Raw genomic sequence first — 114475 nt, 5'->3', positions numbered from 1 at the left:
CCCCTGCGGTGTCCTGATGGCGCCGATCCTGCCCCTGATCACCGACTCGGCCGATCATCTGCTGTCGACCGTGCGGCGGGCCGCCGAGGCCGGCGCGGTCAGCGTGACCCCCGTCGTGCTGCGGCTGCCCTCCGGCGCGCGGGAGTGTTACATGGGCTGGCTGGAACGCGAACATCCGGGCCTCGTGCCCCGCTACCAGGCGCTGTACGGCAAGGGCCCCACAGCCGACGCCGACTACCGGGCGCGGATCGCCGACCAGGTCCGCGGCCTGGCCGAGGCCTACGGCGTGGGACAGTCGGCCAGGCGCTGGCGCCGCCGCCGTTCACCGGCCAGGCAACTCGCCCTGGTCTGAGCCCTGCTGCCGGGCCCCGCTACCGGAGCCCGCTACCGGAGCCCGCTACCGGAGCCCGCTGCCGGGGCCGGGCTGCCAGTTCCCCTCCCGGCCCCGGCGCAGAGCGCTACACGATTCGCAGAGCGATGTCGACGATGGCGTGAAGTTCTTCTCGGCGGACTCCGGTGGCCGCCCGGACGGACAGCCCTTCGCTGATGGTGGAGATGTATTGAGCGAGTTCCGCCGGGGCGAGACCGACGCTGGTGTCGCCGTCGCGGTGACCCTGCTCGAAGCGGTCCTGAAGCAGCTGCGTTGTCATGCGCCGGCGTTCGGCCAGGTCGGCCGCGATGGCGGAGTTTTCCGGGCCGCAGCGTAGCGCGCTTCCCACCACGAGGCACCCCTGTGGATGGCTGGGGCTGGTGATGGCGTCCACGTTGCGGTGGAGGTACTCCCGGGCCACATCCCGGACCGTGGGCTCCTCCAGAGCGGCGACCGTGTAGGCGGCGTCTCCGCGGTAATAGCGGTCGAGAACTTGCCGGAAGAGCTCGTCCTTCGAGCCGAAGGTCGCATACATCGACGACCGGCCCACTCCCATCGCAGCAGTGAGCTGCGCGAGGGATGTGCCCTCGTAGCCGTGTTCCCAGAACACGTCGAGGGCGCGGTCGAGGGCTTCGTCTATGTCGGCGGGATGGACGCATAAGCGTCACCCCGTCACCCCGGCTGAGGCTCTGGGGCCGGCAGGCACGCCACGGCGAGTCGTGCGTCCGGTAGCTGTACACGCGTGCTGCGGCCGTATAACTCCCGGACCTTCCGCCGTCCCGGTACACGACTGCACTCAGTCGGTACACGCGCCGCAGCGGTTCAAGCGGCTCATTTCCATCGGAGGCATCCTCATGGCACGTGTGATCAGAATGCATGACTACGGAGGCCCCTCGGTCCTCCGTGTCGAGACCAGCGATACCGGTGAACCCGGCCCGGGTCAGGTACTCCTCCGGCAGTACGCGATCGGGGTGAACGCCGTTGACGCCATCATGCGGGAGGGGCAGTTCGGCACCCCGCTTCCTGCCGTACTCGGCGTCGAAGGCGCGGGCGTCATCCAATCCGTCGGCCCCGGAGTGAAGCGCCACTCCCCCGGTGACCGCGTCGGCTATTTCTTCTCGATGGGCGCCTACTCGACCGAACGCCTCATCGCCGCAGAGTCGCTCATCCCGATTCCGGAAGACATCGGAACAGACCAGGCGGCCGCGTTCCTGGCCAAGGGATTGACCGCCTGGATGGGAATCAGGGCGTTGCATCATGTCCGGCCCGGTGAAGTCATCCTGGTCCAGGGGGCCTCCGGCGGGGTCGGCTCCATCCTCTCGCGCTGGGCGAAAGACATGGGGGCGACAGTCATCGGAGTGGCCGGCTCGAAAGAGAAGTCGCCCCAGGTGCGGGCCGGCTCCGACCACGCGCTGCATGCTGCGGACCCTGACTTCCTCGGAGCGGTGCGAGAGGTGGCAGCCAACGGCGTGGACGTCGTGTACGACCTCGTGGGCCAGGCGACCGCCGAGTTGTCCGCACAGGCCGTCCGTGACGGCGGGACGATCGTCACCATCGGTGCCGCCTCCGGCCCACCGCGGCACTACGCATCGCTCCAGGGCAAGCGTGGAATCCGACTGGTCGGCGGGAGCACGCCTCAGTATGTCGACCCCTCGACAGACCACAAGACCATCTCGGAGCTGTTCGCGGCAATCCGCGGCGGACTCTTCAACGACCTGAAGATTTCCCGCTACGCGTTCGAGGAGGCACGTCAAGCACACGAAGACCTCAAGCAGCGAAAGCTGTCCGGCCTGCCCATCCTGAAGGAGGTGAACCAGCCGGTATAGCCGGCTCGTCAGCCAGTCGCAGTCCGAACCGCCGCAAGGCGAACCACATGAAGTGGGATGGTTCCGAACGGCTGTCGGACATCGCGAAGCCGTTGATTCCACTCATCCGCGAACGCCCCCGCACCCCCCGCGCCGGCCGTTGGGCCCGACGGCCGGAAAAATGAGGAGACGTCGGCGGCACGGGATCGTTAGCGTTCGTGGCATGGGCATGGTGGAGGAGACGACGGTCGACGTCGAGAGGTTCGTGACGGAGGGGTTCCTCAAGGTGGAGGAGGCCTTCCCGCGTAGCGTGGGCGACCGCATCCGGGAGTCGCTCTGGGAACGGATGGGGCTGTCTCCGGACCGGCCGTCGGAGTGGACCAAGCCGGTGATCTGGGTGACCGACGAGACGGGGCAGGGCCCGTTCGGGGAGGCCGCCCGCAGCCCGCGGCTCACTGCCGCGCTGAATCAGATCGCAGGCGAGGGCGCCTGGTACCCGAGGGGAAGCGTCGGCATGATGCCGATCCGCTTCCCGCATCCGGAGGACGCCGGGGACACCGGCTGGCACATCGACCAGAACCATCCCGGCCCGGACAACGCCTGGGGGATCATCTCGGCCAGGCCGCGCACCATGCTCGTGCTCCTGCTCTACTCCGAGGTGACCGAGCAGGACGCCCCCACCAGGATCCGGGTGGGTTCCCACCTCGAGACGGCCCGCGTGCTCGAGCCGTACGGCGAGCGCGGGCTGCCCTTCCAGGAGACCGGTCCCATCATGGACGCGGCCGGCGCGGACCGGCCACTGGCCCTCGCCACAGGCCTTCCCGGTGACGCCTACCTGTGCCACCCGTTCCTGGTCCACGCCGCGCAGCCACACCACGGCACGCGGCCGCGCTTCATGTCGCAGATACCGTTCAGCCTGGTCGAGTCCTTGAGCGCGGGCGAGTCCACGCCACTGGCCCGGGCCGTACGGCTAGGCCTGTCGGGCGCATGAGGCCCCGGCCGGTGGCACCGATAACCTTGTCCGCATGTTCCACCGCAAGCCGATCGAAGAGCGCATCGCGGAGCGGGTCGCCAAGCGCCCGCCCCTCAAAGAAGGCAAGCACTTCGAGCACCGCCCGGCGCTGATCGTCTTCTGCGTCGTCATCGGGCTGATCGTTCTCAAGATTGTGGGAGCGTTCGTGCTGATGAAGTCGGGAATCCAGTAGGTCCGGGCAGTGAAAAGGCCCTCCGGCGATCGCCGGAGGGCCTTTTCACTGCCGATTCACTGTCGAAGAGGCGCTCTTACTTGAGCGCGCTGCCCTTCTCCCATTCCTTGAACGACATCTGCCAGAAGCCCCAGCCGTTCCACGACTCCAGGATGCGGCTGGTGCCGGTGATCTTGACGACGTCGCCGCGGTGGAAGTTGTCGTAGAACCACTTCGCCTGCCCCGGGCTGGCGTTCACGCATCCGTGGCTGACGTTGGCGTAGCCCTGCGAGCCGACCGACCAAGGAGCGCTGTGAACATACTCGCCGCTGTTGGAGATGCGGACGGCGTAGTTCACGACCTCCTTGTAGTAGCCCGGGTCGCCCTCCTTCTTGCCCGGAGAGATCATCGTGACCGGGTTCGCCCGCTCCATGGTCAGGTGGACGCCGCTCGTCGTGGTGTACTCGCGCGTGTCACCCTTGCCGGCGCTGATCTTCATCGTCTGGATGGTCTTGCCATCCTTCTTGACGTACATCATGTGCGTCTTCACGTTGACGGTGCTGATCAAGGCCGCGCCGATGTTGATGGTGGCGCTGGAGTTCTTGACGCCGTACATGTCCTTGCCGCCGCGCACGCCCGCGAGGTTCGCGGTGAACTTCACCTGCTGGTGAGCGGGCCAGTACTTGGCGGGGCGGTAGATCACCTGCTTGGCGCTCATCCAGCGCCACGCTCCGTCGACCGGCTTCTCGGCCTTGACCTTGAGCGCCTTCTCGACGGACGCCTTGTCGGTCACCGACTGGTTGAAGGTCACCATGATCGGCATGCCGACGCCCACCGTCTCCCCCTTCACCCCAGGGGTGATGTCGGCGACCGCAAGGGGAAACTTGGGCTTCAGCGTGCTGAACTGGCTGGTCACCTCGGCGGGACCACCCTCACCGGTGGCCTTGGCCGACACGGTGTACTTGCTCGACGGCTTCAACGGCCCCTTCGACGTCCACTTGGTGCGATCCGCGTCGAACTCCCCCTCGAGCGGAACACCGTTGGACTCGACGACGACCTCTTCAAGAGAACCGTTGTCGGCGGTGACGACCACGGACTTGTCCGGGCGCACCTTCGCGGTGCCCTTGACCGGATTGATCTTGATGGTCGGTACCGGCTTAGCCGGCGTGGACTCGCCACCGTCGCCCCCCGGCGACAAGGCGGAGCCCGACCCCGACCCACTGGAACATGCTGCCAATGCCGTGACCATGGCCACGGCGACCCCGGCGATGGGCAACTTAGACCGGGTGTGAGTGCTCGTCACAACTTCTCCCCCATGGGCGCAAAGTGCTCACAAGACCTTATTAGGGGTAGCCGTAGATATGTGCAATTTCAGGACCGGTTAGGTCACAGTTTGGTCGCCGAACGTTCACACCTATCTCGATCACCGGTAAAGTCCGCGTCAAACCTGATCATGAAGGTCAGTCAGCTGATTTTTCCCGGAATCCGGTCGCCGCAGATCAAGACGTGCGGGGACCCTGAGGTTGGCTGACGGCTCGTAGTGGATCTCCGATTTGACGAGCATCCAGCCGGCCGCGGCATCGACCACTCCCGCCGCCAGGGCGACGGCGGCCGCGTCGCCGGGACATGGCCGGACTCCGGCTCCGAATCCGAGATGCGGACAGCCGTCCTCACTCCCGTCTCGCCGATCGGGGTCGAACCGGTGGGGGTCGTGGAACACGCCGGGATCACGGTTGGCCGTCGCGAGGTCGAGCACGACCACGGTGCCAACCGGGACGGCCACTCCCCCCGCCGTCGTGTCCGATACGGCCACCCGGCGCGTCAGCCGTACGGGAGGGTCGTGGCGGAGCGTCTCCAGGAGGATCGCCTCGGCCGGCCGGTCGGCGATGGCGGCGTGCGGCAGTCGTGTCAGCAGGTTGAGGGCGTTGCCGATCAGGCCCGCCGTGGCGTCGCACGCCTGGATCAGCAACGCCGCCACGGCCGCGAGCCGCTCCAGGTCCGGACAGCCGAGCAGATCCGCCAGCACGGCCACGGCACGGTCGGCCTGCTCCTCGGATTCGGGAGCGGGTGGGGCCGGATCCGGCCGGGGATGGTAGGCGGCGGCCATCGTGATGACAGCGCCGACGGCGTCCTCCCTGCGCTCCGGAGTGACGCCCAGGTGCGTCGCGAGGACCCTGACCGGTACGCGCCGGGCGAGCCGAGCCATCACGTCGACGACCTCCGGCCCACTCGACCCGGACGGCGTGGACGGCTCAGGCGAGGCCAACTCGGCGGAGGCCAGGTCGAACGCGTCCCCGCGCAATGTGGCGACGTCGATCGCCGACAGCAGTCCGACCGCATGTGACCTGCGCCGGGCGTGCTCGGCGCCGTTGCTGAACCGGCTCACCGCTCCGCGGAGCCAGGCCATGCCGTGGGTGCCGTCCGTCGCGGGTGCGACCGCGGGCACCTCGAAGCGCGGATCGGACAACACTGCCCGGACGTCGGCGTGCCGTGTGATCACGAGGGGGTCTTTCGTCATTCCCGGAACGCTAGGCGGGTGACGTTTCAGCGAGGGGCGAACCATGCACTCGAATCAGGGCGCCATGAGTTTCTTCAACTCCGTGGTCAGTTCGGTGCGCAGATCATCGTGTTCCGGGCCGAGGGCGTAGGCCGGGTCGCGCCAGCGGCCGGGCGGGTAGAGCCACACCGGCTTCTTGACGATCTCTTCCGGCTCCCATGCATAGCGAGGCCAGATGTGCGCGTGAAGAAACGGGTCGGTGTTTCCGAGAATCTCCACATTGACCCGGAGAAATCGAGGGTCTCTTCGGCCGCACACGCGCTCGACGGCCTCCGCCAGTCGTTCCATGTCCGTCAGGTACGCCATCCGGCGTCGGACCTGCAGGTCAGACAACCGTGTGACGGCGGGATCGTCGATGAGGAGAACGCAGTAACCGGGCAGGAATTGCACGTCCCCGATTACCGCGAATCCTGTCGTCATCCGCGTCAAAACGGTGGGATTCTCGCCCCTGAACGCGGCTCCGATGCGGTCTGCCCGCCAGTCGGCACTCACGGGCAGATCGTACCGGCGTGACCCGGCGAGCTCAGCAGATGCCTCGGCTGATGCCGCGCAGAGTTTCAGCCGAGGAGCAGGTTGATCAGCACCAACAGCGCGCCCACGGGGGCGAGGACGCCGACGATGGCGATCTTGATGGGGCGATCGCGCGGCCGGGCACACGTCCTCACTTCTCGCCTTGAGTGTCCGGCCGCTTTGAATGCGAAAGCCCCATGCAAGTGAACGCCACAACTCGCGGGATCAACTGGCCTGCCCGCTACGGATGCAGCTCCACGGAAATGTGCGGGGAAAGCGCCCGGAGGAAGTCGGGCGCGTCGAAGAGTTCGCCTGCGGAGGCGACGCCGACCGTTCTGGTCCGTCCCGTGAGGATGCGGTCGACCGCTTCCACCGCGAGCGGCGCGGTGACGGCGTAGATGTCCCGGCCTTTCGCCACAGCACGCCGTTCGATGCCGCCGGAACGCACCACGACGTCGACGAGGAAGGTCTGCGCGGACCGCCCGTGCTCGTCGGCCGCGGCCGGTGCGGGTGTGTCCGGGGCCGCCAGGTCCCTGGCCGCCTCGACCGTCATGTACGTGCGGACTTCGGGGATGGACAGGTGGCTGGGAACGGTGACGACGTCGGCCATCGTGAACTCCCCGATGACGGCCCGGGGACCCATCGGGTCGGGGAAGGGCCACTCCAGGGTCGGCAGGTCGTCGTGGCGGTACTCCAGTCGCCCGTTCGTGTAACGGACGCGTCGGCCGTCCCGCCGCTGCCTGGAGACCGCGCCCGCGGCCCGCGTCCCGGTGGTGGGGTGCCAACTGCTCAGCCCGTACGCGACGTGCGCCTCGTCGGCCGCCGTCCAGTCGCCCATCGCGGTGGTGACCAGCAGGTCGCCGAGGCCGCCGTAGAAGGCCATCGCTGGGACGATCACCGCCCCCGCGGCGCGGGCTCGGTCCGTGAAGTGCGTGAACGTGTCGGCGTTGGCCTCGATCTCGGCAGCCACATCCACATACGGGATCCCGGCGCGCAGTGCGGCCTCGATCACGGGGGCGGCCGTGGTGGCGAAGGGCCCGGCGCAGTTGATCACGGCGGCCGCACCGGCAAGCGCGCGGTCGAGCGAGGCCGGGTCGTCGACCGACGCCGGGCGGGCGTCCAGTCCGGATTCTGACGCCAGGACCTTCAGCTTGTCGGCGTCGCGTCCGGAGAGGACCGGGACGAACCCGCGTTCCCGCAACTGAGCCACCACGAAGCGCCCGGTGTGCCCGTACGCGCCGAACACCGTTACGGTGAGCCCCGATCCCATGGGTTCTCCTCATGCTCAAATGATCTGCTGCGATCTGTCACGTACATCCTGATGAGGGCGGGTGTCTCCCGCGAGCGTCCGGAACGCCATGATCCGTACAATTCCGGACGTGGACACTGTCGCGCTGGCCGTCACCGACGGGATGCTGCATTTCGAGCTGTCTTTGGCGTACGAGGTCTTCGGGGCCGACATGACCAGCGTGGCCGACCCCTGGTACAGGTTCGTCGTCTGCGGTCCGGGCGCCGTGCGGGCCGGCCGGTTCCTGCTGGAGCCCGACTACGGCCTCGACCACCTCTCGCGCGCCGACACGGTGATCGTCCCGGGCTGGGCCGACTTCGATGTGGAGCCGCCCGACGACCTGGTCGACGCGGTGCGCGCGGCCCATGAGGCGGGTGCGCGCGTGGCCTCCCTCTGTACGGGCGCGTTCGTGCTGGCCGCCGCCGGTCTGTTGGACGGCAGGCGCGCGACCACGCACTGGGCGCACACCGAGGTCCTGGCCGCTCGTTACCCCCAGGTGACGGTGGACCCGGACGTCCTCTACGTGGACAACGGCAGCGTGCTCACCTCCGCGGGCAAGGCCGCCGCCATGGATCTGTGCCTGCACATCGTCCGGCTCGACCACGGCTCGTCGATCGCCAACACGGTCGCGCGCCGCCTGGTCGTGCCGCCGCATCGGGACGGCGGCCAGGCCCAGTTCGTCACCACCCCGGCGCCCGCCCCCGGCAACCACCCGCTCGCCGAACTGTTCCCCTGGGTGCTCGAGCGGCTCGACCATCCCCTGACCGTGGAGGACCTGGCCCGCCAGGCGCGGATGAGCTCGCGCAACCTGGGCCGTCACTTCAGGTCGGTGACCGGTACGACCCCGCTGCAATGGCTGCTGACTCAGCGGATCCGTCACGCCCAGGAGTTGCTGGAGACCACCGACGACGGCGTCGACGCCATCGCGGCGGCCACTGGCATGGGCACGGCCACGACGCTGCGCCGCCACTTCAACCGCACGGTCGGCGTGCCTCCGGACACCTACCGCCGCACCTTCCGCTCGCGGCCCCGCCCCGGCTCGTACGGACCCTGACCACGGCGTGAGTTCCAACCTCCGCGAACCATCCAGAAATAGTTAAGCAACTGCTTGACTATTGAGCCGCTCGAGGGGATGGTTAAGTACGTGCCTAACTATGAGTTGGACCGGATCTTCCAGGCGCTGGCGGACGAGACCCGCCGGAGCATGGTCGAGCGGCTGGTCCGCGGGCCGGCCTCGGTGAGCGACCTGGCCAGGCCCCTGGAGATGTCCCTGCCGGCGGTCATGCAGCATCTGCAGGTGCTCGAGGCGTGCGGACTGGTCAGGTCCGGCAAGTCGGGCCGGGTCCGCACGTGCCACATCCAGCCGGAGGGCCTACGGGCCGCGGAGGAGTGGATCGCGGGGCGGCGCACGTCCTGGGAACGCGGCCTCGACCGCCTCGGCGACTACCTGGCCGACACGCCACAGGCACCAGATCAGGCACCCGAGAACAGGAGCACATCATGAGCGACCGGTCGGTCATCAACACCACGTTCACCCTCGAGCGCGTCTACGACGCGTCACCGGCCCGCGTCTTCGCCGCCTGGGCCGACCCCGACGCCAAGGGCCGCTGGTTCGCCGGCCCCGCGGCCGAGCACGAGCTCGACTTCCGCGTCGGAGGCAGGGAGCTCGCCCGTGGACGCGGGGAGGACGGCTCGGTGCTGACGTTCGAGTCCGTGTATCACGACATCATCGCCGACCAGCGGATCGTCTGCGCCTCCGTCCTCATGTCGGGGGACGACGTGGCCACGGTGTCCGTCACGGCGGTGGAACTGTCCCCCGAGGGTGAGGGCACCCGGTTGGTGCTCACCGAGCAGGGCACGTTCCTCGACGGGCACGAGCAGCCGGCCTGGCGAGAGCAGGGGACGCTCGAACAGCTCACCGCGCTGGAGGCAGAACTCCGGCGTCAGGAGGCCTGACGGGCATCTCGGTGCGCGGCGTCATCGGGCGAGCTCCCCGGCGGCGGCGCGGATCTCATCCAGGAGCGCGGCCGGGCTCGTTGCCGCACCGGCTAGTCGAGGCGATGCGTCAGGCCGGTGTGCCTGCGACCCGCCCCCTTCGTCCGTACGGCCTGCGCGAGCGCGCGCCGGGAACCCACGATGACGACCAGTTTCTTCGCCCGCGTGATGGCGGTGTAGAGCAGATTGCGCTGCAGCATCATCCACGCGCTGGTCGCCAGCGGGATGACCACGGCCGGGTACTCGCTCCCCTGCGACCGGTGGATGCTGACCGCGTACGCGTGGGCGAGCTCGTCGAGTTCGTCGAAGGAGTAGTCGACGTTCTCGTCCTCGTCGGTGAGGACGGTCAGCTTGCTCTCCTCCGGCGACATGCCGGTGACCACGCCGACCGTCCCGTTGAACACCCCCGCGGCGCCCTTGTCGTAGTTGTTGCGCAGCTGGGTGACCTTGTCGCCCACGCGGAAGACGCGTCCGCCGTACCGGCGTTCCGGCATGCCCTCACGTGACGGCGTCAGCGCCTCCTGCAGGGCGATGTTGAGTGCGCCCGCGCCGGCGGCTCCGCGGTGCATCGGGGCGAGCACCTGGACGTCGCGCCGCGGGTTGAGGCCGAACTTCGCCGGAATCCGCCGTGCCACCACGTCGACCGTCAGGGAGGCGATCTCCTCCGGCTCCTCGCAGGGGAACAGGAAGAAGTCCGGGAAGTCCCGGACCAGTGGAGATTGACCGGTGTTGACCCGGTGGGCGTTGACCACCACGCCCGACTCCTGGGCCTGGCGGAAGATCTGCGTGAGCCGTACACGGGGGATCTCCGGAGCGGCCAGCAGGTCACGCAGGACCTCGCCCGCGCCGACCGAGGGGAGCTGGTCGACGTCGCCGACGAACAGCAGATGCGCCCCGGGCGCGACCGCCTTGGCCAGCTTGTTGGCGAGCAGCAGGTCGAGCATGGACGCCTCGTCGACGACGACCAGGTCGGCGTCGAGCGGATTGTCGCGGTCGAACGTGGCGTCGCCGCCCGGGCGCAGCTGCAGCAACCGGTGCACGGTGGTGGCCTCGTGGCCGGTCAGCTCGGCCAGCCGCTTGGCGGCGCGGCCCGTGGGGGCGGCGAGGATGACCTTGGCCCGCTTGGCCCGCGCCAGCGTGACGACGGAGCGGACGGTGAAGCTCTTACCGCAGCCGGGACCACCGGTGAGCACGGCGACCTTCTCCGTCAGCGCCAGCCGTACGGCCTGGGCCTGTTCGGGGGCGAGCTCGGAACCGGTCCTCCCGCGCAGCCAGTCGAGGGCGGCGGGCCAGTCGACGTCCGCGAACGCCTTCAGCCGGTCGTGGCCGGAGCCGAGCAGCCCGCGCAGGGTCCCCGCCAGCGAGAGCTCGGCGCGGTGGAAGGGCACCAGGTAGACCGCGGGCACGGAGCCCTCCCCCACGGGCACCTCCTCACGGACCACGCCCTCCTCGGCCACGAGCTCGTCGAGGCAGGTGGAGGTGAGGTCGGGCGCCACCTCGAGGATCTTCACGGCGTCAGCGACAAGGTTGGGCGCGGGGAGGTAGCAGTGGCCGTCGTCGGCCGCCTGCGACAGCGTGTAGCGCAGGCCGGCCTTCACCCGCTCCGGGCTGTCGTGCGGGATGCCCACCGCCTGGGCGATGGTGTCGGCGGTCTTGAACCCGATGCCCCACACGTCGTCGGCGAGCCGGTAGGGCTCCTTGCGTACCACGTCGATCGACTCGTCGCCGTACTGCTTGAAGATCCGCACCGCGATCGAGGTGGAGACGCCGACGCCCTGCAGAAAGATCATCACCTCTTTGATGATCTTCTGCTCCTCCCAGGCCGCGCCGATCATCTTCGTCCGCTTGGGGCCGAGTCCCGGCACCTCGACGAGTCGGGCCGGTTCCTCCTCGATGACCCGCAGGGTGTCGGTGCCGAAATGGTCCACGATGCGCTCGGCCATCTTGGGCCCGATGCCCTTGATCAGCCCCGAGCCGAGGTAACGCTGGATTCCCTGGATCGTGGCCGGCAGGACCGTGGTGTAGGACCACACCTCGAACTGCCTGCCGTACCGGGGATGGGAGCCCCACCGGCCGGTCAGCCGCAGCGACTCGCCGACCTGCGCACCGAGCAGCGGGCCGACGACGGTCAGCAGCTCGTTGCCCCCGCGCTCGGTGGCGACCCTGGCGATCGTGTAGCCCGTCTCCTCGTTGGCGTAGGTGATCCGTTCGAGGACCGCCTCGAGGACCGCGCCCGGCGGTCTGCCGCCCTCGGAGCCGGTGCCGGACCCGCCGGAGGGGCCGCCGGGAGGATTGGTCATGGACGGCATTGTCCCGCAGTGGCCGGGGACGCGCGCTCACCCGCCGAGGGCGAGTGCCGCCCGCGGCGCCTTCGCGATTACGGAGCCGCCGGTGAGGCGAGCAGACGCAGCCGCCGCTCCGACTTCGAGCCGGGATCGGCGTGGTAGGTGATCAGCATCTGACCGGCTGCGGCGAGGCCGAGCTTCTCATAGCGCAGGTCGAGAGGGCCGACCCTCGGGTGCAGCACCCAGGTCAGGCCGCTGGTCTTGTGCCGGACGTCGTGACGGGCCCACAACGTGCGGAAACGTTCGCTGCCCAGGCTCAGCTCCTCGATGAGGCCGGCCAGGCGCGGGTCGTCGGCGTGGGCCCCGATCACCGACCGCAGGTACGGCACGACCTTGGCGGTCATCTCGTCCCAGTCCCGGAAGAAGACGCGCATCTCCGGTTCGAGGAAGGCCGCCCGCAGGGTGTTGGAGCCGGGCGCGAAGTGGGGTGACAACGCCACTGCCATCGGGTTGGCCGCCAGGACGTCCCCGGTGCGGCCGTGGACGAACGCCGGTGTCGTCGTCCAGTTGGCGATCAGGTTCCGCACGCCGTCGGCGACCTGTTCGGGACGTTCCGGGCGGCGCCCGCGCGGCGCCGGACGCGCGAGGTCGTGCAGGTACGCCGAGGCCTCGGTGTCCAGCCGCAACGCCTTCGCGAGGCAGTCGAGGATCTGGCCGGACGGGTGGTGGTCGCGACCCTGCTCGAGCCGCAGGTAGTACTCGGTGCTGATCCCGGCCAGCAGGGCGACCTCCTCGCGCCGCAGGCCGGGCACCCGGCGCCGCTCCCCCTCGGGAAGGCCGACCTCGACCGGCCGGACGAGCTCGCGCCGCGTCCGCAGATATTCACCGAGTGCGCTGGTCACAGCCATGGCCCGATGTTATCCGGCGCGGACGGGCCCCCACCGGCCCCGCCTGCGACGGGATCGGCGCGAACCCGCGGCGGGGCTCCGCGAGGGCGTTAACCTGGAGCGATCACGATACGGGAGGGTCGCGAAGATGGTTCTGGAGGGCACGGCTCGCGCGTTGCTGCGGAGACTGGCGGTGGAGCAGGCGGAATCACGCGTTCCGTCGATGGTGGCGGCGCTGGTCCGGGAGGGCGAGGTCGCCTGGTTCGGCGGTCGCGGACGGGTCGGCGGGGAGCGGCCCGGCGAGGACACGCAGTACCGCATCGGATCGATCACCAAGAGCATGGTCGCGGTCCTGATCATGCGCCTGCGCGACGAGGGACATCTCGACCTGCTCGATCCCCTGGACAAGCACCTGCCGGGAACGCCGGTCGGCGACGTGACGATCGCCCAGCTGCTGTCCCACACCGCCGGGCTGACCGCCGAGTCGCCGGGCGAGTGGTGGGAGCGCACCCCCGGAGTCCCCGCGGCCGAGCTCATCGGCGCCCTCGGAGCGGAGTCGGCCCGGCACCGGCCCGGCCGCCGCTACCACTACTCGAACGTCGGCTTCGCCCTGCTCGGCGAGATCGTCGCGCGCAGGCGCTCGGCCCCGTGGGAACAGGCCCTGCAGGAGGAGGTCCTGGAGCCGCTCGGCATGCGCGACACCACCACGCGTCCGCGCCCGCCGCACGCGACCGGCTTCGCCGTGCACCCCTGGGCCGACGTGCTGCTTCCCGAGCCGGAGAACGACCACGGGGCCATGGCTCCGGCCGGTCAGCTCTGGTCGACGGCGACCGACCTCGCCCGGTGGGCGGCGTTCGTCGGCGGCGACACCGGCGGCGTGCTGCGGCCCGAGACGGTCGCCGAGATGCGCGAGCCGGCCGCCGTCGAGGACGGAGACTCCTGGACGCGGGGGTACGGTCTCGGCCTGCAGCTGAGCCGGTACACCGGGCCGGCAGGCTCCCGCAGGCTCGCCGGGCACACCGGGTCGATGCCGGGCTTCCTGGCCACCGTCTGGGCCGATCCGGCGGACGGCACGGGCGTCCTGTTCCTTGCGAACACCACCTCGGGGGTGCGCGCCTCGCTTCTGACCGACCTGCTGGACATCCTGGCCAAGCACGAGCCGCCGTTGCCGGCGGAATGGTCGCCGGCCCCGGCCGACGACGACCTGCTGGCGCTGACCGGGCCGTGGTTCTGGGGTCCGACGGCGTACGTCTGCCGCGTGCTGCCGCAGCGGGGGCTGTCGCTCACCCCCGTGAACGGGCAGGGCCGGGCCTCGCGCTTCGCCGCCCAGGCCGACGGCACCTGGTTCGGGCTGGACGGCTACTACGCGGGCGAGACACTGCGGGTCGTCAGGACCGCGGGCGGCGCGCACCTGGACCTCAACACGTTCGTCTTCACGCGGGAGCCGTACGACACGGCCGCTCCGGTGCCGGGAGGCGTCGACCCGCAGGGCTGGCGCTGACGGCACCTCAGCCGTCGAGATACCGCAGGATGGCGAGCACCCTGCGGCTGTAGCTGGGATCACGCGGCAGGTCGAGCTTGTCCATGATGGCGTTGACGTGCTTTTCGACGGTGCTGAGAGACACGTGCAGGCGTTCGGCGATCGCCGCGTTGACGTAGCCCTGCGCGAGGTGTCTCAGCACCTCGGTCTCGCGCAGGCTCAGCCCGCTCAGCGGGTCGGCGTGGGTGGTGCGGGCGAGCAGTTGGCGGACGACCTCGGGGTCGAAGACCGTCTCGCCCGCACGCACCCGCGTGAGGGAGTCCAGGAAGTCGGAGACTTCGGAGACCCGGTCCTTGAGCAGGTAACCCAGCCCTCCGCCGGTGCCCGCCAGGAGCGTGGCCGCGTACGTCTTCTCCACGTACTGCGACAACACGAGCACGCCGACGTCCGGCCGGCGTTCGCGGATCTCCAGTGCCGCCCGCACCCCTTCGCACGCCGTCCGGATCGAGGCCGTTGACGGGTTCGTCGAACATCAGCACCTCGGGGTCGCCCAGCAGTGCGGCCGCGATGCCGAGGCGCTGGCTCATCCCCAGGGACAGGGCTCCGACGCGCCTGCGCGCCGCGTCCGCCAGCCCGACCGTCTCCAGGACCTCCGCCACGCGGCGGCGCGCGATCCCGTTGCTGCGTGCCAGCGCCGTCAGGTGGGCGTGCCCGCTGCGTCCGGGATGCAGCGCGCGGGCGTCAAGGAGCGCGCCGACCTTCCGCAGAGGGTTCCTGATCCGGTGGTACGGCACGCCGCCGATCAGGGCGGTGCCCGCGGTGGGATGGTCGAGCCCGAGGACGAGTCGCATCGTCGTCGATTTGCCCGCGCCGTTGGGGCCGAGGAATCCGGTGACCGTACCGGGTCTGACATCCAGGGTCAGGTCGTCGACGACCATCCGGTCTCCGTAGCGTTTGCACAATCCGTTGAGACTGATCACGCCGGTCAACGCTAGGCACGCGGCCGGGCGACGACCATGGAGGCGAACCTCCGACTCCGATGGCGGAAAACCGTAAAACGCGGGCCTGCTGAGGGGCGATCCCTCGGCGCTTTACCCGATTCCCCTTGCCCGGCGGACGGGGCGGACGATCTGCCACGTCCGATCGTCCGGGCGTTTACCCAACCCCTGACAGGTAAAATCTGACTTGCCCTTACTTGACCGGTATGGATGCGTCTATTACCTTTTAGGTAACTCAAGGCATACCTGTCCGTTTCATTAGGAAAAATCAGGTTTGCCCATCGGATGACGGTCCTTCCGACAAGGGAGACCGTCACCGCCGAGTCCGCGTCAACGCGGAGCCGGGGACCCACCTCTCCTGGGGTGAATCGGCACATCTCGTGCCGTAGGGCGCCTTCCAGCCCGAACCCGTCAGCTAACCCGGTAGGCGGATTGGAAGCAAGGGAGTAGACCCCAGCATGCGAGCCCTGAAGACCTGTATTCGCGCTGCCCTAGTGACCGGCGCCCTCGCTTCTGCGGTGGCGGTCGGACCGGTGGCGGCAACGGCTCACGCCCAGAGCGCCGACCACATCGTGGCCGGCGGCACGACGCCTCTGGCCAAGGAGGCGGCGGGGCTGCCCAAGGTCAGCCCGTCTCAACTGCTGAAGCTGGCAGAAAGCCAGGTCGGCGTGCGTGAGAACGCCCTCGGCGGCGGCACGAAGTTCCAGGCCTGGTACATGTCCTCGCCACGCGCGAAGGAGACCATGGCCCGCGACGGCGGGGCCCTGGCCGACTACGCCAACGCTCCCTGGTGCGACATGTTCGTCTCCTGGGTCGGCAACCAGCTCGGCATCCGCCCGGTCATGGGATGGGACGCCTACACCGTCGCGCACGCGCGGTGGTTCGCGCAGAACAACCGGTGGGGCGCCGTGCCCAAGCCGGGCGCAGTGGTGTTCTTCAGCTGGAGCGGCAGCAAGAGCATCGACGGGATCGACCACGTCGGCTTCGTCATCAAGGACAACGGCGACGGAACGATCAAGACGGTTGAGGGCAACACGGGCAACGGCGCCGTGGAGATCCGCACCCGGCCAACCTCGAGCGTCACCGGCTACGGCTACCCGTACTACACGGCGAGCGACAGCGCCTGATCGGATCCGATCGGATCACGGACGAAGCGCGCCCGGAATCACTCCGGGCGCGCTTTGCCTGTTTCCGGGCCGGACGGCAAGTTTCGAAGTTGATTTATATAAGCCGCAACTGAGACGCTGCGTTCATGCACGCGTTCGACGTTCTCGGAGACCCGGTGAGGCGGCGGATCCTGGAACTGCTCGCAGGCGGCGAGCGCTCGGCCGGTGAGATCGGCGCGATCGTCCAGGACGAGTTCGGAATCTCCCAGCCCGGGGTGTCGCAACACCTGCGCGTGCTCAGGGAGAGCGGGTTCGCCACCGTGCGGGCCGCCGGCACACGACGCCTCTACGCCGTCGACCCCGCGCCCTTGCAGGAGGTCGACGTGTGGCTGGGGCCCTTCCGCCGGTTCTGGACCCAGCGGCTCGACGCGCTCGGCACCGAGATCGCCCGGGGTCGCCGGGCCCGCCGTACGGCAGGCGAGGCGGCCGGGAGCACGGACAGGGAGACGTCCGGGGAGACGGGCGGCTCCCCGGACGACGGGACATCGGTCACTCCCTAGGCGAACACCCTGTCCAGCCAGGACTGCCAGGCCTGCTGGGCCGGTTCGGGGTCCACGTCCGAATAGATGTGGTGCCCGAGGACCACCACGTCCCCGCGCAGCGGCCCGGAGTGGATGAAACGGTAGAGCCCGTCGGCGGACCGCACGCCGATGAAGGTGGGCAGGCCGTCGTAGTCGACGACCCCCTCGACCGGCGGTGCCCCGTCGATCGTCAGGTGCACCCGGTCGCCCACAGCGATCTCGTCGGTCACGCCGAGCTCCGCCTTGATCGCGGTCCATGCCTTGTCGCGATCGGCCGCCTGCGGCTTGATGATCGTGACCACGGCCGCGCGGCGGCCGGGGAAGTGCGCGAGGTACTGGGCCAGGCTGTGGAGGTAGACGTCCCAGCCTTCGTTCAGCGCGTCGTACTCGGTCTCCCAGTCGCCGCCGAGCACTCCGCTCTGGACCATCCGCAGCACGGTGCTGCCACCGGCACGCCCCTCGATGAGGTACTCGAAGGCCATGAACGCGCCGTCGTCCCCGACGGGGCTGCGGTGAGCGAGCCGTTTCATGGGCTCCCACGCCGTGATCGTGGACTCGTCGGTGTGCCCCGCGATGGTCATCCGGACCGCGCCGCCTTCGTGCGGTTCGATCTCGTTGCGGCCCATGAACCAGGAGTCGACTCCCGGGCCGGTGGCGATGGCGTCCCACACCTGTTCGGGGGTCGCGTCCAGCTCGATTTCCTTGCGCAGCTCGAACTCGTGACCCATCGCGGACTCCCCGTCCTCATAGTGGTTGCCCGGCCGGGACGACCCCGGCCGGGGATGCGCGGGAACCCCCGCCCGGAAGCGGGTAGCTTGGCATCCCGACACAGACACTGGCATACGCGCGGGGACAGTGCGGGCGTTCATGGGGGCGGAGCGATGAGCGCGGACGGGGGCGTCACACCGGCCGTCGAGGAGACGCTCCGCGAGCTCACGCCCCAGGTCCTCGGCGCGCTCGTGCGGCGCTACGGGCACTTCGACGCGTCCGAGGACGCGGTGCAGGAGGCGCTGCTGGCCGCCGCGGTCCAGTGGCCGGACCAGGGCATGCCCGACAATCCCCGGAGCTGGCTGATCACGGTCGCGTCGCGCCGGCTGACCGACGAACTGCGCAGCGACGAGGCGCGCAGCCGGCGGGAGGTCGCCGTCGCCACCATGGCGCCCGCTGACGATCTCCTCACCCCCTCGCCCGAGGACGGACCGCCCCTCGACCAGGACGACACGCTCACCCTGCTGTTCCTGTGCTGCCATCCCGCCTTGTCCGCCGCGTCCCAGGTCGCGCTCACGCTACGCGCCGTGGGCGGCCTGACCACCGCACAGATCGCCCGGGCCTTCTTGGTGCCCGAGGCGACCATGGGACAGCGCGTCAGCCGGGCCAAGCAGCGCGTCAAGACCGCCGGCACCGGGTTCACCATGCCGCCGCAGAGCGAATGGGACGAACGGCTGCGCGTGGTGCTGCACGTTCTCTACCTGATCTTCAACGAGGGGTACACCACCACCTCCGGCCCCGATCTGCACAGCGTCGAACTGACCGGCGAGGCGGTCCGCCTGACGCGTGCCGTACGGCGTCTGCTGCCGGACGACGGCGAGGTGGCGGGCCTGCTCGCGCTCATGGTGCTGACCGACGCGCGGCGCCCGGCCCGGACGGGGCCCGGCGGGGAGCTGATCCCGCTGGCGGATCAGGACCGGGCGTTGTGGAATTCCGAGTTCATCCGGGAGGGTGTCGAACTCGTCACCCAGGCGCTGTCCCGGACGTCGCTCGGGCCGTACCAGATCCAGGCCGCGATCGCCGCGGTCCACGACGAGGCCCCGCGGGCGGAGGACACCGACTGGCCGCAGATCCTCGCGTTGTACCGGCTGCTCGATCGGATCTCCCCCAACCCGATGGTGACGCTCAACCAGGCCGTCGCCGTCGCCATGGTGGACGGCCCTCGTGCCGGTCTCGAACTGCTGGCAGAGCTGGATGCCGACGACAGGATGGCCGGGCATCACCGACTCGACGCCGTCCGTGCTCACCTGCTGGAGATGGCCGGCGACCGGGACGGCGCCCGCGCGGGATATCGCGCCGCGGCGCGGCGGACCACCAGCCTCCCCGAGCGGCGTTACCTCGAGGACCGGGCCGCCCGGCTGCCTTCCTGACGCGCGCAAGGCCGGCGAAAGATCATCGGGCATTCCACCGATGATGCCCGAGCAGCGGGAGATCGGGATAGCGTGGTGTGCCCCACGATCGGCCCGGCACCTGGAACGGAGCGGCATGTTCGAGCACACCAGGGCGTTCAGCGGATTCTCCGTGGACGACATCCCGGCGGCGAAACGGTTCTACGGCGAGACCCTCGGGATTCCGGTCTCCGAGGAACACGGCATGCTCACGCTGCACATCGCCGGGGACCGAGACACGCTGATCTACCCCAAGCCGGACCACACGCCGGCGACGTTCACGATCCTCAACTTCCCCGTCGACGACATCGAGTCCGCCGTGGACGCGCTGGCGGCGCGGGGAGTCCGCTTCGAGACCTACGAAGGTTCGGACGACAAGGGGATCTTCCGCCGTGTCGGGCCGCCCATCGCCTGGTTCAAGGACCCCGCCGGCAACATTCTGTCGGTGCTCCAGCAGAGTTGAGCCCGCCCTCCCCGTCCGGCACAGGGAACCCCGATCTGGTCCGGCGCGCCGCCGGTGCGGTGATCGGTTCCGCAGTGGGCGACGCGCTCGGTGCGCCTTTCGAGTTCGGGCCGGCGGGAGCGTTCTCCGGGCGCTTCCCCGCTTCCGAACCGAGCAGCGAGATGCGCGGCGGCGGTGGTTGGGACGCCGGTGAGGCCACGGACGACACACAGATGGCCGTACTGGTCGCGGAATCACTGCTGGAGCGACATGGTCTGGACCTCCCCGACATGTTCACCCGCTTCCAGAGATGGGCGGCAGCGGACCCGAAGGACATCGGGCTGCAGACCGAGGACGTCCTGACCAACGGCCTGCCCTGGGACCGCGCCGCGGCACATCACTTCCGAACCAATCGGCGTGCGGCGGGCAACGGCTCTTTGATGAGAGCGACCACCTCCGCGGTCTACTTCGCTCGTGGGGGCCGGGAGGCCACCATGGACGCCGCCCGCCGCATCGCCGCCCTCACTCACGGCGACCCCGCCGCCTGGGAGGGCACCGCCCTCTTCCATGAACTGGTGCGGGTGGCGTTGGGCGGCGCCGATCCGCTCGCCGCCCTTCCCGCCGCACTCGCCCTCGTCCATCCCGATCACCGCGACCGGTACGCGACGGTTCTGGCCGACGACTGGCACCCCGATCAGGCGACGCAATTCAACGGCGCCGTATGGCCCTGCCTGGGCTCCGCCGTCTGGGCCGTCCGCACCACGACCTCCTATGAGGACGCGGTCCGCGCGGCGGTGGATCTCGGCGGCGACACCGACACCGTGGCCGCGGTCGCGGGCGGCCTCGCGGGCGCCTTTTACGGGGTCGACGCCATCCCCGGCCGCTGGACCGCACCTCTGCACGTTCCCCTGCCGGGTTTCGACGGCCGCGTGCTGAGGGCCCCGGATCTCTCGGATCTCGCACGACGCCTCGCGAGCTGAACGAGGTCGCTCCGATCACGGGTACAGGCGTCTACCGGCACGGCGATCCAAGGATCGTGAACCAGGTGCGGGTCGGCCTGCCTGGGCCCGCCTTCAGACGAGCGCGGCCGGGACAGGAATGTCGAGGTACTCCAGCAGGTCGGCGAGATCCCGGTCGAGTTCGAGGCCGACATCGGTGATTTCCGGGCTGCCGAAGCTGGAGAAGTGGCTGCTGGGCTGTTCCACCGAGAACCAGGTCTCCCCCTCGGCGTCCTCGTAGATGGCCGTGCGGAGCGGGGCGTACAGCAGGATGGCCGGGTTGTGGTGGAACATCCGCTGGGCGATCGTGTGGTTGCCCATCAGGTATTCGACGCAGCGCAACCGGTCCCCCGCGAGCCGCAGCAGCGAGTTGAAGTCGCCCGTCCAGTAGATGATGAAGTGATGCGGCGCGTTCTCGGCCGTCGCCTGGAGGACGGTGTCCCAGTCGACCTCGTTCTCGACGAACCGATTGAAGCGCTCGGCGTCGAACGTGGGAACGGCCCGTTCATAGCGGGCGCGGAAGGTGTCGAACGGCTCGCCGACCGCGATGGACATGCGATTCACCCGATGCGGCACGGTTTCGATTCTGTTGTGCACCGACTGGCTCATGGTTCCTCCGACTCCTTGGTCCACGTCCAGGCGGGCTCGGGCGACACAGATCGCTCGGAGCGGGGTGAACCAGGCTGATTGTCGATATGACGAGGGAGTGACCTGCGTATTCGCAGGCAGCGGCACATGTGGAGCCGACCCTGAAGGCGGGGCTCACCAGCGTTGTTATGTGACCCCTCGGCCGTCTGAAACGTCCAACCGGCCGACCCTTTGCGGGGCGTGGTGGTGTTTTTACGATGTCGCGGCCGATGTGAGAACAGACTGCCGATCCAGGCAAGGAGTGACATGAGCATCCTTCACTCAGATCGGCATGGCACGCTAGGGTCATCAATCCCGATTCGTTCATGATCATCCCCAATGTGTTCGCTTGTCCTGCGTCGGCTTGGGTCGTGCCGAAGCAGGGGCCGGCGTGGGGACCGCGGCGGTGATGTCGATGTTCATCGGGGAAGCACATCCTGCCCCTACGGACGTGGGGAGCAGCCATTCGCCGACCAGAGCAAGTGCGCGGAGACCGGCTCACGCCCACGGTCGTGGGGAACAGGATGAGAACCCGAGCCCGGTGATTTTGTCAAGCTGTTCTGGCCCAGAGGCCGAGGTCGGCGTGGGCCGTGGGCGGGCCGGCTTGGATAGGCTGTCAGCGCGTCCTCGCCACGGGTGGGGTTGTGCTGATCGGGCTGGTCGAAGCCCGGGTCTCTGAAAGATCGGAAGAGCGTGGAAGCCGCTACGCGGGGTGACGTTGATCTGGATCGCGTATCGGCTGGAACGCGGTCGAAGAAGCTGCTGTTGCGTGCGCTCGCGGGCGAGCGGACAGAGCGGCCACCGATCTGGTTGATGCGGCAGGCCGGACGCTATCTGCCGGAGTATCACCGTGTGCGCGAGGCTGCCGGTGGGATGGTGGGGCTGTGCAACTCGCCCGAGCACGCGGTCGAAGTCACCCTGCAGCCGATCCGACGTTTCCCGCTGGATGCGGCGATCCTGTTCGCGGATCTTCCGCAGATCGCGGCCGCGCTCGGCCAGAGCTTGGAGTATCTGGTCGGTGATGGCCCGGTTCTGACGCCCCCGATCCGTTCGGCATCGGACATTACCGAGTTCTTGAGCGCGTCTGGCCTCCATGAGGAGTTGGCCCCGATTTACGAGACGGTCCGGCAACTCACGAGGGCTCTGCCTGAGGAGGTGGCGTTGATTGGCTATGCCGGTGCGCCTTGGACGGTCGCGACGTACATGGTCGAGGGGCGCGGGGGTGGCAGCTCGGAGCATGCCGTTGTCAAGCAGTGGGCGCTGAGCGACCCGGCGAGCTTCCAACCCTTGATCGACTTGCTGACTGCGGCCATCATCGAGTTCCTGGACCGTCAGATCCAGGCCGGTGCCGAGGCGATCCAGTTGTTCGAGAGCTGGGCTGGGATACTCCCGGACCCGTTCTTCCAACGCTGGTGTGTCAAGCCGGTTGCCGCTATCGTCGCGGCGCTGAAGGCGAAGCACCCTGGTGTTCCCATCATCGCTTTCCCGCGTGGTGCTGGGCTCGCGTACGACGGCTTTGTCCAGGCCACCGGTGTGGACTGCGTCGGGCTCGACTCGACGGTTCCGCTGGAATGGGCTGCGCAGAAAGTACAAGGCGAACTGGGCCGGTGTGTGCAGGGCAACCTCGATCCTCAGCTCCTGGTCGCGGGCGGCCCGGCGCTGGAAGTCGAAACCCGCCGCATCCTGCACACTCTCGGCAGTGGCCCCTTCGTGTTCAATCTCGGACACGGCATCGTCAAGACCACGCCTCCGGAGCATGTTGCTGCGCTTGCCCAGCAGGTACGGTCCTGGGCCGCACCCCTGGCGTATTAGGAGCGAATGGGGTCCGGTCGCGGCGGCACTGGTAGGGCTCTGGGCCTGCTCTAGGCGATCATCTCCTGCCTGGTATGGGCGAGCCGGTAGGAGTCGGTGCCGGTTTCGATGATGGTGCCGTGGAAGGTGAGCCGGTCCACGATCGCGGCGCACATCCTGGGGTCGGTGAAGGTCTTTGTCCAGTAAGAGAAGCTCTCGTTGGAACCGACCGCGATACTCGCCTTCTCCTCTCTCTAGGTGAGAACCTGGAAGAGCGACTCGGCCCCGTAACCGGGGAGGCCCAACGGGAACCGGGCCGCCATCGCCGCGATCTTGTCGCGATTGACGCCTCGCCGACCCACGCGTCACAGTGCACACTGACGTCGGCCGCCGACGGTGGGCTTCCGGCTCGCTCCGACGAAGCCCTGGGGCGGCCGGACACGTTCGGCGCCGCATTGCTCTGAAAGGCGGGGTTGACGATGAGCGCTGAGGATCGGATCGAGCGGTCCAGACTGCTCTACGAACAGTTCGTGTTCGGCGGCGACGCCACCGCGTTGGCGAGCGCCGAGCGAGAACTCGACGCGGTCGAGGCCGCTCTCGCCGTGGCCCGTGGCCGCGTGATGCACGGCCGGTTCCTCGCGGAGGGACACGAGGATCCGCAGGAGTTGCCGTCGTTCGAACGCGCGGCCCAGCTTTACCGGACGCTCGGCGACGTTCGCGGAGAGGCCGAGTCGCTGTTCTGGATCGGCACCTTCCACCAGGTGGTGCGGCACGACAACGACGCCGCGGTTCCCGTGTTCGAGCGGTCCCGCGAGCTCGCCGCGCATGCCGGAGATCCGCACATCCTGTCCTACGTGCTCCGGCACCTCGGCATCGCCGCGCACGCCGGGGGCCGATTGGATGAGGCGCGTGGGTGGTTGGAGGAGTCGGCGCGACTTCGTCGGCAGCTCGGGTTCTTGCCCGGTGTCGCCGCGAACATGGTCGGGTTGGCGTACATCGCCGCCGCACAGGGCCGCCGCGAAGACGCGGTGGCGCTGCTCGACGAAGCCGGCGCCATCGCCGAGGCCGACAGTGCCCACGGCATCGCGCGACAAGTCGAGGAAGCGCGGGCCTTTCTGTAGAGACGAGGAGTCGTCGCGACATGGCGAGGACGGCTGAAGAAATTCGGACCGCCAGGTGTCGTATCGGGGCATGTCCCGATCGTCGTGTTGGTGAATGACCCCGGCCCCGCCTCCGCGGCGGTGCCAGGGCCCGTACGACCAGACGACAGGAGCCCGATCATGCATCCGACGCTCAACACCATCGACATCGTGGTGTCCGACCTGCAGGCCTCGATCGCCTTCTACGCCCGGCTCGGGCTGGAGTTCAAGATCGATGAGCATTCGCCCGAGCACGCCGGCTGCGACCTGCCCGGCGGCCTGCACGTGATGCTGGACACCGAGAACTTCCGCACCCCGTTCCTGCCCGGCTGGACGAAGCCGACCGGTGGGCCGCGCACCCTGCTCTGCTTCGAGTTCGAGGATCCGGCCGGTGTGGATTCGGCCTATGCCGGGCTGGTCGCGGCCGGATACCAGGGGCTGGCCGAGCCGTTCGACGCGTTCTGGGGGATGCGGTATGCCACGGTGGCAGACCCCGACGGCAACGGCGTCGACCTGTACGCGTCCCTTCCGGTCGGCTGACCCCCGGTGGGACAGACGGCAGGCAGACCATCAAGGATCAGGAGGTTCAGAGCGTGAAATACGTGCTGATGTTCGTCGAGACCGAACAGTTCGCCCGCCAACTGGAGGAGATGGGCGAACTGGAGCTGCGCCAGGCGTATGAGGCGGTGGGCCAGTGGTTCACCGAGCACGCCGACAAGATCACTCACCATGCGCATCTGGCGCCGGTGCACACCGCCACCACCATGCGCCTGGACGGTGCCGAGCCGGTGATCACCGACGGGCCGTTCGTGGAGGGCAAGGAGGTGGTCAGCGGGTTCGCCGAGGTCGAGGTGGCCGATCTGGACGAGGCCCTGAAGATCGCCCGCTCCTGGCCGGCGTGCCCGATCGTGGAGATCCGCCCTCTCTCATGAGCACGACAGGCCAGAGCGGCGACGGGTCCGCACCGGGGTCGGCGGGTGATGTGCCCGCCGACCTGCCCGGTCACGACCCCCGTCACGACCCCCGTCACGACCCCCGTCACGATCCCGGTGGGAATCCCGGATGGGGTCGTGACCGGGATGACGGCAGCGGAGACCGCGGCGAGGGCCGTGACGGCGGGCTCGGCGCGCGGAGCGAGCAGGTGCTGGCCGGCGTGGTGCGCGAACACGCGAGCCGGCTCGCGGCCGCCCTGATCTCGCTGCTGGGCGACTTCTCCGCGGCCGAGGACCTGGTGCAGGACGCCGTCGAGACCGCGCTGCGCCGCTGGCCGGTCGAGGGCATCCCGCAGCGGCCACAGGCGTGGCTGTACACGGTCGCGCGTCGACGGGGCCTGGACGTGCTGCGCCGGGAGTCGAACTACCGCGCCAAGCTCGCCGAACTACGCTGGCCGGAGGCGGCGCCGACTGACGACCGGCTGCGGCTGATCTTCACCTGCTGCCACCCGGCTTTGGCGCCTGAGGCGCAGATCGCCCTCACGCTGCGGGTGGTGTGCGGGCTGTCGACCGCGCAGATCGCCGCGGCGTTCGTGGTGCCGGAGCCGACGGTGGCACAGCGCATCACCCGGGCGAAGAAGAAGATCGGCCAGGCCGGGATCCCGTACCGGATCCCGGCCGATGAGGAGCTGCCCGGGCGGCTGCGCTCAGTGCTGGCGGTCGTCTACCTGCTGTTCAACGAGGGCTATCTGTCCAGCACGCCCGAACACGCCCAAGCCCGGGACCTGGTTGACGACGCCGAATGGCTGGCCGCGCTGCTGGCCCAGCTGGCGCCGGCCGAGCCGGAGGTGGCCGGGCTGCTGGCACTGATCCGGCTGCACCGGGCGCGTGGCGCGGCCCGTTTCGACGAGCGCGGCCGCCTGGTGCTGCTGGCCGATCAGGACCGCACCCGCTGGGACAGGCAGGCGATCGAGCAGGCTGCCGCGCTGCTGACGCGGGCGGCCCGCGCGCACCGTCGGCCCGGGCCGTACCAGGTGCAGGCGGCGATCGCGGCCTGCCATGCTGAGGCGGCCTCCTTCGAGGAGACCGACTGGGCGCAGATCCTGGTGCTCTACGACATGCTGACGTACCTGGCGCCCTCGCCGGTCACCCGGATGCACCGGGCCGTCGCCCTGCGCCACGTGCACGGAGCCGAGGCGGCGCTGGCCGAACTGCAGGAACTGGAGCACGACCTGGCCCGCTACGGCCTGTGGCACGCCACCCGCGCAGAACTGCTGCGCGAGCTCGGCCGCGCCGACGAGGCGCGCGCCTGCGACGAACAGGCGCTGGCGCTGACCGTCAACCCGGCTCAGCAGGCACTGCTGAGCGAGCGGCTGCGCTGGGGATGAGCATCACCGGCGGACCGCTTTCAGCGGCCGCCGGCATGCCACGGGGCGTCCGGGTCCACCGGGCGGGCCTGTCCGCTCACCTGTAGGGCGTAGGTCGGGCGGTCGCGACCTGGCACCTGCCCGAGGTAATGGTGGCCGGTCAGGTGACACCACGCGGGCAGGTCGATCGGCGCGGCCGGATCGGTGGCGATCAGGTGCACCACGCTGCCTGTGCGCAGGTCCGCCATCAGGCGGGACAGCCGGATGAGCAGCAACACGCAGCGTTGGTCGCCGCCGTCCAGGACGATGGGCTCCTCGCCGTCGGTGCCGGTCATGCGGCGACGGCGTGCGCGGAGCCGGCCCGGCGCGACGTGGGATCGGTGGTCACCCGACCGCACGATACCGGCTGGGGCGGACGTCAGGTCGCTTCGGCGCTGAGGGTCTGCGCCACCGACCGGCGGGCCGCCAAGCGTGCGGGCAGGGCGGTGAGTGCCGTCGTCGCCAGGAGGATCACGAGCGCGGCGGCGGCGATCCAGGAGAAGGGGAACGTGGTCGTCTCCCCGCACAAGAGAATGCCCAGGGGAACGCCGGCGACGGCGCCGGGCAGGGCGGGCAGAAGCTGGGCGACCGACAGCCCTGCGGAGATCTGCCCGGGGGTGGCGCCGAGGGTGCGCGCGACGGCCATGTTCGCCCGGGCTTCCATCGCCGTGGTCCAGGTGAGCGTGACGGTGTTCACGGTGGCGAGGGCGATCAGGGCGATGGAGACCGCCAGCAGCAGCCGGCCGTCGTGGTCGGCTTGCAGGTCGGGCACGCCGGAGAGGCCCGGGCCCCAGCCCTCGCGGTGCTGGGCGGGGCCCCAGCGTGGCTGGGCGTCGTAGATCAACAGGGCGGTGATCGCGATCAGTGTGACGGCGGTGGAGCACGCGTGCAGCACCGCGCGGCCCGGCCGGCGTGCGGTCAGCCGCAGCCCGAGCAGAAGCGGGGTGGGCAGCAGCGCGGACAGCGCGGTCAGCCGGGGGCGATGGCGAGGCCGGTGAGCGGTGACGGTCAGTGCGGTGACGGTCGCGGTGCGCACCGCCCGCAGCGTGGGGCGTAGGGCGGACAGCGCCGCCACCACCACGGCGAGGGCTGCCGTCGCGACGATGACGGTGCCGGTCGGCCCGCCGACGCCGCCGATCCGGCTGGCGGTGGGGCTGGCGATGGCGGGCTCGGCCAGGCGGGCGAGCACCAGCCCGAGTGCGTCGGCCAGCAGCGCCAGAGCCAGGTATTCGGTGAGCAGGACGGCGGCGATCAGGCCGGGGGTGGCACCGACGGCCTTGAGCAGTCCCGCCCGGCGCGTCTGCTCGGTGGCCCGTCCCGCGGCCAGTGCGGCCACTCCGGTGATGGACAGGAAGCTGAGCAGCCAGCTGCCGACCACCAGGACCGGCTGGGTGGTCCTGAGCATGACGGCGTCCTGGTCGGCCTTGAACTGCCAGCTGGAGAAGTTCACCTTGGTGGTGAAAATGTGGCGGTGGGCGTCGATGAAGGCCTGGGTGGCGTCGGGGTCGCGCAACTTGAGGTCCAAGGCCACTGTCACCGGGAGATCCCGGGATGCCAGTGCCTGTGCATCTGATCGGGTCAGCCAGACCAGACCGCCCCCGTCACTCGGGCCGCCGCCCGGTCCGATCTGCGGAGCCCACGGGAAGATGGAGGTGGCCGCGGTCACGGCGATCCCGACGACGGGGAACGACCGGCCGGAGATGGTGACGCGGTCGCCGACGCGGGCGCCCAGCGCGGTGGCGAAGCCCCGTTCGAGAACCGCGCCGCCGGCGCGTACCCAGTGGCCCGAGGTAACCAGCGGGCGGTCGACCGTGCCGGGTGTCTCGGCGGCGCCGTGCACCACCACGAGCGAGGCGGAACCGTGCGCGGTGAGGGTGGCGTAGACGATGCGGTACGGACCGTTGTGGGCGACGACCTCGGGAGCGTGCGCCAACGAGGCCAGAGCCGGGGCCACGGCGGGGCCCGGGTCGGGGGCGAGCGCCACCACGTCGGGCCCTGCGGTGGCCGCCCGGGTCTGCTCGTACAGCCTCTGGGTCGCCCCGCCCAGGGACAGGCCCAGGGCCATGGTGGCGGTGGCGGCGGTCACCGCCAGCAGGAGCATCGCGGCCTGGGCCCTGTGCCGGCGGACGTCGGCCAGGACGAGTCGGAGGACGAGCGCGATACGGCCCATGTCGTTCAGCCCTCCAGCCCGATCAGGCCGCCGAGCCACCCGGTGGCGCTGCCGGCCAGCCGGGTGTCGTCGACGAACATCCCGTCGCGCATCGAGATCAGACGGTCGGCGGTGGCCGCGACCCGCTCGTCGTGCGTGACGATCACGAGGGTCTGCCCCGCCGAACGCAGCTCTTCGAAGATCCTCAGCACGTCGCGGGTGGCCGCGCTGTCGAGGTTGCCGGTCGGCTCGTCGGCCAGGACGACCAGCGGCTCGTTGGCGAGCGCGCGGGCGATGGCGACCCGCTGGCGTTGACCGCCGGACAGCTGCGAAGGAAGATGCCGGCCTCGGTCGGCGAGCCCGACCCGGTCCAGCAGGAGGTTCGCGCGCCGCTTGGCCTCGCGCCGTGAACGCCCGGCGAGCAGTGCGGGCAGTTCCACGTTCTCCGCCGCCGACAGCTCCTCCATCAGGTGGAAGGCCTGGAAGACGAATCCCACCGAGCGGCGCCGCAGCCGTGCCAGCGCCCGCTCGCTCAGGGTGTCGACACGCCGCCCGGCCAGCCACACCTCCCCGGCGGAGGGCCGCTCCAGGCCGCCCAGCAGGTGCAGCAGGGTGGATTTCCCACAGCCGCTGGGCCCCATCACCGCCAGCGTCTGCCCCTCGGGGACCTCCAGGTCGACCTCGTCGACCGCGCGGACCCGGCCCTGCCCCCGGCCATGGTTTTTCACCAGGCCGTGAACCCGGACCGCCGCATTCGCCACGTTCATGCATCCTCAGCTTCGTCATCGACCTTGGACCAGGCTCGCTCGCAGGCCGCCAACCAGCGCAGGTCCGCCTGCAGCCGCAGCACGACCCCTTCCAGCAGCAGGACGGCGGCCGAACCGTCCGGCTCGGCCAGAACCGCTCGCTGCGTCTCACGCATGCGGCGCAACAACTCACGGCGCTGCGCCGCCACGAGCTCGACCGGGTCGGCGAGCCCGGCCGCGGCCGCCGCGACGAGCTTGAGATGGAACTCCGCCAGGTCCGGTTTCGGCCAGCTCACCTCGGTCAGCCACGTGGCCACCCGCTGCTGCCCGGTCGCCGTCAGCGCGTAGACCTTGCGCTCCGGGCGATCGGGAAGACCGTCGGCGCGCTCGCAGACGACGAGCCCCGCCTTCTCCAGCCGGGCCAACGTCACATAGATCTGACCGGGGTTCATCGACTCGCCCAGCGGGCCCAGGCTCCGCTGTAGCCGAGCGCGCAAGTGGTACCCGTGCGACGGCTCTTTGGCGAGCATCGCCAGCACTGCGTCCTGCACTGCATCCCCCTAACGGTTAGCCAAATAGGTAGCGGTTAGCCGTAAGAGGTGTCAAACGCGGCGATCCGCCGTACGGCCCTCCGTTGAGTCCCCAGTCCCGATCAGCCCACTTCAGTGGGGTGGCGGCGTCCTCGCCGGCGGTCCACCTGTATGTCGGACCGGCCTCAGGAGAAATCGCGTTGCCCGGCGGAAAGCCGGTCGGACAGCATGGGCGCCATGCGACGCCGTGAGCACGCCGGTCCTGTGGCGCTGCGCGCCATGCAGGGCCTGGCCGTCCAGTGTTTCCCGGCGGCCGGATACCGGCACATCGGTGACCTCACGTGGAACTGGTGCCTTGCCCTCGACCGGGCCGGGGAATGCCCGACGGCGATCTGGACCGAAGGCGACACGGCAGTCGCGTGGGGCTGGCTGGATCTGCCCGGCGAGCTGATGCTGCAGGTCGACCCCCGTCACCCGGGGCTGGCCGATGAAGTGCTCGACTGGGCCGAGCGGACGGCCGACGGCCCGCTGACCGCGGAGGTCGCCGAGACCGAACCGCATCTGGTCGCGGCGCTTGAGCGACGCGGATACACCCGTGCGGCCGACGGCCCGTTCATGGTGTGCCTCGGCCGTCCGCTCGCCGATCTGCCGGCGGTGCCCGACCTGCCGGACGGTTACACGGTCCGTGCCCAGCGGGACCACGCCGACGTGGCCGGCCGGGCCGCGGCCCACCGCGCCGCCTTCGGATCGACCCGGGTCACCGCCGGACGGCATGCCCGGATGAGGGACACCTGGCCATACCGTCCCGAACTGGATCTCGTCGTGGTGGCGCCGGCCGGCGGGGTGGTGGCCTACTGCCAGGGCTGGTACGACCGGGCCAACCGGACCGGCGAGTTCGAACCGGTCGGCACGCATCCCGGTCACCGTCGGCTCGGCCTCGCCCGCTCCGTGTGCACCGCGGTGCTGCACGCTTTCGCGGCCGCCGGAGGCACGCGCGCCGTCGTCTACGCGCGCGGCGACGACGCCTATCCCGTGCCCCGACGGCTCTACGAGTCGATGGGCTTCGGCGCGTACACCCGCACGCACACCTACACGGGTCCCCGGAGGAGGTCCCCGAACGTGTGATCGCCCACGGCGAGGAAGCGGCGGGAAGCTAGCCCTCGATCCACCTGGTCGCCCGCCATCCCTGGATCAGCCGGCGGGCGTGGATCCCCCGCCGACGATGGTTTCTCGACTGACTTGCCGCTACTTGTCACAGATTGTCGCGCTGTTTCGTCTCGGGTCTCGTAGGCAGGTCCCGATATGAGGAAGGTGACGGTCATGCGAGTGTTCGTGGCGGGCGGAGCCGGGGTGTTGGGGAGGCGGCTCGTGCCGCAGCTTGTGGAGCGTGGCCACCAGGTGACGGCGACGACGACGAGCACGGCCAAGCTGGGCCTGCTGAAGCAGTTGGGCGCCGAGGCGGTCGTGATGGACGGGCTGGATGCGAGGTCGGTCGGCGAGGCGGTGGCTCACGCCCGTCCGGACGTGATCGTGCACCAGATGACCGCCATCTCCGGCAAACCCGACATCAAGCACTTCGACCGCTGGTTCGCCGTCACCAACCGGCTGCGCACCGAGGGGACGGACCACCTGTTGGCCGCCGCCCAGGCGATCGGTGTGGCCCATTTCGTCGCGCAGAGCTACGGCGCTTGGAACGGCATCCGCGAGGGTGGATGGGTGAAGTCCGAGGAGGACCCGCTGGACCCGACGAGCACGGGCAAGGGGGCGGAGGCGATCCGCCACCTTGAGGACGTCGTCGTCCAAGCCGGTGGCGCGGTCTTGCGATACGGCGCGTTCTACGGGCCGGGCGCCACCGACGATCAGGTCGAGCTCGTGCGCAAGCGCCAGTACCCGGTCGTCGGGAACGGCGGCGGCTACAGCTCGTGGGTGCATCTCGACGACGCGGCGAGCGCCACCGTCCTGGCCGTGGAGCAGCAGGCCAAGGGCGTGTTCAACATCGTCGACGACGAGCCGGCGCCGGCCCGCGAATGGCTGCCCCACCTGGCCGCGTGCGCGGGGGCCAAACGGCCGATGCGGGTCCCCGCGTGGCTGGCCAGGCCGGTGGCCGGACAAGTCGCGGTGATGATGATGACCGAGGGACGCGGCTTCTCCAACGCCAAGGCCAAGCGGGAGCTCGGCTGGCGGCTGCGCTACCCCTCCTGGCGCCAGGGCTTCAAGGAGGGGCTGGCGTGACCCGGGCTGAGGAGTTCGAACAACTGCGGCCGCTGCTGTTCTCGATCGCGTACCGGATCTTGGGCAGTGTGAGCGAGGCCGAGGACGCGATTCAGGACACCTGGCTGCGCTATGAGGCATCCCCGACCCAGCCCGCCTCGGTCAAGGCGTTCCTGTCAGCCGTGGTCACCCGCATCTCGATCGACGTGTTGCGCTCGGCTCGCCTGCGGCGGGAGGAGTACGCGGGGCAGTGGTTCCCCGAGCCGTTGCTGACCGATCCTTACGAGGATCCCGAGCGGTCGGCGGAGCTGGCCGACTCGGTGTCGATGGCGGCCTTGTTGCTGCTCGAGCGGCTCAGCCCGCTCGAGCGGGCGGTCTTCGTGCTGCGGGAGGTGTTCGGGTTCGGCTTCGACGAGGTCGCCTCAGCGGTGGGGCGGTCGGAGGCGGCGTGCCGCCAGCTCGTGGTGCGGGCCCGCCGCCACATGGGCGAGGGACGCGCCCGGTTCGTGGCCGACCGCCGCGAGCGAGAAGTGCTCGCCGGGCGATTCTTGGACGCCTTCACCAGAGGCGACGTCGCCGGTCTGCGAGAGCTCCTGGCCGCTGACGTCCACATGGTCGGCGACAGCGGCGGCAAGGCCCCGCAATGGGGCAAGGGCGTCTTCGGCGCGGAAAACGTGGCGCGGGTGCTGGCCACGATGGCCTCGCCGTTCGTCCAGATCGGCGGTGTGATGGAACCACACGAGCTGAACGGCCAGCCAGGCGCGATCTTCCGCGACCGGGACGGCAAGGTCATCAACACCATGACGCTCGACATCCTCGACGGACGGATCCAGACGATCCGTACGGTGCTCAACCCCGACAAGCTCGAGCACCTGGGCCAGGTGGCGGACGCCTGGGCAGTCCTCCGCGAGGCGAACCAGGCTCGCCGACACACGGATTGACGACGGGCCACGCCCCCTTTCAGGCGTACTCGCGTTGCCTGAAAGGGGGCGTGGGCTGACAAGCATCCGAGCGAAAGTCCCGTTAGGCAGACGACTCACGTAACGATGAGTCCCCGAGGGCAAGGTTCGGAGGTAGCCCTCGTTCTCGAGGCTCCGGGCCGTGAAGTTCCGAGAACAAGGGCAAGGCCGTGCCGTACGGCCTGCTCAGGGTTGGGTGTCGAGCCACTCCTGGAAGGTGGGTCCGGCGAGCTTGGCGTGTGGGCTGGGCAGGAACCCGCCGTTGGCGGCGATCTCGGCATCGGGCATGCCAGAGCCGTCGACGCCGACGACCTTGATGCCTCGGCGGGCGCCGAGGAGTCGGGCCGCCTCGGCCATGCTCTCCTTGCGAGGTCCGGCGATCTCGGGGATCGGTGTTCCTGGGGCGGACGCGCCGGGGTCGGTGGCCAGGCCGACCAGTTCCTCGGCCACGGTGCGGCAGGCCACGAGCTGGGTGGGCAGGTTCGGGATGTAGGCGACGCCGCCCTGTCGCCAGTCCAGGAGCTGACCGACGAACTCGTGGAACTGCGCGGCCCGCAGGATGCGGACGGGGAGCGGGCCGGACAGGAGGAGTTCCTCGTGCACCTTCTTGGCGGCGACGAAACCGGCGGTGGCCTTGTCGACGCCGATGATGGACGCCATGGCGATCTGGGCGACCCCCGCCTTCTGGCCCGCCTCATGCAGATTGCGGGCCGACGTGCGGAAGAACTCCGTCGCCGCCTCCTGGTCGGAGGAGTGCCACGAGGCGACGTCGATGATGGCCTCGACCCCGGTGAGGGCCTCGGCGAGGCCCTCACCGGTGATGATGTCCACGCCGGTGGCTCGGGACATCGGCACGACCTGGTGTTCCCTCTCAGCCAGGACGTCGACGACGTGGCGGCCCAGCCGCCCGGTTGCTCCTGCCACCGCGAACTTGGTGATGCTCATGCTGTGCCCTTCCTACTCGCTGTAGTTCTGGCCGGGGGGCATGCCGGGGATCGGCTTGGCGATGAGAGCGGCGGGGGTGAAGAAGCCGATGTGGGCGATCGCCATGATGAGCGACCACATCGCCTTGTCGTCGTAGTGCGCGGACGCCTTGGCGTACAGCTCATCGGGGACGCGCTCCCCGGACGGGTTCGGGGTGAGGACCGCCTCCACGAGCTCCAGCGCGACCCGTTCGGCGTCGCTGAAGTAGGTGGCGTCGTGCCAGGTGGCCACGGCGGTGATGCGCTCCTCTGATTCCCCGATCCTGCGGAGGTTGCCGGTTTCCCGGATGGTGAAGTACGTGCTGCCGAGCATCTGCCCGGCGCGCAACTGCAGCAGGTGGATGGTGACCTGCGGAATCGAGCCGTTCTTGATGACCTTGTGCAGGCCTTCGCCGACTACCGCCATCTCGGGGACGAACGGGAGGGGGTTGGGCATGCGCGACCGGAGGTTGGTCGTCGTGGGTGTGGCCATGCTGCGACTTCCTTACTCGTGGTGGTGCGTCGTAACGAGCAAGAGATCCCGGCGTCCCGCTCCTTGTGACAGCGGGATCCATGTGACATGAACCACCGATCGTCGGTGTCACAGAGCGGCGGGGACCGGGATCGTATGGATATGGCACGGTCGCGACCGAACAGGCAGGAACCAGCGATGAGCGAACGAACTGGGCAACCGACGGCCACAGCTCGTGGCAGTCGCATGGACGCGGCCACCGAGGCGTTCGTCGCCCACCGCAACCTGCTGTTCACCCTCTCCTACGAGATCCTCGGCTCCGCCACCGACGCCGAGGACGTCCTGCAGGAGACCTGGCTGCTGTGGGCGGGCGTCGACCTCGGCACGGTGCTGGACCAGCGCGCATACCTGATCAGGATCGCCACCAGGCAGGCGCTGAAACGACTGCGCACACTGGGCCGGCGAAAAGAGACCTACGTCGGGCCGTGGCTACCCGAGCCGCTGCTGACCACGCCGGATGTGGCCGAGGACGTCGAACTGGCCGACAGCGTCTCGATGGCGATGCTGCTGGTGCTGGAGACGCTCGGGCCGACCGAGCGGGCGGTGTTCGTGCTGCGCGAGGTGTTCGATCTGGACTACGACGAGATCGCCCAAGCCGTCGGCAAGAGCCCTGCCGCGGTACGCCAGATCGCCCACCGGGCACGGGCGCACGTCGCCGCGCGCCGGCCACGCGGCACCGGCTCCCCGGCCGAGCACCGGGCCGCGCTCCAGGCTTTCCAACGGGCGGTAGAAACCGGCGAGCTGCAGAGTCTGCTCGACATCCTCGCGCCGGACGTTGTCGCCCTGAGCGACGGCGGCGGTGTCAAGCATGCCCTGCTGCGGCCCATTGTGGGGGCTGACAACGTTGCTCGCCTGCTGGCCCTCGGCTGGTGGAAGCGCGACGCAGAAAGATCGGTCGAGCTGGTGCAGATCAATGGCGGCCCGGGGCTGCTGGTCCGAGTTGACGGCGAGATCGACGGCGTGGTGGCCGTGCGAATGGAGAACGGGTACGTCACCGGCGCCTACCACGTGCGCAATCCCGAGAAGTTGTCGCGTATTGAACAGGAGACCGCTGTGACCCGCTGAGCTTTGCGAGACCGGCGGGGCTGGAAAACAGCGGCGGCGACGAAACTCATTGCGCATCGGGTGTCGAGAATGTGTGGTCGGCTCCGTCCCAGGGACACGAGTGGCCACGACGGGCCGCGCGACGAAGAAGGAGAACCACCATGAAGTACCTGCTTCTGAAGCACTACCGAGGTGGCCCGGCCCCCGTTGTCGACTGGGCGCCGATGGAGCAGTGGACGCCGGAGGAGGTCGACGCGCACATCCAGTACATGCGCGACTTCGCGGCCCGATTGGAAGAGACGGGCGAGTTCGTCGACGAACGAGCACTCGCGCCCGGGGGCGCGTTCGTGCGGTACGACGGCGAGGGGCGCCCACCGGTGACCGATGGTCCGTTCGCCGAGACCAAGGACCTCATCGCCGGCTGGATGATCATCGACGTGGAGTCCTGGGATCGCGCGGTCCAGCTGGCCGGGGAGCTGTCCGCCGCTCCCGGCCCCGGCGGCGAGCCGATCCACGAGTGGCTCGAGGTTCGGCCCTTGCTCACAGAGTCGCTTACGGTGACCGAGTGAACGAGTTGCTGCTGCGGGAGCTCGTGCCCGCGGTGATCGGTGTCCTCGTCCGGCGCGGAGCGGACTTCGCGTCAGCCGAGGACGCCGTGCAGGAGGCCCTGATCCGGGCGCTGGAAACCTGGCCGGACGATCCACCGCGCGATCCGAAGGCATGGCTGGTCGCGGTCGCGTGGCGCAGGTTTCTCGACGCCGCCCGTGCCGAGGCGTCGCGGCGGGGGCGGGAACTCGCCGTGGAGGTCGAGCCTCCCGCCGGTCCGGCGCCGGCCACGGACGACACGCTGCGGCTCTTCTTCCAGTGTGCGCACCCCACCCTGCCGCGGAGCTCGGCCGTCGCCCTGACGCTGCGCGCGGTCGGTGGGCTGACCACGCGGCAGATCGCGACGGCATACCTCGTCCCGGAGGCGACCATGGCGCAGCGGATCAGCCGGGCCAAGCGGCGGATCGCGGGGCTGCCGCTCGACCAGCCCGGCGATCTCGAGACGGTGCTGCGCGTGCTCTACCTCGTCTTCAACGAGGGCTACGGCGGAAACCTCGACCTGGCGGCCGAGGCGATCCGCCTCACCCGCCAGCTCGTCGCCTTGACCGACGAGCCCGAGGTCGCCGGGCTGCTCGCGCTCATGCTGCTGCACCATGCGCGCCGCGCGTCTCGGACCGGCCCGGGAGGTCGTCTGGTGCCCCTCGGCGAGCAGGACCGATCGCGCTGGGACACGGGCCTGATCGCCGAAGGGGTGACGATTCTGCAGGCCGCGCTGGCCCGCGACCGGCTGGGCGAATACCAGGCGCAGGCCGCCATCGCCGCTCTGCACGCGGACGCCCGGAGCGCCTGCGAGACGGACTGGGTGCAGATCGTGGAGTGGTACGACGAACTGCTGCTCCTCACCGGCAGCCCGGTGGTGCGGCTCAACCGCGCTGTGGCGGTCGGGGAGGCCGACGGACCGCAGGCCGGTCTGGCGGCGCTGGCTGACGTGAACCCCGACCTGCCCCGTTACGCCGCGGTGACGGCATACCTGCACGAACGCGCCGGAGGCCTCGAGCATGCCGCCGAGCTGTATGCCGAGGCCTCGCGCGCCGCCACCAGCGTGCCGGAGCGCGACCACCTCACTCGAGAGGCCGCACGGGTACGGCAACTGCTGCGACCGTGACGTCCTACTGGAGGTCGCGCAGGCGCAGCTCGGCGATGATCGCCCTCTCGCGCAGTTCGGCCGCCTCCGCTCGGGCGGCCTCGAGCTGGGCGCGCACGTCCGAAAGCCGCGACCGCTCCAGCTCCAGCTCGGTCGCGATCCGTTCCCGCTGCGCGCCGGCCGCGCGAATCTCTTCGGCCAGGCGGTCCAGCTCACCGGCGGCCTCTTTCGCACGTGCGGAGGCCTGCGCGGCCTCGGCGACGGCCCGGCCGGCGTCCGCGACGGCAACCGCCCGTGCCGTCTCGGCCGCCTCCGCACGCTCGAGCGCCTGGTCGCGTTGTGCCTCCGCCACCCCGACCGCGCGGTCGCGCTCGGCTTCGGCACGAGAGATCGCGCGGTCCCGCTCAGCCTCCGCGGCCTGAGCACGGGCGAGGGACGCCGCGCTCGACTGCTCGGCCTCGCGCCGGGCGCGCCGCGCCAGCTCGCTCTCCTTCCTCGCGCTCGCGGCCTCCGCCTCCGCCCGCTCCCGTTCCTTGAGTTCCTGTACGGCTTTCGCCTCGGCCTGCCGTACGTCATCGGTCGCCTTGTCGACGCGCTCGGCGAGCTCGCGTGCGGCCTGGTCGCGGGCGGTCTCCGCAAGCTCGGCTCTGCGGTGGGCCTCCTCGGCCTCCTGCCTGGCCCGCCGTTCGGTGGCCGACGCCTCCCGTAGTGCCGCGAGCGCCTGCTCACGTGCGGTCTCGGCGTCGGCGAACGCTCCGTCACGCTCGGAGTGGGCCTCCTCGGCCCGCATGCGGGCCTCCTCCGCCTCGCGCCTGGCCTCCTCGGCGGCCTCGCGTGCGATGCGCACCTGGGCCAGCGCCTGCTCACGCTCGGTATGGGCGACGGCAACCCGGGTGTGGGCCTCGGCCTGCACCGCGCTGAGCTTCGCCTCCACCCCGGCCGGGCTCAGCTCCTCGGACAGAACCTGCGCGAGCGGCGCGACGGCCTCCGCGAGGCCCTTCTCCATCCGGTCGTAGAGATCCTCGACGCGGGCGAGAGCGCCGTCGAGACCCGGCGTGGACCGCCGCACCTCACGCCGCCGCTTGGCCGCCGCCTGGCAGTCGCCGTCGGGACAGTACTCCTTGGGTCTCCCCCGCCCTGCTCGCTGCTCGATGGCGGTGCCGCAGTGCTTGCACGCGGTCGTGGCGGGAGTCGGCGCGGGGGTCGTCACGGCGTCAAATCTAGCCAATTTCTGAATTTCTGGAAATAGAAATCCAGAAACAGTGATCCCTTGCGGCGATGCGGATGGGCGTCACTTGGGAGATGTTCAATTCCCGCAAGTTATCAGTCTGAGACCTTTCTCCTCATGGATGAGACTTGTTGAGATTGGTCATTTCGCTGACACGGCGTTTCGTCACTTGCTGTCAGTCGGTTCGTCACGTCGTGTCAGTGGGGTGCCACCGACAGCGCCCTCTAATGCCATGGTTTGCCCCGATTGGTAGTCGGCTCCGTGATGACAGGGCCCGGGCGCCTGGACAACCGTCGGGGACGAGGGGGCTGCGAGGCTCGGTGCCTGTGCTGTCACGAGGTGACGAAACCCAGTGTTGTTTCGTGACCATTGAGCTGCGACCTGGGTATTCGCCGAGGTCGGTCAGTGAATTTGGTCATGTGATGTCAGCTGTAGGCCATGCGCGAGCCTTTGCTTCGGTCGTATCCGGGGGAATCCTCGTGTTGAGCGCGGCCGTTCTGGCAGGGGAAACGCCGGGGTTTGTCAGTGGACGCAACCCAGCGATAGGCATCCAGGCGTCTGGCCGAACTGTGGGAGCGAGGTTTGGAATGACGCACCTGCCCATTTATCCCAGCGTGGGATGCCCATGAGACATCCCTAGCGGTTCCACCGAGAGCTTGTCAGTCGACACATTGAAATCAGCTTCACTGACACTCCAACGTTCTGGAATCCCAGAATCTCAAAGACCGGTGCGTTGCGACGGCAGCCATCGTGATGGACTACATGGCCACCAGATCAGACGGCCTGCGTTTCGGACCCCACGGGGGCAGGCATCGACGCGTCTGTTCAGACGTAGGCCGGGGAGTCCGACCTGCTAGACCTGCGGAGGTAAGCGGCAATGCATGGAACGCTTGTGGATCAGGGGTACACGCGCTGGCAGGTGGAGATCTTCACTGGAGGCTATCTGGCCGACCAGCGCGCGTTCCAGATCTTGGTAGGCATCGCTGAGGACACCGGCTACTGCGTGATGGCTGAGGTGGTGGCGCGGCCGACTGGGGCGACGGTATGTCAGGCCTTCACCAAAGCGCTGCGGGAGTTTGGTGTACCCGCTGAGGTGCTGACCGACGGGGGTGCGGAGTTCACCGAACATGTCTCCCGGATTTGTCGGGACAACGGAGGCGTTCACCGGCCTGCCAGCCCGCTGGTGCCGTCGTCCAAGACATTGGTCGAACGGTTTGGCGGAAACCTGCTCCGACAGCTGGATTGCCGCGTCGTTTCGTTCGCTGATCTCAGCGCAGCGCAGGCCGCGGTGGCTAAATGGGTGGCGAGATACAACGCCACGCGCCAGTTTCAGTAGAAAGGTCCGCAAGCAGTGCGTGGGGTCAGTACACCAGTCCGATAGCCGACCGTGATGAAGCGCAAGAGCGGCTCCCTACCGTTCTACGGCCTGTTGACCCGCTACTCAGAGGCAATCCAGTTAAAGGGTCCAGGCCGATGCCGACGAGTCCTCGGCGGCCGCCGTCGGTTCCCCGACCGGCAGCGGGCGGGGCATGTGGATGCGGTCCGTCGGTTCAAGGCGAAGATCGTCGAGTTGCGTCAGCTGGAGTGCCCGTTCGATCGGTCGGGCGGCCAGGAACTTCGATCTGACCGAGACCGCGGTGCGGGACGGGGTCTACCAGGCCAAGGTCGACGCCGGAGTGCGTGAGGTGCCGACCAGCAGCGAGCGCGTGGAGTTGGCCGCGTCGCGGAGGCAGAACCGTCAGCTACTGGAGGACGTCGGCATCCTCAAGCGAGCCACGGCTTCTGCGCGTGAACGCGGGGATCAACGCGTAAATGCAGGACGGGTCCGGCATTTCGACAACAGTGCTCGGGGCGAGCCCTAGGCTGGCGTCATCCAGCGGCACGACCGCTGACCCGAGCCTGTGTCGAAAAGCGTTGGAGTTCGAGGGATGACGTTCGTCGAAGCAGAGCCTCCGGCGACCGCGACCCCGGCACCAACATTGACTGCTCTCCTTGCGGTGCAGGAGAGCCCTGCAGGCTCCCTGGTGGAGTATGTCATCGGCGGGCAGGAGTTGACCGGCGCGAAGCGGGAACTCGCGGCGCAGATGCTTGCCGAGGATGCGATGCAGATCCGTTGCGGCAAGGCATCCGTTCTGGACAGGTGGCGTGCCCGCCGTGACGGCGGCCCGCGGGAGACCGGCGCACGTTCGCGTGCCGTTGAGGTGTACGTCAAGCTCGGGTTTGGGCTGCCTGACGCACCGGCGAATGACGACCATCTTCAGGGGCTGGTGGCCGAGCTTCTGTGGAACCGGCTCGTGCAGGAAAGGCTGGTCTGTCGTGACGGGCGTCGGCTCGTCCATGCACACCCGGTCAAGGCCGACCCGCTCGAGACGGGGGGAGACGGCCTGCTTGTCTACGCGAACGACACCGGCACGCTGGTCTTTCGGCTATGGGAGATCAAAAAGCACGACTCGCAAGCGAAAAAGGTGTCCGCAACCATCGGGCGGGCCAGCAAGCAGTTGTCCAGCCGAGGTCAGGAATACCTCGCCAAGCTTGCTGGGCCGGAGACTGTCGAGCAGGAGGGCCCGCTTGGCGACCTGTACGCCGACATTGTCGAGTTGTGGCTCGATCGCAGCGAGCGGGCCGGCGCCGGCGTGTCGATAGGCACATCCAAGCAGCACGCGCCGACTCGAGCGAGTGCCTTCCGATCCCTCGCGACGGCCTTCCCGGATTTCACGGAGCCTGGGCAGATTGAGAGCATCGTGGTGGCGGTGCCGGAGTTTCCCATGTTCGCCGCACGCGTCAGGGAGATTGTGTGGAGCGGGCTTTAAACCTCCAGCTGCTGGCGGCCGCGCTGGGCGGGCGTAGCGGGATCCCGACCGCGCAGGAGCTCCAGGAGCTGATGGCTGCCATCGAGGTCCAACTGGTTCTGCGTCGGGCCGAGATCCCGCAACGCGTGCTCGACGCCGCTTGGTATCTACACGCCGTGGCGTCGGTGGACCAGGCTCGAGAACGTTACACCGCGGCCCGGCAGCGGCAGGCATTCCAGGTCAGCGCCCACATCTTCGACCTCGCGCTCAACCAGGACGGACACAACCCAATCGATCGGCTGTCGTTCGGATTCGCGGCCGCGATCGGCTATCGTCGCGGAGGGCGCGATCCGAACGCTACCGCCATCATGAACCGGCTACGGGCCGACCTCCATGTTGAGCGTCCCCTCCTGGACCACATTGACACCCTCGCTCTCGAGGCGGGGCTCGCACTGCTCGGGTTCGAAACGCGCACCCTGTTTCGGTGGCTGGCCACCTGGCGGCGCCAACTGGCCGAACTGGCCCAGGCTTCTGGGCTCCAAGACCTCACGACGACTGCGTTCGGCCCCACCCACATGGTGGTACTGGGCGCCGATGATCTTCTTGCGTACTTCGCGCACGGCGACCGCGCCCGTCTCGACCGAGGCCGCACCCGGCTTCGAAGCGCCGCCGTCGGGCAGGCGGGCCCAGGCGACCTCAACGCCCGTTGGGTGGCGGCGCACCTGCTCAGTCTGGCAGGCGAAGCCGAAGCTGGATCGCTGTGGAACCCGAACGTGTTGCCGCCCAGCGTGCCCGACCTTGTCCGCCAGGCGTTCACGGTCGGCAACCCGCCGGTGCTGACGCTGTGGGAGCCGCAGCGCGAACTGCTGACCGGTCCGCGATCGCCGTTTGATCCGCAGGTGCGGCGCGTGGTCCTCGCTGTCCCCACCAGCGGCGGCAAGACGCTGCTTGCCCAGATGCTGGCCGTGGAGCACCTGGCACGGGCCGGCACCGGCGTCTGCTATGTCGCGCCGACCCGTAGTCTCTGCCGTGAGGTTCGCCGGGCCATGGGCAATCGCGTCCACATTCTGCAGAAAGAGACTGGCCCGGACCGGCCCGACTTTCCTGCCGTGTCGGAGCTGTTCGTGGGGCCGGCCGACCCGCGACCGGCCGATGTCGAAGTGATGACGCCCGAACGATTGGCTAATCTGCTGCGGCACGACGCTGGGGCGGTGATGGCGCGGTTCGGCATGTTCATCTTCGATGAGGCTCAACTGTTGAAGGAAGGCGGCCGCGGATTCACTCTTGAGTCCACGATCGCGCTTTTGGACTACCTCAGCCGCGAGACCGGCCACCGGATCGTGCTGATCTCCGCAGCGATGGGCAACGCCGGCGCGATCGCGCAGTGGCTCAGTACAAACGGCCCGGCCTTGCGGCACGAGTCCCAGTGGCGGGGCCCTCGCCGGTTGCATGCCGCCTTCACCACCACGGCGCATTTCGAACTGACTCGCGCCGAGACTGTCCGTGGCGCCCCGAAATGGCCGTACCGGTTAGTCACTCCCCTCAGCGGGCAGATCCGTCTGCGCATGGCTGATGGCCGCACCACCATGCTGTCCACTGAGGGCGACACAGGCTGGCGCCTGGTGCGGAAGGCCAGTACCTCCGACCTTGTGCAAAGCAACCTCAGCATCGACGATGGCCGCTCGACCAAGCGATACACGATCGCCAGCGAGATGATCGTCGAACTCGGTCATGGCGGGTCGGTGCTGGTGGTAGCCGGTACCCGGTCCCTGGCCCAGTTGCTCGCACAAGCGTTGGCCGACCAACTTGACGAACTCCCCGGCACGGCCCCGTTGGTCGACTTTGTTCGGCTTCAGCTGGGGGATGATCATCCTCTGGTCGCCGTCCTTCGGCACGGCGTCGGATTCCACCACGCCGGGTTGCCAATCGAAGTCTTGGAGGCACTCGAAGAAGCGGTCCGCGATGACACGTTGCCGTACCTGACCTGCACGTCAACGCTCACCGATGGCGTTAACCTGCCGGTGCGCACCGTCGTCATCTACGACCAGACATACGCAGGGCAAGCCGAGGACGCCAAGTTACGCGGTGCCCGCCTCGTCAACGCGATGGGGCGCGCCGGGCGCGCCGGCAAGGAAACCGAAGGCTGGATCGTCTTGGTGCGCGCCGCTCCGCCCACCGAAAGGGACTTTGAGGACCTGAACCCTGACGCCGAAGCGCTCGCCGTTACCTCCTCGTTGACCACCGAGGAGGCCCTCCACGCGTTCGCGGAACTCGAACAGGCCGTCCGCCTCGACGAGGACGCGCTGTTTCGTGCCGCGGATAGCGCCACTAGCGACTTCATCGGCTTCGTGTGGCTTGTCCTTGCCATCGAAGAGGAACGCGGACTAGACCCGGCCGCTGTCGATGTCGCCAGCGTCGTTGACTCGACGCTCGCCGCTCAGTCGCCACAGGCACGCATGGCGTGCATGCCTGTCGCCCACGCTACCCGCCAGGCATACCTGCGGACCGACGGTGATGCTCGCCGGCGCTGGCCCCGCACGGGAACGTCCCTCGGCTCTGCTCGTGTCATCGACCGGCTTGCCCACCAGCTGGCCGAGACGATCCTCAGTGCGGAACGAGACGGCACCCTCGCCGATATTCGAAACCCGCAGATCGCGATCCGGATGCCGCACGAAGCCATCAACGAGCTGCTCCACCTGCCCGAAGCTCCGGAGTGGCGCTTCAGCGTCAGCCCTCGGGGCGCTGAGATCGAGCTCCGGCCGGCCGACCTTCTCGCCGATTGGCTCGCCGGCACCTCACTGCCCTCACTCGCCGCAACGCATCTTGCAGATGTTGTTCGCCCTGCTCAACGCATCGAGCAAATGGTCGACGCAGTAACCGAACACTTCGAGCATTACCTTGCGTGGACCGTCGGCGCTCTGGTCGAACTGGTCAACGGTCGGCTCCACGCCGCTGACAGTGAGCAACGCCTGTGTCCCGACCTCGGGAGCTACATCCGCTACGGGGTCGACGACGGCAGGGCGCTGATCCTGATGACTTCGGGCATCCGCTCACGCCGCCTGGCGCACGCCATTGTGGCTGACGTGCCGGACGACTTGGAGCCCACACGCGAGACGCTGCGGCTGTGGCTAGCCCGGATGGGTGTGGCCGAATGGCGGCTCCGTTATGGAGCATCGGCTTCGGAAGTTTTGGATCTGCTCGACTTCACCCGGCCGAAGGGCCGCAGCCTGTTGAAGACCCTTCTGGAGACCGGAAGCGTCAAGGTGGATCTGCCTGCCGTCACCTCCGAGCTGCCCGCCTGGGAGGGTCCGCTTACCCTCGATTTCGTGCAGGGTGAACCACGACCGCTGCCTTTGGCGGTCTACGCCGGTGCGCAGCGCGTCGTCACGGTCGCCACTCAAGATCACACAGATCTGTCCGCCGTTCTGGACGCCGGGATAGACATCGTCGTGGAGATCGATCGGCAGGCCTATGCGCCGAGCCTGTCGATCAGGCTTCCCTTCAGCGACGAGAACACGTGAAAAGAGGGGGCGCTGCTGCGCACGTGAAGAGCGCCGGATTGCCGATCCGGCTCACGTGCTAACGCGGAATGCCGTGCAAAAGGACCGGCGACGGGGCGTCTACGGCGCGGGATCGGCGTCGCGGACCGCGACGAAGGAAACCAGACGGGTCGCGGGGTGCCGGTCCAGGGAGTAGCGGGCGCGGTCGTAGGCGCGGGTGGTGCGTGGGTCGGCGTGTCCCATCGCGTCCTGCACGTCGCGCAGGGCCGCGCCGGCGTCCAGGGACAGCGTGGCGAAGGAGTGCCGCAGTGAATGCGGGGTGAGTTGGGACCAGGACGGGATGTCCGCCTGGCGGGCGATCCGGCGGATCAGCTTGGTGATCGCCCACCGGTCGAGGCGCCGGCCGCCGTGGTGCGGACCGGTCGGGCCGGTGACGAACAGCGGCCCGGCCAGTTGCCCAGGGGCGATGCCGGAGTTGGTGGCGCGGTCGGACAGGTAGCGGTCCAGCGCGTCCGCGATGGGCGGGGCAAGCGGGAGGGCCTGGCGCTTGCCGCCCTTGCGGGTCACGGTGAGGGTCCGCCAGCCGCGGTTGTAGCCCAGGTCGGCGATGTCGGCGTTGCAGATCTCCGAGACGCGGACGCCTTCGGTGAGCATGATGCCGAGCAGCGCGGCGGTTCGCAGTCGCACCGGCTGGTCGTCGCCCGCGGCCGCGGCGAGGAACCGGCCCGCCTCATCCCGGGACAGGCTGACCGTGCGGGAGACATCGCGGTCCACCTTGGGCCGGTCAACGGCAGCGACCGGGTTACGGTCGCATGCGTCGTTGCTGATCAGGTACTGGTACCAGGAGGAGACTGCGGACAGCTTGCGCGCCACGGTGGATGTGGCGAACTGGGTCGACATATCGACCTTGTAGAGGTCGACGTCGGCGCGGCGCACCGCCAAGGGGTCCAGCCGGCGAACTGCACACCAGGTCAGCCAGCCGTTCAAGTCGGTGTGGTAGGCCGCCGACGTGGCCGAGGAGGACCGCGATTCCAACCAGATCGCCGTCAGCCGGTGAACTCCGTAAGGACTGGCCAGGTCCACCGCGCCAAGTGCAGGCAGTGCGGCGACCGCTCGGGCGAGCGCAGCCCTCCGCTGGTTGGGCGGTACCGCGGGAGAGCGGGCGTCGATCTCCGTCGTCGTCCGCATGAGGGAGCGGGAGACCGCCTCTGCGGGACCTGGGTGCCTGTCGCCTCCGAATTCGAGGCGGTCTGAGCTGATTCGAGCCTCCACGCTGGCGCATCCTCGCGTTCAGTCGCCGCCTAATAGACGGTCCTTCGGCGCAGTCCCGTGTTCCTCATCTGACCTGTGCTGGTACCCGCGGAAACGATGCCGGTCGGGAAGGCGTCGCCTGCCCCGGCAGAGGCAGGGAAAAGACCATAGATAGCGTACCGATGCCCACCTTCGATCCCCAGGCGTAGCCCAGGGTGGCATACCCGTCTGCGGAAGACCTGGGATCGGCTTATTGTTGTGTGGCCTGGGCAAGCGCGTACGCAGCTTCCACGAGTGCCTCCACCTCAGCTTTGACGCCATCCGCGTGCCGCCCTGAACCACCTGCATCGAAAGCGGCCTCCATAAGGACGGCGATCAGCCGGGGACGCAGGAGAAGAAGGAAGTCCGGCTCGGTCGTCTCTGTCACCTCAGCCTCCGCGAAAGCTGCGAAACGCAGCGTGGCCAGCGCGTGCGCCTGCCGCAAACCGGCCGTCGCCGACATCAGCAGTTCGCTCAATCCTGCTGCCGTAACACCGACGGTCTGGGCAGCGATCCCGCACATCAGCCGGACGGCTCGCTCGAGAGCCTCCGCCGGCGTCCCTGAACCAGCGAAGCCACAGGTGCCGTACATGAGCCACTGCGGAACTTCGCTCGGTTGACGCTCGTGGACGGCCCGGACGAGCTCGGAGAACGTGCCCATGGTCTCACCCGGGTCCAGCCAGGCGGTTGGGCGGGCGAACGGGATGGCCGCAGCCCTTGGAAGCCAGCCGTCAGCTTGGGCTTGCTCCTTCAGAATGTCGCCGCGTAGAGGGAGATCCACAACGTATTCGCCGACGAACCGGCGATGATCTTCTTCGGTGGTGTCCGGCAATCCGTCCTCGTACAGGGTGTGAAGCAGGGCAAGGGTGCCGAAAGTGGGGATCCCTGCACTGCTGGCCACGCCTCGCACGATGACGTCATCGGTCCACAGGGTGGCGTCGCTTTCGAGCGCAAGCTGGATCGGAGCCAGCCACGGTCCTTCCCCATGCATGGTGAACGCTGGTCCCTGCGCCACGATGTCGGAATCGATACCGTCCGTCATGAGGTCGGTTACCATCGCCAGATCTGCGACCTGCACGATGTCGGTGAGGCCTGCCGCCTGGAGGAGATCATCGGCGCGGCGCGTCAAGAAGTCTCTCTCCTCGGGCGTGAGTGTGGATCGGAGAAGGCCAGAGCCGGGCTCGAATGCAATGGTCATCGACGATGCCAGCAACCGCTCGACGCCGAGGCTGGCCATCACGATGTCGTCGTGACAAGCCGCAGGCAGTTGGACCGACGCGAACCGTGCTCGGAGGTCCGCGAAACCAGCCACGGTCATGGTTGCCACGAGTAAGGTGCTCGCGTCGATCACGACGACGCCGTCAAGGGCGGAGCCGACGCATGCCACCTCGTTGTCGAATCGTTCAGGGTCGGTCTCCGCGGCAGGGGTGCAGCCGCCGGCTCGCTGGAGCAGCGCCAACGCGTACGGCTGGTTGACCTGGCTCGCCAGAACTCCGACAGGGACGACCCCGGCCATCACATGGTCACGCACGGTTCTGTAGGCCAGAGCCGCTGGCTCCAGCTGTGCTTTGAGCACATCCGGGTTCACGAGTTCGTGTGGGTCGGCGGGACGCAGCACTCCGTGGGGATTTCGATCGACGTAGGCCTGCAGAACCGTGTTGAACCGCACACCCACCTCAGGCGGAAGGACAAACGCAGCCGTGGATTCGGCCTCGGCGTCCCCCCGTGGGGGCCGTCCCGTGGCGACCAAAATCATGCCGAGCACCTGCCCGGTGAAGTCTCCGTCCTCGGGGAACTGCTCCATCAGATCCAGCAGACCCTCGACGGTCTCGCTCGACCACCCGTCCCGGCGAAGCAGCGCAGCCTTGAGCCGAGCTTGTGCATTGGTGAGCACGGGCGGTCCCAGAGCACGGTGCGCCCGAGACGCTAGATCGGGGTGCCGGGCATTCCATCGAGCACCGATGAGACTCCAGGCGTAGTCGACGAGTTCCGGTGGCAAAGGCCCCGTCCGCGTGCTGGCATCCAGCATTCCGGCCTGTCCCGGCGCGCCAGGGACGTCACTGTCAGCGATACCCGCGACAGCATGCTGCTCGACCGCAATCCAGTCGTTCCGGACAAAGGCATCCTGTACGAGTTTCCGGCGCAGCGAGTCGCGAAGCCCCCGCGGGAGGCTTGAGCGGCTCATGAGCAACAGAGCCCGTTCTCGCCATTGAGCGTGGTCGTCGGCGCGCTCAAGGATGTACAAGGCCCGGAGGAGAAATTCCGTTGCGCCGAATCGCGAGGCCCCCCGATCACACGCCTGCACAGCTTCGGTGTGGCGTCCTAGCTCGACCAGGGACTGGATCAACGCCATGGTTCCGGGTAGGGACCGGCTGGCGAGGTGTCGCAAGCGCGTCAGCCCTGCCGCAGGCCGGCCCGCGGCGATATCCGCCCTGGCGTGCAAAAGTACGGCGTCGTCTGCAGGGATCACACTCCGCGCGGTCAGGTTATCGAGGCCGGGAAGCGGCCACACGCCGAGGTCTGCGAGTGAGGCCAGCGCGATCACTGCCTCGTCGAGACGGTTTTCGCCAGCCGATTCCACAACCTGGGTCCACAAGGCGATCCGTTCGGAGTGCTCGGCGCCTTGGACGTCCGCCCGGACGGCGTTCATGATCGCAACACCAGCGGGGTTGGTGACCTTGGAGACAAGACGGTCAGCGTGAATGTGACCGAACTGAACAGCCGCGCGCGCTGCCCCCTGAACCAACTGCTCTGCAGCCGCCTCGCGCTCGTTGGCTTGGCCATACGGTTGGGTCAGCGCCACTTCGACCGCGGCGTCAATGTCACCGGCGAGGAGATGGGTGTGGAACAGAACAAGGGCTGCGTCTTCGCTGGCTCCACCCCAACGCCTCTGCTCGGCCCGGGCGGTCTCAGCGAGATTACGGGCTCGCTGAATGTCGGCCTCATGAAGAGGGCTCCTACCGTCGCTGGCCCGCTGAGCAAGCGTCTGGGCGAGCATCGTCCGACCGGAGACGCTCATGGGGAAAGTGGAGACCAATGCCTCTAACCATGTGACCGCCATGTCGAAGTCGCGGGCGGCACGAGCGTGCTCGGCGAGGAACCGCAGGGCTGTCCCGTCCTTCGGGACGGTTCCGTCCTTGATGACATGGTTCAGGCTTTCCGGGATGGGAACCGGGCCGACGCCGCCGACGGCCTGATGCTCGAGAGTTGCCAGGCCGAGGTCGGCCAGCAGCGCGCCTTCGACGGAATCGGCGGCTTCCGCCAGGATCGCTCTGGCCGCGTCTTCGTCGAACCGGGCCAATGTCAGCCCCCAAAAGGCCTGCCATCTGCCCGCCGGGGTTGCGCCAGCGGCCACGGCCCGGGCAAAGCAGGCAGACGCCTGCTGCTCTAGACGATGCTCATTGGCATAGGCGCCGACGCAGGCCCAAAGGCGCCACTCAACCGTGGAGGGGTGCGGCCACCACGCGGGGGCCTTCTTGACGAGCCCTGTCACCACATCGCTGGGTGGTCCCGCCTGGAGCAGTTCGGCGAGACGCTCGACAGCTCGGACCGCGCCGAGGTCCCGGGTCTCCCGGGCGAGATTACGCGTGCTCTCCAGCCAGTCCCTGGCCTCCCCCGGCAGACGGCTCAGATACCCGGAGAAGCGCTGCTCGATCGGATCGCCCTCCTCTCGGGCCGGCCGTGCCAGATTCTTGAGCGCCATGACGCTGCTCAGGTCGATCCGCTGGCCAGCCGGCACGATGACCTTCCAGTCCTTGCCGGTCGACTCTGCCGTGTCATGGGACAGGGATTGCCAGTAGAGCTCCCCCGACTGGGGATCATGTAGGACGACCACGACAGGTATGTCGTAGTTAAACCAGTACTGGGCGTGCTCGTCGTTGAACCGGAAGACCCAGCCGTCGCGTGTCTCCTTGTCGAAGAAGCTGCGACCCGACTTGATCTGCGCCCCGAGCAGGCGGCCCGCCGTATGGCCGTCGTCAACGAGTTCGACGATGGCATCCACGCCGAAGTCGGCAACAGGCTGCTCGCGACACAGCCAGCCAAGGGTTCCGTGAACCGCCGTCGCGAACGCGGCGACACCCTTCCGCTCGGTGTGGACCGACGGGTCAACACGCACAGGCATCCCCTTGGCGACCAGCCCGGCTTGACCCTGTGTCAGCCAGATTGATCACCCTAGCTAACCGGGACGACAATCCCGGGCCCCGCGCGTCGGCGCACACGCCGCCTGGGACCTCTGCCTTGACGAGGTAGGGGCCGTCGTTTCCCAGTGGCCATGTTTGCCTCCGCCAGCGAGTTTGATATGAGGAATATTTTGATGGTGTATTCTGTGGGATATCGAGTGACGGTTTGTCGTGGTTGGAGGTGTGACATGGATCAGGTTGCGAAGGTAGCCCAGGCCACCATGCTCACCCTGGCCCGCGAGTCGCGCGGCATGACCCAGACGGCGCTGGCGGCAGCCATGTCGAAGCTAACCGGCGAACGGATCACCCAGGGGTATGTCAGCAAAGCCGAAGCGGGCAGGCTGACCGTCGAAGGTGATCGGCTGGCACTGTACGCGGCTGCCCTGAGGTATCCACCTGTGATGTTGTGCGTGGATGCTGAGCTTTCCGGAGTAGGGATCGGGCTGGTTCACCACCGCAAGAAGGCCGCCTTGGGGGCTCAGGCGCTGCGCCGGATCCACGCGCAGCTCGCACTCGCCCGCCTGCAGACGCGCGGCCTCCTCACACCCGCGTTCCAGCAGCGGCACCAGCCGCGCTTCGAACGGTTCGAGGTCACAGACCTGGACACACCCACCGAGGCCGCCCAATCGCTACGCAAGGTGTGGGACGTTCCGGCCGGTCCGATCCCCAATCTGGTCGCGCTGATCGAAGGTGCCGGCGGGCTTGTTGTGATCAGAGATCTCGATAGCCGAGACCTGGACGCGGTGAGCCAGTGGGACGGTGTGGAGAACCCGTTGTTTCTTCTGGCCGCGCATGCCCCAGCCGACCGTTTCCGATTCAGCCTTGCCCACGAGCTCGGCCACATCATCATGCATCCCGAGCCGGGCGCCACCCCCGTGCAGGAGCGGCAAGCAGACGAGTTCGCCAGCGAATTCCTGATGCCCGCGCCCGACATCAGCGCCGAACTGAGCGGCAGCCTCGACCTGACCCGGCTGCTGGCCTTGAAGCACCGGTGGGGAGTGTCCATGGCGGCACTCGCCCGCAAGGCCCTGACACTCGCCACGATCAGCGAGTGGCAATACCGAAACTTGATCATTGAGATGTCCACCCTGGGCTACCGCACCCACGAGCCAGGCGAGATCCACCGAGAGCTGCCCCACATGGTCCCCGCCGCCGCGCAGCAGCTCGCCCATGAGCATGGCCTCGGCCATGCCGCCGAACAGGCAGGGCTACTCCCCGAAGAGTTCACCCTGCTGTTCTTGCTCAAACCCGGTCCGGCCGGGCACCTCCTCAACGTCGGTTAAGTCTCACGAGGTGAGCACATGAATGACCGCACCACCGCCCAGCCCCCCACCGCGGCGAGTTCCCTGCTCACCTCGCCGAACGACCAGGGCGCGGCCGTGTATGCCGTCCATCAGCGCATTCTGATGTTGGAACGAGCCAAGCTGGTCACTCGTGCGCCCGACCACCTCGACCCGGCCCGAAGCGGCCTGGTCCTGTGCGGTGATGGCAGCTCGGCGCGGCTGCGCCAGTTGCGGCCGTCTTTCACGGGCGTGCTCGCCGAAGACTGCGCGGCCTACGAAAAGGAGGTCGCCACGGCGGACGCGCCCTTCTCGCTGCCGGAGAACGTCCTGTTCGGCGGGGACCTGGACAGCGTGCTGCAGGCGCAGATCGACCGCGGCGCGAACTTCGCGATCACGCCCACGCGGTATGTGAAGGCCGCCGACATCGCCTCGTTGAAGGCCATCATGAAGAAGGTCAACACCCTGGGCCGCGACGACGTCATCGTGACGTTGCCGGTCTCGATCAGTTGGCTGCGGCCGGAAACCCAGTCCGCTCTCATCGCCGTGCTCGGCGCCATCAAGCATCCGGTCGCGTTGATTCTCGGGGGCCAGTACGACCCGCTGAAGCAGTTCGCGGCTGCGCCGCAGCACTTGCGCGAACTGCTCGCCAAGGTGCCTGGGACGGGGCTGTGGCGGACCGACCTGGCAGGGTTCGATGCGCTGGCCCACGGGGCCGGGTTCGCCGCGATCGGCGCCGGAGGCTCTGTGCGGCATCTCGTCCCTGCCGGAGAACGGGCACAGACCTCCAGATCGGGTCCGAACTACCCGGCCGTTCTGGTGCCCGACCTGCTGCGGTTCAGCACCGCGGAGTTCCTCGCCACCTCCTACGCCAACGCTGCTCCTCCGCGCTGCCACTGCCCACAGTGCGGCGGGTATCTGGATTCCTTCTTCGGCCTCACCGACGCGGTGAAGGCCGCCGCGCACGCGCACAACACCGCGACCTGGAACGCCTGGCTACCCGACCTGTTGGACCAACCAGCGCTTCCCGACCGGCAGCGGTGGTGGCGCTCGCGCTGCAAGCTCGCCGTTGACGCCCATGCCCTCGAGAACAACCGGATCAAACAGCCGGGCCGATTCAAGCCGGAGCCGCCCCTGCAGAAGTGGGCGACACTGCCCATCGCGGACGGCGGCGACAAAGACGCCACCGATGATCGCGAATCGTCCCGACAGAGCTAGAGGAGTTGCCGGTGGGCCTCTTCTAGGAACAACCAGCCGGCCGCGGTGAACCGGTGGCGACGGAACGGCTCCGGTGGCACCACAGTTACCGGTGCCGCATCGACATAGGTGATCACGCCGATGCCGTAGAAGTCGGCTTCCATCCGCAGCACGTCCAGATTAGGCGGTGGTTTGGGCAGCATCATCGCGCGTGCGCAAAACGGCGCGAACCTGCCGGCGCGCTCCAGGCCGAGACGCCACGAACGAGTCGGAACCACGACCAAGCCGGCATCAACAGGTGGAACCGCAAGCCGCGTCACAAACCCGTTCTCCACGCACACCGTGCCCGTGGGAAGCATGCGCAGCAGGTGACGTTCGTTCTGGTCCAAGGCAGCCAGGGGAACCGGCGTGCCGACAGGTAGTCCCAGCAGAAACCGTAGCGCGTCGGCGGAAGTGATCGCGCCCAAGCCCACCTGTCGCCGGCGCTCGACCTCACCAGGGTGTGCCTCGTAATTCAGCATCACCTCGATGCCTCGAAGCGTGGCCCATGACCATGTCGACAGCACACCGTCCATGAGGCGTAGGCGCTCATCGTAGAGAGTCTCCAGAGAGACCTCTGTGGCGCCGCTCATGCCCCTACCTTCTCGTGTCCTGAGTCAGGGTTCACAGCGGACCCCAAGATCTCGTCGAAATGCCCCCGCAGGCCTGCAACCAACTCCCGCATGGGTTCCCATATCCTGTCGCCGCCTGCCCTTTGATACCAGCGCCGGCGGTCCCGCGTGAGCTCGGCCACTCTGTCCACCATCTGCAGAGCCAGCAGATCTCGCAGCGCCGGGTAGTAGACCGCAGCCTCCACACCCTGAGCGGCGGCCAACGCACCCACGTTCACCCGGCCCTCTGGAGCCTCCGCGAACGCGGCAAGCAGCTCCAGCCGGTATCGGTTGCCGAACAGGTGAGCCGATACCGCACGCACATCGCCCACAGCCACGCCACGCACGCTCCCAGTTTACTGATTATCGAATCCATAATCCATTCGATGAGGGGGTGGATCCTCATGAGGCTTGGCCGATTTCTCGGACAGTGGGCGCGGCCCCCGTTAGATGCGCCCCGACATTTGCCGGTAGAGGAGGCGCAATTCAGAACGTGGCCACCGCACGATCTTCAGTTCCATCACACCTGAATGATCACAGCGGTGGTCTCCTGCGGCATGGCCTGTCGCATCCGTCGGCATGACTTCGCCTGTCGGTGGCCATCTGCTGGTTCGTGCTACCGGTTGTCCCGCCCGGTGCCCGGCAGGCCCCCTGCCAGGAGTGGTCCGCCCGAAGCGTTCCTGGCGTACTCCTTGAGCGCTCTGATGCCCCCTGTCCCGCCCAAGTAATGGTGACGCAAGAAGGCCATTGGGAACGTCGTCTTCGTCGTACCCCATAACCGTGATTATGGGGTACGAGAATTGGTGCGTGATTTCGCGTTAAGATATCGCGAAAAGATATTTCGCGCAGGAGCCGCGAAATAGCTGCTACGGTCTGAGCGTGCCCGATGATCCGCCAAACGCCGAGCCGCACGGTCCATCAACTGCTCCCGACATGACCGACCCCGAGGTCGGGCCGGTCTGCGCATTCTGCGGTGGCCCCATGCCACCGGCGGCCCTCGACGAGCACGGACACCGCAAGGCCGGGCGGCCGGCGCGGTACTGCCGCAAGGCATGTGCCGACGCCGCGTCCCGCGCTCGTCGTCAGCGACAGGCCGCCACGATCTCCGCCCATCTCGCCGCGGCCACCCAGTTGAGCGACACCGCCCGCCCGGGTCTCAGTGAACTCACCGCGGTGCTCACTGAGCTGACCCGTCAGCTCGAGCAGGCGCAAAACGGCGCGCTGGCGGAAGTCGAGGCCGCCGAAGAGGAAGCCGCCGAGGCCCGCAACTTCGCCGAGGCAGCAGAACAGCGAGCCACACAGGCCGAGCGAGCTCACCGCCAGGCGCTAGCGGCCGAGCGCGCCGCCCAACAAAAGCGACTCGAGTCAGAGCGGCGGCTGGAGGATACGCGCACCGACGCCGAACGGACCAGAACCGAAGCATGGCAGCAGGTGGCCGAGCACGAAGCGGCTCGCGGCCGCGCGGAGGCCGCCCGTGACGCCGCCCTTTCCGCCCGGGCTGACCTGATTGACCAGCGGGATACGGCCTTGCGGTCCGTCGATGAGTTGCGCGCTGCTCAGCTGGTACAGGCAAAACAGCTCGAAGCTGTGCGACGCGCGCTAGCGGAGGCGCGCGCCGCGTGCGACACGCACACAGCTCGGCTCACCCTCGTTGAGCAGGCTCTTACAGAGACTGTTGCCGACAAGGAAATGCTGCGCGAGCAGGTGAGCGCCGCGCTGGTGCGAGCAGAAACTGCAGAGACCGAGCGGGATCGCGCCCGAGCTCAAGCCGAGCAAGCCGCTGCAGAGGCCCGGGGAGAGATCCACAATCTGCGCGCCGATGCAGATCGTCAGTTGGCCTTGATCACCGCAGCCCATCAGGCTGAATTGGCGGCGCTGAGGGCAAGTGCCCAGGACGCCCGTGTCCGTGCCGAACGCGCCGAGGCGCAGGCCGACGCCGCTGAGCTTCAGCGCCAGGTCCTCGCCCGTCAACTTCATGATCTTCGCGCTGAGCCTGACATCTCGTCAGCTGCAGCGGGCGGGCAGACCTAAGCGTGGGAAAGGTCGCCAGGCGGAGATCGCGACGTGACCCTGGTGTCATCACTATCCACAGGGTTCACCCTCGATGAAGCAGGGACTACGCACCGCGGCGTTCCTACAAGGGCTTCGGTCTCCAGTGGCTATGGAGCCTCGATGAAGGGCGGCGCCAACGAGCACCGCGATCCGCACGCTCTCGGCCGGTACGGCGATGCCCTGCATGCCTTGATGAAGGGCGGCGCCAACGAGCGCCGCGATGGTCGAATGTGCCCGTCCGGATGTACAGGCTGGCGGTGCCTCGATGAAGGGCGTCGCACACGAGCGGCGCCACTCTGGAGGAGGAGATGCTGTACCTCCGCCCGGACGCGCCTCGATGAAGGGCGGCGCCAACGAGCGCCGCAATCTGGAACTGTCGGCAGACGCGCTCGGAGTCGGGGCCACCTCGATGAAGGGCGGCACCCAAGAGTGCCGCGGCGTTCCTACAAGGGCTTCGGTCTGCGGGTGGTTATGGAGCCTCGATGAAGGGGGGCACCAGCGAGCGCCACGATATGGGGCCTGCGAACATCGAGTTCGCGTTCTTCGGGCCTCGATGAAGGGTGGCACCCACAAGCACCGCGACACCGTCCTGCGTACCGGGCGGCGCCAAGGAGCACAGCGATTCGTACTTGACGGCCATGCTGATCCGGTCGACGATACCTCGATGAAGGGCAGCGACGACCGCCGCGATCGATCCCACGGCGTCTCATGAGACCCCATAGGCCGGTGCCTAGATGACGGGCAGCGCGAACGAGCGCCGCGACCCCGCACTTCTGCCGCAAACGCTCGGCGCGCTGCTCGGGCCTCGATGAAGGGCGGTGCCACGAGCGCCGATACCTCCAACCCGAAGTCCGGCCTGGTCAAACGCGACGACCTTCCTCGGTGAAGGGCAGCGCTCTGGAGCGCCGCGACCCCGGGTGATCCCCTACGGGCGCGTCGTCGCCCAGCCTCGATGAAGAGCGGCGCCAACGAGCGCCGCGATAGCTGGAGCTTACGAGTAGCAAGAATGGCGTTACCGCCCCGATGAAGGGCGGCGCCCAGGAGCGCCGCGACGAAGGCAACGTCTACTTCGAGATGACCGGCATCGAGCCTCGATGAAGGGCGGCGCCGATGAACGCCGCGACCGGTGACCGGATACAACCTGTTCTTGATCAACAACCCTCGATGAAGGGCGGCACCCGGCGAGCGACGCGAAAAGTCCTGCGAGGGTTCGGCCGAGGCCGCCGACCGGCTTCGATGAAGGCCGGCCCCTGGGAGCGACGCGACGACCGTAACCGACGAATCGGCGTGGGATTATTCGGGCCTCGATGAAGGGCGGCGCCCAGGAGCGCTACGACTTCAGGGTAGGCGTCCAGAATCATGAAGAAATCAACCCTTGATGAAGGGCGACGCCAACGGGCGCCGCGATACCTATTGAGGTTTGGCAGTCCGCTGCCCCTGCGAATCCTCGATGTAGGGCGGCGCTCTGGAGCGCCGCGATGGCGGAACGGCTCTCGGCCTCGCTCGCAAATGGGGGCCTCGATGAAGGCGGCGCTCCCAAGCGCCGCGACGCCACCGGACACAACACTGCCGGAATCGGCGTCTGGCCTCGATGAAGGGCGACGCCAACGAGCACCGCAGCATCCGCCGGCCCGGCGGGGAGTTCGCCTTCTGGACGCCTCGATGAAGGGCGGAGCGCATGAGCGCCGCGACACCTGTTCCCGTCCGAGACCACCACCGCGAACATCCTGCCTCGATGAAAGGCGGCGCCAAGGAGCACCGCGATCCCCGCTCCTGGGCTGCCTGTCCTGCGCTAAATGTCTCAATGAAGGCGGCGCGAACGAGCGCCGCGATGTCGTCGTTCAGTATCTGGGCGAGCCACGGCTATTCGTCGCCTCGATGAAGGGCGGCGCGATTGAGCGGCGCGATCTCACGCCTGAGTCGGCCTTGCATATGGCTGTTCAGTAGCCTCGATGAAGGGCAGAACCCACGAGCACCGCCAACAACCGGTCACAACGCCAGTGGAATCGGCGTCTGGCCTCGAGGGAGAACCGGCGCGACCGAGCGCTGCGATCCGGGCGTGCCATCCGATCTTCACACGGCCGGACGCCTCGATGAAGGGCGGCGAACAAGCGCCGCGATCCTCGCGCTCCTCCAGGCGGCGGATCTGGTCACCGCCTCGATGAAGAGCAGCGCGAACGAGCGCCGCGATTGCATGTTTCACGAAAGGTAGTTGGCCTTGCCCCGGACTGCCTTGACGAAGGGCGGCACCCAAGATGCCGCGGCTCAAACTCGCTATTGAGGCCAGTGTGGAGATCCTGCCTGATGAAGGGCGTCGCCTACAAGCGCCGCGACGTGATCCTGGCATCCTCCCCGCCGACCGAGTTCACGCCTCGATGAAGGGCGGCGCCAACGGGCACCGCGATGCCTGACGGACTCGGACGGTACAGCGATGCCTGCATGCCTCGATGAAGGGCGGCGCCCGCGCACCGGGCCACCAGTTGGTCGTCCCGCAGTACCTGACGGACCTGCCTCTGCGCTCTGGAGCGCCGCGACGGGCGTTGAACCTGGTCACCAAAGCGGGTCCGAACCTGCCTCGATGAAGGGCGGCACTAACGAGCGCCGCGATCGGCACGCCGCGGGTGTTCATCATCCACACAAATGGTCGGGCCTCGATGAAGGGCGTTTCTCGCCGTCGTTAGGGGGGCCTGCTGGTGGGGCTGTCAGGGCCAGGGAGCCCGTCGTCGCGCTGGTAGGTCCGCCCAGGGTCGCTGAAAGGGTTGTCGGATGGGCCGATCGGATGTCCGGTGGATCCCTTGGCGTAGTGGGTTTCTTGAAAAATCCAGTAGTGCAAGTCCACCAGGTCGGGTGGCCACAGCGCCACGCCCGTGCCTCCGACAAGCCCATGCGCGTTGGTGCGAGCGAGTTCCTTCAGCCACTTCGCCAGCTTCATCCCGGCCGGCTGCCCGGCGACCGCCGCGGTGGTGGCTGCGGTGACGAGGTCTGCCAGCTGCAGGTGCGGGACGTGATGGGACGGTGCAGTCAGGATCGGCGAGACGACACGATCGGGCGTGGCGAAGCGGGTGCCTTCCCGGGTCAGGCCGAGAGTGTCGGCTAGCCACTTCACTTCGTCCTTGCGGCCGCCGCCCGGCTGGTCGGCGATGATGATGCCGACGTCGTTTCGCTCGCGCAGGTACGACGCGATCCGCTCATAAAGGTACTTGAGGATCTCGGGTTCGACGCGAGTCTTCTCCCACGGGACATGACCACGGTCCCACACCACGACGGCAGACTTGATGCCGCTATCGATGGCGGCCTGAAGCATCCGCTGGCGCAGTTCGGTGATCAGTGGGCCGGTCGCTTTCGCCTGGAAGGTGCTCTTGGGTGGCTTCCACTTGAGTTCCTCGCCCTCGGGGATCTCGAACTCCGCGCGGATGCCGTCGAGCGCGGTCGCGAAGCCGGCGACTGCGGGTTCGGGGACGATCACGCCGCCGACCGAGACGAGCTCACCCATGTGTCGGCGGCGGACCTCTTTCTGCCCACTGTCGTCGATGTAGATCATGTACACGATGGCACCCCATGATAGTTGCCGCAGTAAATGCGTACACCTCGACCCGCGGACAGAGTGTCACGTGTCGGGGGACGCTTCAGGCTGAATGAGGTACGTGTTGATGATCGCATCGGAGTTGGCGCAGTAAATCCGGCATTTACTGCGGCAAGACGCCTGCCCTTCGTCCCTCGGCGACCCGTGGGGCATCCACGACTTGGCGGCCGCGGATCAATTGTCGGCGGCGTCTGCGAACCTGCCAGGCATCGGCAATTCCGTGCTCCTGGAGGCACCTGTGCCAGCGCCGCTTGACCCCCACGTCGCCGAGGCCCGGATGCGCGCCAAAGGGTGGATTCCGACCGTTCCCTTTCCCGGCGCGGACAAGCCCTGGCCGGGCTACTGCGCAACGTGCCGGCAGCCGAGATCTCCGCGATACAGCAACGTGTGCTCGCCAAGTTCAACTCAGGGGCCATGCCGTTCCTGCAGCGGTTCGGAGAAGAAGACGGAGGCGGAGGCGCGTGCGGTGATGGCGCTTCGTGGCCTCACGCCGACAGTCCCGTACGTGGACAACCGGACGCCCTGGGAGTCGGTATGCGGGAACTGCAAGGGGAAGACGTCTCCCACGTTGTCCAGTGTAAAGAAGGCGATCAAGCAGGGCCAGCCGAAGTGCTGCGACCTGTGCCGGCGAAACGGGCCCATCAGGCCCGAGCAGGCGGAAGACATGCTCCGGTTGGCAGGCGGAGAACCGCTCGTCCCGTTCCCTGGAGTGAAGGAGCGATGGTTGTCGCGGTGCCTGAATCCGGGTTGCCGCAGAGAGATCGAGCCAACGTTCGACAGCATCAAGCACGCCGGAACCGGGGCCTGCGTCTATTGCGGCGGTTACGGCATCAAGGCCGACGATGATGCCCTGGTGTACCTCATGGTGCACCAACGACTCGATGCCGCGAAGATCGGGATAGCCAAGGCCGGAAGCCGGCGAATCGAACTCCACCGGAGTACGGGGTGGACGTTGGTCACCACGGTCTCGATGCGAGGTACCCGGGCCCGGTTCGTCGAAGGGCAGGTCTTGAAGCTGTGGTCGTCACTCGCGCTGCCCTATGGCGTGCGCGCCGAAGACATGCCATATGCGGGATACACCGAAACCGTGAGCTTGGCGGCGAGGTCACTCCATGAGGTGGAACAAGACCTTGAGCAGGCGCTCATTTATAGCCCCGACAGCGACGGGTAGCGGATCGCGGAAGGCATGGGGCGAAGTCGACGCCCAAATCCACATGCCCTTGGTGAGGCGTCTGCGACGCGCACGCGGATCGGCTCACCTCTCGCTGAGCAGGCGCTTACCGAGGCCGCCGCCGATAAGGCAGTGCTGCGCGAGCGCCGAGACAGCCGAGACCGAGCGGGATCGCGCCCGAGCTCAAGCCGAGCAAGCCGCTGCAGAGGCCCGGGGAGAGATCCACAATCTGCGCGCCGATGCAGATCGTCAGTTGGCCTTGGTCACCGCAGCCCATCAGGCTGAATTAGCGGCGCTGAGGGCAAGTGCCCAGGACGCCCGTGTCCGTGCCGAACGCCCCGAGGCACAGGCCGGCGCCGCTGAACTTCAGCGCCAGATCCTCGCCCGTCAACTTCATGATCTTCGCGCTGAGCCTGACATCTCGTCAGCTGCAGCGGGCGGGCAGCCTAAGCGTGGCAAGGTCGCCATGTGGAGGCCGCGACGTGATCCAGGTGTCATCACCACCCACAGGGTTCACCCTCGATGAAGCAGGGACTACGCACCGCGACGTTCCTACAAGGGCTTCGGTCTCCAATGGCTATGGAGCCTCGATGAAAGGCGGCGCGCACAAGCGCCGCGACCCGCGCGTCCTGCCGTACAGCCGGATCGTCGCCCAGCCTCGATGAAAGGCGGCGCCAATGAGCGCCTCGGTACCCGACCGCTGATCGTGTGGATCTCTGACCTCGATGAAGGGCGGCACCAACAAGCGCCGCGATCAGCCCGTGTTGGCCAAGACTGACATGCAGGACAGTCCTCCATGAAGGGCGGCGTCCAAAGAGCGCCGCGACTGAGTCCTACAACGGCTTCGGCATCAGGGTCGTCATGGAGCCTCGATGAAGGGCGGCACCCACAAGTGCCGCGACCTGTCGCTTGGTCATGAGCCTCCCTTCGGCTGGTTTGTACCTTGATGAAGGGCGGCGCCCACGAACGCCGCGAGCTGGACATCCACCCAGGCGACGTGGCGATCGTCGGACCTCGATGAAGGGCGCCGCTCTCGAGCACCCCGACTCGCCACCTGCCGCTCGAGACCGGCGAGGCGCCGCATCAGGCCTTGATGAAGGGCGGCGCCAACGAGCACCATGGTTGACCGCGTCTCGGCCAGTCCGCCAGTAGGCACCTTGATGAAGGGTGGCGCCCACGAGCGCCGCGCGACGTGGTCGTGCCCGACATGACCACCATCCGGCGCGGGCCTCGATGAAGGGCGGCACCCAGGAGCGCCGCGATGTCTTAGCTTCCAGGCCGACTGCGGAGATGCCTGCCTTGCCTCGATGAAGGACGGCGCCCACCAGGGCCGCGACCTCGGCATGAACTTCACAGCCTTTGATCCCTACTGGCCTTGATGAAGGGCCGCTCCCACGAGCACCGCCCCGCCTCCGACTCGTCCGCGTCGCGGATGGCGTCGCCTCGATGAAGGGCTGGCGCCCACGAGCGCGCGATTTCAATAGCGAGAGCGGGCGTCCCGCTACGTATACATGCCTCGATGAAGGGCGGCGCTCTGGACCGCCGCGACTCATGGCCGCTGTCACCGCGACCGCCGGCCCCGTGCGGCCTCGATGAAGGGCGGCGCCAACAAGCGCCGCGACTTCCTAGGTATCGCCGGCAGGCGCAGAACGTCGTGCCTCGATGAAGGGCGGCGCCCACGAGCGCCGCGACCGTAGATTAGCTAGGTCGTGTCCTATTCAACCGGCTTGATGAAAAGCGGCGCCAACAAGCGCCGCGACGGGGCCGACGGGGCCGAGGGTGCGGATCGGATGCGACTCGCGGACGCCTCGATGAAGGGCGGAGCCAACAAGCGCCGCGATCGGGAAGTTCGGGGACGGCAAGACCGCCGCGGACAAGCCTCGATGAAGGGCGGCTCAGGAGCGCCGTGACCCATATGACCACCCCTCCTGAGCCTCATGAAGGACGGCGCCCAGGAGCGCCGCGACGTCGCGGGATGCTTGATCCCAAGACATGGAGCATGGTGCCTCGATGAAGGGCGGTGCCAACGTGCGTCGCGACGGTCACGTACGCGCTGGCCACGATCGCACAAATCATGCCTGGATGAAGGGCGGCGCGACCGAGCGCCGCACGGCTGGCGCAGATGCCCCCGGCCATGAAGACCACGCAGCCTCGATGAAGGGCGGCGCCAACGAGCACCGCGATATCGGCGACATGCCGAGCGCGTGCCCCGGCATCGGGCCTCGATGAAGGGCGGCGCGCACAAGCGCCGCGAGCCCCCGGGGAGTGCTGTCCATCCACCCGTATGCCGCGCCTTGATGAAGGGCGGCGCCCACGAGCACCGCGATTCGAAGGACGAGACCGAGGACGCCGGAACCGTCAAGCCTCGATGAAGCGCGGCGCCAACGAGCGCCGCGACCCTCGTCGACCCACAGCACGACCCGTCGATCACGCGGGTCTCGATGAAGGGGAGCCAACGAGCGCCGCGATAGTTTCGACCACCGTCAACTCTCCGGTGGCGTCTAATTCGACGAGGTCGCAGCGCCCGACGATGTTGAGACGGTCGCTGATCGCGTCGAGCGAGCGCACACGGGTGGATCGAGAGGAGGCTTGGTCGTCGACGGATGTGTGGTCGCGGGTCCCCACCGCCATCTGGCCGGTGTCGGTGCTTTCTCCAGCCGCCTCGAGCCAGGCCCGGCGAGGGCAAGAACGCTTGGTGCGCGACGAGGCTGATGTGGATGGGGTCACGGTCCCCGAAGGGGATGGTCATTGGCGCCTGCCGATTGGGTGGAGTTGGCCAGCGCCCGCTCGGCGTTCCGGGGCTTTGTCGCTGCCGGAAATGGTCACGGGGAATGTGATGATCGCGGTCACTCCGCGGGAGGTCAGCCACAGCCGAGGGTTCTCGTCGGGTACTTCTCGGCGGGCGAGCGCGGCTGCGACGGCTTGGAATTGTGCGGAGGCGAGGATGCTGCGAAGCCGCGCGGGATGCCATGGGATACGCCACATGGGTACGGCGAAGTGCTCAGGGCGGCTGTTGCGTACGGAGACGCTGGTCAATGCCGGTCCGCCGGTCCGCAGGGCGATGGGGATCTGGGATATGCCCCACAGCGCACACCACACCACGGCGTTGTCAGCGGGCCCGGGAGCGTCCAATCCGGTGGCCGAACGGCTGTCAGGCGCGTCGCCGGAGACTTCGTCGCGCACGTGGCGCCCGAGGAGTCCGTCGAGAATCTGGCTGGTCGTCCGCGCGGCGACCTTTTCAGCGATCTTGCTGAGGCGGCTGCCGACGAATTCCGCTCCGGTGTTTCGTGGCTGCATCTCCAGCCGGTTGGCTGCATCGTCCTGCACCCGCTTTCCCGTCCTCTTGTCGAAGCGCCAGTAGGCCGGTTCGCCGAGAGCGCCGAGAAAGCGAAGGCCGAGGACCGCACGCGCCGCCGTGAGAGTGTCGAGGACCTTGTGGCGCCGGTCTTGGAGTTCCTGCCAACCGTCGTCGGTGCTGATGGCGGTCAGGCGGGGGCTCATGAGGCCGCGGGGTGTGCCGGCGAGGTTGATCGTCTCTTTCACCCAGTCGCAGTCGCGTGCATGGGCGTGGACGATATCCGCGGCAGTGTCTGGGTGCATGTCCAGGTGCGGGCGGGGGCGCATGCCTGTGGTCCACGAGATGCGCAGGTCAGTGTGGCCGGCGTCGGCGCAGATTGCGGCCAGGCCGTAGAGGGCCAGGTGGGTGATGAGGCGGCGGGGGTCGCCGCCGAGGGTGATCCCGTTCATGATCCCTCGCTGGACACTTGGCCGTCGGCAGCTCGGAGCAGTGCTTCCAGGTAGGCGCAGCCCCATATGCCGAAGATCGAATGTGTTCGCTCGATGATGTGGTCCCATTCGCCCTCGCCGTAGAGGAGCCGCCCCAGCTCCTGGTGGGTGTCGTCTCCAGTGAGTTCGGTGACGGTGTGCGGGAATCCGTAGCGTCCCTCCCCGTGGCTTGTGCCGACGAGACGTGCGACCAGGTCCCGGTCGTCTGCGGGAAGGTCGGCGAGGGCGTTCCAGCAGGCGAGTACGGACAGCTGCTCGTGGCGCCACCTGGATGGCAGGCCTGATTCGGCTCGAGCCTGTTTGATCTGCCGCGATGTGCTCATACCGCTTTTGGCCAGGGGAAGTTCGCTTGTCCGCTGGGGGTCGAGGCTGAGCTGGAATCGTGAGTCGGCTTTTCCGTCGTCGTGGTGGAGTCCAGCGAGTTCCAGCAGGTCGCTCTGAGATTCCAGGCCGAGTTGATCGCTGGTGATCCGGGCCCGCTCGGCGACGGCGGCGGCGTGGGCGTGCAAGGGGACGCGCTCTCGGGGTGTCCACTGCTGGCGTGCGGCCTCGTCGTGGAGCATCCGGCGGTTGTCGGTGATGAGGAGGCTGACAGGCGGCTCGCCGAGCACGTGAACCTCGAAATCCTTGAGGTTCGCCCTCAGAAGGACTTTGACCGCGGCCCGTACCCTGTCGGCCACGGGTTCGGCCAGCAACGGGGTGAGCTTGTCCAGAGCGTCTGCCAGTTCGGCCCGTCCTCGGCGCCCGTCGAGGCTGTCGGTGTCCCTGAGGGTTGCAGCAATGGTCAGGACGTGGGCGATCGCCGTCTTGGTCTCGTCATCATCGAACGCGGCGGGATCAAGCAACGGGCCGTGGCCAAGCCGGAAGACGAACTGACCGATCTTCGGATGGGCGGGGCCCTCCAGCACATCCGCCGCCGCACTGCTGCCGGTCTGGTCCACCAGCGCCATGCCGTCGATCACGGTGAAGATCGGAGAACTCGCGTCTACCACGACGATGTCGCCCGGGCGCACATCTTGGGCCGAATAGATCGACACGTCGTCGTCGCGGACGAGGAAGACCGGTGCGGTGATCTCTTCGATCCTGGTCCGGCAGGTGTTGATCTTTACCGGGATCGCCTCGTAGTCGAACGGTGGGAGCGCTCGAAGCAGTTCGATGGCCGCAACGGGGTCGGCGGGCAGGCCCTGTCGTACGACGATTCCCACGTCGAGGTCTTCAACAAGGTTGTCGGACAGCCACAGGTCCAGATCGCTGGTGGCGAACAGCCGGTCGCTGGTTCGCGCCCACATCCACGCGTCGCTCAGTTCTGCGCGCTGCAACAGGGTGCGGCGCCGCCGCTGGCCGGGCGGTGGATGCTCACGCAGCACCCACGGGGCAAGCCCGTTGGAGTCGACCTGACGTTCGCGCAGCCACGCGAGCGCGGCGTTCAGGTCTTCGGGTTCGTAGGGCGCGGTGTTGGCTTTCTCACCGACTTCTTTGGCGGGGATCGCGACGACGATGCGGGTGTCGGCGCGCTTGCCGCGGCGGTTGACCCGGCCGGCGCGTTGCGTGATGGCAGAACCGGGGGCCAGCTCGACCAGGGCGGCGGCCCAGTCGAGGTCGACGCCGACTTCCAGGCTCTGTGTGGAGATCAGGAAATCGACCTTCGGATCGCCGTCTGCGCTCAGCAGGCCCGGATTGGTGTTCTGCAGCCGGTCCAGGTCGTACGGGCGCAGCCGGCCGCACACCAGGCGCGTTTCGCCATGCTTGCCGAGCAGCGCGGCGAGATCCGTCGCGGTTGCCACGTTGTTCACGAAGCAGCCGATCGTCGGGCCGTAGGTGTTGCGCAACCTGGTCGCGCAGTCTGCCATTGACGCCAGTGCGGAGGCTCGGGCGGGGCCTTTGGTGGGAATGGGCCAGGTCGGCAGTTCCAGGAACTCGATGGGTTTGGGCCTGCGCAGCCGCTCCTCCAGGGCCGGGCTCTCGGACAGGTCGGCCTCGTCCACGTCGGCCACGACCATTGACCCGGGCTCATCTGGGGTCGCGGTTGCCTCCACAACCTGGAGCACCGGTACGGGCAATCGACGATCGCTGATGGCTGCCAATTCTGCGACGCGGCGGGTCGTTCGGATGAGTTGCCGGGACAGGTGCGCCTCGTCTACGACCACCACCGAGTCGAAGGCGAGCAGCCCTGCCTCGCGAGGCCGGGACGAGGAGCTGGTGCCGTACCCGCTGAACAGGAGCCGGCTGCCCCACATGTCGGGTGTCGCACAGATGACCTGGCAGGCGGTCGCGTCGTCGCGCCAGGCACGCGGCGCCGGCATCCCCCCGCGCAGCCTGCTGACCATGAGGGGGGATGCGACATCGGCGGTGACGAGCATTGACCGCAGGAGGCGGGCGACCTCGGCCAGAATGTCGCTGGCCGGCGGACTGCCGGCCCCTGGATGAAGCTTGTCACGCAGCTCACACGCATGCTGATACTGATCGTCAACGAGCACTCGCCGGTCCACGACCATCGACAAGCGGCGCGGCAACCGAGGGACGGCACCCGCCGCCATCAGCGCGACGGCGAACACATGGACATCGATCACGCTGGTCTTCCCGGCACCGGTCGGCGCACCGATGACATCGGGCCACCTGCCGTCCCGGACGAGACCTTCCAGGAGCCTGCGCTGCCAACCGAACGGGCGGATGCCGTCGTGAGGGATTCCGTCCCGGCTGTTCACGGCGGAGAAGAAGTCATTGAAGTCGCTGAGGGACAGTGTCATCGGGTTACCTCATCAGCTGGGACGTCCTCGGGCACCAGCAGCCCGTTGCCCAGATGCCGCGCCTGGCCGATGGCGAGCATCCCCCGGGAGGGGGTCAGGGTGGCGAGGTCGATGATCGCTCGGTAGGGCCGCAGCGGCAGCCCGGCAGGGATCTTGTGGACGAACCGACTCAAGTCTCCATCGCGGACGGGTTCGGCGTTCGCCACTGTGAGCCCGGCTCGTCGCGCGGCTTCGGCGACCTCGCGGTACCACGAACTGCCCTTGCTCGCGGGTATGCCCAGCTGGTCCCGCAGGACCAGGCCGACCGACAGCCGGATAGCGTCGGTCAGCGTCCAGTTCCTGCCCTGTCCACGCGTCTCCGGCACAGCGGCCGGAACGGTGCGCCACAACCGGACATGCCCGTCGGGTGGCGCGTTCCAGAACTGGTCCGCGCGCTGCTCTGGGCGTGTGGTCAAGGACAGACGCCGGCCGGGGCGGATCTCGGTGAGCGCTTCCCATGCGTCCTTGATGACCTTGTAGTCCGCCCCGTCGATGTCGGACGGCAACATCAGAGCGAACAGGGATTTTGAGGACGCTCCGCTGGCGGACGCTTCCTGCTCGGTGAGGATCTGGATGGCGCACCGGTTGGCCGGCCGTACGATCTCGGGGCCATACACGCCGGTCAGCACAGGTGGAGCACCGTACCCGATCATTTTGATCAGGGCCTTGTGCATGGTGACGGCCCAGCGCACCCGATCGGCCTCGCGAGTCAGGGGCGTGTCGACGTCCGCGAGCAGCACCTGGCCCCATGGACCACTGGGAGGTGCTGGCTGGCGGGAGGCGTACCTGGCCGAAGCGATGGCTGCTGTGACCCGCGTCGGTCGCACATGAGTCTCGTTGCTGACCAGCCTGTCCTTGGTGACAGCTGGGGCCTTGCCGTTGTCGGTCCGGTAGGCCGCCAGGAGGGCATGCGCCCTACCTTGCTCCGGAACGTCCAGGTCCAGATCACCCTTGGCGGTGTCCCACCAGTCCGCGTCCGGGACCAGATCATGCGTGGGCTCGGCCGTCCCGACACGCATCCGCACAGGAGTCTCCGCCATGCCCAGGTGCGACACGTCCGCGCACAGCGCCTCGATCGGCTCACGAAGCGCGGCAGGGGGGCCGACCTGCCATGTCCAGGCGTAACTCCCGTTGACCGCGACCGACCCCAATGGTTGCGGTGTGCGGGAGAAGACCCGTCCATGCGGGCGCTTTTCCAGAAGCCGAATCCGGTAGGCCAGCCCATCGGGCTGGTTCACCGACAGTGGGGGCACACGAATTCCGTCCGGCGGATGAGTCTCCAGCCAGCGAAGCGCGGCCATGTCCGCCTCGCACGGGCTCAGCAGCACGCCGTCGTGCTCGGCCCGCGGTCCGCTCGCCGCCGCGCACAACAGCGCCGCCGCCAGCCGAGCCGGCGAGGGAACCGAATCGATCTCACCGTCACCCGTGTGACCGTGGTAGGTGCCGAGCGGGAGCTCGGCGATGATGGCGTACGGCACAGCCGATCACTCCTCGTCGGCCGCGTCACCGGCCACGGCGCCCGCGACGATCGCGGGGTTTCCGTCGACCTCCAGCACCGGACCGTTCCACTGGACGCCAGCCTCCTGCTCGGCGTGCGCCAACGCCTCCGCCAGCAGGGCGTCCGCCTCCTTGATGCCGAGCGGCTCGAGACTGATCGTCTGGCCGCCGCGCTGATCCAGCGTCACCCTGGTGCCATCCGCCTCGACCAGGTCGCAGTTGGCCCGCAGATACAGCTCCGCGTCCGAGCGGGCCAGCCCGTTGAGCGCCAACGCCGCCAGCAGCGCCCTGCACGCCTGGTCGCCCTGCGCCCCGGCGCCGAACCGCATCTGCCGCAGCGTGGCGAACGACAGCACATGGCTTCGGATGATCCGCTCGCATGCGACGCCGGCCAACTGGCTGAGCGCGGGCGGGATACCACCCAAGCCCACGGGCGACGCCGAGATCGGGGCCTTGTCCTTGGTCGCCTTGTCTGCCGCCTTGAGCAGGTCGTTCGCCTTCTTCGCGCTCAACTCGCCGTACTGGCGCTCCACGATCTCCCGCAGATCCTTGCCGGACAGCAGCATCTGCATGCCGACGCCATCCACACGGGCGCCACCACGCAGTGACGGCTCCCGCTCGCGGCAGAACCCGATGATCTCCCCCACCAGAGCGCTACGCCAGCGACCCTGCCGCGCCCTTCTGCTCGAATCCCAACCCCCGTACACCAGCGTGATCGGGCTGGCATCCAGCAACGCCCGCGCGTTCGCCGGCGAGGCATCGCGGATCGCACGGTATTCCGGCAGGTCAGTGACCGGGACCCCATCCTTCGTAGCGGCGCGGATGTGCCCGTCGTATGCCCTGTGCGGAAGGGTGAGATCCGAGTACTTCTCCACCCGCCCATCGACCACGTACGTGACGACGATTCGCGGCATCCGCGATAAGACGGGGTTCCCATCCTCGATGGCCAGCGCCAACCCGGCCTCCGCCCGGTTGAGTTGGCTCTGCTTCGAATCGATGATCACCGCGGTTCGCAGATCTTCGTCGAGGTATCGCCGCTCGTAGGCGTACACGCTCTCCTTCCCCCGTGGGGCCGCGAACTTGGCGGGCGCCACCGCCTGATGGCCCCCTCCCGCAGGAGCGAGTTCGGTGGTCGATGTGAGACAGCTACCGCCTCCTGGGGCAGTGGCGCCCAGCAGCGTGTCCAACGTGATCGGAGACATCGGTTCCTCCTTGACTGAGACGGAATGTCGCCCCCGGCTGCTATCACCGGAGGTGCGAGATGAAGGACCCGCGAAGCGGGCGAAGAACTGTCCCGGATAGCCAAGCGGCGACGAGAGACCTGGATGAAAGCGGGATCGAGGTGACCGTATCCGAGACCAAGGGGCGATGAGAGGTATTCCGGAAATCTCTCACCGATGCAGGCGAATCCGCGTGTGGAAGTGCGGCGTTGGCCACGCACCGGCCGATCCCTTGAAGACAGGTTTTCCTGGTTCCGCGTAATACCGGCTCCCCCAGACGCTTGAGATTCTCCGGCCGATATATACGAAGTTGTACCAATCGCCGCCGAATCCCGCTTTCGTCATGACTTGCCACCGAACGGCCAAAACGGTCCCGAAGGACGCTAACGCGGCGCGGCTATTGGACGATCTGCGTAGTGACCGGCGTCAGGACCTTCGACGCCGAAAGTAGGGCTTGCATGGCTGAAGACAGCAAGTCCGCCCGGTACAGCGAACACCTGGACGTTCTGCTTGCGTTGCTTACCTATTTCGGCCTCGCGGAGTGCCGCAGCCGCTCTCCGTATGGCCTGGCCAGAGACCCCGGCCTCAGCATGCCGATGGTCAAAGTCGGCCGCTTGAAGGTCGTTCAGCCCACGTAAGGCAAGTAGATTGGCCGCGCGACCGTCCGGGGGCTCAAGTGCTTGGAAGCGCGGCTCAGCAAACCTTTGTCCGAGATCAGAGTGGCCAGGGGATAATGAGGCGATGCTTCCCGGTAATCCCTTCCTAAAGGGTTTCAGCCAGACGCCGAACGGGACGATCTTCGATTCCGCGCGGGTGGAGCAGCTGCGCAAGGGACCGTTAGGGGACCTCGCCGACGTCGACGCCGCGTCAGCGCTGGCCCGTCTGAGCTGGGACGAGCTGCTGGAATACGGCACCGAGCAGAAGAACCTCCGGCTGGACAACGCCGAGATCGCCGTCGCGTTGAGGGCTCTGCGTGCTGTCCTGGGGCGTCTTCGTATCGTGTTCGACCCGCCATTTCGCGACCAGGTCGGTTTCCATCAGTACTGGAAGAGCCGGGGAATGTCGGATGCGGGAGGTTGGGCGAAGCGGCGGGCCTACCTCGCCGGCCTGTTCGAGCCGGTGCTCGCCCGGTTGGAGACCATCGAGGACCTGCAGACCGGGCAGCAAGCCGACCGCGATGGCACTGCCGTCCAGATCACGGAGGTCACCCGCCGTAGGCTCATCGACGGTCTCGACGCAGTCCGCAAGAAGATCATGGATGAGCTGGCGGAGGCGGGCGCCCCGGTTGGGCTCCCGGATCTGTTTTGGTGGGGCACGCTCGACGAGGTCGCCTTTCTCGACCGCTTGTACGACCTGGACCGGATGCCGAGCCTCGACCCCCGGTACGCCACCGCCCGCTTGGACCTCATCCAGCACTGCATCAACAACGACGACTTCCCCGCCGACTGGATCTACCGGGACGAGCGGTTCGGCATCGGCGCGCACGATGGGCGGCTCCTGCGGTTCCTAGTCGAGACCCTTCACCCCGTGGTGCGTCCCGAGCAGGTCGAGGTCCGGCATCTGCACGCCTTCTACAACTCCGTCCTTGCCCATGACGGGTACGAGCTCGTCCAGGTCGACCAGATCAGCGGGGCGCCGATCTTCGCCAGCCGCAGGATCGGCGGTGGTGTCTCCGGGACGATGAAGAACATAATCTTCGCCGCGGACGGGCCCAAACCCGAGATCGTGCTCGGGGACGCGGTGAACAATGACATCCGGATCGTGCGCAATGCCGATAACTGCCTGGTCTACGACAGGCCCCTGAACCCCGAGGGGCTCACCTGGGCCGACCTGCTGTCCTGGTGGCGCGCCCGCCAATCCCTCTCCACCGAGGTGTCCGATCTCGATGCCGGACGAGATCTGTGCAATCGGCTATGGAGGTCCCTGGCGAGCAAACCCGAGCAGGTCCTCTTCCGCGCCTACGCCCAGGCCTATCTCCTGCGCGAGGACACCAGTCGCTGCCCCGCCCTTATCCCGCAGGTGTACCTGCACTACGACCCGCAGACCCGAAGGCAGCGAGGCGGCAAGGACAGCATGCTGGGACGCGGGCGCATGGATTTCCTGCTGCTCCTGCCGCACAGTACCCGTGTCGTCCTGGAAGTCGACGGCCAGCAGCACTACGCCGACGGCATGGAGGCAGGCGCGGCCGCCTCACCCCACCTGTACTCCAAGATGGCCGCCGAAGACCGGGCGCTGCGGCTCAAGGGGTATGAGGTGTACCGGTTCGGCGGCCACGAGCTGACCAGGAACGAGGCCGCGGTCACCGCGATGCTCCAGAACTTCTTCGAAGCCCTACTCGCCAAGCACCCTTTCATGGCGCCCTGATCCGACCGACCGCCCTCACCAAAACAAGGTTGGGCTGGAGGCGCGTCACGAGGACTGCAAGCCCTCGCGGGGAGCGTTTCAGAAGCCGGGCTTGTCGGTGAAGAGGTCGGCCAGCCCGGCGCGAAGAACAGGATGCAAGGTGCGCACCGCGACACCGTCCCTGCGTACTGGGCCGACGGCTACATCCCGCCTCGATGAAGGCGGCGCCCGAGAAACGCCGCGACCGGAGAAGCCGAGGTCGCGGATGCGGGCGGCGCCCAAGAGCGCCGCGACCTGAAGCGGTGTCCAAGTCCGGCAAGGGCACGCGGACCGAGCCTCGATGAAGGGCGGCACCCAGGAGCGCCGTGACGTCTCCGGACATAGCCTGGTCCATGCTGCACACCGAGCCTCGATGAAGGGCGGCGCCAACGGACGCCGCGATCGAAGACCACCCGGATCTACACGAACCACGTCAACACGCCTCGATGAAGGCCTGAAGGTCGGCGCCAACAAGCGCCGCGACATGAATTCCTTCAGCGTGGTCTTCATGCAACGGCCCGTCACCTCGACCAGGTCCGCCAGGTCGACATCGGCCACCACCTCCGCAGGCGTGCGGCAGTACGCGATCAGGTAGCGGCGGCCGCCCACCATCCGGAGACCCGCAGCCGCTGCCGACCGTCAAGGTTGATCGCTTCGACCTCATACCCGTTCGGGCCGACCATCCCTAACACCACCCGGTCAGGCTAGGAAACGCCAGGTCAGCCCTAGGCAAAGCGGGAGCTGCACCGGAACCCCGCCCTTTTGCGGTCTTGACCTGCGATTTTCTACCCTGTCGACATGCCAAGCCCTCTAGGTGAGTTCCTTCGCGCTCGGCGCCAGCTCACGACCCCTGACCAGGTGGGGCTTGTGCGCGTTGGCGACCGTCGCCGGACGCCGGGATTGCGCCGCGATGAAGTGGCCTCGCTCGCTGGTGTCAGCATGGACTACTACACCCGGCTCGAGCAGGGGCGCGAACGCCGCCCGTCAGACCAAGTGCTTGACGCCCTGGCGAGAGTCCTGCACCTCGACCCTGAGGCCAGTGAGCACCTCCACGAACTCGCGCGGCCCCGGACGTCTGGAGCGGGTGGCCGGAGCAACTGTGTTTCCCCGAACCTGCTGCGATTCATTGAGGGATGCGACCACGCGCTGGCTTTCGTGGTGAATCGCCGGTTGGACTTCGTGGCCAAGAATCGGCTGACAAAAGTTCTCCACGAAGGGTTTGACGACAACGACAACGTGCTGCGGAGGATCTTCCTCAACCCGGCGGCACGCGAGTTCTACGTGGACTGGGAACGGGAGGCCTCCCACTTCGTAGCCCACCTGCGCGCCGTGGCAGGGACCGGCCGCGACGACCCGTTCGTGCTCGAGCTGGTCGAGGAGCTCTCGCGCAAAAGCGAGGACTTCCGCCGGATGTGGGCTCGCCACGACGTCCAGACCAGGACTCAAGTGTTCATGCGCTTCCGCCACCGTCAAGTCGGCGAAATGACCCTTTACCTTGAGACGCTCCGCCTTACCAGCGCTCCCGGCCACATTTTCATCATCGGTCAGGCGGAACCCGGCAGCCCATCCGCGCATGCCCTCGCCGAGCTGGGTCGGCTCGCCGCTACGACTGGATGATTTCAAAGCGATGTGCGGATCTTACGCGGAAGCCCTGCCGCCGAAGAAGGGCGGGCGGGGCCGCACGACGGACGCCCCGCACCCCCTGACCAACGGGGATGCGGGGCGCCGTCGGGGGAAGGTCACGCGTAGGCGGCGACCTTCCCTGTGAGCCGGACCGTGTGGAGGTCGCCCGGGTCGCGCCAGGCGAATGCGGTCACCTCCTCCAACTGGAGACGCACATCTGTGTCACGGCTCCAGAAGGCGTAGCGGAGATCGGCGTGCCAGTGCGCCGGCTCCCCCTTGGCAGGATTGGCGGGGATCTCGTGCACGTCGATGTCGAGCGGCGTTGTGTCGAGCGCCGGCGGGGAGACGGCCTGCTGCCACGGGATGCTGGTCTCCTCCTCGAGCTCGCGCAGTGCGGCGCCGACCAGGCTGGCGTCGTGCTGCTCGATGTGGCCGCCTGGGAGCAGCCACGGGTCCAGGGCCCGGCGGTGCAGCATCAGGACCTGGCCACGGTCGTTGACGACGGCCGCTCCGCACGTGACGTGCGGCGGGATCGTGGAGCGGGACGCGAGGTCGCCGCTGCCGTCGAGCGCCTCGGTGAGCCGGGCCAGCGGCTCGGCCTCCTCGGGGAAGCGGGCCAGGTATCGGGCGACGGTGTCGCGGATCTCAGCGTGGCTGGTCATGACCCTCCATCGAAGTAGCTGAGCCACTGGGTGGCAACCTGCTGTCGGATATCGGCGGGAACCTCGTGCATGCCCGTGTCGTGCTCGCGTGAGGCGAGCAGGGCGAGGGCGGCGATGATGTCGGCTTAGACGAGGTAGATGAATGCGCCCACGGACGCGCCATGGAGGAAGTTCACGGCGTTGCCGTCGGCGAGTACGTAGAAGTAGTGGCCGGTACGGCTGTACCGAGTGACGTGGTCCTCAACCTGGTTCCCGCCGTACAGGGCGTTGAGCGCGGCCAGCTCCAGTTCGTCGGAGCTGGTGACCGAGGCGATGTAAGCGCTGTTGGCAACGCGGGCGAAGTCCTCTTCGCGGAGCGGGCAGCGGCCCGAGCTGGGCCATCATCGGCGTGTACGGAGGGAGTGAGCCCACAATCGTCCTGGTACCCCAACCGGAGATCGGTACAGAGCAGAGAGACCCTGGGCTGGGCATGACCCCGTCTCCAGGGCCGCCCGATCACCCGGTCTCGGTGGCTGAGCGAGTTCGCATTCGGGCTTGCCATGGTCGCCATCCCAAGCGGCGCTCCGGAACATCAGGGCTCCCGACGCGACCACCTGCATCTGGCCTAGAGCCAGATCGGACGGCACAGCGCGGCACCTGCGCGCCGTGCTCCGGTCGCGCGAACGGCCCCCGCCTCCTCTCTCCATGAGGGCGGGGGCCCTGCTGGCAGATTCCTCTCGAGCGCCCGCCGCTCCCCCCGAATGGCGTGCGCTCGCCACGAAGATCCCCGTTTTGGCACCTACCGATACCGATGGCCTGGGCAAGGCCTGATCAAGGACCGCGTTGCCCCCAGTGTCTTACAGGGCCTGTGCCTGATGACCTTCGTCCCCGGACCGCCACCCTCCAAGGGAGTGGGCTGGCACGCGTCTTTAACTACATAGCGATGTACGGCCGGTCGGCGTGACCGATTTTTGGCTTGCTGGTGGACATGTTGCAGGCAGCAGCGCTGAGGCTGTGGGTAGGGGGCGACGATGACGCGGTGGCCACGATTCGGGCCGACGTCACGATCAGCGGTCGCCCCGTTGATCGATCTCTGAGTCGTTCCGCAAGACAGCCCGGCCAGGGATTGGCAGGCCAGCCAGCCAACCAGCTAGGCCACCGATCGGTGGGCTATCCGTTCGACGGACGGCCCTACCTACTGGATTACAGAGAAGGGGTGACCATGGCGCTCACCACGAGGGTCAGACAGTTCACCGAGTCCAAGCCGTTCTATGCCTTCGCTGGCGCCGCCAGCTACGCAGTCGAGAAACTGCGCAAGGTGCCCAAGCAACTGCGCACGCGCCGTCAAGAAGTTGGCGAGACCGCGAAAGAGCTGCCGAGCAAGGCCCGCAAGACCGTCGCCGAGAACCTGCCGGAGCCGGCGCGTGAGGTCACCGACACCGTGGCTGCTCTGCTTAACGAGGTTTATGACGAACTGGCGGTCCGAGGCCGGAAGGTCGTGAAGCAGGTGAGCGGAGATGCCGCCCAGGAACTCGAGAAGGTCTCCGAAACCGCCCAGCCCGCGACCGCCCGCGACAAGCAGGAAGCTCCGGCCAGGAAGCCTGGCCGGCCTGCATCGCGGACCCAGCGAACCAAGACGCCGTCCAGGGTGTGAAGCAGCGCCCCGCTCTCCTCGCCGAAAGGAGAGCGGGGCATTGCGCGCACCGACGGCTCTCGGCAAGATGGAGGGCGCCCGGTCAACCCCCGAAGCCGGGCGCTTATGAAGCGTCTCACCAGGTACCCAAACGAGTCGGCCTGTAGGCCGGGTACAAATTCCGCACCCTCCCACCTGCATGCTTTCGCTCCACCTCCGAAGCGACCTGCGATGACGCTTCCGTTCGTTGTCATCGCTTGCCAGCACTTTCCGGTGCCATGTGCCCCCAAAGTGCCCCCGCCGGATGCATCACGCTACGACTGATCGTGGTGGAAGACTTCGTGTAGCCAGTGATCGAAGTACCTGCGTACAGCGTCGCTGTCCCGAGGATTCAGGGCCAGCCATTCGCGGGCGGCCCGAACCATCTCGGCTTTAGCAAGGTCTTCCTCGGCTGGCTTGAGCTCCACCCAGTCGGTGAGCTCACCCCACAAGTTGTACATGCTAACCGCGTACTCGTACTCGCCGGTGGTGATGACCTCGATCGTGTCGCCCATGAATTGCAGCCCAACGTCGTGAGGGTCGTCCGCGCGAAGGAGCTGTCCCGCGAGCTCGCGGGTGTGCTCGAGATAGGCCGGCCAAACCTCATCGTCTGAGCTGCTCACGGGCCGAGAATCACACGTCGCCGTGCGCGGCCGCAAATCCTGGTGGACCGCTTCCTTATCAGGCAACGGCAACAGCTGTTCGAACTGGGCTTACAGGGTCTCCACCTGCGGAGACCGTCCACTGCTGTTCGTCAGTGTCCACGGTCATCCATCGGCGTCGTCACGCAGTCCATGCCAGATGTATCAGGCGGTCAGGCCGGCGCTGGTCAGCCAAATGTGTTCGCAGGTCGAAGATGCCTTTTGCAACTTCTCGCGGGCCTCCTGCGAGGCGTGGTAGAAAGTCCGCTCGATCATCCAGCACAGGGCGCGTGCCATCGCCGACGCCTGGTCTGGTTCGGTGCCGGCCTGAACGCCGGCTCGTTCCAGGACAGCGGTGATGGCCTCGGTGAACAAGTCAGCCGTATGGCTCCACAGCTCGCCGATCTCCGGCACGGTCAACGACAGGTCGATCGCCGTGCGCATGACCGGGCCGTGCTCGTTCCACAGCTCGACCGTGCGCTGCATGGCTGCTGCGATGGCCTGGCGCGGCTCGTCGGTCTTTGCAGTGGCCCGGGACCGCTCCCACAGGTGCTCGACGGTCCGGGCCACGAGTGCCGTGACCACTTCTTGCTTGGAGCCGAAGTAGAAGTACAGGGCGCCGCGTGTGATGCCGGCGCCCTCGGCGATGTCGCCGACGGTTATGGCGTCGTGGCCCTTTTGCGCCAGCAGAGCTTCGCAGGTGTCCAGAATGGCCCGCTCCCGGACGTCGCCCTTGCGTTCGGTGGGCCGTCGGCTCCGCGCGGGGTGGTGGCCGGGCATCAGAGCTGAGCACCTTCGGCGAAGTCGGTCGTACGGGAGAGCCTCTCCCATGCGCGGATGTCCTCGTCCACGGCCGTGCGCGCGGCGGTGACTAGTCGCAGCGCGTCCGAACCCAGGACGAGGTGGGCCGGCGGCTGGTCGACCGACGTGATGTGCACGACGGCGTCCCCGGCCTTGGCTGGATTGCCCAGCTGGTTCCCGCTTGCCTTCTGCCGCGTTTCACGGATGGGGGTGAACAGCTGGTCGTAGTCGTCGATGGACTGCGCGGCGCGTGTCATGGACCGTCCGGCCCAGTCGGTGCGGAAGGAGCCGGGCTCGATCGCCGTCACGTGGATCCCGAACTGTGCGACCTCCTTGCCCAGTGCCTCGAGGATGCCTTCCAGGGCGAACTTGCTGCCGCAGTAGGCGGACATGCCGGGCACGGCCATGAGCCCGCCCATGGAGGTGACGGCCATCAGGTGTCCGCGGCGGCGCCGGCGCATGTGGGGCAGTGCTGCCTGCAACGTGGCCACCGTCCCGAATACGTTGACCTCGAACTGCCGCCGCACCTCGGCCAGCGGGGTTTCCTCGAAGGTGCCCTCCAGGCCGTAACCGGCGTTGGCGACGACGACATCCAAAGGGCCGACGCTCTGCTCTACCTCTGTGATCACATTCGAGACGGCGTCGCCGTCAGTCACGTCCAGGATGCGGCCGTGAGCGAACCCGGGTGTGAGCCCTTCGAAGGCCCGCAGGTCCTCCTCGGAGCGGACCGTTCCAACGACAGTGTGCCCGGCGGCCAAGGCAGCTTGGGCGAAGGCACGCCCAAGGCCCGTACTGACGCCGGTGATGAGCCACTTCTGCTTCTGCATTGCTCCTCCAGAGAGGACTCGAAGGAGCTGGACTGCCCCCTTGCCTCAAACTCTACACGACGTCGATTTTTATCATCGTCGTATAGATTCTGGCCACGCCTTACGGCTCCGTCGACCGCCCCATGACGATCTTCCCCGAGCGCTGCCGGTGGGGATGATCAGGTCGGGCTGGATCTGCTCGACCGACTCGCCGTTCGCGCGGCGACGGAGCACGGTGTGGAGCATGTCGTCAGTGATGACGGGTGGCCGGCCGCCGTGCTTGCCCTTGCGGGCCGCCGCGTCGAGCCCTTACAGCGTCGACTCGCGGATGTTCTCCCGCTCGGTCTCTGCCATCGCCGCGAAGAACGCGAACGGCAGACGGCCCGGCCCGCTGGGGCCGTACATCCCGGGCAGGGGCCCGGCGAGCATCTGCAGGACCAGGCCGTGGGCGGTGAGTTCGGCGGCGTCGCGGCCGAGGCGCTTCATCTCGTACACGGTGAAGATGACCCGGCAGTGCGGGGCGTGGGCCTCGATCTGGCGGGCCGGGGCGAGAGCGGCCTCGAACTGCGGGCGGACCCGTACACGAGTGCTGATCTTCTCGGAGAACACCTTGTCGCGCGGGATACCGTGCTTGGCGAGCGCGTCAAGCTGCGACTGGAGTTCCTGGGTGAGCGTCGAGCACCGCGCGTACCCGATGCGGATGTCGGCGGTCGGGGTGTCCGGCGCGAGGGCGAGCGGGACCGGAGTGCCGGGGCGCCAGGGCTGGCCGGGCCCGCGGTCGGCGGGGGTGGGCACGTGCAGGAGCTTGGGGAGCCGGGGCCTTGGTGAAGCGGCCGGTGTGGTAGGTGCTGGCGACCGCTCCGGAGCGCGAGCGGCACGGCGACCCGTGTTCGGCCCGGCAGCGCGGGCAGGGGTAGTGCTCGACGTCGTCCGCGTCGCTCGGGGAAGCCTTTGAGGGGCCGCCAGGGCACCGGATGCCGTCACAAACGATTCTCAGAAGTGCCCCGAACCCGCCTTTGGGTGAGAACGAGTTCTGCGAACCGATCCAGTACTCCGTGATCTCCGTGCGGCCCTATTTGATCTTGCTCGGACAAAGGGTCCGTTTATGGGGTGGGAGCCGAATACGCCGGAAAGGGGTCGTGGCCGGGTGTAGCCCCTGGTCAGGAGACAGTCTGAGGTGAGCCCCCCCGCTGGGACGGGCGTTGATCGACGCTGAACTGTATCTGCCGAAGTCCTGGACTGATGATCAAGCCCGGTTGCGCCGAGGCCGGTATCCCCCAGAACACGGAGTTCGCCACCAAGCCGGTGCTGGCCCGAGCGATGCTGGCGCGCACCCTGGACGCAGGGATACCCGTGTCCTGGGTCACCGCTGATGAGGCCTACGGGCAGGACTACAAGTTCCGGCACTTCCTGGAGCTGCGCCGCCTTAACTACGTGGTCGCCGTGCCCAAGAGCCAAAGGGTCGGCGCCGACGAGGGCAGCGCGCTGTTGGGTCTCGACTCCCCTGCCGGGCGGCGGCTGGACGAGACCCGCCGGTTCTTCGCGTTCATACGCGAGGAGATCAACCGGTCGATGGCGAAGTGGCGGCGGCTCCAGGAGGCCGAACGCGAGGCCGGCTATACGACCAGCAGGATCTGGCCGAGGTAACCATCCGGCCTCTAGCAGCCGGTGGGCCTCGGCGGCCTGGTCGAGCGGCAGCCGGTGCGCGATCACGGGTTTGCCCCGGCCCCGCGGCCAGATGCAGAAGGTCGCCCTGAAACGCCTCCACGCCCGCAGGATCCACATTGTGCACTGCAGTGCTACCGCCCTGGCCATCGAACTGCCCGACGACGTCCGCATCGTCCGGCGCACCACGACTCAGTCCGGCTCGACCTCACTGCGGCGTGAGCGGATCTCCGTCGGGGCCAGCGCCCTGCTTCTGGCAACATCTCTGCCCCTTGGGCGAGGCTCGCCGTGGATACGGCCCCGAGACAAGGTGTCGGTAAGACTGCCGTCACCAGGTACACGCGATTGCGTCAACTCAAGTCAGTGGACTGTGTCAATGGAACAGTGCTCTTCGGTTCCGGACGTAGAGTTTTTGGGGGTCGGCGGACCGCAATGGTCTGCCCCTTCCATGGCAGCAGGCGAGTAGACACGTTCTCGTCGGAAGGGGGGGATCCCATGGTCACCCAATCATGGCGCGATCTGCGTCCGGAAACCGCCGTATCAGGCGAGATGAGTGGGACCACCCGCTACATCGATTACTTCCAGGTTCGGCAGCTGCACACCTTGCAGCGGCCGGTGACGGAAACTGCCTATGAGATGGCTTTCCTGATTAGTTCCCAGGTGATGGAGCTTTACTTCGGGTTGCTCTGCCATGAGCTCTCCAGGGCGCGACGCGAAGTCCTTGCTGATGATGTGCCCGCGGCCCTGCGTACTCTGAGACGTATCGTGGCTCATCTGCGTGCTCTCGAGGCCACCTGGGAGAGCTACGCGGACATGACGCCCTCGGACTGGAACCCCATCAAGGCCCAGCTCGGCAAGGGCGAAGCATCCTCGGTTCACTCGTACATGTACCGTCACCTGGCGTTCCTGCTGGGACAGAAGTCCCCGGAGATGCTGGAGCCGCACCGGTCCACGCCTCTGATTCACCAGGGGCTGCAGGACGCTCTCAGCGCGCCCAGCCTCTATGACGAGGTTCTGGCCCTGCTGCAACGGAGAGGGCTGCCGTTGCCGGACTCCACCATCCACCGCGACTTCGCCGAGCCGTATGTCGCCCAGCCTGAGGTGGAGGCTGCTTGGGCGCAGGTCTACCACGACGAATCCTTTACCGACCTGCGGGAACTCGGCGAGGCGCTGACCCAGGTCGCCGATCGCTTCAACCGGTGGAAGCAAGTACATCTGACGGTGACCATGCGCACCTTCGGCGCCAAACCGGGCTACTACCACACGCCAGCTGTCGGCTGGCTACACAACAGCCTGGACCAGACGGTCTTCCCCGAACTGTGGAGCGCGCGCACGGCCATGTGACCGCTTTGGGGGCAGGTTTAAGCCCTACCGCAGGGCGCGGGCGGCGGCCCAGTCCTCTTTGCCGGCCGGGAACGCGGCCGGTCCCGGCCGCTGGACGCTCAGGCCCCGGCCGCTGGACGCTCAGGCCCCGGCCTGAGGGCTCCACAGGGGGTCCGGGATCTCCACGCCGAACGGCTGGTCCCAGTGGTCCCGGGAGGCCACCTCGTGAACGGGACGGCGGTTGGCCGCCACTCCCCATCTGCCCAGCGGGTAGCCGAAGGCCAGCATCGTCGTCATCCGCCAGCCCTGCTCGACGGGGACGCCTAGCAGCTTGGTGACCTCGTCCTCGGCGTACCGCAGGACGAGGGTCATGACGCCGCCGACGCCCTCGGCTCGGGCGGCCAGGAACGCGTTCCAGATCGCGGGATAGGTGTTCGCCCCGCCGAGGTCGTCGACGGCGAAGACGAAGATCAGCAGCGGGATCTCTTCGAAGTGGTCGGTGAAGTAGTCACCGGACGCCTTGATCTTCCGCATCGCCTCGGCGTGGTCCTCGCCGGTCTCGTGCAGAGCCTTTCCCAGGGCGGCCGACGCGGGATCCTCGTACTCCAGCCGCCGGCACCGCCGGTAGATCTCGTGCAGCCTCGCCTTGATCTTCGGGTCCTCGACGACGAGGAAGTGCCAGCGCTGCGCGTTCCCTCCGCTGGGCGCGCGGATCGCCGCGTCGAGGATGCGGCACTGCGTCTCCAGCGGAACGGGGTCGGGCCGCATCCGCCGCATCATCCGCGTCGTGTAGAGCGCTTCGTGGACGTCCACTGGGCATCCCCCCTCGGATGATCTGGCCTCAGATCGTCCCAGGTCAACGTGGGCTCTTGCCCGGCCGAGCCCTTCCATGAAGGCTCATGCCCAGTATCCCACGGTCGCTCAGCGCACAACGGTTCGCGAGCGGCGAGTGAATGGGACATTGCGGGACGATTTATCGGTGTGGTGCGGTGAGTATGGCGCAACCTACCCGGGCAACTTCATCATCGAACTCGGTACGCCACCCCCCGTTTGAGTGGGCACGTGAGCTGAAAAGAGCACGCCTCGGCTTGATCAACACGCTCATGATCCAACGCGCCCTCGCTGCTGCCGTGCAAGGCGTTGGGCGCGAGCTGCTTCCCTTGATTTGGTTGGGGGTCAGGCCGGTGACGTCGACCGGGACGTGGATGCGGGTGACGCCGGCGGCCCGGGCCGCCCGGGTGCGGTGGTGGCCGGACGCGTCGGATGTGCGTCGACCATTAACAAGCTGTCACGTCTTGCTCGAAAGCGCGGCAAAGGGTGCGGTACGGATACGGCCCCGATGGAGGGACGGGTATCTAACCCTTCTGTCGGGGCATACCGGCGTGCTGGGGAACGGCAATTGGCGGGTCACGGCATCGAAGGCGCGACCATCCTCCACGGCATTCCGGCCGCGCGAGCGTCCAAGGAGAGCGGCGAGGCCATGGAGGGCGGGCAACTGCCCAGGGGCAGGCGGGGTTCCCAGGTGACCGAGATCATGAGGAACGGGTCGGAGCAGAAGATGCTGCGCTTCCTCGTCTGGACCGAGCGTGTGGTGCTCTATCTGGTGTCGCTCATGCTGCTCGTCGTCGCCGCGGCCGTCATCGTCTTCATGTGGATCGCAGTAGCGCAGAGCTCCGCATCGTGGACGACCAAGACGATCATCGTCATCGAAGAACTGCTTCTCGTCCTCATCATTCTGGAGATCTTCGTCACCGTTCTGGCGCATCTCGAAGGCGGGCGGCTCCAGCTGGAACCTTTCATCATCGTGGGCGTCATCGCGGTGGTCCGGCACATCCTGTCGGTGGTCGTCCGGCTCGCCGTGTCCATGACCGCGGCCGAGAGTCGCGCGCAGTGGATCGAGTTGGCCGTCTACGCAGGCGTGGCGTTCCTGCTGGTCGCCGCGCTGGCCGTCGCGCGATGGTCCCAGCGTGTGGCTGATCAGGAACCGTCCGTAGGGCGCGGTACCGACAGGCGGCCCGGAACCGGCGGCGAACCCCCATCAGCGGGGTGACAGGCGGATGCCGCGGAGCCGCCCGACAGCCACGCCAAACTGGGCGACATCGAAATCCTCAGTCGCCGGGCGAAGGCCGTGCCTCGCCCGCGGATGATGAGCGATCGTCGAAGGCCAGTTCGCCACCAAGCTGGCTGTACAGCTCCAACTGGTCGTAGTAGATCCGATGAGTGATGATCTTGTCGTTGCCGACGGAGCAGGTGCTGGTGCCGCGAACGGCGACGGGACGGCCGGTTCCATCCAGCACACCCCCGCCGGGCAGCATGAAAGGTCCGTTATGCGTGCCGGTGAGCATCCATTCGGTCACCGCGGGATCGGCGCAGAACACCGCGTGCCAGGCCGTCATGCGCAGGTCCGGAAAGCCTTTGAAGGCCTCCTCGTAGAAGGAGGCGATCTGGTCGTGTCCTTCCGCGACGCCGCTCGGGGTCACCAGGACCCCGTCCCGGCTGTGGCACTGAAGAACACGATCCAGATCGTGAGCATTGAAGGCCTCGAACAGCTTGTCCTTGAGCGCGCGAGCGTCGCCCATGGTCATCACCCCCTCGATGGGACCCTTCCGGCGATGGACGAGCCATCACGGCGGCCGGCCGTCGCCCGGGGCTGGCCGGCACGATGGCGTGCGCACTCGCGGCGGTGGTCCGGGCGCCGCCTATCAGCTGAGCTCGCCGGGATGGATGACGACCTTGGTCCAGCCGAGATCCCGCCGGTCGAAATGCTCGTAGCCGTCCGGTGCGTCGTCCAAGTCCAGTTCGTGCGAGACGACCCAGGACGGCCGGGCCTTCCCCTCGTGGATGAGCGTCATGAGCGCCCGGTTGTAGCGCTTCACGTTGCACTGGCCGTTGCCCATCGTCTGGCCCTTGAACCAGAACATCCCGTAGTCGAAGGCGATCTCGCCCTGCTTGTAGAGATCGTCCGGGCTACCGGGATCGGTGGGGATGAAGACGCCGACGACGCCGATGGTCCCGGTGAACTTGACCGATCTGACGAGGTCGTTGAGCGTCATGTTGGGGTGCTCGTGCCCCTGTGGGTCGTGTGCCTGGTAGCCCACGCACTCGCAGCCCCGGTCGGCGCCCAGGCCCTTCGTGAGCTGCATAATCTGATCGACCGGTGGCGACTGGGAGTCGTCGATCGCGATCGCGCCGATCTCCTCGGCTTTGGCGAGCCGGTCGGGGTGGCGGTCGACGACCATCACCTTGCTCGCGCTCTGGAGTACGGCGGAGTAGGCGGCCATCAGCCCGACGGGCCCCGCCCCGTAGATCACGACCGAGTCGCCCGCCTCAACCTGGGCGAGTCGGGTCGCGTGCCAGCCGGTCGGCCAGATGTCGGCGAGCATCACGTAGTCGTTCTGCTTCTCCTTCGCGTCGTCCGGGAGGACGAGGCAGTTGAAGTCGCCGTACGGCACGCGCAGGAACTCGGCCTGGCCGCCGTTGTAGGGCCCCATGTCGGCGAAGCCGTACGCCGCGCCGGCCATGCCCGGCTCGGGGTTGGTGGTGAGGCAGTAGGCCGTCAGGCCCTTTTCGCAGTTCGCGCAGAAACCGCACGAGATGTTGAACGGGATGCAGACCACGTCGCCGACTCGGACGTGGTCGACGGCCGGTCCGACCTCGACCACTTCGCCGAGGTTCTCGTGACCGAGGACGCGGCCCGTCTCGAAGTCGGTCCGGCCTTCGTACATGTGCAGGTCCGACCCGCAGATGTTGGTCGTGGTGATGCGGACCAGGACATCGGTAGGCCGGTCTATACGCGCGTCCGGGACTCTCTCGACATCGACCTGTCGAGGTCCTTCGTACACTACGGCTCTCATGACTTCCTCGCATGTGGTTGATTGCGAAGGATCGCCTTACCCGTCAACGACGGGGACGAAAGGTCGTACGTCGTACAGCAGGTCGACGGTTCATTCCCCCTTCCTTGCTCGCCGCGACCGCGCCCCCTGGGAGGACTCGGCGCCTAATTCACCGGACGTCCGGGACGGGCCGTTCAGAGCTGATCGCCGAGGCCGTCCCGACCGCCTCAGAGCAGCAGGTCGAAGACACGTATCGTGCGCTCCCACTGCTGTAGCGCCGGAGGTTGTCCTTGTCGACGTCGACACCTGCGGCGCTGCGGAAGAAACGTTCGAATCTCGACACCGCCATGAGAACCATGGAGGTCTCCTTCCTTCCGGCCCGGAGTCACTCTCCAGCCTGGAGGTAGTCGTGGATCAGCCGTACGGCCATGGCGCCTTCACCGACCGCCGAGGCCACCCGCTTGACCGATCCGCTCCGTACGTCCCCGGCCGCGAACACGCCCGCCCTGCTCGTCTCCAGCGGGAATGGCCGGCCGACGGAGTCGGGCGTGCCTTCCTTGCCGGACCGGGTGGCGTCCGCGCCCGTCAGTATGTAGCCCCGCGGGTCGAGCGCGATCTCGTCGGCCAGCCAGGCGGTGTACGGCTCCGCGCCGATGAAGATGAACATCGCGCGGGCCTCGATCGTGGAACGCTCGCCGGTGACGTTGTTCTCGGCGATGACCGCGGCGAGCATCTCTTCCCCCATCAGTTCCCGGACCTCGGTGTTCAGCATGGTCTGGATCCGGGGGTGCCGTTCGATCTCGACGGCCAGGTAGCGGGACATGTTCCTGGACAGCGTGTCCTCCCGCACGAGTAGCCGGACGCAGGCGGCGTGCCTGGCCAGGAATAGGGCGGCCTGACCGGCCGAGTTGCCTCCTCCAACGACGACGATCGGGTCCCGCTCGCACATCTGGGCTTCGAGCATGGTCGCCGCGTAGTAGACGCTCGTGGGCTCGAACTGTTCCAGGTTCTGGACGTCGAGCCTCCGGTAGCGGACGCCGGTCGCGATGATCAGGGTGCGCGCGTGGATCGTGCCGCCCTCCCGTACGGTGACGATGTGATCGCCCGCCTTCAGGTGCAGTCCGCATGCCTGCGCGGGGATGCAGAAACGCGCGCCGAACTTGCCGGCTTGGATGGCCGCCCGTTCCGCCAGTTCGCCGCCGGAGATCCCGGACGGGAAGCCGAGGTAGTTCTCGATCCGCGAGGAGGTGCCCGCCTGGCCGCCCGTCGCGACATTGTCCAGGACCATCGTCGCGAGGCCCTCTGACGCTCCGTAGACCGCCGCCGCCAGCCCCGCCGGTCCGGCCCCGATGACGAGCAGGTCGCATCGGGTCTCCTGTACCCGTGGTGCGGGGAGCCCGATCGCCCGGGCCAGCTCCGCGTTGCTCGGGTTGCGGAGCACTGTCTCGCCACGCCAGATCACGACCGGGGTCTCCTCCGGGGTGACGCCCATGCTCCGCAGGAACCGCTCTGCCTCCTGGTCCTGCTCCAGGTCGATCCACCGGTGCGGCAGCCGGTTGCGTGCCGCGAATTCCCGCAGCCGCCGGGAGTCGGCCGAGAAGCGGGAGCCGATGATGCGGAAGCCCGCCCCCAGTCCGATGAGCATCGTGCGGCGGATGAGATAGGCCCGCAGGATGAGGTCGCCGAGTGCCGGATCTCCGGCGACCAGGCGGCGGAGCGCGTCCGCCGGCACGGCGAGGACCTCGCCGTCCTCGGCCACCACGCCGGTGACGAAGCCGACCTGGCCGGTGAGCACGTTGAGCTCTCCCAGGAACCGGCCTGCCCCGTGGACGCCGATCACCTGGTCGTCCGCTCCGAATCCCTCGACTGTCGCGACCTTGCCGGCCAGGATCGCGAAGAATTCGGTGCACGGAAGGCCCTCCGCGTACAGGACCTCGTCCCGGCGGACCCGGCGCCGCTCGCCGTGCGGCGCCAGCGTCTGGAGCTGCGCGTCGCTCAGCCGCGGGTAGGCCCCCTGCGGGTCCGGCGTCTCGGAGAGCTCAGGAGGCCAGCGCATGTTCCACCCATTCGCGTAGGGCGGGAGCCGGCGCCGCTCCCGAACGCCGGGTGACGACCTTCCCCTGGTCGATCACGACGAGCGTCGGGATGGCCTGTACGGTGAAGCGTTCCGAGAGCCGGGGCGCTTCGTCCACGTTCACCTTCACCAGCTTCAGGCGACCGGCCAGATCGGCCGCGACCTGCTCCAGCGCCGGGCTGACCATGCGGCACGGCCCGCACCAGGGTGCCCAGAAGTCGACGACCACCGGGATCCGCGCCGCCTCGACGACCTCGCTGAAGTCGTCGTCCCCCGCCTCGGTGACCCAGGGAAGCGGCTGGTGGCAGTCGCCGCACTGCGGGATCCCCGAGGCGGCCCTGGGCAGCCGGTTCTTCCGGCCGCATTTCGAGCATCGGACGACGCTCGCGTACTTGGCCTGTGACCGCATGGTCAGACCTCCGGGTTCTCGTAGGTCACCGAGAGCGTGCCGCCGGTCAGTCCGACACGGATGACCGCGCCGTCGAGGATGTCGCCGGCGACCAGGGCGCGGGCGACGCGGGTCTCGACCTCGCGGGCGATGAAGCGGCGCAGCGGCCTTGCGCCGTAGACGGGGTCGAAGCCCTGTTCGGCGATGAAGCGCACGGCCTCGGGTGTGACCTCCAGCGTCATCCTGCGTTCGGCGAGCCGGATCCTGATCTCGGTGAACATCAGTGACACGATCTGCTCGATCTCCGGCTCGGTGAGCGGCTTGAACAGGACGATGTCGTCGATCCGGTTGAGGAACTCGGGCCGGAACCGCGCGCGCAGTTCGGCCATCACCATCTCGCGCACCTCGGGGTCGATCTCGCCGGACGGGGCGGCCTTCTCGCTCAGGAAGTGCGAGCCGATGTTGGACGTCATGATGATCACGGTGTTGCGGAAGTCGACCGTGCGGCCCTGGGCGTCGGTGAGCCGCCCGTCGTCGAGCACCTGCAGCAGGGTGTTGAAGACGTCCGTGTGGGCCTTCTCGATCTCGTCGAACAGCACGACCGAGTACGGCTTGCGCCGTACGGCCTCGGTGAGCTGGCCGCCCTCCTCGTAGCCGACGTATCCGGGCGGGGCGCCGATCAGCCGGCTGACCGTGTGGCGCTCCTGGTACTCGCTCATGTCGACGCGGACCATGTTGTCCTGGGTGTCGAACAGCGCTTCGGCGAGGGTCTTGGCCAGTTCGGTCTTCCCGACTCCGGTCGGGCCGAGGAAGATGAACGAGCCGATGGGCCGGCGCGGGTCCTTGATGCCGGAGCGCGCCCGGATGATCGCGTCGGCGACGGCCTGCACGGCCTCGTCCTGACCGATGACGCGCTCGTGCAGGATCTGGTCGAGGTGCAGCAGCTTGTCCCGCTCGCCCTCCCGGAGCCTGCTGACCGGGATGCCGGTCCAGCGGGACACGATGCCGGCGATCTCCTCTTCCGTCACGACCTCGCGGAGCAGGCGCCCCGCACCGTGCTTGGATTCCAGCTGCTCCTCCGCGGCCTCCAGTCTGCGTTCCAGCTCGGGCAGCCTGCCGTGCGTCAGCTCGGCGGCGCGGTTCAGGTCGTAGGTGCGCTCGGCCTGGTCGGCCTCGCGCCGGACCCCCTCGATCTCCTGGCGCAGTTGCTGCACCTTGTGCAGAGCGTGCCGTTCGGCCTCCCACTGCGCGCGCATGGCGTCGGCCTGGGCGCGCAGATCGGCGAGCTCGGCGCGCAGCGCCTCCAACCGGGCCCGGCTCGCCGGGTCGTCCTCCTTGGCGAGGGCCGCCTCCTCGATCTCCAGGCGCATCACCCGCCGGGTGAGCTCGTCCAGCTCCGCCGGCATCGAGTCGATCTCCGTACGGAGCATCGCGCACGCCTCGTCGACCAGGTCGATCGCCTTGTCGGGCAGGAAGCGGTCGCTGATGTAGCGGTGGCTGAGGACGACCGCGGCAACGATGGCGCTGTCGGTGATCTTCACGCCGTGGAACACCTCGAGGCGCTCGCGCAGGCCGCGGAGGATGGAGACGGAGTCCTCCACCGACGGCTCGTCCACGAAGACGGGCTGGAAGCGGCGCTCCAGCGCGGCGTCCTTCTCGATGCGCTTGCGGTATTCGGTGATCGTCGTCGCGCCGATCATGTGGAGTTCGCCGCGGGCCAGCATCGGCTTCAGCATGTTCCCCGCGTCCATGGCGCCCTCGGCCGCGCCCGCGCCGACGACGTTGTGGACCTCGTCGACGAACAGCAGGATCCGCCCTTCCGCCGACGTGACCTCGGTGAGCACGGCCTTGAGGCGCTCTTCGAACTCGCCGCGGTATTTCGCCCCCGCGACGAGAGCGCCCACGTCGAGGCTGAAGATCGTCTTGTCCTTCAGGCCCTCCGGCACGTCGCCTCGGGCGATGCGCTGGGCGAGGCCCTCCACGATCGCGGTCTTGCCGACTCCCGGGTCGCCGATGAGGACCGGATTGTTCTTGGTCTTGCGGGACAGGATCTGCACGACCCTGCGGATCTCGCCGTCGCGGCCGATGACCGGGTCGAGTTTGTCCGCCCTGGCGGCGGCGACCAGGTCACGGCCGTACTTCTCCAGGGCCTCGTAGGCGACCTCCGGGTTGGCCGAGGTCACCCGCTGGTTGCCGCGCACCTGCGTGAGGATCTCCAGGAAGCGCTCGCGGTTGAGACCGTGCGCCTTGAGCAGCCGCCCTGAAGCGGTGTCCGGCCCCTCGTCGAGCAGTCCGAGCAGCAGGTGCTCGACCGAGACGTACTCGTCCTTCAGCCGCCTGGCCTCCCGATCGGCCGCCTCCAGCAGGCGGGACAGCCGCTGGGTCAGGTAGACCTGGCCGGGCGCGGCGCCGGGACCGGTCACGCGGGGCCGGCGTTCCAGCTCGGCCTCCAGCTCCAGCGCCAGCTTGTCCGCGTCGGCGCCCGCAGCCGAGACCAGGCGCGGGACCAGCCCCTCCGGCTGTTCCAGCAACGCGAACAGGAGATGCTCGCCGTCGACTTCGGTGTGCCCGAAGCGGGTCGCCCTGGTCTGCGCGTCGTGCAGGGCCTCCTGTGACTTCTGGGTGAGGCGGTTCACGTCCACGGCATGCCTCCGGGAGTTCTCGCGCGGGTCCGCAGAGCCGCTTCGAGCTCCGCGATGCGGTCGAGCAGGTCCGCCACCAGACCCAGCGAGGCGTAGTTGACGGCCAGTTGCGTGTGCAGCCTCTGGAGGCGCCCGGCGGCGGCGAGCTGGGAGGGCGGGAAGCACAGGTCGCCCGCCGCGTCGCGGAAGGCGTCGATCAGGCCGAGCGCGACCAGGCGGCGCACCAGGTCCGGATGCAGGCCGGTCGCCCGTGCGAAGGACTCCAGGTTCAGGAGCGGGAGCCGTACGAGGGGATGACTCATGGCCTGGTCCTCCCTCCGGATTCGGAGCGCGGGTTGACGCTGGAGACGCCGGCCAGTTGCTCATAGAGGCGGCGCTCCTCGGCGCTCAGCGTGCGCGGGACCATGATCCGGACCTCGGCGAACAGGTCCCCGGGGTCGCCGCGGGGGTTGGGCATACCCTGCCCGCGCAGGCGCAGGCGGCGGCCGGAGGAGGAACCGGGCGGAACCTTGACCTTCGCCTCCCCGCCGGGGGTCTCGACCGCGACGGTCGCGCCCAGCGCGGCCTCCGAGGGGGTGAGGGGAAGCTGGACGTGGATGTCGCGGCCTTCGACGCGGTAGCGGGGATGATCGGTGATTCGCGCGATCAAGTACAGGTCGCCCCGCTTCGCGCCGCCGGCGCCCTCGCCGCCCTGACCCGCGAGGCGGATCCGCTGCCCGTTCCGGACGCCCGGGGGGATCGTGACCTCCAGCGTCCGGGATCCTCCGCGGCCGGGAAGGGTGATCGTGCGGCGGCCGCCGCGGTAGGCCTCCTCGACCGTCAGCGGCAGCTCGGCCTCCTGGTCGGCTCCGGGTATCGGACCCCAGCCGCGGCCCGCGCGGCCCCCGCGCCCCCCGAACATGCCGCCGAACAGCTCCTCGAAGTCGATGCCCTCGCCGGTCTCGAACCGGACCTCCTGCCCGGCCGGACCGCGCGCCCATCCGGCCCGGCCTCCCGTGCCCGCCCCGGCCCGGGCCCTGGCGTAAGCCGCCGGGTCCACTCCCTCGGGCACCTGCCGGAAGTCCCGGCCGAACGCGTCGTAGCGCTTGCGGGTCTCAGGATCGGACAGCACCTCGTAGGCCTCCGACACCTCTTTGAAGCGGTCCTCGGCCCCGGGGTCCTTGTTGACGTCGGGATGGTGAGCGCGCGCGAGCTTGCGGTAGGCCCGCTGGATTTCCTCGCGGCTTGCCGTTCGCGGCACCCCGAGGATCTCGTAGTAGTCGCGGTCCGCCATCAGTCCTCCGCCTTGGTGGACACGACGACGGACGCGGGGCGCAGCTGGTCGGGGCCGTCGCCGTAGCCGGGCCGTACGACGGCGACGACCGTGCCCGGTTCGGCCTCCGGGTCCTCCGCCGTGCTCACGGCCTCGTGCCTGGCGGGGTCGAACCGCGTTCCGAGGTCCTCCACGCGCGGGAAGCCCAGCCGGGCGAGTACGGCCACCGCCTGGTCGCGGACGGCGCGGACGCCTTCGATGACGGCGCCGGGATCGGTGTCGTCGTCCGCGTGCCGCAGCGCCAGTTCGAGGTTGTCGATGACCGGCAGCCACTCCGCGGCGACCCTGGCCCGCTCGTCGAGCCGCTGCCTGGCGATGTCTCTGGCCGTCCGCTTGCGGAGGTTGTCGAGCTCCGCGACCGCACGCAGCCATCGATCGTGCAGCTCCTCCAGCCGCGCGTCCACTTCGGTATCGGTGGCGGAACCCGTCTCACCGGTCTCGCCGGGGTCGCGGGTCTCGCGGGTTTCGCGAATCGTTCCGGGCTCGCCTGTGGGCTGCGGCTCGGGCGTCTCGTGCGGCGTCCCGGGTTCGGCCTCCATAGCCTCGGCCGCTGGAGCGCGCCCCCGATCCGGGATCTTCTCCTGCTCGGTCATGTCACTCAGGGCTGGTGAACTCGGCGTCGATGACGTCCTCGTCGGGGCCGCCGCCGGCCTCAGGGCCAGCAGGTTGGCCGGATTGTTGGGTGGTGGCGCCCAGCGCGTGGAAGACCTGCTGCAGCTCCCCCGCCAGACCACGCAGCCGGTCGACGGGCGCCTCCTCCTTGACGGCCTGACGGGCGTCGGCGATCAGCTGTTCCGCCCGGGCCTTCTCATGCACCGCAACCGCATCCCCAAGCTCGGACAGACGCCGCTCCACCTGGTAGGCGGCCGAATCCAGCTCGTTGCGGGCGTCGATCGCCTCACGAAGCCGCGCGTCATCGGCCCGATGCTGCTCGGCGTCGGCGATCATCCGGTCGATCTCGCTGCTGTCCAGGTTGGAGCTCTCGCTGATCGTGATGCGCTGCTCGGCCCCCGTGTCCTTGTCCTTGGCCGTCACGTTGAGGATGCCGTTCGCGTCGATGTCGTAGGTGACCTCGATCTGAGGCACCCCGCGGGGTGCGGGCCGGATGTTCTCCAGGCGGAACCGGCCGAGCACCCGGTTGTCGGCGGCGCGTTCCCGCTCGCCCTGCAGGACGACCACGTCGACGGCCGACTGGTCGTCCTCGGCGGTGCTGAAGGTCTCGGTACGGCGGGCCGGGATCGTGGTGTTCCGATCGATGATCTTCGTCATGAGACCGCCGAGCGTCTCGACCCCGAGCGACAGCGGGGTGACGTCGAGCAACACGACATCCTTGACCTCGCCCCTGATGATGGCCGCCTGAACTGCCGCGCCGAGCGCCACGACCTCGTCGGGGTTGACCGTCATGTTGGGGTCTCGTCCCGTCATACGGCGCACGGTCTGCTGCACCGCGGGCATGCGGGTGGACCCGCCGACCAGGATCACCTCGTCGAGATCGGCCGAGGTCAGCTTCGCGTCGGCCATGGCCTGCTCGACCGGCCCCTTGACCCGCTCGAGCAGATCGGCGGTGATCTGTTCGAACGTGGACCGCATCAGCGTGGTGTTCAGGTGCTTTGGCCCGTTCGCGTCCGCCGTGATGAACGGGAGGCTGATCTGCGTCTGGGTGACCGCCGACAGTTCCACCTTGGCCTTCTCCGCCGCCTCGAAGAGCCGTTGCAGTGCCTGGGGGTCGACGCGGAGGTCGATGCCCTCCTGGCGCTGGAACTCGTCGGCCAGGTGGTCGACGATCCGGCGGTCGAAGTCGTCGCCGCCCAGGTGGGTGTCACCGGCGGTGGACCGCACCTCGACCACGCCCTCGCCGATGTCGAGGATGCTGACGTCGAAGGTCCCGCCTCCCAGGTCGAAGACGAGGACGGTCTCGCTGCCCTTCTTGTCCAGGCCGTACGCCAGGGAGGCCGCCGTCGGCTCGTTGATGATGCGGAGGACCTCCAGGCCGGCGATCTTCCCGGCGTCCTTGGTGGCCTGGCGCTGGGCGTCGTTGAAGTAGGCGGGCACGGTGATGACGGCCTCGGTGACCTTCTCGCCCAGGAACTTCGCCGCGTCGGCGACGAGCTTCCTCAGCACGAACGCCGAGATCTCCTCCGGTGCGTACTGCTTGTCCTTGACCTTGAACCGCACGGCCCCGTCGGGACCCGCCACGACGTCGAACGAGACCGCCTTGATCTCGTCGTGGACCTCCTCGAACCGGCGGCCCATGAACCGCTTGGCCGAATAGATCGTGCCCTTCGGGTTCAGGATCGCCTGACGGCGGGCCATCTGGCCGACCAGGACCTCACCCTGATCGGTGAAGGCCACCACCGACGGCGTGGTCCGAGATCCCTCGGCGTTCGGGATGACCGTCGGATGACCATCCTCAGTCGTCGCGATCACAGAGTTCGTCGTGCCCAGGTCGATGCCCACGGCCTTCGCCATCTGCCCATCCCTTCATGTATCCCGAGCGTCCTTCCGGACCCACAGCGCAGTCTGATTCCGCGATATCGCCCGGAATGCCGCCGAACGCTCCGAGTCCGGACCCGCATCCGTCCGCGTCGGCCTATTTGAAGGTTCCCGTGGCCACATGGGCGGTGTTGAGCACCCTCCGGGCCTCATCGGCGAACTCGGGGTCGACCAGGATGTCGTAACTGTCGGCCACGACCGTGGGCAGCGAGGCGAACGCCCGGCGCTGCAGTGCGTAGCTGATCGCGCCCGCGATCAGGCCGAAGATCAGGCCGAGCACGATCGCGGAGGCCATTGCCCACCCCTGCCAGGGGCTGACGATCAGGAACACCAGCCCGATCAGCAAACCGATCCAGACACCGGTGCCCGCTCCGGTGACCAGCGCGCGGCCGAGAGTCCAGCGGCCCAGTACCTTCTCCTCCCACCGCAGGGACGTCCCCACGATGGAGACATGTTCGACGGGAAAGCGATGCCGAGCGAGCGTGTCCACCGCATGCTGGGCCGCATCGTAGGTGCTGTAGGTCCCCAGCACCGTCTTGTGCGACTGACGTAAGTCTCGGGTTCTCATGGATCAACCTCCCTCGGGTTGGTTGTTCCGACCACCGAGAAGCCTGGGTCACCGCTGCACCAGCCAGACCAAAGACCGGCGCCCCGGTTTTCGAACCTCTACAGGTCCAGCCAAAGGGTGTGAACGCGACCCCCGAAACCACCGGATATCCATTTTTGGATCAAACAACAAAGACGGTCGGCGATCGGGCGCCCGCACATGGTCGCGGGCAGTTCACGAAATGGACCTTCGGCTTCGGTCCGCGAGTCCGTAGGCATGGGCGCGCCTCAGCCGGGAAAGCGCACAGGTGCAGCGTTCTCCAAATGCACATTTAGGGCATTTCGTCACGGAGTGGCGGGATTGTTCCAGGGGTATCTGTCACCGCAGGCGTAGCCCAGTGCGCCAGCCGGCATGCAGGCGTGCCGGCCGGCCTGCGGGCGCGGCTCCTCGCGAGAGGAGGACGCCTTCAGCCAGTCGCTCGGGGACGACAGGGAGATGTCATGACACTGCCAATGAGACGTGGCCGGGCACACCAAATGCACGGCGTCGAGCCGTCCGCGATGCTGCGGCGAGATCCGTTCGCGGACGTTCACGAACTCCTCAGCCGGATCGGGTGGCTGATCCCGCCGTCGGGCGAGACCGAGATGGATCGCCCATGGGTGCCGGTCGCCGAAATCGACGAGTCCGATGACGCGTACATGATCAAGCTTGAACTCCCCGGCGTCGCACCCGAGGAGATCGAACTCGGAATCACGGACCGCGAACTGTGCATCAACGGTGAGATCCGCGAAGAGGAAGAAGGCTCAACCGCACTGCGGGTCCGGATGGGGCGGTTCCACTATCACACCTCGCTTCCCTCCGACGTGGACGAGAAGAACGTGCAGGCGTCCATGGAGGAGGGGGTGCTAACCGTACGGGTCCCCAAAGCGGCGCAGGGCCGGACCCGCCGCGTCGAGGTCACAGAGGCGCGGTCCAAGGGCCAACGCCGTTCTCGTCAGGGAACGGGCGCCTCGAACTCGTCCGACGAAAGACGCTGACCAGCCCGACCGAGGCAGAATCCTCGCAAGCGTCAGCGGCGTTGTTGCGGCGACGGTTGGATCCGGGTTCCAGGCCGTGGGCCGCTCAGCTTGCTTGATGAGCGGCCCACCCCCTTACCGGGAGTTTGCTCCTCATCCATCCCCCTGCACGGGGTCGCTCATTGTAACGATAAGTATCGGATAGGGCGCGTTGCGTAGTGAAACTACGCCTGTCCCTTTGTAGAGACGCTGCCGCTCGCTGGGACGCCGGCCGCCGAACTGGTCCTCGCGGCCGGGCATGGTGGTGGACGCCAACGAGTGGTCGGCGTGGCACATCAGCCTGGCGATCAGCAGGGACGTGGGCGATAACACGCCAGAGACGATGCACGACCGCTTGTAGGCCGAATGCGGCACGGTCGACTCGACACCCGGTGGCAGGTGTCGCGCCGGTGATGCGGGCCGCGCGCCGCCGTGCTACGGCCTGTCGTTAACGACGGTCCCACCTCCGCCGTCCGCGTCTATGCCCACCAGGTCCCAGGAAGTGGGCGCCGTCTTCGATGTGGAGCCGCACACCTCCTGAGCACAAGCAGGTCGTGCGACCCCGGTCCTTCATGCCCGCTGCAGCGATCGCTCCAGCCGGCGGGACAGGGACGTGAGCGGAAGGCAGATGACGAAGTACACGACGAGAACCGCCCCGAGGATCGGTACCGCGTGGGTGGCCCCGCTGGAGAGGGTGAGCCGTTCGATCGAGCGTTGGGACGCCTGGAGAAGGTCCAGAACACCGATGACTGTGGCCAGCGAGGTCTGCTGGGTGAGGTTGACGACCAGTCCGACGAGCGGCGGCACCGCCCGCCGTACCGCCTGGGGGAAGACCACGTAGCGCATGCGCTGCCGCCAGGGGAAACCCAGAGCCGCGGCCGCGTCGGCCTGCCCGCGAGGCACGGACTGCACTGCTCCCCGCACCACCTCCGCGACGTTGGCGCTCCCCCACAGGCACAGGCCGATCGCGGCCGCGACGAACGTGTCGAACCTCAGGCCGATGACCGGCAGCACGAAGAAGATGAAGAAGAGGGTGACGATGATCGGCAGGCCACGCCAGATCTCGACGTAACAGCGCACCGCCAGCCGTACGGCCCTGCTGGGCAGGACGAGCAGCGCGCCCAGCAGGGTGCCCAGCACCACGCTCACGGCGATGCTCACGACCGCGAGCGCGAGCGTCGTCACCAGGCCCGTGGCCATGTAGCGGGCCACGGGACCCACCCAGAGCGGCATCATCAGTGCCCCCCGGGAATGGCGAAACGACGCTCGATCAGCCCCGCTCCCAGGGAGAAGATCCAGACCAGCCCCAGGTAGACGACGCCGATGGCGATGAACACCTCGAACGCGCGGAACGTGACGGAGACGATGTCGACGGCGGTGTCGGTCAGCTCCGGATAGCCGATGGCGATCATGAAGGACGAGTTCTTGAAGACGGAGATGAGGGTGTTGGTCACCGAGGGCAGGGCCGTACGCGTGCCGAGCGGCAGGACGACCCGGCGGAAGGAGGCGAGTTCCGAGAAGCCGAGGGCCCGGCACGCCTCCACGTACTTCGGGTCGACCGCCTCGAAACCGGCCCGGAAGTTCTCCGCGTTGTAGGCGCCTCCCCACAACACGAGCGAGAGCCACCCGACGGTGAAGGCGCTGAGCTTGACCCCGGCCTCAGGCAGGGCGAAGTAGAGGAAGAAGATCTGGACCAGCAGTGGCGTATTCCGGAACACCTCCACGTACGCCCCGATCACCTGGCGCACGACCGGGATCCGTAACGCGCTCGCCGCTCCGAGGAGCCCGCCGACGGCGAGCGCCCCGGCGGTGCCGACGGCACTGATGGCGAGCGTGCGGGCGAGGCCCTGTCCGAGCGGGCCGAGGTGAGAGAAGACGAAACCGGGCTCGAAGTCGACGGCCGTCATCGTCCGCACACGACTCCCGCCCGGCCCGCGTCGCACAGCGTCAGCACTGGAAGATGTCTCCGGTCGGGTATTCGAGGCTGTTGCCCGGCCGGGGCACGAACTGCTGGAACTGCTGCTGGACTCCCTTGTCGGTGACCGTCTTCTGGAACGCCGTCCAGAAGGAGTCCTCCGCGCGCATCTTCTCGATGGCGGCGTTCACCCAGGTCAGCATCGCCGCGTCGCCCTTCCGGACGCCCATGCCCCAGGGGCTGCCGGCCTTCTCCTCCCCCACGACCTTCGTGTCGGCGTTCTTCGAGGCCAGTTCGGCCAGCAGCGTGTCGTCCTGGGCGAACGCCACCCCGCGGTTGCTCCGCATGGCAGAGAACGCCTCGCTCGTCTGCGCGAAGGCGACCTGTTTCGCGGTCTTCACGCACTGGGTCAGCCAGATGCTCGCCGTGGACCCGGTGGTGGTGGTCACCGGCTTGCCCTCCAGGTCGGCGAACGAGGTGATCGGCGAGTCCTTCGGCACCAGGAGCTTCACGCCGCTGTTGAAGTACGGGGTGGAGAAATCGACGGTCTTGGCTCGCTCCGGCGTGTAGTTCATCGTCGCGATGATGAGGTCGATGCGGTTGGTCGTCAGATACGGCACCCGGTTGGCCCCCGTCACACAGGTGAACTTCACGGAGCTGGTCGTGCCGAAGGCGTATTCGGCGAGCCGGCGTGCGATCTCGATCTCGAACCCGGCTTGCTCGCCGCCCTCGTCGATGTAGCCGAAGGGCGGGTAGTCGCATTTCACGCCGACCGCGAGCTGCCCCTTGCCCTGGACGTCGGCCGGGAGCGGGGCGCCGACGTCGACCGGCTTGCCCGAGCCGGCGCTCTCGGCTTCTCCCGCGGGGGAACCGCAACCGGCGGCGGCCACCACGAGGACGGCCAGCAGCCCGGCGACTTTCGCTTTCACAACGTACTCCTTTCGCCCGCGCGCGGCGGGCACCCGGACACGGGGCCGGGTTATCGCAGAACCTTGTGGAGGAACTGTCGGGTGCGTGCGTGCTGCGGGTCGTCCAGCACGTCGGCCGGGCGGCCCTGTTCGGCGACGACTCCGCCGTCGATGAAGACCAGGCGGTCGCCGAGTTCCCGGGCGAAGCCCATTTCGTGGGTGACGCAGAGCATGGTCATGCCCGACTGCGCGAGGTCGCGCATGACGTCGAGCACCTCGCTCACCAGCTCCGGGTCGAGCGCGGAGGTGACCTCGTCGAAGAGCATGACGTGGGGGCTCATCATCAGCGCCCGCGCGATCGCGACGCGCTGCTGCTGGCCACCGGACAGCTGCCTCGGGTGGGCATTCACCTTGTCGGCCAGCCCGACCCGCGAGAGGAGGTCGCTCGCGAGCCGCTCTGCCTCCCGCCTGTCGAGCCCGAGCAGCTTGACCGGCGCGAGTGTGAGATTGCCCAGCACCGTCAGATGCGGGAACAGGTTGAACTGCTGGAAAACCATGCCGATGCGGCGTCGTATCCGGTTGAGGTCCATCTGCGGCCGGGTGAGGTCCTCCCCTTCCAGGAAGACCTGTCCCGCGGTGATGGGGTCCAGCAGGTTGACGCATCTCAGCAGCGTGCTCTTGCCCCCGCCGGACGGGCCGATGATGACGACGACCTCACCGCGGGTGACCGCGAGGTCGATTCCCTTGAGAACCTCCAGCTCGCCGAAGGACTTCCGAACACCGCGCAGTTCGATCACGGGGTCCTGGTCCGTCGCCTGTGATTCGGTCATGGGTGTCTCCCTGAGCGCGAGCTGTCCGAATTCCTTGAAGGGGCGGATCCGCCCGGTAGAGCACCGGGCAGATCCGTGAACGGGCGATCAGCCGCCGAGACGGGCGAACTGGTCGGCGTCGAGCTTCTGCGACGGCCCGTAATACAGGGAGTTGAACACCATCTTCTGCTCGGCGCGGTTCCAGGTGCGGTACCCGGCCTCGCTGCCGAACGTCACGACGTACCCCTTGCCGACGTGGAACGCGACGCTGTTGGCCGCGCCGTCGAGGTACTTGCCGCCGATGAGCCAGCCGCTCTGCAGTTGCTCACCGCTGTCCGGGTACTTCCCGACGACCTTGGCGTCGTACTTGGCCGGGTCGGTGACCCTGTACGCCTGGTTTCCTTCGAACCAGACGGGGTTGTCGGGGGTCATCCCCCAGGCCACGGGGTCGTCGGTGTCGATCTGCTGGCTGAGCAGGGAGCCCGGTGAGTAGAAGGACGACGAGTCGTTCGGCAGGACCGGCTCGAGAGGCAGACCGAACAGGCTCTGCGCCGTGCTCGTCGCGCTGCCGTACGCGACGAGTGTGCCGCCGTTGTCGACGAAGTCGCGCAGCTTGGTCCAGCCGACGTCGCCCACACCGTAGGCCCAGCTCCACTCGGGCGGATAGGAGGTCGCACTCAGCCCGTTGACGATCTTGCTCTTGGAGACGCCGTCGGGCAGCACGATCGCGTCGTACTTGTCGTTCAGGTCGCCTTGGTAGTCCTGTGCCGTGATGACCTGGTAGTTCACGTGGTACTGGTCGAACATCCACATGAGCCAGCCCGACGGCATGTTGTTCGGCGGCTTGTACAGCCCGACCCGGGTGCCCGGCTTGAGCTGTACGCCGGAGACGCCGGGGAGCTTGGAGATCGTCGACACGGGGATCCCGGTGCTCGCCGACCTGGTCTGCAGGATCCGGCGCGCCTGGTCGGTGGGAGGGATGATGAACGTGCCTGCCGGGAAGTCACGGCCGCCGTCGGTGAACTTCTGGGCCGCGCGGAAGGTCGGCACACCCTGCTTCTGCAGGTCGGATACGAACTGGAAGACACCGTACGACTCGGGGCCGAGCACGTAGGCGCCGGCTGCCGCGGGAGGAGCCGGCATCGTCACCGGCGCGGGCTTGACCTGCTGAAGCAGCGTGGCGTCGACCGTGAACGGGTCCTTGACCAGGTCTGCGGTGAAGCCCAGCAGCATCGGCAGCGTCTGCGCGGTCACGTCGTACGGCTCCTGCGGTGGTCCGCCCGGATACTCCGCCAACTGCGGGTAGTGCTGCACCTCCAGCAGGGTCTTGGCGAAGCCGCCGTACGGCTGCGCCAGGTAGATCACGTAGGAGCCGGCGGGATAGTCCTTGCCGCCCGCCGTGAACGCCGTCCGCGCCTGGCGGATCTCGACCGCCCCGGTGTGCAGGATGTCGAGGGCGTCGCGCACGGCCTGCGGGTCACGCTGGTTCGCCGGGATGACGTAGGCGTAGGGGTTGGCCTTGGTGACCGCCCTCTGGCCGACCTGGTAGAAGTTGTACAGCCAGGTGTAGGGGTCGTTGGCCAGGGTCTCGACGCCGGTGTAGAAGGTGTTCGACGTGTAGTCGAGGATCTGCCGCAGCGTCCAGGTGTTCTGGTCGTAGGGCTCGATGAAGTTCGTGTCAGGTTGCTGGTCACCGATCGGGGTCGGCCTCGTGTACGGGTAGGCCAGGTTCGAGGCACTGGCCGCCTCGGTCAGGATGCGAACCGAGCCGTGGTAGACCTGGTATTGCCGCGAGGGGGACCAGTAGTCGTACGTGGTGCCCCATTGCCCGCCCTTGAGCCCTGCAGCCGTCATTCCGCGCTGCATGGCCATGCCCAGGGCGTTGGTCTGCTGAACCGTGATCGGGTCGATGTTCGGGTCGGACGGCGAGAGGTACGGCGGGGTGAACATCCGGGGCGCACCCGTGCCCGCCTGGTGCGCGTCCTGGAAGACCTGCGGGTGGTACTTGTTCTGGATCGAGACCATCAGGCGGCTCTCGACCTGTGTGAACATGAACCAGTCGCGGTTGTCGTCGTGCCCGGTGTACTTCTGGTAGAGGTCGGGATAGGTCCGGTTGTAACTCGTCCCTGCAGTGGCATTGAAATAGTCGTTGACCAGGTGAAGTCCGTCCGGGTTCTGGGACGGCACCATCAGGATGACCGCGTTGTCGAGGATGTGCTTGATGGCGGGTGAGTTGTCGGTCGCGAGCCGGTGCGCGATCTCGATCATGGCCTGGGAGTTGCCGACCTCGGTCGCGTGGATGCCGGCCTGGACGTAGTAGAAGGGCTTGCCCTGCGTCGCGAGCCGCTGCGCCTCGGCCTGGGAGAGCCCTCGCGGATCCGCGAGGCGAGCGTTGATCGCGGTGAGGCGGTCGAGGTTGTCGAGGTTCTTCTTGGAGCTGATGGTGAGCATCACGTAGGGGTAGCCCAACGTGGTGTCGCCGACCTTCTTGTAGTCGACGCGGTCACTGCCCTTGGCGACAAGCTGGAAGTAGCTCACCATCTTGTCCCACGTCGCAAGATGGCCATCGGAACCGATGTGAAACCCGAAGTAGTCGTCTGGGCGGGGAATGCCGGCCGCGGCCGATACCCCCGCGCTCGATACGCCCGCGGTCGTGACCAGAGTGATCATCGCCACGGTGGAGATCGCGAGCTTCCGGAGAGATGCGAGCATCTCGCTCCTTCTGTGTTCTTGTCCAGCCGGCCTCAGGGCCTCCCGATCCGGCGAAATCGCCGCGCCACGGGCCGGGTCACGTTTGATCACGCACCCACCACGAGGGTGTGCGCTCCGTGGACAGGGACTGGGATCGGCGCACGGCCGGCGGCGCACGTGCCTCCGCCGCACCGTCACGCAGGCCGCTCCACGCACTTGCGCCGCGCGCATCAATGATCACGCCGATAAATCTCCGCAGCATTTGACATAAAGTCAATAGGTTTTGTGGGAATTCCCCCGCCCTGCGCGATAGGTGAGGTGATCGCTACGCTGAGTACGCGCGAACGGCAGGCATAGGCGGGCACTCGATCCCCCATCACATACGTGGATCAGACCCCGGTCGACAGTGGTGGAGAAGAGCCGATACATGGCACGGGAATGATGGGTTCGCGGGCCGAGAACTCACCGGTGGGAGGGGCGGCCGGTCCGGGCGGCGGTGCGGTGTTCGTCTTTCCCGGGCAGGGCTCACAGTGGGCGGCCATGGCTGAGGCTCTGCTCAGCACGTCGGCGGTGTTCGCCCGCCACATCTGGGCCTGCGAGGACGCCCTGGCTCCCCACCTGGACTGGTCCCTCACTGACGTGCTGACACGCTGCCCAGGTGCGCCGGCGCTCCAGGATTGATCACACGGCACAGGTCCGAACCCGGAGGCCAGGTCCGGACCTGTGGCACTTCTGGTCCCGTCACCGGGCCTGGGACGCCTCCACGAGCCGTGCGGTATCGGGCAGTACGGCCTCCGCCACAGTGATCTTCCGATCGATCAGGCCGCTGGCGTGGAAGAGGTCCGCCGCGCGCTGCTGTTCCGCGACGAAGTCGTCGGTGACGGGCTGCAGCCCGAACGGGCGGTTGCGCAGGGCGTGCTCCCAGGCGTCGACGTTCCCACCGTCGTCGGCGGCGAACAGTTCGGCCGCGGCTCGATAGTTCTGCTGGATCCACGCGTCGGACTCCTGAAGCGCGCCGACGATGGCGGCGAGCTCCTCGGGGTGCCCTTCGGCGAAGTCGCGCCGGGTGAACCAGAGCGATCGGTGGCTGAACAATCCGTCGGTCGCGACGAGTTCCCGGGTAGCGGCCTCCTGCTCGACGCGGGTGAGCGCAGGGTACGAGCCGACCCACGCGTCGACCTCACGGTCCAGGAACAGCTGGGCGGCGTCGGTGTAGGCGTCGACCGGCTCGATGTCCTTCCACGTCAGCCCGGCCCGGTCGAGTGCGAACAGCAGGAGTGTGGTCTGCCACGAGCCATGGCCGAGCGCGACCCGCTTGCCCTTCAGGTCCTCCAGAGAACTGATCGGCGAATCCTCGTGCACGACCAGCCGGCCGTTCTCGTGACGGGATCCGGAGATCGCCACGTACACGATGTCGTGTCCCTTGCCCTGCGCGGTGACCGGTGGCGTGGAACCGGTGCCGATGAAGTCGTACCCGCCGTCGAAGAGGTGGTCGCCGTGCACGGTGGGTAGTCCCTCGGTGGCATCGGGGCGCTCGCCTTGCGGGAGGCTGCGCAGGTCCACCCATTCGACATCGGGCAGGGAGCGCTCCAGGATGCCACGGTGGCGCAGGACCCAAAGCGAGTTGTTGTTGGGGAAGTAACCGACACGGACGCTCATCAGATGGTTCCTTTCGCGACAGACAGGGATGTGTGCGGGGACAGCGGGGAGGCCTGGCGGATGTCGTGGCCGCGGAGAAGCGGGAGCACCTCTTCGCCAACGCGGTAGGCCTCCTCCAGGTGAGGAACGCCGGCGAGGATGAAGGCGTCGACTCCGATCCCGATCAGTTCGTCGAGCCGTTCGGCGACCTGCTCGTAGCTCCCCACGAGCCCGAAGGCGGGACCGCCGCGGAGCAGGTGGAAGCCGCTCCAGACGTTCGGCGACACCTCCAGCTCCCGATAATCGCGAACCGGCCAGGAGACGAACGACTGGCTGCGCAGCCAGCCGACGGAGTCACCGTCCGGGCTGCGCAGCGCCGCCTGGTCGACGTGCGTCCAGCCGCGCCTGATCTCGTCCCATGCCGCCTCCTCTGTCTCGCGGGCGAGCACGTCGATGCGGACGGCGAACTTGGGGGCTCGCCCGAGCGCGGCGCTGTGCTCGCGGACCTGGACGAACTTGGCCGCCAACTCAGGAAAGGGTTCCAGCCACGACAGGTAGTAGTCGGCGTGCCGCCCCGCCGCCTCGATGGCGGCCTTGGACGAGCCGGAGAAGTAGATCTCCGGGAAGGGTTGCCGGGCGAGCGGCTCGGGTAGTCCCGCCCCCTCGACCTGGTAGAACCGGCCCTCGTAGTCGAACGGGCCACCGTTCCACACGCCCTTGAGCACGTCGAGGAACTCCGACGTCCGCGCATACCTGTCGTCGTGGTCGACCCGGTCACCCCACCAGAGCTGGGCAGGGCCGCCACCTCCCGAGATGATGTTGTAGACGACTCGCCCGCCGGTCACCCGCTGCAGGCTCGCCGACATCCGGGCCGCCTGCACCGGGTGGAGGAAGCCCGGCTGATAGGCGATCATGAAGCGGTACGTCGTGGTCTCGCGGGCCAGTGCCGCGGCTGCGGCCCACGGGTCGTCGGTGAACGGGAACGACGGCAACAGGCCGCCGACGAACCCGGAGCTCTCCGAGGCTCTGGCGACGTCGGCCATGTGATCGACGTACGAGTAGCCGTCGCGGCGGCCGTCCCGGACCCCTGGGGTCAGGCTGCCGGGTACCACCGGCGCCCACTCCCCCCGGCTGGAAACCCGGCGCCGCAGCGACTGCTGGTCACCGTGAGTCCCGATCCGCCAGTAGATGTCAATGGGCATGCTCGATCTCCTTAGCGAACAGCGGCAGCAACCGCTCGCCCAGCCGGTAGGTCTCCTCGATGTGGGGCCGTGCCTCCAGGACGAACGTGGTGACCCCCTGGTCGAGGTAGCCGCGGATGCCGGCGGCGACGGTCTCGTATGACCCGACCAGGCCGGGCTTGGCGGAATCGGCGATGCGGCCGAATCCATGCCACAGACCGGTCCGCGGGTCGGGATCAGGTAGGCCGTCCCCCGTGCCGCCGATGATGTTCCACAGCCGCCGCGCCTCGTCCCACGCCTCGTCGTCGTCGTCTCGTGCCAGGACGGGGAGCCGCAGACCGTACTCGAGCCTTCGTCCTGCCTCCGCCGACCGCGCACCCAGCTCGGCGATGCCTGCCGCCACGTCCTGATCTCCGGTGAACAGGTGCACGTCGGCATGCCGCGCCGAGACTGCGAGTGCGTCTGATGAGGTGCCGGTCAGGTATACGCGGGGAAACGGCAGGCCCGAGTTGGGCGGCTGGAATCCGCCCGCGAGCACCTGGTAGAAACGGCCTTCGTAGGTGTAGCCCTCCTCGTTCCACACACCTCTGGCCACGGTGAGGAACTCCTCTGCCCGCGCGTACCGGTCCGCCCCCTGCAGGAAGTCCCCCTGCGACCGGGCGATGGCCGGGTCGAGACCGATGTCGACCTGCCAGCCGAGCCGGTTGTCGACGAACCGCTGGAGGGACGCGGAGAACTTGGCCGCGTAGACGGGCGTGGCGATCCCTGGATGGAAGCCGGCCACGACCCGAAGGTGCCGGCTCTGTCTCAGCAGGCCGGCGGCCACGACCAGGGACTCCTCGCCGGCGGGGTCGAAGGGCACGAGTGCTCCGCCGAGGCCCGCTATCTCCGCTGCCCTGCCGATCTGAGCGAGGTGCTCGAACGGCCCGAAGGCACCCGGCCGTAGATCGGTGACGAGGGCGGGCAGAGGGCGCCGCGCGGCGGGTTGCCAGTCCCCCCGGTCCCGTCGCAGCGGGTCACGTCCGTCTCCCCGGGTCGGCACTGGGATCAGGAAGTCCGGACTGTCCGTCATCGCGCCATCACCCCGGCGGTCTGCGTCACGCTCGGCAGGCCGTTCCGCCCGGCCTGCGCGTCGAGCCGCTTGCGGGCCAGTTCGAGCGGCTCCGGCGCCGCCCATGCGTCGATGTCCACGTCGGCGTCGAGGAACCCGTGGATCAGCAGGAAGTCCTTCTGGATCCGCAGCAGTTTCAGCCGCTCGGGCGAGAGGTCCGGGTGGAGCGAGTGATGGAAGTTGCCTCGGTAGGCGGTGGTCACGGCGTCCGCCCCGGACCGCGTCTCGCCGGCCAGGATTTCGCGCACCCGGCTCAGGTTGCCCGGCGCCCAGTCGGCGGCGCGCAGCGTCTGGGCGAGGAATCCGACGACCAGATCGGGATGCTCGTCCAGGAGCCGCTCGTGCACCGTGATCGGCCTCGGGGTGCCGTTGTTGACCCTGGTACGGCGGTCGGGATGCGCGTCCAGGTCGACGGCGACCACCGCGCCGATCTCCTTGGCCTGCTCGGCGGCCCGCGCCCCCTTGGCGTACACCGCGTCCACCTCGCCTCGCGCCAACTCGGCGATGCCCGGCCAGGAGAACGCCCGCCCGCCGGCGTCCCGACCGACCGACGGGCTGGACTGGGCGGCCACCTCGACGAAGATGACGTCGTCGAGGGTCAGTCCGCCCTGGGACAGCGCGCCCTTGATTCCGTGCAGAGCCATGGCCCGAGGGAAGCTCTTGGCGCGGGTCTCAGCCCACGCGGGCAGTGCGACCCGAGCACCGGCCAGGTCTGCGGCGCCGGTGATGCCCGAGTCGGCCCTGACGAGGATGGACTGCCACTCCTCGATCCAGGTCAGGCCGATCAGCCGGGTCGGGGCGCTGGCCGAGCGGGCGGCCAGCGCGGGGACGTTGCCGCCCTCCCTGAACAGCCCGAGAAGCTGGTGATCGAAATGGTGCTTGGCCAGTTCCGGCCCCGCGTCCTGAAGGATGCCGACGTCCAGGCCCGCCACCTGGAACTCCTCTTTCAACCAGCCCTGGATGTGGGCGAGGCCGCTGGCGGTGGGAACGGGGCACCGGGTGTACCAGATCTTGTCAAGGGAAGACATGTGACTCCTACGTGTGTCTGCGTCTGCGTCGTGTTGGGGCCGACGCACCCAGATGGGTGGTGGGCGGGTGAGCTAATGCGAGGCCGGAACCACACCCAGGTGGCTCAGGAAGAGCCGTCGGTAGTCGACGAACGGGGCGCTGTTGCGGTCCCGGGGATGGGGCAGGTCGATCGTCTGGTCGACGGCCAGCGTCCCTTCTCGCAGCACCACGACCCGGTCCGCCAGCCGTACGGCCTCGTCCACGTCGTGCGTGACGAGGACGACCGCGGGACGGTGCCGCGCGCAGAGTTCGGCGACCAGTTCCTGCATCTGGAGGCGGGTCAGCGCGTCCAGCGCGGCGAACGGCTCATCGAGCAGCAGCACTTCGGGATCGCGCACAAGGGCCCTGGCGAGGGCCACCCGCTGCGCCTCTCCTCCGGAGAGGGTCGCGGGCCACGCCCGCCCGTATCCCTCCAGCCCGACCTCGGCCAGGGCTCGGCGCCCCGCCTCCCGCGCGGCGGCCGGGAGACCGAGGATGACATTGGCCAGCACGCGCCTGGCCGGGATCAGCCGCGGCTCCTGATAGACGGTCGTACGGCGGCGCGCCGCCAGCACGGTGCCGGCGTCGGGGAGCTCCAGACCCGCCAGGATGCGCAGCAGCGTGGTCTTCCCGGTGCCGCTCGGGCCGAGGAGGGCGAAGAACTCACCCCTGCGGATCTCCAGATCGATTCCGGACAGTACGGTCTTCGCTCCGAAGGCCTTGCGCAACCCGCTGATCCGTACGGCCAGGCCGTCGGTGGCGGCGTCTTCCTTGTCGATCGTCATCTCGGTCATCGAGTCCTCCCGCGCGCGCTCATCGGGCGACCAGGTGCCGGCGCCACGGCATGGCCAGGCGCTCGAGCAACCGGATCACGCCGTCGAAGACCAGTCCGAGGACGGCGTAAATGAGGATGCAGAGCACCATGTAGTCGGGACGGAAGTACTGCTGGGCGAGAGTGACCAGATAACCGATGCCCTCGATGGCACCAATCTGTTCGGCGGCGATCAGACCGGTGAGCGAGACCGACAGGCAGATGCGCAGCGCCATCAGGATGTTGGGCAGCGCGCTCGGGATGATGACTCCGATGGCCAGCCTGTGACCGCCCAGGCCGAAGCCGCGCGCCGCCTCGACCACCTTGCGGTCGACGTTCCTGACCCCGAGGTAGGTGTAGGCGTACATCGGGACTGCCGCCGACACCGCGATCAGCACGATCTTGAACGTCTCGCCGACACCGAACCACGAGATGAACAGCGGGACCAGCGCAAGGAAAGGCACCGCCCGCATCATCTGCATGGTTGGGTCGACCAGTTCCTCACCCAGTGCCGAGATGCCGGCGGCGACTCCGAGCACCAGCCCGATCCCGCCGCCGACGAGCACGCCGAGCCCTGCCCGCTGCGCCGAGGCAAGCAGATAGTCGACGAGTTGGCCGGTCGCGATCAGCTCGCGTAGGGCGTCGAAGACGGAAGACGGCGCGGCCAGCACGTCCGGCGGGATGCGTCCGCTGCTCGACCCGTACCACCAGCCGACGAGCAGCAGCAGCGGTACGCCGATCCGCAAGCCGCCCGACAACGCCGGTGGGCGACGTCTGACACCGAGATACCGCGGAGCCTCCAGATCGGAGACCTCGGCGGCAGGCAGGACGCCAGGGCCCGACCGCACGCCCACGTCACCTGATATGTGCACTCTCTCCACGGTCATGGCAGGTCACCCGGCCGAGGCGGGCGACGGAGATCCGGCTGCCGCCTTCAGATCGAAGAGCACGTTCGCCGGATCGATGGGCCCGGACACCACTCCGTACTTCCGGAAGAGATCGGCCACCTGCTGGATGTTGGCGCCGTCGTCCGGGGTGACGTAGCGAGGGATGTTGGCGTGCTTGGCTGTGTCGATGTCCAGCGCCAGCCGCGCGCCGCTCACGGCCGTCGGCCCCTGCGTGAGAAACACGTTCTCGAACTTCTCCGGTGTCTTCTTGGCCTCCTCTGTCAGCTCCTGCAGCACCTCGAGATAGACGCGGACCGCCTCGGGGTGCTGTTCGAGCAGTTCGTTGCGCGCGGCGAGGATGGTCAGGTCCTTGTCGTCGAGATCCCGGCCATGCACGATCACCCGGGCACCCTTGTTCACCGCCTCCGGATAGGCCTTGACGATCGCCCACCAGGCGTCTACTTTGCCGGTCGCGAAGGCCGCGGCGCCCTGGTCGGGGTTGAGGTAGACGCGCTTGACCTGGTCGACCGGGACTCCGGCCTTCTCCAGGGCGAGCAGGAGCAGGTACTCCCCCTTGCCGCCCTTGTTCACCGCCACCTGCTTGCCGACCAAGTCCGTGACCGACTTGATCGGGCTGTCGGGCCGTACGACCAGCCCGTCGGTCTGCGGCGCGGCCGGGTCCGTGACCGGGTCGGTAACGGAGAAGATCTTGATGTCGGGACTGTTCGCGAGATAGCCGACTGCGGGCGAGATGGCACCCGCGAGAACGTTCACCGATCCCGAGTGCACCGCGTCGATGGTCGCGGTGAAGGAGGCGTAGGAACCGCCCCACTCCACCGAGGCGCCGACGGCCTTGAGCCGCTTTTCCAGGATGCCCTCGCGTTTGGCGTAGGCGAGCGGGCCGGCGTTGCCGGGGTCCTGCAGCTTGAGCACCGCTCCGGTCCCGCCTGAGGACGAGGATCCGCCGGCGGTCGAGGACGACGAACCGCAGGCGGCGGTGAGGACCGCGAGCGACACAACCGCGGCGAGGACCGCGACGTGCGCGCTCCGGCGAGATCGGCGATCGGACCGGTGCAATCGAGATTTCCACATGGCGATGACGAGCCCCTAACAGTGGGAGGAAAGCGACTAGACGAGGCCGACCACATGCGGCCGCCGGGACGGGACAGGGAACCCCTTGGTCAAGGGCGAAGGATCGGAGAACGCCTCCGGCGCAACCGCGCGCGAGGCGGTCCGCGTTCACCGACAGAGGCTGCTGTCCACGTACATGAAGTCGATCGCGCGCCGGGACGTTAGGGCAACATTCGGCATATTACCTGTATTTCAGGTAGGTAATATGGAGTCAAGGAGCGTCTCATAATGTGAGATTCACGAGTAGTCCGTCGACACGGGCGCTGGAGTTTCGTCAGGCCGCGCACGCCCAGGCCGATTTCGAGGACGCGTGCACCGCGCGGTCGGCGACTGATCCCGTGCCACAGTCCCCGGCATCACGGAGTCTGGCTTCGGCCTGTGGCCGGCTCAGGTAGCGGAGCAACGTGAGCGTGGGCACGAAGTCGAGCCACCCACGTGGGCGCCAGCGACGCGGCTTCGCCGTAGTCATCGCAGGACCCGCGGTTGCCTGCCAGAGCGTGGCAGCGAGGGCGTCGGTGGCGGTCACGATGTCGAGCTCATTGCGGGAGCCGATCCGGCATTACGTCGAGAGCGCAACCGACGGTCCCACGATGGCCGGCAGTGGCAGCTGATCACACTCTGACCTCTTGCTGCAATGGAAGGGGCGGCGCACCTGGGGAGAGACAGTCCGCGATGCTCCGTTCTTGTCTGATCGCTGACGCCCTGGAACCCTCCGACCGGCAGGCCTGAAGCCATAGGGACCGGCCAGGACGCCAGACGCGCCGTCAGAGTCGCGGACGAGCCGCGCTGATCACCTCGTTCTCAGGAACGCGGAGGGCGTTGACCGACGTCTTGCGCCGCAGGGGAGAAACCGAGCGATTCGTATAGGCGGATCGCGTTGGTTTACTCGCCACGGCCTGCAGGAACGGAATCTCCCCTCGGCCGGATGCTCGCGGCGACCGCCAGGATCAGGCGGGAGGCTAGGCCCTGGCCTCGGAACGCGGCGTCGGTGCAGACGGCACTGATCTCGGTCCAGCCGGTCGGGTGCAGCCGCTCCCCCGCCATGGCGACCAGTGTGCCGTGGCGGCGGATGCCGAGGTAGGTACCGAGTTCGACGGTGCGCGGGAGAAAGGGGCCCGGCCGAGTGCGTTCGGCGAGGTTGAGCAACTCGGGCGCGTCGACCGCGGTCAGCCGCACCGCCTCCCCGTCGGGCGCGCCGGATACTGCGGCGCCCGGCATCTGGACACCTGGCACGACCTGTACTACTTCCCAGCCGGGCCGGGGGCAAGGTCGTGGCACCGGCCACGATGGCACCTGGGCCCGCGAACGCGGCGATGTCGTCCCATTCGGCGACCGACGGCTCACTTCCGACGGCCAGGAAGGGAGACATGTCGGCCGGGTAGCGCCGGACGGCGCCCCGCGCACTTCAGCCAGATGCAGCCCGGTGAGCGAGGCCCATGTGGGACCGCTTCTTCACCGGATCCGGGCTGGCCACCTGGGCGTATCACCGGCCCGCGAGGCCGACGTGCGCACTGGACAGTTGCCGTCACTCCGTTTGGATCTGCGGCTGAAGTGCGTGTTGAGGTGACCGGACTGGAGGCGGCGAGCCTAAGCCGACACCGATGTGGCCGGCTGCCGCAGGGTGGGACAGCGTCGCGAACGTGGAGCCCGATCACCGTTCCTCGGAGATTCCGGTAAAACCTACCGTTATTATGGGTATGTCTGAAGGGTGCCGTTAAGTCTCCGAAGGCCTCTTCCTCTTCGCCTTCAGGGAGGAGACGAGATGCCCCTTCCGCGGCCCACGGCGCCTTGTTGTGCGGTCTCATTCCGTCTTTCACTCGATCTTCATGGAGGTTGCCGTGTCCGAGTCAGCTGAGGCGCCAGGACCGTCGGCGCAGGGAACGCATCCGGCCGAACCACGGCTGCCGTCGAGAGGCGGTGGCCGTCGGCGTCTGGTGTGGATCGCCGCCGTCGCGGTGGTCGTGGTCGCCGCGTTGGTGGTCGGGCTCATCCGGTCCTTCGCGGGCGGCGACGACGGCCCGCAGACGGTGCGAATCGGCGTGACGGACGCGTCGCAGCCGTACTGGAAGACCTTCTCCGATCTGGCCGAGAAGCGGCTCGGGGTAACGGTCGAGCTCGTGAACTTCAGCGACTACAGCCAGCCGAACCCGGCGTTGAAGGAGAAGCAGCTGGACCTCAACCAGTTCCAGCACATCCAGTATCTGGCGAACTACAACGTCACCGCGCATGACGACCTGGAACCGATCGGCTCGACCGCGGTGTATCCGCTGCCGTTGTACTCGCTGAAGTACAGTGCGCCGTCGGCACTGCCCGAAGGTGCCAAGGTCGCGATCCCCAACGATGCGATCAACGAGGCCCGCGGCCTGCTGGTCCTGCAGGCGGCGGGTCTGCTGACCTTGAAGGACGGCGGCACGGCGTTCTCCGCCACCACCGACATCCAGACGCACAAGGTGGACGTGGTCACGCTGGACGCGTCCCAGACCGCCGGTGCGTTGCAGAACGGATCGGTCGCCGCGGCGATCGTGAACAACAACTTCGCGACCGCGGCGAAGCTGGCGACGACGAACGCGATCTTCCAGGACGACCCGGCCAGTTCGAGCGCCGCGCCGTACGTGAACGCCTTCGTCGCGCGGGCCTCCGACAAGGACAACTCCACGTACCTGAAACTGGCCGCGCTCTACCACGACCCTGCGGTGGAGGCGGGCGTGCAGAAGGCCAACAGCGGTACGGCGGTCTTCCGCACGGTGCCGCCGGAGCAGTTGCAGTCCGAGTTGGCGACGGTCGAAAGCCAGGCCAGGGCCGCACAGCAGTAGGTGCTTCACCGCCTGCCGGGGTCAAGGGAAGATGAGGAGGCCGATGTCCACCGAGACCGGGCCGGTGATCGAGCCGGCGCAGATGCCTGACGGCGTGCGGGTACCCGGCGACGTGCACGTGCGCTTGGAGCATGTTGAAAAGACCTTTCCGGGCAGGGGGCGCCGTGGCGTGCCGCAGACGGCGCTCAAGGACGTCGACCTGGAGATCCGGCGGGGCGAGGTTTTCGGGATCATCGGTTACTCCGGTGCCGGCAAGAGCACACTGCTGCGGTTGATCAACGGCTTGGAGGTTCCCAGCTCGGGGCGGGTGCTGGTCGGCGGTCACGAGCTCACGGCGCTGGGCGAGCGGGGCCGACGCGAGGTACGGCGTGACATCGGCATGGTCTTCCAGCAGTTCAACCTGTTCCGATCACGCACGGTGGCGGGCAATGTCGCCTACCCCTTGAAGGTCGCGGGGATGGGACGCGATGAGCGGGAGCGGCAGGTCGCGCGACTGCTGGACTTCGTCGGCCTGCTCGACCGCGCCCACGACCATCCCGAGCAACTCTCCGGCGGGCAGAAGCAGAGGGTCGGCATCGCCCGCGCCCTGGCCACCGAGCCGTCCCTCCTGCTCGCCGACGAGGCGACCAGCGCGCTGGATCCGGAGACGACCGGCGAGGTGCTCGCCCTGCTGCGCCGGGTCAACCGCGACCTCGGCGTGACGATCGTGCTCATCACCCATGAGCTGGACGTCATCCGGGCGGTCGCCGACCGGGTCGCGGTGCTCGACGCCGGACGGGTCGTCGAGACCGGCAGCGTGTACGACGTCTTCGCGCGCCCGCGGACCGAGGCGGCCGCCCGCTTCACCGGAACGACTCTGCGCGACCGCCCGTCACCGGCGACCCTGGCACGGCTGCGCGCCGCCCACTCCGGCCGTCTCGTGACCGTCCGGGTCCGCGACCGGGCGGGGTTCCAGACCCGCCTGGCGCGTACGTTCCTGGACCATCAGGTCGCCGCGGAGATCGTCTTCGGAGGCATCAGCGAGCTGCAGGAACGTCCGGTCGGTGGTCTGACCTTCGAGCTGACCGGCCCGGACGGGGCCGTGGACACCGCACTCGCGGCGCTGCGCGCCGACGGGGTCGACCTGATCGAGGAGCCGGAGTGATCAACGACTGCCAAGTCGACGCCGGCGTCGTGACCGAGAAGAGCGAGTGAGATGCACGAGTTCCTCACCAACCTGGCCGTCTACCGCGAGGCGATCCGGCAGACCTTCTATATCGTCCTCATCTCCGTCTCCGTCGGCGGGCTGCTCGGACTGGGCCTCGGCCTGATGCTCTACGCGACCCGCCCCGGCAGCCTGTCGGCGAACCGGCCCGTGTTCGTGCTCGTGAACCTGTTGGTCAATGTGGTGCGGCCCATCCCGTTCGTCATCTTCCTGACCGCGATACAGCCGATCATGCTGCACACCATCGGCACCACCATCGGGACGAACGCGGTCACCTTCGCGCTGTCACTGTCCGCGGCGTTCGCGGTGAGCCGGATCATCGAGCAGAACCTTCTCACCGTCGATCCCGGCGTGATCGAGGCCGCCCGCGCGGCCGGCGCCCGTCCGATCAGCATCCTCGTGACCGTGCTGATTCCCGAGGCTCTCGGCCCGATCATTCTCGGATACACCTTCATCTTCGTCGCCGTAGTCGACATGTCGGCCCAGGCCGGGTTGTTCGGGGGCGGCGGTCTGGGCGACTTCGCGATCACGTACGGCTCGCAGCGCTACAACTGGCCGATCGTCTACATCACCGTCGCCACCATCGTCGTCATCGTCCAGGCCGGCCAGTTCCTCGGCAACTGGCTCGCCCGCCGCGCCCTGCGCCGATGAGCGGCCGCCTTCCGGGCTGTCCTCCGGCCTCAGCGGAGGCATACGATAGGCGTGCAGTTGATCGTTTGCACCGACTCGAGTTCGAGGGCGGCGCTGACACTCGACCCGGTTTCGTTCACCTACTCGATACGGATAATCCGCTGTTCAGGCGGCGATGGGTGAGAAGGCACCGGCGTCTCCCTTGCGCACCGTGCTGGTGTCACCGTTGAT

100 protein-coding genes, 5 pseudogenes and 1 riboswitch (1 of these 106 cut by a window edge) are annotated in these 114475 nt (G+C 68.1%); of the genes and pseudogenes, 44 read left to right on the top strand and 61 right to left on the bottom strand.

Annotated elements, in window-relative coordinates:
- Positions 1 to 352, top strand: partial view of a radical SAM protein gene (locus Pph01_RS34515; protein ID WP_204077404.1) — the end only. Its footprint begins 665 nt before the window's first position; only the last 352 of its 1017 coding nucleotides appear in the window; its start codon lies off the left edge, out of view; it ends in the stop codon at positions 350 to 352.
- Positions 353 to 458: 106 nt separating this feature from the next.
- Here the strand turns inward: Pph01_RS34515 and Pph01_RS34510 are convergent, their stop codons facing one another.
- Entirely contained in the window at positions 459 to 1010 is a 552-nt protein-coding gene (locus tag Pph01_RS34510; protein ID WP_275412909.1) for a TetR/AcrR family transcriptional regulator, read from the bottom strand.
- A gap of 79 nt (positions 1011 to 1089) precedes the next feature.
- Between Pph01_RS34510 and Pph01_RS34505 the strand changes: the two genes are divergently transcribed.
- The 3 genes from Pph01_RS34505 to Pph01_RS34495 all read left to right on the top strand — a co-directional run bounded on the left by Pph01_RS34505 (position 1090) and on the right by Pph01_RS34495 (position 3380).
- Complete coding sequence (locus Pph01_RS34505; RefSeq protein WP_204077402.1) at positions 1090 to 2196, top strand: zinc-binding dehydrogenase; 1107 nt, start codon at positions 1090 to 1092, stop codon at positions 2194 to 2196.
- A 202-nt stretch (positions 2197 to 2398) separates the two neighbouring features.
- Positions 2399 to 3166, top strand: a complete 768-nt coding sequence (locus tag Pph01_RS34500; RefSeq protein ID WP_204077401.1) for a phytanoyl-CoA dioxygenase family protein — start codon at positions 2399 to 2401, stop codon at positions 3164 to 3166.
- A 34-nt stretch (positions 3167 to 3200) separates the two neighbouring features.
- Positions 3201 to 3380 carry a hypothetical protein gene (locus tag Pph01_RS34495; RefSeq protein WP_204077400.1) on the top strand — a complete coding sequence of 60 codons (180 nt, stop codon included), beginning with the start codon at positions 3201 to 3203 and terminating at the stop codon, positions 3378 to 3380.
- Between the two features lie 76 nt (positions 3381 to 3456).
- Here Pph01_RS34495 and Pph01_RS34490 read toward each other — a convergent pair whose 3' ends face one another.
- From Pph01_RS34490 to Pph01_RS34475, 4 genes are all read right to left on the bottom strand, one after another.
- A complete protein-coding gene (locus Pph01_RS34490; protein ID WP_239117231.1) occupies positions 3457 to 4662 on the bottom strand; it encodes a L,D-transpeptidase in 1206 nt (401 codons plus the stop codon).
- A 138-nt stretch (positions 4663 to 4800) separates the two neighbouring features.
- Entirely contained in the window at positions 4801 to 5877 is a 1077-nt protein-coding gene (locus Pph01_RS34485; protein ID WP_204077399.1) for a cytochrome P450, read from the bottom strand.
- A 54-nt stretch (positions 5878 to 5931) separates the two neighbouring features.
- The gene (locus Pph01_RS34480; protein ID WP_204077398.1) at positions 5932 to 6408 is read right to left on the bottom strand and encodes an HIT domain-containing protein; all 477 of its coding nucleotides are present in this window, start codon (positions 6406 to 6408) and stop codon (positions 5932 to 5934) included.
- A 259-nt stretch (positions 6409 to 6667) separates the two neighbouring features.
- Positions 6668 to 7696 (bottom strand): saccharopine dehydrogenase family protein, encoded by a 1029-nt coding sequence (locus Pph01_RS34475; protein WP_204077397.1) that lies wholly within the window; start codon positions 7694 to 7696, stop codon positions 6668 to 6670.
- Between the two features lie 109 nt (positions 7697 to 7805).
- Here Pph01_RS34475 and Pph01_RS34470 point away from each other — a divergent pair, with 109 nt between their 5' ends.
- The 3 genes from Pph01_RS34470 to Pph01_RS34460 all read left to right on the top strand — a co-directional run bounded on the left by Pph01_RS34470 (position 7806) and on the right by Pph01_RS34460 (position 9670).
- Positions 7806 to 8768, top strand: coding sequence for a helix-turn-helix domain-containing protein (locus tag Pph01_RS34470; protein ID WP_239117230.1), 963 nt, complete (start codon positions 7806 to 7808; stop codon positions 8766 to 8768).
- A 90-nt stretch (positions 8769 to 8858) separates the two neighbouring features.
- Complete coding sequence (locus Pph01_RS34465) at positions 8859 to 9218, top strand: ArsR/SmtB family transcription factor (protein ID WP_204077395.1); 360 nt, start codon at positions 8859 to 8861, stop codon at positions 9216 to 9218.
- On the top strand, positions 9215 to 9670 hold the full coding sequence (locus Pph01_RS34460; RefSeq protein WP_204077394.1) for an SRPBCC family protein: 456 nt from the start codon (positions 9215 to 9217) through the stop codon (positions 9668 to 9670). Before Pph01_RS34465 ends, Pph01_RS34460 begins: the two co-directional genes overlap by 4 nt.
- 92 nt (positions 9671 to 9762) lie before the next feature.
- Here the strand turns inward: Pph01_RS34460 and recD2 are convergent, their stop codons facing one another.
- Positions 9763 to 12009, bottom strand: a complete 2247-nt coding sequence (gene recD2, locus Pph01_RS34455; protein WP_204077393.1) for an SF1B family DNA helicase RecD2 — start codon at positions 12007 to 12009, stop codon at positions 9763 to 9765.
- Positions 12010 to 12086: 77 nt separating this feature from the next.
- On the bottom strand, positions 12087 to 12902 hold the full coding sequence (locus Pph01_RS34450) for a helix-turn-helix domain-containing protein (protein ID WP_204077392.1): 816 nt from the start codon (positions 12900 to 12902) through the stop codon (positions 12087 to 12089).
- A gap of 127 nt (positions 12903 to 13029) precedes the next feature.
- On the opposite strand from Pph01_RS34450, the gene Pph01_RS34445 reads away from it, so the two are divergent.
- Complete coding sequence (locus Pph01_RS34445) at positions 13030 to 14382, top strand: serine hydrolase domain-containing protein (RefSeq protein WP_204077391.1); 1353 nt, start codon at positions 13030 to 13032, stop codon at positions 14380 to 14382.
- A 7-nt stretch (positions 14383 to 14389) separates the two neighbouring features.
- Here the strand turns inward: Pph01_RS34445 and Pph01_RS34440 are convergent.
- Positions 14390 to 14851, bottom strand: a pseudogene (locus tag Pph01_RS34440) (response regulator transcription factor); the annotation flags it as partial.
- Positions 14850 to 15341: pseudogene (locus Pph01_RS34435) on the bottom strand (ATP-binding cassette domain-containing protein); the annotation flags it as partial. The pseudogenes Pph01_RS34435 and Pph01_RS34440, both read right to left, overlap by 2 nt.
- A gap of 325 nt (positions 15342 to 15666) precedes the next feature.
- Positions 15667 to 15803, top strand: a riboswitch (cyclic di-AMP (ydaO/yuaA leader).
- Positions 15804 to 15817: 14 nt separating this feature from the next.
- On the opposite strand from Pph01_RS34435, the gene Pph01_RS34430 reads away from it, so the two are divergent.
- Entirely contained in the window at positions 15818 to 16486 is a 669-nt protein-coding gene (locus Pph01_RS34430; protein ID WP_204077390.1) for a CHAP domain-containing protein, read from the top strand.
- Positions 16487 to 16611: 125 nt separating this feature from the next.
- On the top strand, positions 16612 to 17025 hold the full coding sequence (locus Pph01_RS34425) for an ArsR/SmtB family transcription factor (protein ID WP_204077389.1): 414 nt from the start codon (positions 16612 to 16614) through the stop codon (positions 17023 to 17025).
- Here the strand turns inward: Pph01_RS34425 and Pph01_RS34420 are convergent.
- Positions 17022 to 17774 (bottom strand): SRPBCC family protein, encoded by a 753-nt coding sequence (locus Pph01_RS34420; RefSeq protein WP_204077388.1) that lies wholly within the window; start codon positions 17772 to 17774, stop codon positions 17022 to 17024. The two genes, Pph01_RS34425 and Pph01_RS34420, sit on opposite strands and share 4 nt — an antisense overlap.
- A 153-nt stretch (positions 17775 to 17927) precedes the next feature.
- On the opposite strand from Pph01_RS34420, the gene Pph01_RS34415 reads away from it, so the two are divergent.
- From Pph01_RS34415 to Pph01_RS34405, 3 genes are all read left to right on the top strand, one after another.
- On the top strand, positions 17928 to 19184 hold the full coding sequence (locus Pph01_RS34415) for an RNA polymerase sigma factor (RefSeq protein ID WP_204077387.1): 1257 nt from the start codon (positions 17928 to 17930) through the stop codon (positions 19182 to 19184).
- Positions 19185 to 19299: 115 nt separating this feature from the next.
- The gene (locus Pph01_RS34410; RefSeq protein ID WP_204077386.1) at positions 19300 to 19665 is read left to right on the top strand and encodes a VOC family protein; all 366 of its coding nucleotides are present in this window, start codon (positions 19300 to 19302) and stop codon (positions 19663 to 19665) included.
- On the top strand, positions 19662 to 20624 hold the full coding sequence (locus Pph01_RS34405) for an ADP-ribosylglycohydrolase family protein (protein ID WP_505866992.1): 963 nt from the start codon (positions 19662 to 19664) through the stop codon (positions 20622 to 20624). The genes Pph01_RS34410 and Pph01_RS34405 overlap by 4 nt, the downstream gene beginning before the upstream one ends.
- Positions 20625 to 20717: 93 nt before the next feature.
- On the opposite strand, the gene Pph01_RS34400 is transcribed toward Pph01_RS34405, so the two are convergent.
- Complete coding sequence (locus tag Pph01_RS34400; protein ID WP_204077385.1) at positions 20718 to 21197, bottom strand: DUF302 domain-containing protein; 480 nt, start codon at positions 21195 to 21197, stop codon at positions 20718 to 20720.
- A gap of 765 nt (positions 21198 to 21962) precedes the next feature.
- Between Pph01_RS34400 and hemE the strand changes: the two genes are divergently transcribed.
- Positions 21963 to 23081: a uroporphyrinogen decarboxylase gene (gene hemE / locus Pph01_RS34395; RefSeq protein WP_204077384.1), complete on the top strand. Its 1119-nt coding sequence runs from the start codon at positions 21963 to 21965 to the stop codon at positions 23079 to 23081.
- Positions 23082 to 23131: 50 nt separating this feature from the next.
- Here hemE and Pph01_RS34390 read toward each other — a convergent pair.
- Positions 23132 to 23302, bottom strand: a pseudogene (locus Pph01_RS34390) (ATP-binding protein); the annotation flags it as partial.
- A gap of 237 nt (positions 23303 to 23539) precedes the next feature.
- Between Pph01_RS34390 and Pph01_RS34385 the strand changes: the two are divergent.
- From Pph01_RS34385 to Pph01_RS34370, 4 genes are all read left to right on the top strand, one after another.
- Positions 23540 to 24181, top strand: a complete 642-nt coding sequence (locus Pph01_RS34385; protein WP_204077383.1) for a tetratricopeptide repeat protein — start codon at positions 23540 to 23542, stop codon at positions 24179 to 24181.
- Between the two features lie 159 nt (positions 24182 to 24340).
- Positions 24341 to 24739 (top strand): VOC family protein, encoded by a 399-nt coding sequence (locus Pph01_RS34380; RefSeq protein ID WP_204077382.1) that lies wholly within the window; start codon positions 24341 to 24343, stop codon positions 24737 to 24739.
- Positions 24740 to 24792: 53 nt separating this feature from the next.
- Positions 24793 to 25131: a YciI family protein gene (locus tag Pph01_RS34375; protein WP_239117228.1), complete on the top strand. Its 339-nt coding sequence runs from the start codon at positions 24793 to 24795 to the stop codon at positions 25129 to 25131.
- Positions 25128 to 26519, top strand: coding sequence for an RNA polymerase sigma factor (locus Pph01_RS34370; protein ID WP_239117227.1), 1392 nt, complete (start codon positions 25128 to 25130; stop codon positions 26517 to 26519). Before Pph01_RS34375 ends, Pph01_RS34370 begins: the two co-directional genes overlap by 4 nt.
- Before the next feature lie 20 nt (positions 26520 to 26539).
- Here Pph01_RS34370 and Pph01_RS34365 read toward each other — a convergent pair whose 3' ends face one another.
- The 4 genes from Pph01_RS34365 to Pph01_RS34350 all read right to left on the bottom strand — a co-directional run bounded on the left by Pph01_RS34365 (position 26540) and on the right by Pph01_RS34350 (position 29983).
- Positions 26540 to 26833: a sulfurtransferase TusA family protein gene (locus Pph01_RS34365; RefSeq protein ID WP_204077381.1), complete on the bottom strand. Its 294-nt coding sequence runs from the start codon at positions 26831 to 26833 to the stop codon at positions 26540 to 26542.
- An 83-nt stretch (positions 26834 to 26916) separates the two neighbouring features.
- Complete coding sequence (locus Pph01_RS34360) at positions 26917 to 28707, bottom strand: ABC transporter permease (RefSeq protein ID WP_204077380.1); 1791 nt, start codon at positions 28705 to 28707, stop codon at positions 26917 to 26919.
- Between the two features lie 5 nt (positions 28708 to 28712).
- On the bottom strand, positions 28713 to 29453 hold the full coding sequence (locus tag Pph01_RS34355; protein WP_204077379.1) for an ABC transporter ATP-binding protein: 741 nt from the start codon (positions 29451 to 29453) through the stop codon (positions 28713 to 28715).
- Positions 29450 to 29983, bottom strand: a complete 534-nt coding sequence (locus Pph01_RS34350) for a PadR family transcriptional regulator (RefSeq protein ID WP_204077378.1) — start codon at positions 29981 to 29983, stop codon at positions 29450 to 29452. The genes Pph01_RS34355 and Pph01_RS34350 overlap by 4 nt, the downstream gene beginning before the upstream one ends.
- A 216-nt stretch (positions 29984 to 30199) precedes the next feature.
- Between Pph01_RS34350 and Pph01_RS34345 the strand changes: the two genes are divergently transcribed.
- The 3 genes from Pph01_RS34345 (at position 30200) to Pph01_RS34335 (ending at position 33114) form a co-directional block, all read left to right on the top strand.
- Positions 30200 to 31087, top strand: a complete 888-nt coding sequence (locus tag Pph01_RS34345) for a GNAT family N-acetyltransferase (protein WP_204077377.1) — start codon at positions 30200 to 30202, stop codon at positions 31085 to 31087.
- Positions 31088 to 31282: 195 nt separating this feature from the next.
- Positions 31283 to 32194 carry an NAD-dependent epimerase/dehydratase family protein gene (locus Pph01_RS34340; RefSeq protein WP_204077376.1) on the top strand — a complete coding sequence of 304 codons (912 nt, stop codon included), beginning with the start codon at positions 31283 to 31285 and terminating at the stop codon, positions 32192 to 32194.
- On the top strand, positions 32191 to 33114 hold the full coding sequence (locus Pph01_RS34335; protein ID WP_204077375.1) for an RNA polymerase sigma-70 factor: 924 nt from the start codon (positions 32191 to 32193) through the stop codon (positions 33112 to 33114). Before Pph01_RS34340 ends, Pph01_RS34335 begins: the two co-directional genes overlap by 4 nt.
- Before the next feature lie 204 nt (positions 33115 to 33318).
- On the opposite strand, the gene Pph01_RS34330 is transcribed toward Pph01_RS34335, so the two are convergent.
- Together Pph01_RS34330 and Pph01_RS34325 are read right to left on the bottom strand one after the other, a co-directional pair.
- Positions 33319 to 34077, bottom strand: a complete 759-nt coding sequence (locus Pph01_RS34330) for an SDR family oxidoreductase (RefSeq protein ID WP_204077374.1) — start codon at positions 34075 to 34077, stop codon at positions 33319 to 33321.
- 12 nt (positions 34078 to 34089) lie between these two features.
- Positions 34090 to 34587 (bottom strand): carboxymuconolactone decarboxylase family protein, encoded by a 498-nt coding sequence (locus tag Pph01_RS34325; protein WP_204077373.1) that lies wholly within the window; start codon positions 34585 to 34587, stop codon positions 34090 to 34092.
- Between the two features lie 225 nt (positions 34588 to 34812).
- Between Pph01_RS34325 and Pph01_RS34320 the strand changes: the two genes are divergently transcribed.
- The 3 genes from Pph01_RS34320 (at position 34813) to Pph01_RS34310 (ending at position 37381) form a co-directional block, all read left to right on the top strand.
- Positions 34813 to 35691, top strand: a complete 879-nt coding sequence (locus Pph01_RS34320; RefSeq protein WP_239117226.1) for an RNA polymerase sigma-70 factor — start codon at positions 34813 to 34815, stop codon at positions 35689 to 35691.
- A gap of 140 nt (positions 35692 to 35831) precedes the next feature.
- Positions 35832 to 36239: a YciI family protein gene (locus Pph01_RS34315; RefSeq protein WP_204077371.1), complete on the top strand. Its 408-nt coding sequence runs from the start codon at positions 35832 to 35834 to the stop codon at positions 36237 to 36239.
- Positions 36236 to 37381 (top strand): RNA polymerase sigma factor, encoded by a 1146-nt coding sequence (locus Pph01_RS34310; RefSeq protein ID WP_204077370.1) that lies wholly within the window; start codon positions 36236 to 36238, stop codon positions 37379 to 37381. Before Pph01_RS34315 ends, Pph01_RS34310 begins: the two co-directional genes overlap by 4 nt.
- A gap of 4 nt (positions 37382 to 37385) precedes the next feature.
- Here the strand turns inward: Pph01_RS34310 and Pph01_RS34305 are convergent, their stop codons facing one another.
- Positions 37386 to 38570 (bottom strand): coiled-coil domain-containing protein, encoded by a 1185-nt coding sequence (locus Pph01_RS34305; RefSeq protein ID WP_204077369.1) that lies wholly within the window; start codon positions 38568 to 38570, stop codon positions 37386 to 37388.
- 910 nt (positions 38571 to 39480) lie between these two features.
- On the opposite strand from Pph01_RS34305, the gene Pph01_RS34300 reads away from it, so the two are divergent.
- From Pph01_RS34300 to Pph01_RS34290, 3 genes are all read left to right on the top strand, one after another.
- Positions 39481 to 39924, top strand: coding sequence for a DDE-type integrase/transposase/recombinase (locus tag Pph01_RS34300; protein WP_204077368.1), 444 nt, complete (start codon positions 39481 to 39483; stop codon positions 39922 to 39924).
- 592 nt (positions 39925 to 40516) lie between these two features.
- A complete protein-coding gene (locus Pph01_RS34295) occupies positions 40517 to 41398 on the top strand; it encodes a hypothetical protein (protein WP_204077367.1) in 882 nt (293 codons plus the stop codon).
- Positions 41383 to 44898 (top strand): DEAD/DEAH box helicase, encoded by a 3516-nt coding sequence (locus Pph01_RS34290; protein ID WP_204077366.1) that lies wholly within the window; start codon positions 41383 to 41385, stop codon positions 44896 to 44898. Before Pph01_RS34295 ends, Pph01_RS34290 begins: the two co-directional genes overlap by 16 nt.
- A 99-nt stretch (positions 44899 to 44997) precedes the next feature.
- Here Pph01_RS34290 and Pph01_RS34285 read toward each other — a convergent pair whose 3' ends face one another.
- Together Pph01_RS34285 and Pph01_RS34280 are read right to left on the bottom strand one after the other, a co-directional pair.
- Complete coding sequence (locus tag Pph01_RS34285) at positions 44998 to 46065, bottom strand: tyrosine-type recombinase/integrase (RefSeq protein WP_204077365.1); 1068 nt, start codon at positions 46063 to 46065, stop codon at positions 44998 to 45000.
- 313 nt (positions 46066 to 46378) lie between these two features.
- A complete protein-coding gene (locus Pph01_RS34280; protein ID WP_204077364.1) occupies positions 46379 to 50284 on the bottom strand; it encodes a DUF4365 domain-containing protein in 3906 nt (1301 codons plus the stop codon).
- A gap of 252 nt (positions 50285 to 50536) precedes the next feature.
- Here Pph01_RS34280 and Pph01_RS34275 point away from each other — a divergent pair, with 252 nt between their 5' ends.
- Both Pph01_RS34275 and Pph01_RS34270 read left to right on the top strand, forming a co-directional pair.
- On the top strand, positions 50537 to 51631 hold the full coding sequence (locus Pph01_RS34275) for an ImmA/IrrE family metallo-endopeptidase (RefSeq protein WP_204077363.1): 1095 nt from the start codon (positions 50537 to 50539) through the stop codon (positions 51629 to 51631).
- 18 nt (positions 51632 to 51649) lie between these two features.
- Entirely contained in the window at positions 51650 to 52846 is a 1197-nt protein-coding gene (locus Pph01_RS34270; protein WP_204077362.1) for a hypothetical protein, read from the top strand.
- On the opposite strand, the gene Pph01_RS34265 is transcribed toward Pph01_RS34270, so the two are convergent.
- Both Pph01_RS34265 and Pph01_RS34260 read right to left on the bottom strand, forming a co-directional pair.
- Positions 52843 to 53457 carry a hypothetical protein gene (locus Pph01_RS34265; protein WP_204077361.1) on the bottom strand — a complete coding sequence of 205 codons (615 nt, stop codon included), beginning with the start codon at positions 53455 to 53457 and terminating at the stop codon, positions 52843 to 52845. The two genes, Pph01_RS34270 and Pph01_RS34265, sit on opposite strands and share 4 nt — an antisense overlap.
- On the bottom strand, positions 53454 to 53822 hold the full coding sequence (locus Pph01_RS34260) for a hypothetical protein (RefSeq protein ID WP_204077360.1): 369 nt from the start codon (positions 53820 to 53822) through the stop codon (positions 53454 to 53456). Before Pph01_RS34260 ends, Pph01_RS34265 begins: the two co-directional genes overlap by 4 nt.
- 586 nt (positions 53823 to 54408) lie before the next feature.
- Here Pph01_RS34260 and Pph01_RS34255 point away from each other — a divergent pair.
- Positions 54409 to 55506 (top strand): coiled-coil domain-containing protein, encoded by a 1098-nt coding sequence (locus Pph01_RS34255; RefSeq protein ID WP_204077359.1) that lies wholly within the window; start codon positions 54409 to 54411, stop codon positions 55504 to 55506.
- Positions 55507 to 58204: 2698 nt separating this feature from the next.
- On the opposite strand, the gene Pph01_RS34250 is transcribed toward Pph01_RS34255, so the two are convergent.
- Entirely contained in the window at positions 58205 to 59068 is an 864-nt protein-coding gene (locus tag Pph01_RS34250; protein ID WP_204077358.1) for a DUF3800 domain-containing protein, read from the bottom strand.
- Positions 59069 to 59515: 447 nt separating this feature from the next.
- Positions 59516 to 59677 (bottom strand): hypothetical protein, encoded by a 162-nt coding sequence (locus Pph01_RS34245; RefSeq protein WP_204077357.1) that lies wholly within the window; start codon positions 59675 to 59677, stop codon positions 59516 to 59518.
- 142 nt (positions 59678 to 59819) lie between these two features.
- Here Pph01_RS34245 and Pph01_RS34240 point away from each other — a divergent pair, with 142 nt between their 5' ends.
- Positions 59820 to 60281, top strand: a complete 462-nt coding sequence (locus Pph01_RS34240; protein ID WP_204077356.1) for a hypothetical protein — start codon at positions 59820 to 59822, stop codon at positions 60279 to 60281.
- A gap of 2010 nt (positions 60282 to 62291) precedes the next feature.
- On the top strand, positions 62292 to 62510 hold the full coding sequence (locus tag Pph01_RS34235) for a hypothetical protein (RefSeq protein ID WP_204077355.1): 219 nt from the start codon (positions 62292 to 62294) through the stop codon (positions 62508 to 62510).
- 516 nt (positions 62511 to 63026) lie between these two features.
- Here Pph01_RS34235 and Pph01_RS34230 read toward each other — a convergent pair.
- From Pph01_RS34230 to cas7g, 4 genes are read right to left on the bottom strand one after another with little or no spacing between them, the layout of a single operon-like run.
- Positions 63027 to 64028, bottom strand: a complete 1002-nt coding sequence (locus Pph01_RS34230; RefSeq protein ID WP_204077354.1) for a hypothetical protein — start codon at positions 64026 to 64028, stop codon at positions 63027 to 63029.
- Positions 64025 to 66814: a type I-G CRISPR-associated helicase/endonuclease Cas3g gene (gene cas3g, locus Pph01_RS34225; protein WP_204077353.1), complete on the bottom strand. Its 2790-nt coding sequence runs from the start codon at positions 66812 to 66814 to the stop codon at positions 64025 to 64027. Before cas3g ends, Pph01_RS34230 begins: the two co-directional genes overlap by 4 nt.
- The gene (csb2, locus tag Pph01_RS34220) at positions 66811 to 68331 is read right to left on the bottom strand and encodes a type I-G CRISPR-associated protein Csb2 (protein ID WP_204077352.1); all 1521 of its coding nucleotides are present in this window, start codon (positions 68329 to 68331) and stop codon (positions 66811 to 66813) included. The genes cas3g and csb2 overlap by 4 nt, the downstream gene beginning before the upstream one ends.
- Positions 68332 to 68337: 6 nt before the next feature.
- Complete coding sequence (cas7g, locus tag Pph01_RS34215) at positions 68338 to 69552, bottom strand: type I-G CRISPR-associated RAMP protein Csb1/Cas7g (protein ID WP_204077351.1); 1215 nt, start codon at positions 69550 to 69552, stop codon at positions 68338 to 68340.
- A 476-nt stretch (positions 69553 to 70028) separates the two neighbouring features.
- Here cas7g and Pph01_RS34210 point away from each other — a divergent pair, with 476 nt between their 5' ends.
- Together Pph01_RS34210 and Pph01_RS34205 are read left to right on the top strand one after the other, a co-directional pair.
- Complete coding sequence (locus Pph01_RS34210) at positions 70029 to 70208, top strand: hypothetical protein (protein ID WP_204077350.1); 180 nt, start codon at positions 70029 to 70031, stop codon at positions 70206 to 70208.
- 103 nt (positions 70209 to 70311) lie between these two features.
- Positions 70312 to 71934, top strand: coding sequence for an AbiJ-related protein (locus Pph01_RS34205; RefSeq protein ID WP_204077349.1), 1623 nt, complete (start codon positions 70312 to 70314; stop codon positions 71932 to 71934).
- A gap of 78 nt (positions 71935 to 72012) precedes the next feature.
- Here the strand turns inward: Pph01_RS34205 and Pph01_RS34200 are convergent, their stop codons facing one another.
- Positions 72013 to 72564 carry a hypothetical protein gene (locus Pph01_RS34200; RefSeq protein ID WP_204077348.1) on the bottom strand — a complete coding sequence of 184 codons (552 nt, stop codon included), beginning with the start codon at positions 72562 to 72564 and terminating at the stop codon, positions 72013 to 72015.
- A gap of 186 nt (positions 72565 to 72750) precedes the next feature.
- Here Pph01_RS34200 and Pph01_RS34195 point away from each other — a divergent pair, with 186 nt between their 5' ends.
- The gene (locus Pph01_RS34195; RefSeq protein ID WP_204077347.1) at positions 72751 to 73569 is read left to right on the top strand and encodes a helix-turn-helix transcriptional regulator; all 819 of its coding nucleotides are present in this window, start codon (positions 72751 to 72753) and stop codon (positions 73567 to 73569) included.
- A gap of 122 nt (positions 73570 to 73691) precedes the next feature.
- Here the strand turns inward: Pph01_RS34195 and Pph01_RS34190 are convergent, their stop codons facing one another.
- Entirely contained in the window at positions 73692 to 74237 is a 546-nt protein-coding gene (locus Pph01_RS34190) for an NUDIX hydrolase (protein ID WP_204077346.1), read from the bottom strand.
- Between the two features lie 1201 nt (positions 74238 to 75438).
- On the opposite strand from Pph01_RS34190, the gene Pph01_RS34185 reads away from it, so the two are divergent.
- Positions 75439 to 75870 (top strand): hypothetical protein, encoded by a 432-nt coding sequence (locus Pph01_RS34185; RefSeq protein WP_204077345.1) that lies wholly within the window; start codon positions 75439 to 75441, stop codon positions 75868 to 75870.
- A gap of 293 nt (positions 75871 to 76163) precedes the next feature.
- Here the strand turns inward: Pph01_RS34185 and Pph01_RS34180 are convergent, their stop codons facing one another.
- The 5 genes and pseudogenes from Pph01_RS34180 to Pph01_RS43845 all read right to left on the bottom strand — a co-directional run.
- Positions 76164 to 76511, bottom strand: a complete 348-nt coding sequence (locus Pph01_RS34180) for a hypothetical protein (RefSeq protein WP_204077344.1) — start codon at positions 76509 to 76511, stop codon at positions 76164 to 76166.
- Between the two features lie 183 nt (positions 76512 to 76694).
- The gene (locus Pph01_RS34175; RefSeq protein ID WP_204077343.1) at positions 76695 to 77309 is read right to left on the bottom strand and encodes a TetR/AcrR family transcriptional regulator; all 615 of its coding nucleotides are present in this window, start codon (positions 77307 to 77309) and stop codon (positions 76695 to 76697) included.
- Positions 77309 to 78157, bottom strand: coding sequence for an oxidoreductase (locus Pph01_RS34170; protein WP_204077342.1), 849 nt, complete (start codon positions 78155 to 78157; stop codon positions 77309 to 77311). The genes Pph01_RS34175 and Pph01_RS34170 overlap by 1 nt, the downstream gene beginning before the upstream one ends.
- 288 nt (positions 78158 to 78445) lie before the next feature.
- The gene (locus tag Pph01_RS34165; RefSeq protein WP_204077341.1) at positions 78446 to 78931 is read right to left on the bottom strand and encodes a recombinase family protein; all 486 of its coding nucleotides are present in this window, start codon (positions 78929 to 78931) and stop codon (positions 78446 to 78448) included.
- Between the two features lie 55 nt (positions 78932 to 78986).
- A pseudogene (locus Pph01_RS43845) lies at positions 78987 to 79112 on the bottom strand (zinc finger domain-containing protein); the annotation flags it as partial.
- Between the two features lie 205 nt (positions 79113 to 79317).
- On the opposite strand from Pph01_RS43845, the pseudogene Pph01_RS34160 reads away from it, so the two are divergent.
- Together Pph01_RS34160 and Pph01_RS34155 are read left to right on the top strand one after the other, a co-directional pair.
- Positions 79318 to 79783: pseudogene (locus tag Pph01_RS34160) on the top strand (transposase); the annotation flags it as partial.
- A gap of 513 nt (positions 79784 to 80296) precedes the next feature.
- On the top strand, positions 80297 to 81145 hold the full coding sequence (locus tag Pph01_RS34155) for a tryptophan 2,3-dioxygenase (RefSeq protein WP_204077339.1): 849 nt from the start codon (positions 80297 to 80299) through the stop codon (positions 81143 to 81145).
- A gap of 120 nt (positions 81146 to 81265) precedes the next feature.
- Here the strand turns inward: Pph01_RS34155 and Pph01_RS34150 are convergent, their stop codons facing one another.
- Positions 81266 to 81937: a nitroreductase family protein gene (locus tag Pph01_RS34150; RefSeq protein WP_204077338.1), complete on the bottom strand. Its 672-nt coding sequence runs from the start codon at positions 81935 to 81937 to the stop codon at positions 81266 to 81268.
- A 586-nt stretch (positions 81938 to 82523) separates the two neighbouring features.
- On the opposite strand from Pph01_RS34150, the gene Pph01_RS34145 reads away from it, so the two are divergent.
- On the top strand, positions 82524 to 83174 hold the full coding sequence (locus tag Pph01_RS34145; protein ID WP_204077337.1) for a phosphate-starvation-inducible PsiE family protein: 651 nt from the start codon (positions 82524 to 82526) through the stop codon (positions 83172 to 83174).
- A gap of 58 nt (positions 83175 to 83232) precedes the next feature.
- Here Pph01_RS34145 and Pph01_RS34140 read toward each other — a convergent pair whose 3' ends face one another.
- From Pph01_RS34140 to Pph01_RS34090, 11 genes are all read right to left on the bottom strand, one after another.
- Entirely contained in the window at positions 83233 to 83709 is a 477-nt protein-coding gene (locus Pph01_RS34140) for an ester cyclase (protein ID WP_204077336.1), read from the bottom strand.
- Between the two features lie 117 nt (positions 83710 to 83826).
- On the bottom strand, positions 83827 to 84978 hold the full coding sequence (locus Pph01_RS34135; protein WP_204077335.1) for a glutathione-independent formaldehyde dehydrogenase: 1152 nt from the start codon (positions 84976 to 84978) through the stop codon (positions 83827 to 83829).
- Between the two features lie 148 nt (positions 84979 to 85126).
- Positions 85127 to 85315 carry a histone H3 family protein gene (locus Pph01_RS34130; RefSeq protein ID WP_204077334.1) on the bottom strand — a complete coding sequence of 63 codons (189 nt, stop codon included), beginning with the start codon at positions 85313 to 85315 and terminating at the stop codon, positions 85127 to 85129.
- A 27-nt stretch (positions 85316 to 85342) separates the two neighbouring features.
- Positions 85343 to 87013, bottom strand: a complete 1671-nt coding sequence (locus tag Pph01_RS34125; RefSeq protein ID WP_204077333.1) for an FAD-dependent oxidoreductase — start codon at positions 87011 to 87013, stop codon at positions 85343 to 85345.
- Positions 86997 to 87440, bottom strand: a complete 444-nt coding sequence (gene trxA / locus Pph01_RS34120) for a thioredoxin (protein WP_204077332.1) — start codon at positions 87438 to 87440, stop codon at positions 86997 to 86999. The genes Pph01_RS34125 and trxA overlap by 17 nt, the downstream gene beginning before the upstream one ends.
- Positions 87441 to 87442: 2 nt before the next feature.
- Entirely contained in the window at positions 87443 to 90061 is a 2619-nt protein-coding gene (gene clpB, locus Pph01_RS34115) for an ATP-dependent chaperone ClpB (protein ID WP_204077331.1), read from the bottom strand.
- Entirely contained in the window at positions 90052 to 90363 is a 312-nt protein-coding gene (locus tag Pph01_RS34110; protein ID WP_204077330.1) for a chaperone modulator CbpM, read from the bottom strand. The genes clpB and Pph01_RS34110 overlap by 10 nt, the downstream gene beginning before the upstream one ends.
- Positions 90360 to 91334, bottom strand: coding sequence for a DnaJ C-terminal domain-containing protein (locus Pph01_RS34105; RefSeq protein WP_204077329.1), 975 nt, complete (start codon positions 91332 to 91334; stop codon positions 90360 to 90362). Before Pph01_RS34105 ends, Pph01_RS34110 begins: the two co-directional genes overlap by 4 nt.
- Entirely contained in the window at positions 91334 to 91966 is a 633-nt protein-coding gene (locus Pph01_RS34100; protein WP_239117225.1) for a nucleotide exchange factor GrpE, read from the bottom strand. Before Pph01_RS34100 ends, Pph01_RS34105 begins: the two co-directional genes overlap by 1 nt.
- Position 91967: 1 nt before the next feature.
- Positions 91968 to 93842, bottom strand: coding sequence for a molecular chaperone DnaK (dnaK, locus tag Pph01_RS34095; protein WP_204077328.1), 1875 nt, complete (start codon positions 93840 to 93842; stop codon positions 91968 to 91970).
- A 121-nt stretch (positions 93843 to 93963) separates the two neighbouring features.
- The gene (locus tag Pph01_RS34090; RefSeq protein WP_204077327.1) at positions 93964 to 94434 is read right to left on the bottom strand and encodes a YflT domain-containing protein; all 471 of its coding nucleotides are present in this window, start codon (positions 94432 to 94434) and stop codon (positions 93964 to 93966) included.
- Positions 94435 to 94913: 479 nt separating this feature from the next.
- Here Pph01_RS34090 and Pph01_RS34085 point away from each other — a divergent pair, with 479 nt between their 5' ends.
- Complete coding sequence (locus Pph01_RS34085; RefSeq protein ID WP_204077326.1) at positions 94914 to 95450, top strand: Hsp20/alpha crystallin family protein; 537 nt, start codon at positions 94914 to 94916, stop codon at positions 95448 to 95450.
- A gap of 588 nt (positions 95451 to 96038) precedes the next feature.
- Here Pph01_RS34085 and Pph01_RS34080 read toward each other — a convergent pair.
- The 5 genes from Pph01_RS34080 to Pph01_RS34060 form a co-directional block, all read right to left on the bottom strand.
- Positions 96039 to 96704, bottom strand: coding sequence for an amino acid ABC transporter permease (locus tag Pph01_RS34080; protein WP_204077325.1), 666 nt, complete (start codon positions 96702 to 96704; stop codon positions 96039 to 96041).
- Positions 96704 to 97375 (bottom strand): amino acid ABC transporter permease, encoded by a 672-nt coding sequence (locus Pph01_RS34075; RefSeq protein WP_204077324.1) that lies wholly within the window; start codon positions 97373 to 97375, stop codon positions 96704 to 96706. The genes Pph01_RS34080 and Pph01_RS34075 overlap by 1 nt, the downstream gene beginning before the upstream one ends.
- A 40-nt stretch (positions 97376 to 97415) precedes the next feature.
- Entirely contained in the window at positions 97416 to 98312 is an 897-nt protein-coding gene (locus Pph01_RS34070; protein WP_204077323.1) for a transporter substrate-binding domain-containing protein, read from the bottom strand.
- Positions 98313 to 98362: 50 nt separating this feature from the next.
- Entirely contained in the window at positions 98363 to 99121 is a 759-nt protein-coding gene (locus Pph01_RS34065) for an amino acid ABC transporter ATP-binding protein (RefSeq protein ID WP_275412906.1), read from the bottom strand.
- 87 nt (positions 99122 to 99208) lie between these two features.
- A complete protein-coding gene (locus Pph01_RS34060; protein ID WP_204077322.1) occupies positions 99209 to 101812 on the bottom strand; it encodes a M14 family metallopeptidase in 2604 nt (867 codons plus the stop codon).
- 417 nt (positions 101813 to 102229) lie between these two features.
- On the opposite strand from Pph01_RS34060, the gene Pph01_RS43475 reads away from it, so the two are divergent.
- Positions 102230 to 102472: an acyltransferase domain-containing protein gene (locus tag Pph01_RS43475; RefSeq protein WP_204077321.1), complete on the top strand. Its 243-nt coding sequence runs from the start codon at positions 102230 to 102232 to the stop codon at positions 102470 to 102472.
- 60 nt (positions 102473 to 102532) lie between these two features.
- Here Pph01_RS43475 and Pph01_RS34050 read toward each other — a convergent pair whose 3' ends face one another.
- From Pph01_RS34050 to Pph01_RS34015, 8 genes are all read right to left on the bottom strand, one after another.
- On the bottom strand, positions 102533 to 103450 hold the full coding sequence (locus Pph01_RS34050) for an ABC transporter substrate-binding protein (protein ID WP_204077320.1): 918 nt from the start codon (positions 103448 to 103450) through the stop codon (positions 102533 to 102535).
- On the bottom strand, positions 103450 to 104631 hold the full coding sequence (locus Pph01_RS34045) for an LLM class flavin-dependent oxidoreductase (RefSeq protein ID WP_204077319.1): 1182 nt from the start codon (positions 104629 to 104631) through the stop codon (positions 103450 to 103452). The genes Pph01_RS34050 and Pph01_RS34045 overlap by 1 nt, the downstream gene beginning before the upstream one ends.
- Positions 104621 to 105682, bottom strand: coding sequence for an LLM class flavin-dependent oxidoreductase (locus Pph01_RS34040; protein WP_204077318.1), 1062 nt, complete (start codon positions 105680 to 105682; stop codon positions 104621 to 104623). Before Pph01_RS34040 ends, Pph01_RS34045 begins: the two co-directional genes overlap by 11 nt.
- Complete coding sequence (locus Pph01_RS34035) at positions 105679 to 106749, bottom strand: ABC transporter substrate-binding protein (protein ID WP_204077317.1); 1071 nt, start codon at positions 106747 to 106749, stop codon at positions 105679 to 105681. Before Pph01_RS34035 ends, Pph01_RS34040 begins: the two co-directional genes overlap by 4 nt.
- A 72-nt stretch (positions 106750 to 106821) precedes the next feature.
- On the bottom strand, positions 106822 to 107562 hold the full coding sequence (locus tag Pph01_RS34030; RefSeq protein WP_239117223.1) for an ABC transporter ATP-binding protein: 741 nt from the start codon (positions 107560 to 107562) through the stop codon (positions 106822 to 106824).
- Positions 107563 to 107581: 19 nt separating this feature from the next.
- A complete protein-coding gene (locus Pph01_RS34025; protein WP_204077316.1) occupies positions 107582 to 108466 on the bottom strand; it encodes an ABC transporter permease in 885 nt (294 codons plus the stop codon).
- Positions 108467 to 108472: 6 nt separating this feature from the next.
- Positions 108473 to 109558, bottom strand: coding sequence for an ABC transporter substrate-binding protein (locus Pph01_RS34020; protein ID WP_204077315.1), 1086 nt, complete (start codon positions 109556 to 109558; stop codon positions 108473 to 108475).
- Positions 109559 to 110479: 921 nt separating this feature from the next.
- Positions 110480 to 110815: a GNAT family N-acetyltransferase gene (locus tag Pph01_RS34015; protein WP_204077314.1), complete on the bottom strand. Its 336-nt coding sequence runs from the start codon at positions 110813 to 110815 to the stop codon at positions 110480 to 110482.
- 620 nt (positions 110816 to 111435) lie between these two features.
- Between Pph01_RS34015 and Pph01_RS34010 the strand changes: the two genes are divergently transcribed.
- From Pph01_RS34010 to Pph01_RS34000, 3 genes are read left to right on the top strand one after another with little or no spacing between them, the layout of a single operon-like run.
- A complete protein-coding gene (locus tag Pph01_RS34010; protein WP_204077313.1) occupies positions 111436 to 112410 on the top strand; it encodes a MetQ/NlpA family ABC transporter substrate-binding protein in 975 nt (324 codons plus the stop codon).
- Between the two features lie 43 nt (positions 112411 to 112453).
- Complete coding sequence (locus Pph01_RS34005) at positions 112454 to 113554, top strand: methionine ABC transporter ATP-binding protein (protein ID WP_204077312.1); 1101 nt, start codon at positions 112454 to 112456, stop codon at positions 113552 to 113554.
- Between the two features lie 51 nt (positions 113555 to 113605).
- A complete protein-coding gene (locus Pph01_RS34000) occupies positions 113606 to 114265 on the top strand; it encodes a methionine ABC transporter permease (protein ID WP_204077311.1) in 660 nt (219 codons plus the stop codon).
- The last annotated feature ends 210 nt before the right edge of the window (positions 114266 to 114475 follow it).

The sequence above is a fragment of the Planotetraspora phitsanulokensis genome, assembly GCF_016863295.1.
Lineage (GTDB): Bacteria > Actinomycetota > Actinomycetes > Streptosporangiales > Streptosporangiaceae > Planotetraspora > Planotetraspora phitsanulokensis.
The sequence above is the reverse complement of the archived record's forward strand: the minus strand, read 5'-3'. Positions and strand labels throughout refer to the sequence as shown.

Coding starts and splice junctions, on each gene's coding strand:
- Pph01_RS34500 (WP_204077401.1), top strand. CDS start 2,399: ATGGGCATGGTGGAGGAGACGACGGTCGACGTCGAGAGGTTCGTGACG.
- Pph01_RS34495 (WP_204077400.1), top strand. CDS start 3,201: ATGTTCCACCGCAAGCCGATCGAAGAGCGCATCGCGGAGCGGGTCGCC.
- Pph01_RS34485 (WP_204077399.1), bottom strand. CDS start 5,877: ATGACGAAAGACCCCCTCGTGATCACACGGCACGCCGACGTCCGGGCA.
- Pph01_RS34475 (WP_204077397.1), bottom strand. CDS start 7,696: ATGGGATCGGGGCTCACCGTAACGGTGTTCGGCGCGTACGGGCACACC.
- Pph01_RS34460 (WP_204077394.1), top strand. CDS start 9,215: ATGAGCGACCGGTCGGTCATCAACACCACGTTCACCCTCGAGCGCGTC.
- recD2 (WP_204077393.1), bottom strand. CDS start 12,009: ATGACCAATCCTCCCGGCGGCCCCTCCGGCGGGTCCGGCACCGGCTCC.
- Pph01_RS34450 (WP_204077392.1), bottom strand. CDS start 12,902: ATGGCTGTGACCAGCGCACTCGGTGAATATCTGCGGACGCGGCGCGAG.
- Pph01_RS34445 (WP_204077391.1), top strand. CDS start 13,030: ATGGTTCTGGAGGGCACGGCTCGCGCGTTGCTGCGGAGACTGGCGGTG.
- Pph01_RS34430 (WP_204077390.1), top strand. CDS start 15,818: ATGCGAGCCCTGAAGACCTGTATTCGCGCTGCCCTAGTGACCGGCGCC.
- Pph01_RS34425 (WP_204077389.1), top strand. CDS start 16,612: ATGCACGCGTTCGACGTTCTCGGAGACCCGGTGAGGCGGCGGATCCTG.
- Pph01_RS34420 (WP_204077388.1), bottom strand. CDS start 17,774: ATGGGTCACGAGTTCGAGCTGCGCAAGGAAATCGAGCTGGACGCGACC.
- Pph01_RS34415 (WP_204077387.1), top strand. CDS start 17,928: ATGAGCGCGGACGGGGGCGTCACACCGGCCGTCGAGGAGACGCTCCGC.
- Pph01_RS34410 (WP_204077386.1), top strand. CDS start 19,300: ATGTTCGAGCACACCAGGGCGTTCAGCGGATTCTCCGTGGACGACATC.
- Pph01_RS34400 (WP_204077385.1), bottom strand. CDS start 21,197: ATGTCCATCGCGGTCGGCGAGCCGTTCGACACCTTCCGCGCCCGCTAT.
- Pph01_RS34385 (WP_204077383.1), top strand. CDS start 23,540: ATGAGCGCTGAGGATCGGATCGAGCGGTCCAGACTGCTCTACGAACAG.
- Pph01_RS34380 (WP_204077382.1), top strand. CDS start 24,341: ATGCATCCGACGCTCAACACCATCGACATCGTGGTGTCCGACCTGCAG.
- Pph01_RS34370 (WP_239117227.1), top strand. CDS start 25,128: ATGAGCACGACAGGCCAGAGCGGCGACGGGTCCGCACCGGGGTCGGCG.
- Pph01_RS34365 (WP_204077381.1), bottom strand. CDS start 26,833: ATGACCGGCACCGACGGCGAGGAGCCCATCGTCCTGGACGGCGGCGAC.
- Pph01_RS34360 (WP_204077380.1), bottom strand. CDS start 28,707: ATGGGCCGTATCGCGCTCGTCCTCCGACTCGTCCTGGCCGACGTCCGC.
- Pph01_RS34355 (WP_204077379.1), bottom strand. CDS start 29,453: ATGAACGTGGCGAATGCGGCGGTCCGGGTTCACGGCCTGGTGAAAAAC.
- Pph01_RS34345 (WP_204077377.1), top strand. CDS start 30,200: ATGCGACGCCGTGAGCACGCCGGTCCTGTGGCGCTGCGCGCCATGCAG.
- Pph01_RS34340 (WP_204077376.1), top strand. CDS start 31,283: ATGCGAGTGTTCGTGGCGGGCGGAGCCGGGGTGTTGGGGAGGCGGCTC.
- Pph01_RS34330 (WP_204077374.1), bottom strand. CDS start 34,077: ATGAGCATCACCAAGTTCGCGGTGGCAGGAGCAACCGGGCGGCTGGGC.
- Pph01_RS34325 (WP_204077373.1), bottom strand. CDS start 34,587: ATGGCCACACCCACGACGACCAACCTCCGGTCGCGCATGCCCAACCCC.
- Pph01_RS34320 (WP_239117226.1), top strand. CDS start 34,813: ATGGACGCGGCCACCGAGGCGTTCGTCGCCCACCGCAACCTGCTGTTC.
- Pph01_RS34315 (WP_204077371.1), top strand. CDS start 35,832: ATGAAGTACCTGCTTCTGAAGCACTACCGAGGTGGCCCGGCCCCCGTT.
- Pph01_RS34295 (WP_204077367.1), top strand. CDS start 40,517: ATGACGTTCGTCGAAGCAGAGCCTCCGGCGACCGCGACCCCGGCACCA.
- Pph01_RS34285 (WP_204077365.1), bottom strand. CDS start 46,065: ATGCGGACGACGACGGAGATCGACGCCCGCTCTCCCGCGGTACCGCCC.
- Pph01_RS34275 (WP_204077363.1), top strand. CDS start 50,537: ATGGATCAGGTTGCGAAGGTAGCCCAGGCCACCATGCTCACCCTGGCC.
- Pph01_RS34270 (WP_204077362.1), top strand. CDS start 51,650: ATGAATGACCGCACCACCGCCCAGCCCCCCACCGCGGCGAGTTCCCTG.
- Pph01_RS34265 (WP_204077361.1), bottom strand. CDS start 53,457: ATGAGCGGCGCCACAGAGGTCTCTCTGGAGACTCTCTACGATGAGCGC.
- Pph01_RS34255 (WP_204077359.1), top strand. CDS start 54,409: ATGACCGACCCCGAGGTCGGGCCGGTCTGCGCATTCTGCGGTGGCCCC.
- Pph01_RS34250 (WP_204077358.1), bottom strand. CDS start 59,068: ATGATCTACATCGACGACAGTGGGCAGAAAGAGGTCCGCCGCCGACAC.
- Pph01_RS34235 (WP_204077355.1), top strand. CDS start 62,292: ATGAAGGGCGGTGCCAACGTGCGTCGCGACGGTCACGTACGCGCTGGC.
- Pph01_RS34230 (WP_204077354.1), bottom strand. CDS start 64,028: ATGAACGGGATCACCCTCGGCGGCGACCCCCGCCGCCTCATCACCCAC.
- cas3g (WP_204077353.1), bottom strand. CDS start 66,814: ATGACACTGTCCCTCAGCGACTTCAATGACTTCTTCTCCGCCGTGAAC.
- cas7g (WP_204077351.1), bottom strand. CDS start 69,552: ATGTCTCCGATCACGTTGGACACGCTGCTGGGCGCCACTGCCCCAGGA.
- Pph01_RS34210 (WP_204077350.1), top strand. CDS start 70,029: ATGGCTGAAGACAGCAAGTCCGCCCGGTACAGCGAACACCTGGACGTT.
- Pph01_RS34205 (WP_204077349.1), top strand. CDS start 70,312: ATGCTTCCCGGTAATCCCTTCCTAAAGGGTTTCAGCCAGACGCCGAAC.
- Pph01_RS34200 (WP_204077348.1), bottom strand. CDS start 72,564: ATGGTGGGCGGCCGCCGCTACCTGATCGCGTACTGCCGCACGCCTGCG.
- Pph01_RS34195 (WP_204077347.1), top strand. CDS start 72,751: ATGCCAAGCCCTCTAGGTGAGTTCCTTCGCGCTCGGCGCCAGCTCACG.
- Pph01_RS34190 (WP_204077346.1), bottom strand. CDS start 74,237: ATGACCAGCCACGCTGAGATCCGCGACACCGTCGCCCGATACCTGGCC.
- Pph01_RS34185 (WP_204077345.1), top strand. CDS start 75,439: ATGGCGCTCACCACGAGGGTCAGACAGTTCACCGAGTCCAAGCCGTTC.
- Pph01_RS34175 (WP_204077343.1), bottom strand. CDS start 77,309: ATGCCCGGCCACCACCCCGCGCGGAGCCGACGGCCCACCGAACGCAAG.
- Pph01_RS34170 (WP_204077342.1), bottom strand. CDS start 78,157: ATGCAGAAGCAGAAGTGGCTCATCACCGGCGTCAGTACGGGCCTTGGG.
- Pph01_RS34155 (WP_204077339.1), top strand. CDS start 80,297: ATGGTCACCCAATCATGGCGCGATCTGCGTCCGGAAACCGCCGTATCA.
- Pph01_RS34140 (WP_204077336.1), bottom strand. CDS start 83,709: ATGACCATGGGCGACGCTCGCGCGCTCAAGGACAAGCTGTTCGAGGCC.
- Pph01_RS34135 (WP_204077335.1), bottom strand. CDS start 84,978: ATGAGAGCCGTAGTGTACGAAGGACCTCGACAGGTCGATGTCGAGAGA.
- Pph01_RS34130 (WP_204077334.1), bottom strand. CDS start 85,315: ATGGTTCTCATGGCGGTGTCGAGATTCGAACGTTTCTTCCGCAGCGCC.
- Pph01_RS34125 (WP_204077333.1), bottom strand. CDS start 87,013: ATGCGCTGGCCTCCTGAGCTCTCCGAGACGCCGGACCCGCAGGGGGCC.
- trxA (WP_204077332.1), bottom strand. CDS start 87,440: ATGCGGTCACAGGCCAAGTACGCGAGCGTCGTCCGATGCTCGAAATGC.
- Pph01_RS34110 (WP_204077330.1), bottom strand. CDS start 90,363: ATGAGTCATCCCCTCGTACGGCTCCCGCTCCTGAACCTGGAGTCCTTC.
- Pph01_RS34105 (WP_204077329.1), bottom strand. CDS start 91,334: ATGGCGGACCGCGACTACTACGAGATCCTCGGGGTGCCGCGAACGGCA.
- Pph01_RS34100 (WP_239117225.1), bottom strand. CDS start 91,966: ATGACCGAGCAGGAGAAGATCCCGGATCGGGGGCGCGCTCCAGCGGCC.
- dnaK (WP_204077328.1), bottom strand. CDS start 93,842: ATGGCGAAGGCCGTGGGCATCGACCTGGGCACGACGAACTCTGTGATC.
- Pph01_RS34090 (WP_204077327.1), bottom strand. CDS start 94,434: ATGAGAACCCGAGACTTACGTCAGTCGCACAAGACGGTGCTGGGGACC.
- Pph01_RS34085 (WP_204077326.1), top strand. CDS start 94,914: ATGACACTGCCAATGAGACGTGGCCGGGCACACCAAATGCACGGCGTC.
- Pph01_RS34080 (WP_204077325.1), bottom strand. CDS start 96,704: ATGATGCCGCTCTGGGTGGGTCCCGTGGCCCGCTACATGGCCACGGGC.
- Pph01_RS34075 (WP_204077324.1), bottom strand. CDS start 97,375: ATGACGGCCGTCGACTTCGAGCCCGGTTTCGTCTTCTCTCACCTCGGC.
- Pph01_RS34065 (WP_275412906.1), bottom strand. CDS start 99,121: ATGACCGAATCACAGGCGACGGACCAGGACCCCGTGATCGAACTGCGC.
- Pph01_RS34060 (WP_204077322.1), bottom strand. CDS start 101,812: ATGCTCGCATCTCTCCGGAAGCTCGCGATCTCCACCGTGGCGATGATC.
- Pph01_RS43475 (WP_204077321.1), top strand. CDS start 102,230: ATGATGGGTTCGCGGGCCGAGAACTCACCGGTGGGAGGGGCGGCCGGT.
- Pph01_RS34050 (WP_204077320.1), bottom strand. CDS start 103,450: ATGAGCGTCCGTGTCGGTTACTTCCCCAACAACAACTCGCTTTGGGTC.
- Pph01_RS34045 (WP_204077319.1), bottom strand. CDS start 104,631: ATGCCCATTGACATCTACTGGCGGATCGGGACTCACGGTGACCAGCAG.
- Pph01_RS34040 (WP_204077318.1), bottom strand. CDS start 105,682: ATGACGGACAGTCCGGACTTCCTGATCCCAGTGCCGACCCGGGGAGAC.
- Pph01_RS34035 (WP_204077317.1), bottom strand. CDS start 106,749: ATGTCTTCCCTTGACAAGATCTGGTACACCCGGTGCCCCGTTCCCACC.
- Pph01_RS34030 (WP_239117223.1), bottom strand. CDS start 107,562: ATGACCGAGATGACGATCGACAAGGAAGACGCCGCCACCGACGGCCTG.
- Pph01_RS34025 (WP_204077316.1), bottom strand. CDS start 108,466: ATGACCGTGGAGAGAGTGCACATATCAGGTGACGTGGGCGTGCGGTCG.
- Pph01_RS34020 (WP_204077315.1), bottom strand. CDS start 109,558: ATGTGGAAATCTCGATTGCACCGGTCCGATCGCCGATCTCGCCGGAGC.
- Pph01_RS34015 (WP_204077314.1), bottom strand. CDS start 110,815: ATGCCGGGCGCCGCAGTATCCGGCGCGCCCGACGGGGAGGCGGTGCGG.
- Pph01_RS34005 (WP_204077312.1), top strand. CDS start 112,454: ATGTCCACCGAGACCGGGCCGGTGATCGAGCCGGCGCAGATGCCTGAC.
- Pph01_RS34000 (WP_204077311.1), top strand. CDS start 113,606: ATGCACGAGTTCCTCACCAACCTGGCCGTCTACCGCGAGGCGATCCGG.